This is a genomic window from Nostoc linckia z4 (assembly GCF_002608075.1).
GTDB classification, from domain to species: domain Bacteria; phylum Cyanobacteriota; class Cyanobacteriia; order Cyanobacteriales; family Nostocaceae; genus Nostoc; species Nostoc linckia.
Genome location: NZ_LAHA01000020.1, coordinates 1 through 102,923, shown reverse-complemented (window position 1 = coordinate 102,923; position 102,923 = coordinate 1). Strand labels below are relative to the sequence as shown.

76 protein-coding genes, 1 rRNA gene and 1 other RNA gene are annotated in these 102,923 nt (G+C 40.4%); 31 read left to right on the top strand and 47 right to left on the bottom strand.

Annotated features, from left to right (window positions below; genetic code table 11):
• A 16S ribosomal RNA gene (locus tag VF06_RS17395) occupies window positions 1-146 on the bottom strand; the annotation flags it as partial.
• Between the two features lie 314 nt (window positions 147-460).
• On the opposite strand from VF06_RS17395, the gene glyQ reads away from it, so the two are divergent.
• From glyQ to VF06_RS17370, 5 genes are all read left to right on the top strand, one after another.
• Window positions 461-1,339: a glycine--tRNA ligase subunit alpha gene (gene glyQ / locus VF06_RS17390; RefSeq protein WP_099068490.1), complete on the top strand. Its 879-nt coding sequence runs from the start codon at window positions 461-463 to the stop codon at window positions 1,337-1,339.
• A 739-nt stretch (window positions 1,340-2,078) separates the two neighbouring features.
• Complete coding sequence (locus tag VF06_RS17385) at window positions 2,079-4,436, top strand: ComEC/Rec2 family competence protein (RefSeq protein WP_099068491.1); 2,358 nt, start codon at window positions 2,079-2,081, stop codon at window positions 4,434-4,436.
• Window positions 4,437-4,591: 155 nt separating this feature from the next.
• Entirely contained in the window at window positions 4,592-5,053 is a 462-nt protein-coding gene (gene ybiA / locus VF06_RS17380; protein ID WP_099068492.1) for a riboflavin biosynthesis intermediates N-glycosidase, read from the top strand.
• A 322-nt stretch (window positions 5,054-5,375) separates the two neighbouring features.
• On the top strand, window positions 5,376-5,678 hold the full coding sequence (locus tag VF06_RS17375) for a hypothetical protein (RefSeq protein WP_099068493.1): 303 nt from the start codon (window positions 5,376-5,378) through the stop codon (window positions 5,676-5,678).
• Between the two features lie 260 nt (window positions 5,679-5,938).
• Complete coding sequence (locus VF06_RS17370) at window positions 5,939-7,018, top strand: tetratricopeptide repeat protein (RefSeq protein WP_099068494.1); 1,080 nt, start codon at window positions 5,939-5,941, stop codon at window positions 7,016-7,018.
• 130 nt (window positions 7,019-7,148) lie between these two features.
• Here the strand turns inward: VF06_RS17370 and rlmN are convergent, their stop codons facing one another.
• The 5 genes from rlmN to lgt form a co-directional block, all read right to left on the bottom strand.
• Window positions 7,149-8,216, bottom strand: a complete 1,068-nt coding sequence (gene rlmN, locus VF06_RS17365) for a dual-specificity RNA methyltransferase RlmN (protein ID WP_099068495.1) — start codon at window positions 8,214-8,216, stop codon at window positions 7,149-7,151.
• A 113-nt stretch (window positions 8,217-8,329) separates the two neighbouring features.
• On the bottom strand, window positions 8,330-8,683 hold the full coding sequence (locus tag VF06_RS17360) for a phenylpyruvate tautomerase MIF-related protein (RefSeq protein WP_099068496.1): 354 nt from the start codon (window positions 8,681-8,683) through the stop codon (window positions 8,330-8,332).
• On the bottom strand, window positions 8,670-8,870 hold the full coding sequence (locus tag VF06_RS42095) for a hypothetical protein (protein ID WP_099068497.1): 201 nt from the start codon (window positions 8,868-8,870) through the stop codon (window positions 8,670-8,672). Before VF06_RS42095 ends, VF06_RS17360 begins: the two co-directional genes overlap by 14 nt.
• A 115-nt stretch (window positions 8,871-8,985) precedes the next feature.
• Window positions 8,986-9,795, bottom strand: a complete 810-nt coding sequence (gene cobM / locus VF06_RS17350; RefSeq protein ID WP_099068530.1) for a precorrin-4 C(11)-methyltransferase — start codon at window positions 9,793-9,795, stop codon at window positions 8,986-8,988.
• A 246-nt stretch (window positions 9,796-10,041) separates the two neighbouring features.
• A complete protein-coding gene (lgt, locus tag VF06_RS17345; RefSeq protein ID WP_099068498.1) occupies window positions 10,042-10,917 on the bottom strand; it encodes a prolipoprotein diacylglyceryl transferase in 876 nt (291 codons plus the stop codon).
• Between the two features lie 428 nt (window positions 10,918-11,345).
• On the opposite strand from lgt, the gene coaD reads away from it, so the two are divergent.
• The 3 genes from coaD (at window position 11,346) to VF06_RS17330 (ending at window position 13,015) form a co-directional block, all read left to right on the top strand.
• The gene (coaD, locus tag VF06_RS17340; RefSeq protein ID WP_099068499.1) at window positions 11,346-11,897 is read left to right on the top strand and encodes a pantetheine-phosphate adenylyltransferase; all 552 of its coding nucleotides are present in this window, start codon (window positions 11,346-11,348) and stop codon (window positions 11,895-11,897) included.
• On the top strand, window positions 11,807-12,475 hold the full coding sequence (locus VF06_RS17335) for an ATP synthase subunit B family protein (protein ID WP_099068500.1): 669 nt from the start codon (window positions 11,807-11,809) through the stop codon (window positions 12,473-12,475). The genes coaD and VF06_RS17335 overlap by 91 nt, the downstream gene beginning before the upstream one ends.
• A gap of 219 nt (window positions 12,476-12,694) precedes the next feature.
• Window positions 12,695-13,015: a Ycf66 family protein gene (locus tag VF06_RS17330; RefSeq protein WP_099068501.1), complete on the top strand. Its 321-nt coding sequence runs from the start codon at window positions 12,695-12,697 to the stop codon at window positions 13,013-13,015.
• Window positions 13,016-13,201: 186 nt separating this feature from the next.
• Here the strand turns inward: VF06_RS17330 and VF06_RS17325 are convergent, their stop codons facing one another.
• The 5 genes from VF06_RS17325 to VF06_RS17305 form a co-directional block, all read right to left on the bottom strand.
• A complete protein-coding gene (locus VF06_RS17325; RefSeq protein WP_099068502.1) occupies window positions 13,202-13,804 on the bottom strand; it encodes a hypothetical protein in 603 nt (200 codons plus the stop codon).
• 416 nt (window positions 13,805-14,220) lie between these two features.
• A complete protein-coding gene (locus VF06_RS17320) occupies window positions 14,221-14,976 on the bottom strand; it encodes a lysophospholipid acyltransferase family protein (RefSeq protein WP_099068503.1) in 756 nt (251 codons plus the stop codon).
• A gap of 112 nt (window positions 14,977-15,088) precedes the next feature.
• Window positions 15,089-15,574 (bottom strand): tRNA adenosine(34) deaminase TadA, encoded by a 486-nt coding sequence (gene tadA / locus VF06_RS17315; protein ID WP_099068504.1) that lies wholly within the window; start codon window positions 15,572-15,574, stop codon window positions 15,089-15,091.
• 220 nt (window positions 15,575-15,794) lie between these two features.
• Window positions 15,795-16,100 (bottom strand): glutaredoxin 3, encoded by a 306-nt coding sequence (gene grxC, locus VF06_RS17310; protein WP_099068505.1) that lies wholly within the window; start codon window positions 16,098-16,100, stop codon window positions 15,795-15,797.
• Between the two features lie 148 nt (window positions 16,101-16,248).
• Entirely contained in the window at window positions 16,249-16,821 is a 573-nt protein-coding gene (locus VF06_RS17305) for a DUF981 family protein (protein ID WP_099068506.1), read from the bottom strand.
• A gap of 672 nt (window positions 16,822-17,493) precedes the next feature.
• Here VF06_RS17305 and glpX point away from each other — a divergent pair.
• Window positions 17,494-18,531 carry a class II fructose-bisphosphatase gene (gene glpX, locus VF06_RS17300; RefSeq protein ID WP_099068507.1) on the top strand — a complete coding sequence of 346 codons (1,038 nt, stop codon included), beginning with the start codon at window positions 17,494-17,496 and terminating at the stop codon, window positions 18,529-18,531.
• 197 nt (window positions 18,532-18,728) lie between these two features.
• Window positions 18,729-20,015, top strand: coding sequence for a glutamyl-tRNA reductase (locus VF06_RS17295; protein ID WP_099068508.1), 1,287 nt, complete (start codon window positions 18,729-18,731; stop codon window positions 20,013-20,015).
• A gap of 516 nt (window positions 20,016-20,531) precedes the next feature.
• Here the strand turns inward: VF06_RS17295 and VF06_RS17285 are convergent.
• The 6 genes from VF06_RS17285 to VF06_RS17260 all read right to left on the bottom strand — a co-directional run bounded on the left by VF06_RS17285 (window position 20,532) and on the right by VF06_RS17260 (window position 22,376).
• Complete coding sequence (locus tag VF06_RS17285) at window positions 20,532-20,741, bottom strand: type II toxin-antitoxin system HicA family toxin (protein WP_099068509.1); 210 nt, start codon at window positions 20,739-20,741, stop codon at window positions 20,532-20,534.
• Entirely contained in the window at window positions 20,738-20,941 is a 204-nt protein-coding gene (locus VF06_RS17280) for a type II toxin-antitoxin system HicB family antitoxin (protein WP_099068510.1), read from the bottom strand. The genes VF06_RS17285 and VF06_RS17280 overlap by 4 nt, the downstream gene beginning before the upstream one ends.
• Window positions 20,942-21,275: 334 nt before the next feature.
• Complete coding sequence (locus tag VF06_RS17275; RefSeq protein ID WP_099068511.1) at window positions 21,276-21,548, bottom strand: type II toxin-antitoxin system VapC family toxin; 273 nt, start codon at window positions 21,546-21,548, stop codon at window positions 21,276-21,278.
• Window positions 21,535-21,720: a hypothetical protein gene (locus VF06_RS17270; protein ID WP_099068512.1), complete on the bottom strand. Its 186-nt coding sequence runs from the start codon at window positions 21,718-21,720 to the stop codon at window positions 21,535-21,537. The genes VF06_RS17275 and VF06_RS17270 overlap by 14 nt, the downstream gene beginning before the upstream one ends.
• Window positions 21,721-21,759: 39 nt before the next feature.
• Window positions 21,760-22,029 carry a hypothetical protein gene (locus VF06_RS17265; RefSeq protein WP_099068513.1) on the bottom strand — a complete coding sequence of 90 codons (270 nt, stop codon included), beginning with the start codon at window positions 22,027-22,029 and terminating at the stop codon, window positions 21,760-21,762.
• Window positions 22,030-22,151: 122 nt separating this feature from the next.
• A complete protein-coding gene (locus VF06_RS17260; protein ID WP_099068514.1) occupies window positions 22,152-22,376 on the bottom strand; it encodes a DUF433 domain-containing protein in 225 nt (74 codons plus the stop codon).
• Between the two features lie 116 nt (window positions 22,377-22,492).
• Here VF06_RS17260 and VF06_RS17255 point away from each other — a divergent pair, with 116 nt between their 5' ends.
• On the top strand, window positions 22,493-22,960 hold the full coding sequence (locus tag VF06_RS17255) for a DUF29 domain-containing protein (RefSeq protein ID WP_218963806.1): 468 nt from the start codon (window positions 22,493-22,495) through the stop codon (window positions 22,958-22,960).
• Between the two features lie 28 nt (window positions 22,961-22,988).
• On the opposite strand, the gene mfd is transcribed toward VF06_RS17255, so the two are convergent.
• Complete coding sequence (mfd, locus tag VF06_RS17250; RefSeq protein ID WP_099068516.1) at window positions 22,989-26,519, bottom strand: transcription-repair coupling factor; 3,531 nt, start codon at window positions 26,517-26,519, stop codon at window positions 22,989-22,991.
• A 299-nt stretch (window positions 26,520-26,818) separates the two neighbouring features.
• On the opposite strand from mfd, the gene VF06_RS17245 reads away from it, so the two are divergent.
• Both VF06_RS17245 and VF06_RS17240 read left to right on the top strand, forming a co-directional pair.
• Window positions 26,819-28,147 (top strand): hemolysin family protein, encoded by a 1,329-nt coding sequence (locus VF06_RS17245; RefSeq protein ID WP_099068517.1) that lies wholly within the window; start codon window positions 26,819-26,821, stop codon window positions 28,145-28,147.
• 958 nt (window positions 28,148-29,105) lie between these two features.
• The gene (locus VF06_RS17240; protein WP_099068518.1) at window positions 29,106-32,264 is read left to right on the top strand and encodes a beta strand repeat-containing protein; all 3,159 of its coding nucleotides are present in this window, start codon (window positions 29,106-29,108) and stop codon (window positions 32,262-32,264) included.
• Window positions 32,265-32,368: 104 nt separating this feature from the next.
• On the opposite strand, the gene VF06_RS17235 is transcribed toward VF06_RS17240, so the two are convergent.
• Both VF06_RS17235 and VF06_RS42745 read right to left on the bottom strand, forming a co-directional pair.
• Complete coding sequence (locus tag VF06_RS17235; protein ID WP_099068519.1) at window positions 32,369-33,550, bottom strand: aldo/keto reductase; 1,182 nt, start codon at window positions 33,548-33,550, stop codon at window positions 32,369-32,371.
• Between the two features lie 1,046 nt (window positions 33,551-34,596).
• Window positions 34,597-34,719 (bottom strand): hypothetical protein, encoded by a 123-nt coding sequence (locus tag VF06_RS42745; protein ID WP_257208131.1) that lies wholly within the window; start codon window positions 34,717-34,719, stop codon window positions 34,597-34,599.
• A 196-nt stretch (window positions 34,720-34,915) separates the two neighbouring features.
• On the opposite strand from VF06_RS42745, the gene dxs reads away from it, so the two are divergent.
• The 3 genes from dxs to mtnA all read left to right on the top strand — a co-directional run bounded on the left by dxs (window position 34,916) and on the right by mtnA (window position 41,500).
• Window positions 34,916-36,823, top strand: a complete 1,908-nt coding sequence (gene dxs, locus VF06_RS17230) for a 1-deoxy-D-xylulose-5-phosphate synthase (RefSeq protein ID WP_099068520.1) — start codon at window positions 34,916-34,918, stop codon at window positions 36,821-36,823.
• A 626-nt stretch (window positions 36,824-37,449) separates the two neighbouring features.
• Window positions 37,450-39,933 carry a calcium-binding protein gene (locus tag VF06_RS17225; protein WP_099068521.1) on the top strand — a complete coding sequence of 828 codons (2,484 nt, stop codon included), beginning with the start codon at window positions 37,450-37,452 and terminating at the stop codon, window positions 39,931-39,933.
• A 505-nt stretch (window positions 39,934-40,438) separates the two neighbouring features.
• Window positions 40,439-41,500: an S-methyl-5-thioribose-1-phosphate isomerase gene (mtnA, locus tag VF06_RS17220; RefSeq protein ID WP_099068522.1), complete on the top strand. Its 1,062-nt coding sequence runs from the start codon at window positions 40,439-40,441 to the stop codon at window positions 41,498-41,500.
• 221 nt (window positions 41,501-41,721) lie between these two features.
• Here mtnA and VF06_RS40890 read toward each other — a convergent pair whose 3' ends face one another.
• Window positions 41,722-41,859, bottom strand: a complete 138-nt coding sequence (locus VF06_RS40890; RefSeq protein ID WP_180267477.1) for a hypothetical protein — start codon at window positions 41,857-41,859, stop codon at window positions 41,722-41,724.
• A 166-nt stretch (window positions 41,860-42,025) separates the two neighbouring features.
• Between VF06_RS40890 and VF06_RS17215 the strand changes: the two genes are divergently transcribed.
• Entirely contained in the window at window positions 42,026-44,128 is a 2,103-nt protein-coding gene (locus VF06_RS17215) for a M3 family metallopeptidase (protein ID WP_099073520.1), read from the top strand.
• Between the two features lie 178 nt (window positions 44,129-44,306).
• Here the strand turns inward: VF06_RS17215 and opcA are convergent, their stop codons facing one another.
• The 5 genes from opcA to VF06_RS40885 form a co-directional block, all read right to left on the bottom strand.
• Entirely contained in the window at window positions 44,307-45,671 is a 1,365-nt protein-coding gene (gene opcA / locus VF06_RS17210; protein WP_099068524.1) for a glucose-6-phosphate dehydrogenase assembly protein OpcA, read from the bottom strand.
• A gap of 270 nt (window positions 45,672-45,941) precedes the next feature.
• On the bottom strand, window positions 45,942-47,471 hold the full coding sequence (gene zwf / locus VF06_RS17205) for a glucose-6-phosphate dehydrogenase (protein ID WP_099068525.1): 1,530 nt from the start codon (window positions 47,469-47,471) through the stop codon (window positions 45,942-45,944).
• 125 nt (window positions 47,472-47,596) lie between these two features.
• Window positions 47,597-48,763 (bottom strand): transaldolase, encoded by a 1,167-nt coding sequence (gene tal, locus VF06_RS17200; protein ID WP_099068526.1) that lies wholly within the window; start codon window positions 48,761-48,763, stop codon window positions 47,597-47,599.
• A gap of 289 nt (window positions 48,764-49,052) precedes the next feature.
• Window positions 49,053-50,102, bottom strand: coding sequence for a class 1 fructose-bisphosphatase (gene fbp, locus VF06_RS17195; RefSeq protein ID WP_099068527.1), 1,050 nt, complete (start codon window positions 50,100-50,102; stop codon window positions 49,053-49,055).
• Window positions 50,103-50,168: 66 nt separating this feature from the next.
• The gene (locus VF06_RS40885) at window positions 50,169-50,309 is read right to left on the bottom strand and encodes a hypothetical protein (RefSeq protein WP_180269798.1); all 141 of its coding nucleotides are present in this window, start codon (window positions 50,307-50,309) and stop codon (window positions 50,169-50,171) included.
• Window positions 50,310-50,425: 116 nt separating this feature from the next.
• Here VF06_RS40885 and VF06_RS40880 point away from each other — a divergent pair, with 116 nt between their 5' ends.
• On the top strand, window positions 50,426-50,575 hold the full coding sequence (locus VF06_RS40880) for a hypothetical protein (protein ID WP_180267401.1): 150 nt from the start codon (window positions 50,426-50,428) through the stop codon (window positions 50,573-50,575).
• A gap of 13 nt (window positions 50,576-50,588) precedes the next feature.
• Here the strand turns inward: VF06_RS40880 and VF06_RS17190 are convergent, their stop codons facing one another.
• Window positions 50,589-51,869 carry a M16 family metallopeptidase gene (locus tag VF06_RS17190; protein ID WP_099069909.1) on the bottom strand — a complete coding sequence of 427 codons (1,281 nt, stop codon included), beginning with the start codon at window positions 51,867-51,869 and terminating at the stop codon, window positions 50,589-50,591.
• Between the two features lie 302 nt (window positions 51,870-52,171).
• On the opposite strand from VF06_RS17190, the gene crtD reads away from it, so the two are divergent.
• The 3 genes from crtD to VF06_RS17175 all read left to right on the top strand — a co-directional run bounded on the left by crtD (window position 52,172) and on the right by VF06_RS17175 (window position 55,464).
• A complete protein-coding gene (crtD, locus tag VF06_RS17185) occupies window positions 52,172-53,686 on the top strand; it encodes a C-3',4' desaturase CrtD (protein WP_099069908.1) in 1,515 nt (504 codons plus the stop codon).
• A 147-nt stretch (window positions 53,687-53,833) separates the two neighbouring features.
• Window positions 53,834-54,940, top strand: a complete 1,107-nt coding sequence (locus VF06_RS17180) for a saccharopine dehydrogenase family protein (RefSeq protein ID WP_099069907.1) — start codon at window positions 53,834-53,836, stop codon at window positions 54,938-54,940.
• Between the two features lie 140 nt (window positions 54,941-55,080).
• Window positions 55,081-55,464 (top strand): hypothetical protein, encoded by a 384-nt coding sequence (locus VF06_RS17175; RefSeq protein ID WP_099069906.1) that lies wholly within the window; start codon window positions 55,081-55,083, stop codon window positions 55,462-55,464.
• 58 nt (window positions 55,465-55,522) lie between these two features.
• Here VF06_RS17175 and VF06_RS17170 read toward each other — a convergent pair whose 3' ends face one another.
• Window positions 55,523-56,821 carry a cation:proton antiporter gene (locus VF06_RS17170; protein WP_099069905.1) on the bottom strand — a complete coding sequence of 433 codons (1,299 nt, stop codon included), beginning with the start codon at window positions 56,819-56,821 and terminating at the stop codon, window positions 55,523-55,525.
• Window positions 56,822-57,172: 351 nt separating this feature from the next.
• Here VF06_RS17170 and VF06_RS17165 point away from each other — a divergent pair, with 351 nt between their 5' ends.
• Window positions 57,173-58,441 (top strand): tetratricopeptide repeat protein, encoded by a 1,269-nt coding sequence (locus tag VF06_RS17165; protein WP_099069904.1) that lies wholly within the window; start codon window positions 57,173-57,175, stop codon window positions 58,439-58,441.
• A gap of 126 nt (window positions 58,442-58,567) precedes the next feature.
• Here VF06_RS17165 and VF06_RS17160 read toward each other — a convergent pair whose 3' ends face one another.
• Complete coding sequence (locus tag VF06_RS17160) at window positions 58,568-59,398, bottom strand: DUF4114 domain-containing protein (RefSeq protein ID WP_099069903.1); 831 nt, start codon at window positions 59,396-59,398, stop codon at window positions 58,568-58,570.
• A gap of 891 nt (window positions 59,399-60,289) precedes the next feature.
• Here VF06_RS17160 and argS point away from each other — a divergent pair.
• Entirely contained in the window at window positions 60,290-62,053 is a 1,764-nt protein-coding gene (argS, locus tag VF06_RS17155) for an arginine--tRNA ligase (RefSeq protein ID WP_099069902.1), read from the top strand.
• 206 nt (window positions 62,054-62,259) lie between these two features.
• On the opposite strand, the gene VF06_RS17150 is transcribed toward argS, so the two are convergent.
• On the bottom strand, window positions 62,260-62,898 hold the full coding sequence (locus VF06_RS17150) for a Uma2 family endonuclease (RefSeq protein WP_099069914.1): 639 nt from the start codon (window positions 62,896-62,898) through the stop codon (window positions 62,260-62,262).
• A 102-nt stretch (window positions 62,899-63,000) separates the two neighbouring features.
• On the opposite strand from VF06_RS17150, the gene VF06_RS17145 reads away from it, so the two are divergent.
• Window positions 63,001-63,564, top strand: a complete 564-nt coding sequence (locus tag VF06_RS17145) for a Uma2 family endonuclease (protein WP_099069901.1) — start codon at window positions 63,001-63,003, stop codon at window positions 63,562-63,564.
• A 31-nt stretch (window positions 63,565-63,595) separates the two neighbouring features.
• Window positions 63,596-64,048: a cobalamin biosynthesis protein gene (locus VF06_RS17140; RefSeq protein WP_099069900.1), complete on the top strand. Its 453-nt coding sequence runs from the start codon at window positions 63,596-63,598 to the stop codon at window positions 64,046-64,048.
• An 8-nt stretch (window positions 64,049-64,056) separates the two neighbouring features.
• Here the strand turns inward: VF06_RS17140 and VF06_RS17135 are convergent, their stop codons facing one another.
• The 7 genes from VF06_RS17135 to VF06_RS17100 form a co-directional block, all read right to left on the bottom strand.
• On the bottom strand, window positions 64,057-64,410 hold the full coding sequence (locus tag VF06_RS17135) for a phage holin family protein (RefSeq protein ID WP_099069899.1): 354 nt from the start codon (window positions 64,408-64,410) through the stop codon (window positions 64,057-64,059).
• A gap of 262 nt (window positions 64,411-64,672) precedes the next feature.
• Window positions 64,673-65,761: a peptidoglycan-binding domain-containing protein gene (locus VF06_RS17130; protein WP_143861787.1), complete on the bottom strand. Its 1,089-nt coding sequence runs from the start codon at window positions 65,759-65,761 to the stop codon at window positions 64,673-64,675.
• 162 nt (window positions 65,762-65,923) lie between these two features.
• Complete coding sequence (locus tag VF06_RS17125) at window positions 65,924-67,195, bottom strand: M16 family metallopeptidase (protein WP_099069898.1); 1,272 nt, start codon at window positions 67,193-67,195, stop codon at window positions 65,924-65,926.
• Between the two features lie 111 nt (window positions 67,196-67,306).
• A complete protein-coding gene (locus tag VF06_RS17120; RefSeq protein WP_099069897.1) occupies window positions 67,307-68,572 on the bottom strand; it encodes a M16 family metallopeptidase in 1,266 nt (421 codons plus the stop codon).
• A gap of 503 nt (window positions 68,573-69,075) precedes the next feature.
• A non-coding RNA gene (gene ssrS / locus VF06_RS17110) (6S RNA) lies at window positions 69,076-69,258 on the bottom strand.
• Between the two features lie 60 nt (window positions 69,259-69,318).
• Window positions 69,319-70,473 carry a 5-(carboxyamino)imidazole ribonucleotide synthase gene (locus VF06_RS17105; protein WP_099069912.1) on the bottom strand — a complete coding sequence of 385 codons (1,155 nt, stop codon included), beginning with the start codon at window positions 70,471-70,473 and terminating at the stop codon, window positions 69,319-69,321.
• Window positions 70,473-70,961 carry a pentapeptide repeat-containing protein gene (locus VF06_RS17100; RefSeq protein ID WP_099069895.1) on the bottom strand — a complete coding sequence of 163 codons (489 nt, stop codon included), beginning with the start codon at window positions 70,959-70,961 and terminating at the stop codon, window positions 70,473-70,475. The genes VF06_RS17105 and VF06_RS17100 overlap by 1 nt, the downstream gene beginning before the upstream one ends.
• Window positions 70,962-71,786: 825 nt before the next feature.
• Here VF06_RS17100 and VF06_RS17095 point away from each other — a divergent pair.
• The 4 genes from VF06_RS17095 to VF06_RS17080 all read left to right on the top strand — a co-directional run bounded on the left by VF06_RS17095 (window position 71,787) and on the right by VF06_RS17080 (window position 88,737).
• The gene (locus VF06_RS17095) at window positions 71,787-72,110 is read left to right on the top strand and encodes a slr1957 family protein (RefSeq protein ID WP_180267402.1); all 324 of its coding nucleotides are present in this window, start codon (window positions 71,787-71,789) and stop codon (window positions 72,108-72,110) included.
• A gap of 632 nt (window positions 72,111-72,742) precedes the next feature.
• Complete coding sequence (locus VF06_RS17090; RefSeq protein ID WP_099069894.1) at window positions 72,743-78,211, top strand: ATP-binding sensor histidine kinase; 5,469 nt, start codon at window positions 72,743-72,745, stop codon at window positions 78,209-78,211.
• Between the two features lie 26 nt (window positions 78,212-78,237).
• Window positions 78,238-87,417, top strand: a complete 9,180-nt coding sequence (locus VF06_RS42740) for a non-ribosomal peptide synthetase (RefSeq protein WP_099069893.1) — start codon at window positions 78,238-78,240, stop codon at window positions 87,415-87,417.
• Between the two features lie 453 nt (window positions 87,418-87,870).
• On the top strand, window positions 87,871-88,737 hold the full coding sequence (locus tag VF06_RS17080; RefSeq protein ID WP_099069892.1) for a phytanoyl-CoA dioxygenase family protein: 867 nt from the start codon (window positions 87,871-87,873) through the stop codon (window positions 88,735-88,737).
• Between the two features lie 287 nt (window positions 88,738-89,024).
• Here VF06_RS17080 and VF06_RS17075 read toward each other — a convergent pair whose 3' ends face one another.
• From VF06_RS17075 to VF06_RS17050, 6 genes are all read right to left on the bottom strand, one after another.
• Complete coding sequence (locus VF06_RS17075; RefSeq protein ID WP_099069891.1) at window positions 89,025-91,100, bottom strand: glycoside hydrolase family 10-like protein; 2,076 nt, start codon at window positions 91,098-91,100, stop codon at window positions 89,025-89,027.
• A gap of 319 nt (window positions 91,101-91,419) precedes the next feature.
• On the bottom strand, window positions 91,420-91,971 hold the full coding sequence (locus VF06_RS17070) for an HdeD family acid-resistance protein (RefSeq protein ID WP_099069890.1): 552 nt from the start codon (window positions 91,969-91,971) through the stop codon (window positions 91,420-91,422).
• 117 nt (window positions 91,972-92,088) lie between these two features.
• A complete protein-coding gene (locus VF06_RS17065; protein ID WP_099069889.1) occupies window positions 92,089-92,640 on the bottom strand; it encodes an alpha/beta hydrolase in 552 nt (183 codons plus the stop codon).
• A gap of 146 nt (window positions 92,641-92,786) precedes the next feature.
• Window positions 92,787-93,008 (bottom strand): bromodomain-containing protein, encoded by a 222-nt coding sequence (locus VF06_RS17060; RefSeq protein WP_099069888.1) that lies wholly within the window; start codon window positions 93,006-93,008, stop codon window positions 92,787-92,789.
• Window positions 93,009-93,375: 367 nt separating this feature from the next.
• Window positions 93,376-94,560: a methionine adenosyltransferase gene (gene metK / locus VF06_RS17055; protein WP_099069887.1), complete on the bottom strand. Its 1,185-nt coding sequence runs from the start codon at window positions 94,558-94,560 to the stop codon at window positions 93,376-93,378.
• A gap of 151 nt (window positions 94,561-94,711) precedes the next feature.
• Window positions 94,712-97,723, bottom strand: a complete 3,012-nt coding sequence (locus VF06_RS17050; RefSeq protein WP_099069886.1) for a cation-translocating P-type ATPase — start codon at window positions 97,721-97,723, stop codon at window positions 94,712-94,714.
• 580 nt (window positions 97,724-98,303) lie between these two features.
• On the opposite strand from VF06_RS17050, the gene VF06_RS17045 reads away from it, so the two are divergent.
• Window positions 98,304-98,765, top strand: coding sequence for a pyridoxamine 5'-phosphate oxidase family protein (locus VF06_RS17045; RefSeq protein ID WP_099069885.1), 462 nt, complete (start codon window positions 98,304-98,306; stop codon window positions 98,763-98,765).
• 229 nt (window positions 98,766-98,994) lie between these two features.
• On the top strand, window positions 98,995-99,198 hold the full coding sequence (locus VF06_RS17040; RefSeq protein ID WP_099069884.1) for a ChaB family protein: 204 nt from the start codon (window positions 98,995-98,997) through the stop codon (window positions 99,196-99,198).
• Between the two features lie 16 nt (window positions 99,199-99,214).
• On the opposite strand, the gene VF06_RS17035 is transcribed toward VF06_RS17040, so the two are convergent.
• The 4 genes from VF06_RS17035 to VF06_RS39240 all read right to left on the bottom strand — a co-directional run.
• A complete protein-coding gene (locus VF06_RS17035) occupies window positions 99,215-100,024 on the bottom strand; it encodes a Uma2 family endonuclease (protein WP_099069883.1) in 810 nt (269 codons plus the stop codon).
• 363 nt (window positions 100,025-100,387) lie between these two features.
• A complete protein-coding gene (locus VF06_RS17030; protein WP_099069882.1) occupies window positions 100,388-101,083 on the bottom strand; it encodes a class I SAM-dependent methyltransferase in 696 nt (231 codons plus the stop codon).
• A 357-nt stretch (window positions 101,084-101,440) separates the two neighbouring features.
• Window positions 101,441-102,556: an iron-containing redox enzyme family protein gene (locus tag VF06_RS17025; RefSeq protein WP_099069910.1), complete on the bottom strand. Its 1,116-nt coding sequence runs from the start codon at window positions 102,554-102,556 to the stop codon at window positions 101,441-101,443.
• Between the two features lie 93 nt (window positions 102,557-102,649).
• A partial coding sequence (locus VF06_RS39240) for a hypothetical protein (protein WP_218964538.1) occupies window positions 102,650-102,923 on the bottom strand: 274 nt, incomplete at its 5' end.

The window sequence follows — 102,923 nt, the reverse complement described above, 5'->3', positions numbered from 1 at the left end:
CGTTTCCAGTGGTTGTCCCAGACCTGAAGCTAGATTCTCACGCGTTACTCACCCGTCCGCCACTATGTCCGAAGACACCGTTCGACTTGCATGTGTTAAGCATACCGCCAGCGTTCATCCTGAGCCAGGATCAAACTCTCCGTTTTGATGAATCGTTTGCTTTTAGCTCTTTAGCTGCGCTTTTTTAACCCCAGCTTGGTTCTCTTATTTACTTGACGCTAACCACTTGTTGTATAATGGCTTTCAAACTATAATATTTTCATGGTTCCGTGTCCCAACAGCGTCGCTCTTTCGCTTCGCTCTCTCTGGCACTTATTCAATATAGCTAACCATTCTTAGAGTGTCAACCTCTTTGACCACTTTTTTTTGACCTTTTTTTTGAACCTTCTGAAATTCCCCACAGTGCAGGGTTGTGAGCAACAATGGTTTATGCAATGTGCTGACTAAGGAAGGATAAAGCGTGAATTTTCAGTCGGTAATAGCTTTGTTGCATCAGTTTTGGAGCGATCGCGGTTGTTTGATTGCTCAGCCTTACGATATTGAGAAGGGAGCAGGCACTAAAAATCCCCAAACATTTTTAAGAGCATTGGGCCCGGAACCCTGGGCTGTAGCTTATGTTGAGCCGTGTCGTCGTCCTACAGATGGGCGCTACGGTGAAAACCCGAATCGCTTTCAACACTATTACCAGTACCAAGTCTTAATTAAGCCGTCGCCAGACAATATTCAGGAGATTTATCTTGATTCATTGAGGGCTTTAGGCATTCGTCCTGAAGAACATGATGTACGGTTTGTGGAAGATAACTGGGAAGATGCGACGGTGGGAGCTTGGGGTACTGGTTGGGAAGTTTGGTTGGATGGGATGGAAATCACTCAATTTACCTACTTCCAACAGTGTGGTGGAATTGATTGTCGCCCTGTGTCAATTGAGATTACGTATGGATTAGAGCGTTTGACGATGTATCTCCAGCAGGTGGAAGCAATTACTAAAATTCAGTGGACAGATAGCATTACCTATGGAGACGTTTTTCTCCAAAATGAGATTGAGCAAAGTGCCTATAACTTTGAAGCGTCGAATCCTGAGTTACTGCTGACCCTGTTTAACTTGTATGAGCAAGAAGCTACGCAGCTAACAGAGCGAGGATTGGTTTTGCCAAGTTTGGATTATGTAATGAAGTGTTCGCACACATTCAATTTGCTGGATGCTAGAGGTGTAATTTCAGTGACGGAGAGAACTCGTTACATTGCTAGGATTCGTCACTTAGCACGTAAAGTTGCTCATTTATATGTTGAGCAAAGAGAAAAGTTAGGCTTTCCGTTGTTGAAGAAGACATCAGATTAGTGGTGTCACTAGGAAGGAAAGTGAGAGATAAGGGCTTTTCTTGCTTATCTGCCTGTGTTTATCAGGTTTTTTAACTTGAAGATGATGATGAATTTTGAAGAAGTACAAATCAGCAACTACTTTAAAATTGCTGGTATGAGCGCTGGGTACGTTTATAGCAAGGCTAGCGATATTACTTTCACTATATATTGATGATAGAAATACGAATGTAGGGCGAAGGGCCCTTCGCTCCTACAAGTCCTTGCATGTATATCATGATTTTGGTGAATCAGTGTTACATAATAAAACTTACGCAAAAATCTCCGAAAAGCTAGATTTATGGAACTGCCTTCTCTATGAGAGGCTTTTTTCTGCAAAGGCGCAGCCTCTCGTCAAGAACAATTCGTAGAGTGTGCGTAAGTTCTAATCAAGCCTTAGAGGTACAGAGAAAGAGCTTGCAATTATCAAGCCTGCTGAAGCAGGCTTTGTTTGTAAGTGGGTATGCAAAAATGTTTCAGGACTTACGCGGTGAGATTATTTTTTGAGGTCGCAAATACGGCATTGGGGATTTTTTCCTGCGGTATGCCCAGCCCAAATCCTTAATTTCTCGTTTACCATACGTAAGTCATGTTGTTATTAGTACTAATTCTTCAAAGGAAAGCTACAGGTGATGACGCGGGAAGACAGAAATTGATATATTCGCATATTTTTGATAATTAACTGTAAATTCTGTTTGCTAAGTGCTTTTAGAAAAAATTTTATGATTCAAGCTAGTGGTGTAATTATTTGTCTTGGCTACATTCTGGGTTTATTGTTTACAGCAATTCCTTGGGGTGGTGCATGGATTTTGATTCTGGGGATAGCGGGAGCAATTTTTTTGAGAAGACGCTACATCATCTCACGGAAACTTGCTCAGAAAGCAGAAAATGGTCGAGGCAAAGCCAAGACAATGCTTAACAACTGGCAAACTATTCCCGATCCGAGAATATGGTTAGCTGCTGGGTTAGTGGGATTGTTAGCAACTGTGTATTTTCAATGGCGAGTACCGGAACCAAGTGCAAAAGATATCAGTCAGTTCGTTCCTCCTGGAAATAGCAGTAATCAAGAACAGCTTGTGATTGTTCGCGGGGAAGTGGCGAGTAATCCGCGCTTAACTCGCAGTCAACGGGGACAATTTTGGCTGGAAGCGACTCAGCTAGATGAAGTTAAAAACGCTCAAGGTTCAGCAGGTATCCCAAAAGGAGTTACGGGAAAATTATATGTAACAGTGCCCATTCTTCAGGCCACTGGTTTATACCCTGGTCAACAAATTGCTGTGACTGGGATTTTATACAAACCGAAGGCGGCTTCCAATCCTGGTGGTTTCGATTTTCAAAAGTTTCTCAAACAAGAGGGAACGTTTGCTGGTTTGATTGGGCGACAAATCAATGTTTTAGAACAAGAACGGAAATGGGGTTGGTGGCAAATTCGGCAGCGAATTGTGCGATCGCAAGTTCAGAGTTTGGGTATTCCAAAGGGTTCTCTTGTCAGTGCAATGGTTTTAGGTAGCAAAGCTGTGGATTTACCCTACGATATCCGCGATTTATTCGTAAAAGCAGGGTTAGCTCATGCTTTAGCTGCTTCTGGATTTCAAACTTCGTTGATTTTGGGTGTGATATTACAATTGACGAAGCGTACAAGAAAAGGAATACAATTTACCCTTGGGTTTTTGGGTTTAATTATTTTTCTGAGTTTAACAGGTTTTCAACCTGCGGTTCTGAGAGCTGTAATTATGGGTTTTGCAGCATTAATTGGTTTGTTATTAAAAAGAAAGGTAAAACAACTAGGTTCGCTGTTATTAGCAGCCACACTTTTATTACTATTTAATCCGTTATGGATTTGGGATTTAGGTTTTCAATTAAGCTTTCTAGCGACATTAGGATTAGTTGTAACAGTACCACCAATTATTGAGCGTTTGAATTGGTTACCATCTGCCATCGCTTCTTTAATTGCTGTTCCTTTAGCTGCCACTATTTGGACTTTACCTGTGCAACTTTTTGTCTTTGGAGTTGTGCCAACTTACAGTTTATTGCTGAATGTGCTTAGTACTCCATTAATTTCTATTATTAGTATCGGTGGTATCATCAGTGCTATTGCAGCATTAATCTTGACTGAAGCAGGAAGCTTTGTAGCTGGGTTGTTGCATTACCCTACTGATTGGATGATTCAACTAGTGGAATTTTTTAGCAATTTGCCAGGAAATTCTGTGGCTGTAGGTAGCATATCTAGTTGGCAATTGCTAGCTATTTATGCACTAATTATTTTAGTTTGGCTGGTACGTTGGTGGCAGCAGCGTTGGTGGTTTGCTAGTGTAATTGCAATTGGTTTGGTAATCGTTCCTCTTTGGCATTCTGCGAACACATTATTTAGGATTACGATATTAGAGTCTGGTACAGAACCAATTATAGTTGTTCAAGATAAAGGAACAGTAACTGTAATTAATAGCGGTGATGAAGGTACAGGACGCTTCACAATTTTACCGTTTTTACAACAGCAGGGTATCAATCAAATTAATTGGGCGATCGCTACTGATTTTCAAGGCAATGAAAGTAATGCTTGGTTTGAATTAGCCCAACGTTTACCAATCAAAAATTTTTATGACTATTCTCCGAAACCAGAAAATGCTATTGCTATTCAGGCAATTCAAGAAGAAATACAAAAACATCAAGGATCTTACCAACCTTTAGCAGTTGGTCAAGCTGTACAAGCTGGTTCCCTAGTCGCACAATTAATCAACGATGAATTACCTATTTTACAATTGCAAATTTTAGATTGGAATTGGTTATTAGTAGGCAATATCAAGTCTCAAGAGGTACAAAAATTAGTTAAAAATGGAAGTTTACCTCGTCCACAAGTACTTTGGTGCGCGCCACAATCTTTGAAAAACCTAGTGCTTGTACTGCAACCACAAGTGGCCATTACTGCTGCTGCCAACTTGGATGAAAAAACTTTGTCGGAACTGAATCAAAGTAAAACTAAAGTATTTTTTACGGGACGGGATGGCGCTATTCAATGGTCGCCTAATCGTGACTTTGAGGCATTTATTGAAGCACCAGAAAATCAGTCTTCTGTTTTATAAAAAATGAAAATTAATTAAATTTTCAAAAGCTAAATTGTTGTTAATTAACATTATTAATGGCAAATCATACAATAGTATATTGCTATCAGAGAATTTAGTTAATAGAATAGCGATCGCTATGAGTATTTGTTGACAATCCAGTATTACTAAATTCTATGACAATCTATTTTTATAGCACTCGCGAACAATATGGCTGTTTCTCCAATTTTTCTTTCCACGGCTTCGAGCTTGATGGATTGTATTGGCCGACTAGCGAACATTACTTTCAAGCACAAAAGTTCCTTGGTACACCTCATGTAGAACAAATCCGCTTGGTTAAAATGCCTAAAGATGCTGCAAGAATGGGGCGTGAAAGAACTCGGCCTTTGCGTCAAGACTGGGAACAAGTGAAAGACGACATTATGCGCCAAGCTGTGCTATCCAAATTTACAACTCATAGAGATATCAGAGATATCTTACTTTCCACAGGCGATGAAGAAATTGTTGAAAATTCACCCATCGATTTTTATTGGGGTTGTGGGTCTGACGGTAGTGGGAAAAACATGCTAGGGAAAATTCTTATGGAAGTCCGAGATATTCTCCGCCACACTCAAAGCACAGATGCGGATAATAAATAGCACAGTAAAATAATTTGGTTGTCAGGAATGCTTGCCTAAAGCATAAGCGACTAAAAGCTAAACACTCAAATTTATTAGCTAAAATTTATATAGCAATCCTATTTGATTTGTGAAAAATATCAGTGATGAGTGTTGGCTGTAGTTAAACAATGGTGTGAGGAGTAAGATTTCACAAATGATTTAGGACTGTCATAGGATGTAGATTATCCAGCAAAAAAGTTTGATTTTTGAGTTTGAAAGACATATTTACTGAAAATTGGCAAACACTCTATCTGCCTAAAGTAACTGAAAAGCAGTCATTGTTCTAAGGAATAAACTAATTATGTCTGGATTAGTAAAAACAAAGAAATATTGCAAGTGGTTCTGGGATGAATCTCTTGGAGGTGAGTTTGATACTTGGGGTACTAGCACCTACTTTATGGAAATTGGTGATAATAGCCATGTAGTTAGACAAATCGAAATTTATGAAAATGGCAATGTATTATTTTATGATAGTAGCCACATTGCTGATGATTACGGAATGTTATGCGATCAATTAATACGTGAAGATGATATAGGCGACTTTGAAATTACAAAAGGAGAATTTGAACAAGTTTGGAATACAAAAATACCAATAAATAGATAAAGGTTATTAATTAAAAGTGAGTTAGGAAACTTCAGTCTATTAGTTAGTTGAAGCCTCTGAATTTTGATTGCTTGTTGAGAAATGGAAACTTAAGCAGCGCATCGCTTCACGGATTAACTCTAGCGCTGCCATCATTGATAAAGTTTTTAGATGTCAATACAAGTATTTGCCATCCAAACTCTGGTAATTCAGCTTTATGAAAGATAAATTCTGGTTTTGGGAACACTAGACTTACCACCAGACTACATAGGAAGGGGTTGATGTCTAAAGACGGATGGAACCATACATCAAAAAATACTGTCCCTCTAAAATTATCCATAACACACTTAAAACCAGTGAAGCGCAATACAATTACCCATGAATTTGACTCTGGGTCACAACCACAAATACCACCAGTACAGGATAGTGACGAACATTTATCCGAGGCGTCTCAATTATTACGGCAAGGTATTCAACAGCAGCAAGCTGGTGAATTAATTGCAGCAATGAAATCCTTAAAACAATCCTTAGTACTGTTCCAGGCGGTTAAGGATTTACAAAAACAGGCACAGGTATTTTCTTTTTTAGCATTGGTAAGTTACAGCGCAGGAGATTACAAAAGTGCTATCTCCTACTCTCAACAGTGTATGTCTTTGAGTGAAGAAGTTTCAGATTTACCATTGCAGATGCAAGCACTTTCGCATCTAGGCAATGCCTACCGCCACCTCAACGACCATCACAAAGCAATTGAATTTTTAGAAAAATCTTTGAAAATAACTCAACAGCTACAAGATAAACGCAGTCAAGTAGCAGCACTGAATAATTTGGGATTGGTATATAAAGCTTTAGGTAACTTTACACAAGCCATTGAGTATCAGCAGCAAAGTCTAGCAATTGTGCGCGAACTCAAAGATAATTGGGGAGAGGAACAAGTACTGAAAAATTTGGGTAACGCTTGGTACGCTTTGGACAACTATCCAAAGGCGATCGCTTACTATGAGGAATGTGTAATCTTAGCACGCTCGTTAAAAAATGTTCGTAGTGCTTCTCAGGTACTCAAGAACTTAGGTAATGCTTGCTATGCTTTGGGTGATTATACAAAAGCTATTAAATATTATGAAGAACGCTTACAATTAGCCAAAGAAATCCAAGACAAGCGTAGCGAAGAACAATCTCTAGGTAGTTTAGGAGTTGCTTGTGAAGCCTTGGGGGATCATCACAAAGCAATTACATATTATGAAGAACGTTTACTTTTAGCTAGGGCGCTTAAAGACCGACGCAGTGAAGAACAAGCTCTTGCCAGCCTAAGAGTTGCTTGCTACGCTTTGGGCGATTATGCCAAAGCCATGCAATATCAATAACTAGAATATCGATTCTAGACTCCGCAAAATCTTCAATCCAAAATTGGGCGTGACTTTTCAAGACAAAGACTTTTCAACCACTTACCAGTATGTCATAACTGTTAACCGTTAGCAGTCAACAATCAACCACTTAATTACTTGCTCTGAGTTGTCCGCAAGCAGCATCAGCTTCTAAACCACGGGAGTAACGGACGCTGACAGTAATTTGTTGTTGCTTGAGGACATTGAGAAATGCTTGAATGCGATCGCGGTTGGGGCGCTTATAATCTACCTCTTGGATGGGGTTGTAAGGTATTAAATTTACATGACTTTGAAATCCCCGCAGACGTTTCGATAGTTCTAATGCATGTTCTGGCAAATCATTCACACCAGCCAGAAGAATGTATTCAAAAGTCACACGGCGTCCAGTGATTTCCACATATTCACGGCATTCAGTCAGCAAATCTTCCAGAGGATAAGCGCGGGCGCTGGGGATGAGTTTTTCCCTGAGTGGTTGGTTGGGTGCATGGAGACTAACCGCCAGAGTGATTTGCAAATGGTGTTGCGCGAATTGACGGATGCGATCGCGAATTCCTACTGTAGAAACAGTGAGCGATCGCGCACCGATACCAACATCTTGATTGAGAGATTTTAGGGCAGCTAGTACGTTTTCAGTATTTAACAACGGTTCGCCCATACCCATGAATACCACATTGCTAACTCGTTGTTGAAAATCTTCTTGTACGGTCAATACTTGATCGACAATTTCATGCCGTGCTAAATTCCGCTTGTAGCCTCCTTTTCCAGTAGCGCAGAAATCACACGCCATTGGACAACCCACTTGAGTAGAGACACAAACCGTCAACCGATTGTCTGAAGGAATACCAACTGTTTCAATTATTTGCCCGTCTGCTAATCGCAAAAGATATTTCACCGTGCCATCGGGTGCCACAGAGCGGTAGTGTAAACTTGAGCGTCCGATGGGAATTTCTGCGACTTCGTTGCGCCATTGCTTCGGAAACACAGAAATATCTAAGAGCGATCGCACCCCTTTGTGATATATCCATTCATGCAGTTGCTTTCCTCTGTAAGCAGGTTGTCCCTGTTGTTGCACCCAAGTTGTTAACTCGGCGACACTTGCACCAAGCAGGGGAGGAAGTAATGCTGATTTGGCTGTTTTTTCTGAGTCAACCTGAGATACAAGAGGTGTAGCAGACATAAAAAATTACGAGTTGATGCTGGATCTCTATCCTACACTCATTGACACTCCCCGACCCTTTAGGGTCGGGGATTCTACATTCACCCTAGTTACTTGCTCTACCAGGGTTTCCCCTAACCAAAAGTGCTGCCGTTCCAGCCCCACATTGCGCCTTTGGCATCTGCAAATTCTATATAAATTCGATTTTTAGCCACACCCAAAGTTTGATTAATTTGCTGACAAAAATCTTCACTCATGGCTTTTGTTTGGTCTGGCTTCATCGTGCCAATGCTTTTAATTTCAATGTAACAAACAGGGTCTGTATTACCCGCAAAAGTCATAGGAATTTCTGCTTCAAAAGCCGTCATCACATAGGATTCTGGTTTTCCTAAATGTTTTGCTAACTTGGCTGACAAACTCAAAAGCATTGATTCAATTTCAGCTTTTTGAGGAGCAGATGCAGAAGTTTGGACTTTAATTAATGGCATAGTAAGCAATTGAAATTTTGAATTTTATTACAATGTAAAGTCTATCGAATTGTACAGGAATTGGGCATTGGGCAGAAGAAGCTCTAGGGGCTACAGGGGAAAAACTCATCTCCCCTGCTCCATGCCCCATACCCCAATACGGTTCGGTTAAAGGGGAAAGGGGAAAGGGAAAAGGTTTCAAATACATCTTTTACCCCTTAACCTTTTCCCAGACCACAAGGGAAGTTCATACTGCTTATCCGAACCGTATTGCCCAATGCCCCATGACCCATGCCCAATGCCCAATGCCCCATGCCCAATCTTCAATGAGACGAACGAAACAGATGACTATGTTCGGGATGATATAAACGCGATCGCCCTGTGGTTGGCGAAAGTGCTGGACTGATTATATAAAGTGTGGTGCGAATTAAATTTTCTTGATGGGTACAGTCTGCCATTTGATTGAGGGGGACAACCTTAATTTTTTCATCGGGCCAGCCGACGCGAAAGCAGATTGCCACTGGGGTTTCGGCTGGATAATGTTCTAATAGTTTGGCTTGGGCATTTTCCACATGACGCGCACTCAGATATAGGCAGAGGCTAGCTTGATGTGCTGCTAAAGAAGCTAATTCTTCGGTGGCGGGGACTTCTGTACGTCCACTGATGCGTGTCAAAATGATGGTTTGGACTAAACCAGGTACAGTCAGTTCTGTTTTAAGTTTGGCAGCAGCAGCTTGAAAAGCGCTGATACCAGGTACAACCTCAAAAGGGATATTTGCCTGTGCTAGGAGTTGCATTTGTTCGTGAATGGCGCTGTAGAGACAGGGATCGCCGGAATGAAGACGGACGAGAGATTTGTGTTGCGATCGCACCTTTTCTACCATAATCGCCACAATCTCTTCTAAAGTTTGATTTGCAGTTCTGACAATCTCGGCATCTTGGCGGCAAATTCCTAAAATTTGTTCTGGAACTAAAGAATCAGCAAATAAAATTACATCAGCTACAGCCAATAATTTCTGCGCCTTCACTGTTAATAAATCGGGATCTCCGGGGCCTGCTCCCACAATGTACACAGAAGGTTCCACAGCATATAGTGTTTTTTTATCACTCAAATTTTCTGTATATTTACTCACAGAAGCACACACAGCAAACCCTCAAAAAATTTTTTTGTTATTTTCTCAGTATCTTTCCGGATTTACTCTCTTTCCCCAGTAGAGAGTAATGGTAGATGCACCCTGGTTAAGCCCTAGAGAAAACTCTGGGGCATTTTTTATTTTTGGTTATAAGGCATTGGGAATGGTGACTGGTGACTGGTGACTGGAGAGTTATTATTCTCCCCTGCCCCATCTCCCTTGTCTCCCTCGTCCCCCTCATCCCCATCATCCCCTCATCTCTCCATTACCCTTGGGACTAGGAACTACATCAGGCAAAGGGCGTTTGAGTAAGTAAAGCCAAGCTAACCCCAATAATCCCAATAGAATTCCCAAGGAACTCACCACTTGTGCCATTCGCAAAGGCCCAAGCATCAAGCTATCAGTGCGAAATCCTTCAATCCACAGGCGTCCTAAGCTGTAGGCTGGCCAGTAAACTAGAAATAACGTGCCTACTTTCAAACGTGGTTTGCCAGATAAAGAGCGGAAAAACAACGTTATTAGCAGCCCAAACACCATTAAATCCCACAAAGATTCGTAGAGGAAGGTGGGATGAAAGTAATCAAAATTAACATACTCCAGGGGACGACGTTCTGGTGGAATGTATAGCTTCCAGGGTAAATCAGTAGGATCGCCAAAAGCCTCGGAGTTGAAAAAATTGCCCCAACGTCCAATGGCTTGACCTAAAATCAGCGAAGGCGCTACTAAATCCGCCAATTGCCAGAAAGAAACTTGCTTGAGTTTGGCAAAAATTAAAGCTGCCAAAACCCCACCGAGAATTGCGCCATGAATCGCAATTCCTCCTTCCCAGATAGCAAAGATTTTTTCTGGAGTTGAAGCATATTTTGGCCATTCAAAGAAAACGTAATATAGCCGTGCCCCCGGAATTGCACCAATTAACAGCCAAAAAAACAAATCGCTTAACAACTCCGGATTAACATGACGGCGCTTTGCCAAATATTGCGAAAGCACGACGCCAATTAACACTGCTGTGGCAATTAACAAGCCATACCAGCGGATAGTCAATGGCCCTATTCTCACCAGAATCGGTCCTGGGGAAGTAAATTGAAACGCCAAGGGCAAGGTGGAAAAATCCAGTGCCATGCAAAATTACCTAGAAGAGTTCGTTAACTAACCGCGCACTTTGTTAATAAGTACGGAGTTTTTGAAGTTTGGAATACCAGACTAAACTTTAATCCTCTACAACATTATTGTGAAGACACAGGGAGAAATCGAGCATCCATATTTAGGAGTCTAATTCCTATCGGCTAGTTGAGCATAACTTGTGCCACCATAACAATGGCTTTTGGAACTTCCAAGTAAAAAATATTCCATTGGTATTGTTCTGTTGACCGTTGACAGTTCACGGTTTACAGTTAACACTCAACACTCACCAGTCAATAATTTTAAGTTATTGTTTATTTTTTGGAGTTACCTTAACATTCTTGCGGAGAGTTCAAGATGATACATTTGAGTAAGTTACGCAATACAGTTTCAATATAATCACCTAAATTTAAGATTGATATATCATTGTGATTGCGATTTATCCTGGCAGCTTTGACCCCATTACCTTGGGACACCTTGACCTCATTCAGCGGGGTAGTCGGCTGTTTGAGCGCGTAATTGTCGCTGTACTGCGGAACCCCAATAAAGTGCCACTTTTTAGTGTTCAGCAACGGCTAGATCAGATCCGTCTTTCTTGTCAGCATCTACCGAATGTAGAAGTAGACAGCTTTGACGGTCTGACCGTCAATTATGCCCAAATGCGACACGCACAAGTTTTGCTGCGAGGCTTACGGGCTGTGTCAGATTTTGAAGTGGAACTGCAAATGGCTCACACAAATAAAACTCTTTCTACCCAAATTGAAACAGTTTTTCTGGCAACCTCAAATGAGTATAGTTTTTTAAGTAGTAGTGTGGTAAAAGAGATTGCAAGGTTTGGTGGCTCTATCGATCATCTCGTTCCCCCACACATTGCCCTAGATATATACCAATGCTACAATCACAAGTCTCCAATGTTGAACCCAATCTCAACGGAAGTAACCCCCCCCCTCAAGAGTACGCCGGCACAGAGGGAACCATAGATATTCAGGAGGAACTCAACCGCCTAGAAGAAATGGTTCTCTCTAGTCTCCGGATTCCCCTGACGGGACGCACACTCATCGATGAAGAAAAACTGCTAGATCAGCTTGACTACATTAGGCTTGCTTTGCCAGCGCTTTTTCAAGAAGCAGCAGTAATTCTGGAACAAAAGGAGGAAATTCTCCTGGAAGCAGAAGAATATGGTCAGCAAATAGTTGAAGCCGCCCAAGCAAAAAAAGCCCAAATTTTAGCTGAAAGCGATATTATTCAACAGGCAAAACAAGAAGCTGAACAAATACGGCGGCAAACACAACAAGAGTGTGAGGCAATCATGCAGGAAACTCTGACTGAAATTGAGCGCAAACGGTATGCTTGTCAGCAAGAGTTAGAGCAAATGCGACAAACAGCGATCGCTCACGCTCAAGAAATTGAAGACGGCGCTGATGCGTATGCTGATGGTGTCCTAGAAAACATCGAGCAGGATCTCAAAGAAATGCTGCGAATTATCACCAACGGACGACAACAACTCCAAGTTGATAACCTGACGCAGCGCAATTCACCTCCTGGTAATAAGAGATAGAGGTTCTGAGAAAATGAGCAAGAATTCTCAGTTGGGTTTTGCTAGCGCTTAACCCAACAATTCTTATTAAAACTTAGAGTCAAATATGGGCGAAATAAACTTAATACTTGAAATCAACAAATAGCCTACAAAATAAAATTTATTTTTTCTAATTTTTACCTATTTTAACTGGGAATAATTTTACTATTTTGGCTTGTAATCAAGCAGGATTATGAATCTATGCTCACTTTAGCTCAAGTTAACTTTGGATTAAATTTAGCTGGTTTAATTGGAATTATTTATTTGCTTTTAGCAATTATCTACTTTATTTTAACATTGGCTTGGCTAGTCCAACGCGGAACCAGACTTAGAGGTTGGGCTTTAAGTCTTTACATTATCCAAGTGATATTTACGCCAATTGTTTTGTTATTATGCGGAGGAATATTATTTTTTCAAGGTTGGCGCTTAGATCCAATTCTGCAAATTGAACAATTTTTATTATCGTTATTAATTATTTATTTGACTATCAAAGATATTGTGATTAATGCAGTTTACAGATAATTGACGTTGACTGTTGACGGTTGAGGGTTAAATTGCAAGAGAATATCAGACAAGTCTAATTTGAGACTAGCCGAGTGGGGACATTCTGATGAGGTTTGGGTGGGAGACAAGGTAGAGGGGGGAGACAAGGTAGCAATTTTTCTCCTTTGTCCTCTTGTCCCCTTGTCTTCTTCCTATGCCCCATTTTTATTTTTGAGATGAGGAAGATGAACTGCTTTCTCTGGGGTAGGGAGAATCAACAAAACCCAATTCAAACAATTGCTTATAGGCTTTCTTACCTAAATCCCGTGTCGGGTTTTGACTCTTAATTATTTGAACCAACAATGGCACTGCTAATTCTGGCTGATTTTGTGCCCGATGTACCAATGCTAGTTGAAATGTTGCTTCATCTCGTTTTTGGGCTGTTAATAAAGCTTTTTGACGCTGAGAATCGGAAACTCTGTTGTCAATTCCTGAAAAACTAGAGTTTAAATCTTGATAAAAATTAGATAGTTGATTATAAACCTGACGTGCTTCTTGGAGTTTCTTTGCAGCTAAGGTGTAGTTTTGAGCAGAAACGGCTTGTTCTGCATCTTTCATTAAGCGATCGCCCCCTTCAATGCTCAAAAGGCTGTTATTTTGAGTTACCGGACGAAGGTTATTAGGAGCGTTGGGATCGATGGGTTGTGGTTGGCCAGTAGTGCCTGGTAACTGTGATACCTGAGCATTCACAGGTGATAGCAAACTAAAGACTGCTAAGACTGATAAAAAAGCACGGTGCATCAAGGTAACAGCGGCAGCAGTGTTCATGGGGTCAATTAGTGCAACAACTATATAGAAAAGCTATGGATACTTTCGGTATCTTAACTCTGTTTTGGTCTTAGGCAAACCAAAGCCACATAACTAAGTTTCTCAGATTTAGACTAAAAATTGCTTGAATATAGTTCCCACTACCTTTGTATAATCTTCACCCTCGATCGATTCTGTATTTTGTAGTTAATAATTAGCTATTTGCTCAAAAACTGCCAATTTGGCTGAATCTTCCACCATTAAAGGCTAATCTTATAGATATACGTCCTCAAAAGCTTCCAAAATACTACTAATTTTTTTGTGGTTGATACACGCTAAATCTAGCAGTTAGTCATTTCCATCAAATCTTCAAAGGGTCAACTGCTTCTTTTGTAGGATTTTTTTGGCGATTAACTGTCTGAAAACGCTTTACAGAATCAAGAATTAGTAATTTCTGCAAATGTGTGGTTGGTAATTTCTCTTTCTTGATGACTTAACTGTTGGAGTGCTTTTGCTAAATCGCTTGTGAGATTTTTCGCATCTTGTTTTATCGAGTCACCTATGTAATCCTTGACTTTCATTGGACAGCCAATGTGAATTGTCACATCTGTACCCCAATTAGGGTATGGTTGACTGTAATTAATGCTGACAGGTATAATTTTCACTCCCAGTCCAGAATCACTGGATTCAGCACTCAAAGCCAGACGTGCAATTCCCGGCTTCAAAGGAGCTTGAGCTTGACGGTAAATGTTACCTTCTGGAAAAATCACCACAGCTTTTCGCTGTTTTAGCAGTTCAACTCCATGACGCAGGCTGCGAATTGATGGTTGTCTAGTATTTACTGGAAACCCCCCCAAGCGTCGCACAAACCAGCCTTGTAACCCTTGACATTCATCAATAGTGACCATAAATCGCAGGTCTTTGGCTATCATACAATCAGAAACAGCATAGGGTACTAGCAACGCATCCCAACGTGCTCTATGGGTGGGAGCGAAGATAACTGGCCCAGTTTTAGGGATATTTTTTTGTCCGGTTATCCTAATTCGCCCAAAGAATAATGGTAGTAGGCAGTAACGACCCAATAGATATGCCAGAGGACTTAACCAAGGAGAAACCCTTGAGGTGGTATCATCTGCTTGAGTATTTGCTGGTCTGTGCTGGCAAGTATCGAATAAAGAGTAAAATTCCATCATGATGGAGACAGCTGATTGACGGATAAAATTTAACGAAAAGCCTGATTAGTTACACCGTAGATTCTCTTGCACGACTTGTGTCCTGCTAGATGGACAGTTTTACCTCTGTCTGTTATTTTCTCTTAGGTCGCTTAGTCACAAACCAAGTCTGTAATTGTTGACGACAAGCTGATTCTAGAATGCCTCCGATTACCTGCAAGTGGTGATTAGAAGCACTACTGTCAGGGATGTTAATAACTGTACGAATTGCGCCAGTTTTTGTATCGTCCACTCCATATACAAGTAATCCGATACGTGCTTGAACAATTGCACCTGCACACATTGGGCAAGGTTCCAAAGTTACGTACAGGGTACATTCATTTAGATGCCAATTTTGTAAAGTTGCGGTTGCTCTCTTAAGAGCAATTATTTCCGCATGAGCCGTAGGGTCTTTGTCGCGTTCTTTTCTGTTCTCTCCCTCCGCAAGTAAATTGCCTTTTGAATTGATGATAACAGCACCTACGGGGACTTCACCTGCCTCACCTGCTGCTTGTGCTAATTCTAAGGCACGATGCATCCATTGTTGATGTATAAGATAATCACCATATTTATTTAGCATCCTCTTAAGTAGGATCGAAACTTCATCAAATTTTTACAATTTAAGAAATTAGGGCATGGGGTATTGGGAGTTAGGAGTTAGGAGTTGGGAGTTAGGAGTTAGGAGTTAGGAGTTAGGAGTTAGGAGTTAGGAGTTAGGAGTTATTCTTTCCCTACCTCAAGAGCTTCCCCTGCTCCCTCATCTCCACAATGCCCAATGCCCAATGCCCAATGCCGAATTACTATTGAGCCAACAAACCATCGAGCTGATTTTGTGTATCTAGCTGATAAAGGTCGTCGCAACCACCAATGTGTTGGTTATTAATAAAAATTTGTGGTACTGTCCGGCGTCCGTTAGCGCGTTCTGCCATTTTAGTTCTGGCTGCTTCATCACCGTCGATTTTATATTCGGTAAACTTTACGCCTTTCCACCACAACAGCATTTTGGCACGGATGCAGTAAGGACAAGTTTGCCATGTGTAAATTTCGACGTTGGCTTTAACTCGCTCTGGATGACGATTTAAAAGGGGATTGAGGAATTCCAGCATATTTTTAAAGCAAGTTTTTAACTATATCTCTACCCTAGATCATTGCCGACATTACTTAGGGGCTTGCAAGTAAAAAAATATTTGATGGAAGATTGTTGACTGTGAACAGTCAACTCTTAAACAAGATAATTGATTTTTGGGAATTCCTTTACCGCATTGGTGCTGGAACCCACTTTTGGAAACTTTCTAAATGATTCCAGTAAGCCAAATATCCTGTAAATGCCCAAATTAAAGCGGCTATTATTAGTACAACAACACCAATTAATCGCCAAGTTCGATTAGTTTTCCAATAGAGAGTAGGCGCGGCAAATACACCACCAAATCCTGTTAAGATAAAACCGATTCCTGAGAGTAACGGTTGTTTTGTCATATTCAAGTTGAGAATTCGGATACCAATGACGATCGCCACTAAACCAGCAAAAAAACCGTAAATTGCGATTGTCAATAAGTCCCAACCCACAGACAGGGCAATTGCAGCTGCCACAAACAAAATGCCAAATAAAACACTTGTTTCACCGAAGGCAATGTTAAAGCTACCAGGAACTGGCCAGGTGAAATTCATGTGTAAACCAGTTGTTAAAGCGATGGCACCAACAATACCAAATCCGGGAATCCACTGTTTTTGATGTGAGCTATCTATCCCACGATATACATAGTCAGCTAGTATAAATAAACCAGCTACCATGTTAATTAACATGAGTGTGATGTAGTCGATAAACACGATTCACCTCTAAATGCTTTTTTGGGTTAATACAAACTAGGGAAGTCCAAAAAATAAACAACAGTATATGGTGGTTGACTGTTGAGCGTTGAGTATTGACTGTGAATCGTCAATACTTAACAGCTGCAATGAAATGTTTTTTTCTGAGAAGTCCCCGTTCCCAAATTAAACCGCGATATTTCTAAATTATTTCAAACCAGATATAAACACAGATTAACATTTACCTCACAGTGTTGAAGTATTAATACTCACAAGCACAACGATAAAATAAAGGAAAGGATGTTTAAAATTCTTGACCACTTCTTGGGGTAGGGAGGGAATATATTAGCCCTTTGAGATAGGGAGTAGGGTCACAACTCGCGATTCTCCACCCTTGTATCGCTTTGTGAGCTTGAAACTCCGCTTTGAAAGTGGGTAGCAAAGGTTTCCCCACTCCCGATTCCCTACTCACTTTTATTAACAAGAGGGTGTAGGGTGGTGAAATATGGATTTTCTCCACATCCAACACCCCACACCACACAAAGTTCCTTTTGACACTTTTGTCAATAACTTAGGAGTTGACACATCATTAACATTTGTAATGGAAATTTGGTAACCGCCCTTTGGTAGACTTAAAGACTGAAATAGCCAGATAAAGTAACGCAAATTCAAGCAGTTGAGAGGGCAGACTCTGTGGAAAATACACTTGGGTTAGAGATTATAGAGGTAGTAGAGCAAGCAGCGATCGCATCTGCTAAGTGGATGGGCAAAGGTGAAAAGAACACTGCTGACCAAGTAGCTGTGGAAGCGATGCGGGAACGGATGAATAAAATCTACATGCGCGGTCGCATTGTTATCGGGGAAGGCGAACGCGATGATGCCCCTATGCTCTACATCGGAGAAGAAGTCGGTATCTGTACCCAACCAAATGCCGAAGCTCTCTGTAACCCTGATGAACTAATTGAAATTGATATCGCCGTTGACCCCTGTGAAGGTACGAACTTGGTAGCATACGGACAACCTGGTTCGATGGCTGTGTTGGCAATTTCAGAGAAGGGAGGATTATTTGCTGCTCCTGACTTTTATATGAAGAAATTAGCAGCACCTCCCGCAGCCAAGGGTAAGGTGGACATCAACAAGTCAGCAACGGAAAACCTCAAGATTCTGGCTGAGTGTCTAGACCGAGCAATTGATGAACTTGTGGTAGTTGTAATGAAACGCGATCGCCACAATGATTTAATCAAAGAAATTCGTAGCGCTGGAGCAAGAGTACAACTGATTTCTGATGGTGACGTGGGTGCAGCCTTATCTTGTGGTTTCGCCGGAACTAATATCCACGCCCTCATGGGTATCGGTGCGGCTCCTGAAGGTGTAATCTCAGCAGCTGCTATGCGTGCTTTGGGTGGACATTTCCAAGGGCAACTGATTTACGATCCTGAAGTAGTAAAAACAGGTTTGATTGGAGAAAGCAAAGAAGCCAACCTCGAACGCTTAAAGTCAATGGGTATCAATGACCCCGATAAAGTCTATGATGCTCACGAACTCGCATCTGGTGAAACAGTTTTGTTTGCTGCTTCCGGTATCACCTCTGGTAACCTCATCGAAGGTGTACGCTTTTTCAACGGTGGAGCCAGAACTCAGAGCTTGGTAATTTCTAACCAATCAAAAACAGCTCGGTTTGTTGATACAATCCACATGTTTGGCGAACCGAAGAGCCTCCAACTGTTCTAATTCTTAGGGAATGGGGAATGGTAATACTAGGGGCGAAGCATTTAAATGCTTCACCTGAGAGTAGTTAGTAGTTAGTAGTTAGCGATCGATTTTTGTTTGTTGCTTGGTAATTATTCCAAGCAACAACCTGCAATTCCCCATTCCCTATTCCCAATCAATTTATTACCGACTACAAACTAGTAACTACGATTTAGCAAATGAATATAGCAGTGGTGGGGTTAAGCCATAAAACAGCCCCTGTAGAAGTCCGTGAAAAGTTGAGCATTCCAGAACCACAAATTGAAAGTGCGATCGCTCATCTTACCAGTTACCCCCATATTGACGAAGTTGCAATTCTCAGCACTTGTAACCGCCTGGAAATTTACATTGTTACCAGCGAAACAGACCAAGGTATCCGGGAAGTAACTCAATTTCTTGCAGAACACAGCAAATTACCTGTGACTTCTCTACGACAACATTTGTTTATGTTGTTGCATGATGATGCGGTTATGCATGTCATGAGGGTAGCAGGTGGTTTAGATAGTCTGGTACTCGGAGAAGGTCAAATTCTGGCTCAGGTGAAGACTACTCACAAATTGGGACAGCAATATAACGGTATAAAAACCATTTTGAATCGATTATTTAAACAAGCTCTCACAGCTGGTAAGCGAGTTCGCACTGAAACTAGTATTGGTACTGGCGCTGTTTCCATTAGTTCGGCAGCTGTGGAATTAGCACAAATGAAAGTAGCAAATTTAGCTGCTTGCCGAGTTGCAATTCTGGGTGCAGGGAAAATGTCGCGGTTGCTAGTGCAACACCTGGTTTCTAAAGGTGCTGTGGAAATCAGCATTGTCAATCGCTCTCGCGAACGTGCCCAAGAATTAGCCAAACAGTTCCCCGAACAACCCATAAAAATTCACATCCTATCGGAAATGATGACAGTAATTGCCGATAGTGATTTAGTATTTACAAGCACTTCAGCCACAGAGCCGATACTTGACCGCGCCAAATTAGAAATGGTTTTAGAAGCTCAGCGTTCATTGATGTTATTTGATATCTCTGTGCCACGCAACGTTGATGCTGACGTAAATGAACTAACAAATGTGCAGGCTTATAACGTGGATGATTTGAAGGCTGTAGTGGCACAAAACTACGAAAGCCGTCGGAAGATTGCCCAGGAAGCAGAGCGACTTTTAGAAGAAGAAGTGGAAGCTTTCGATGTTTGGTGGCGTAGTTTAGAAACTGTAACTACTATTAGCTGTCTGCGAAATAAAGTCGAAACAATTCGGGAACAAGAATTAGAAAAAGCTTTGTCAAGATTAGGTTCGGAATTCGCAGAAAAACATCAAGAGGTGATCGAAGCTTTAACAAGAGGAATTGTTAATAAAATTTTACACGATCCGATGGTGCAACTGCGATCGCAGCAAGATGTGGAAGCCAGACGGCGTTGTATGCAAACTCTACAAATGCTGTTTAACTTAGACGCAGGGGAACAGTTTAGTTAAGGGACTTCCAAGAAAAAAATATTCCACAGAAGACTGTTAACTGTTGACCTTTGACGGTTGACAGTTGACAGTCAGCAATCAACGATTAAATTAATGTTGCTACGGTTAAAATGACAGTTGCTTGTGCGATCGCTCACAACAGCAGAAGTGATAGAGTTTGAGTAGAAGTAACTTTTTAGTTGTTGCTACAACTGTTGGGTTTTACCCGCACGCTATTCAGCCATTGCCTCGGCTGCAAGTTTGGCAAGCATGTCTGGAGAACGGGCAAAAGCTTCATCCCAACGGCGTTGATCTTCTAGTTCTGCCAAAATCATTGCTGCGATGCCTGCGGTGGGCTACGCCTACGCATCTTGTTCAGTGGCAGGTAAGGTTTTCAATTGGGATATTGCGAATTACAGTAATTCAGTCATAGCTGTGTATCGTTTGTTAGTCCTACTATCAAATTATCCGCGTTGTGAGGCTGCAAAAGCTAGCAAAAACTGTAGGCATCGCCCATAATACCTAAATTATTCACAATTACAGTAAATCATCTTCAGATAGCTGAGCTATTTTCATTAGGGCTTTCAAGGTTCCAACTTTCAAATCTTGATTGCGGTGAACAGGAATTGACAGGATTTGTTGTTGTTCAGGCTTTTCATAAATATAATGACTGCCAGTAATTCGTCGTAAAACCCAACCTTTTTGCTCTACAATCTTACAAAGTTGCTTGCCAGAAATTGATTTCATACAGCAATTTCGACAACTCTATCTGTTGACTCAATTGCATGACGACTGTTGGCAACATCAAGCCAACCTTCAATAGCATCCTTTAAATTAGCCATCACCTCTTCCATCGTCTCCCCTTCAGTAATACAACCGGGAAGCGCGGGAACTTCTGCCCAATAGCCACCTTCTTCTGCTGGATGAATAATTGCTCTAATTTTCATACACCTGTTGAGCTAGTTTGTGAGAATATGCTAACAACTATAGTTTTGTGCTCCAAACTGTGGCTGATTAAATTAATGTTGCAAAGGTTAAAACGACAGTTGCTTGTGCGATCGCTCAAAGACGCAAACAAGCGATTTAGCATGGTAAAATAGACGAAATATCTTCAGGTGTCATAGGCGTTAAACCTGGAATATTTAAAAAGTGCTTAGTATTATAAGTTGCGAAATAATCTACTGGATAGGTAATCACTAACCCTGCTAGACGAATATCAAAAATTCTTGCTGATACACAGTTATAATTAACGGCTAATTCTAAGGTTTTTTCTGTAGTTAATTAATTAGGATATAATACTTGAAATGTACCGCTTAAATAAATTTCAGTTATAAGTTTGTTAACTTCTTGGGAGGTTAATGGTTTGTTCCGCATCGCAGCAGGATTGGTTAAAATTCTGTATATTTCTATGATATTTTGTTCTGCAATCACTCCTTGAATTTTATTTTCAAATACTAGATTTAATAAATTTGCAGAGTTGTGATGATAAAGTGATGATTCGTCATGAGCATAGATTAAAACGTTCGTATCAAAAAACACTTTAATCTTGTTCATAAATCTTTTCTGGATCTAAATATTCTTGTTTGATATCAAGTTTGAATGTGGGAAAACGATATTTTGGTTTTTTGATAGGAATGATGACAATTTCAACTTCATCACCATTTTTTAAGCTGTTAGGTAAACTGTCTTGTAGAATAATCGTTTGATTTTGGATATATCCTTTCATATTTAAGAGACTGATTAAATCTGACTTGATTATACTATTTCATGAGATAAAAGCTCGATCGCGAGTTTCGGCCTCATGACGCAACTTACGAGCGTAAGCTTGACTATCTGTAATATCAGGTCGTGAGTTGATAATGCCTTCACTGTGCCAATAGGCAACGAGTTCAGCTCCTGTTTTGGGTGGATTTGCTATAACTTGCCTTACAAAGAGAATCCGAAGAATATATTCTGAAAGAGGAAGGTTTAGCTGAGAAGCTTCAGTAGAAAGTTCGTTTTCTAGTTCTGGCGGCAAATCAAGATTAATACTCACTCCGGCTCTCCTGTTGAGTTTCTGGTTTTAGATTGATAGTAACTTGAGAGCAATAAAAATAGGTAAACAAATCTAAATCAAAGTTGCGATCGCAGGTGAAAGATGCGCGTCTACCCAGATTGTTATGCCACTAACACTGGATGATTCAGCTTACGTGAGGCATATAAAAGTGCTGCTTTGAGATCCTCCGCTTCCAGATCGGGCATTTCTTCTAAGATTTGTTCGGCACTGAGTCCAGCTGCAAATAAGTCCAATACATCTGACACACGAATTCTCATACCCCGAATACATGGGCGACCACCACATTGTTTGGGGTTAACTGTAATTCTTCTAAGTAAGTCTGACATAGCGGCTAACTTTATAATTCAAAGTAATAGAGTTTGAGACAGTTCTACAATAAAACCAAAGACGTTGAGTTTTAACTAACCTAATGCCTATACCTGAAACAAACCCAAAGATCCCAATGTCTTCACCAAGCCTCTACGAAACTGATTTTTACGCTTGGACAGAGGAACAAGCAACTTTACTTCGCAATGAGCAGTGGAGTGAGATTGATGTGCAAAATCTGATTGAGGAGATTCAATCTTTGGGTAAACAGCAATGTCAAGAATTGCGAAATCGTCTAAGTATTTTGATTGGACATTTACTAAAATGGGAGTACCAGTCAGGACGCCGTAGCCGTAGCTGGTTAGCAACACTTCGTATTCAACGCTTAGATATTGCTGAACTGCTTGAAGACAATCCTAGCCTAAAGCCCTACCTTGAAGAAGCACTTGGTAAAGCCTACCTTAAAGGTGTCGAATTAGCTGTTGGAGAAACAGATTTACCCAAGCGTACTTTTCCGGTAGAGTGTCCCTACAGTTTGCCAGAGATTGTGGACTATGACTTCTACCCCGGCGAACCAAGCAATTTAGTAGATGAATCAATGTAGAGATGTAGCAATGCTACGTCTCTATTTGTCAAACAACAGCCGCCTCTGGAATTGCACCTTGCATTTTCGCAAAAGCATCAATCAAACTTTGTAATTGTTGGTCGGCTTTGAAAACTCCTAAACCGCGCACTGTGACTTTTCCAGGCGAATAGACAAAGCGGGTTTTAAGATTGTCTGGTAAATTCGCCGCTAACAAATTCCAAGCTGGTTCTTCCATTGGTGTTTCTAAAACAACGTGCTGCTTGTTTTCTGGTTTAATCCTGCTAAATCCAAGTTTTTTCGCTAACTGTTTGAGTTCCATAACTCGCAATAGTTGATTGGCTGGGACTGGCAAAGTACCATAGCGATCGCTCCACTCTGCTGCAATCTGCTTTAACTCTCCTTTGGATTTCGCTGTGGCCACCGCCCGGTAAGCACTCATCTTTTGATCCAAATCGGTAATATAATCAGCTGGAATAAATGCTGTCAAGTTAAGGTCAATCTGCGTATCTTCAACTTGGGGAATTTCTTGACCGCGAATTTCCCGAATTGCTTCTTCCAGCATTTCCATGTATAAATCAAAACCGATGGCATCCATTTGACCGGATTGTTCTGCACCCAGTAAGTTACCTACTCCGCGAATTTCCATATCTCGCATTGCTAATTGATACCCGGAACCCAACTGAGTAAATTCTTGAATTGCTCGTAACCTTTGCCGTGCGGCATCAGATAACGTCCGTTGTTTGGGATAAAATAGCCAAGCATGAGCTTGTATACCTGCACGTCCCACACGACCGCGTAATTGATACAACTGAGCCAAGCCGAAGCGATGAGCGTCTTCAATTAAGATGGTGTTGACTCGCGGAATATCCAAGCCAGATTCGATAATTGTTGTACAAACAAGAATATCTGCATCACCGTTGCTGAAGGTGAGCATGGTTGATTCTAACTCGCTTTCATCCATTTGCCCGTGAGCGATGGCAAATCTCCCCCCCGGTATCATTTCCCGCAAGTTGGCAGTTGTCTCTTCAATGCCTTCAACTCGTGGAACTACATAAAATACCTGCCCGCCTCTGTCTAATTCTTGACGGATTGCACTCCGCACACTTTCCGGATTCAGTGGTGCGAGGTGAGTTTTAATCGGGCGTCTGGTTGGAGGTGGTGTGGTAATTAAACTCATTTCCCGAATTCCTGACAAAGACATATATAAAGTCCGGGGAATGGGAGTAGCTGAGAGAGTCAGCACGTCAACTTGAGTTTTCAAGCTTTTAATTTTCTCTTTTTGGTTGACCCCAAAGCGCTGTTCTTCATCCACCACCAACAGTCCTAAATCTTTGAATGATACGCCTTTGCCTAAAAGTTGGTGTGTGCCAACTACTACATCTAATTCACCCGTTGCCAAACGTTTTTGAATATCGCGGCGTTCTTCGGCGGAACGAAAGCGGTTGAGTAAGCCGACATTCACAGGGTAGGGAGCAAAACGTTCTTTGAGTGTATGGTAGTGCTGCTGAGTTAAAATAGTAGTAGGCGCAAGGAGTGCCACTTGTTTACCGGCGGTGACTGCTTTAAAAACCGCACGAATCGCCACTTCCGTTTTTCCAAAACCGACATCGCCACAAACCAAGCGATCCATTGGTCGATCGCTTTCCATGTCCCGTTTCACATCTTGTACAGCTTTTAGCTGATCTGTTGTGGGTTGGTAAGGGAAAGAATCTTCCATTTCCTCTTGCCAAGGCATATCAATTGGGAAACTAAAACCTTGTTGTTGCGATCGCGCTGCATATAATTTCAGCAAGTCCACCGCCAATTTCTTAATCGCTTTGCGGACTTTGTTCTTGGTATTCTCCCAAGCCTTACCAGTCATCTTGTTGAGTTCTGGTGCCCTATCTCCTGCGGCGCGGAATCGAGATAACGCACCTAATTGATCCGCTGCCACTCTCAGCAAGCCATCGGCATATTGCACTACCAAATAATCGCGAGTTTCGTCATTAATCGTTAAGCTTTCCAGCTTGACAAATTTGCCAACGCCATGATTTCTGTGAACCACATAATCCCCTGGACGCAGCTTATTCGGGTCAACTTGCTTAGAAGTCGCTTTGTGGCGTTTGCGGATAAAACCGGGAGTTGCTAAGGAATGCTGACCGTAAAATTCTCGGTCGGTGACAATTACCAAGCGATATGTAGGCAGAATAAAACCTTCTAATTCCGCCAAGCCAGAATATTTGAGTGCCACTGGTGTGTGGTTGATTTGTAGCTTCTCAATAGCTTGATAGTCGCGGGGATTGGGGATAAATTGCGCCGGACAATCGTGTTCTTGCAACAGCGACACAGAACGCGAAGGTTGAGCCGAAATCAGCCAAATCGAGAAATTGCGATCGCGTTCTTGGCGGATAGTTTCAGCTAATTTAGCAAACTGATGTGGCGTCACCGGAACGCTTCTACTGGCAAGATTAATGCCATCATTTTCCTCTGACAGTTCCGATAAATACAGTGTTTGAAACCGCGCAACATCAGCCAAAGACTCATCAAAAGACCGATGAATTTTTGGTAGTCCACTGATGACTGATGACTGATGAGTGATGAGTGACCATTGTTCTTCGGCATTTTCCACCCAGCGATCGCTATGAGCATGACACTGTTCTGGCTCATCAATGGCAATCAAGGTGTTTTCTGGTAAATAGTCTAACAGCGATGCTGGTTGCTCAAACGCTAAACCTAAAAAACGACGGCTACCTTCAATTAGTCCTGAGTTTCCAGTGCCCAGTCCTGAGTCAGAATTGAACTCAGAACTCATAACTCCTAACTCATCACTATTTTTCAGTGGTGTCATGATGATGGGAGCAAAGCTAGTCGGGGTGAGAATTAACTGCTCAACTTTATCGAGGGCAGAACGTTGAGTTGCTGGGTCAAATTCCCGGATTTGTTCGATTTCGTCGCCAAACCATTCCAACCTCACTGGTAACTCCGATGAAACCGGGAACACATCAACAATATCGCCACGCCTACTCCACTGCCCTTCAGTTTCCACCAGTGGTACTCGCTCATAACCCAAAAGAGTTACTTTTTCACTAAAAGCATTTAAGTCTATCTCCATTCCCCGCTTTAGTGTCAAGCAAAACTCTTGAAAAGCCTCTGGCGGCGGCAAATGCGGCTGCAACGCCCCTTGAGTCGCCACAACCGCCATCTTAGGTAATTGAGAATTGGGATTTTCTTCCCCATGCCCTATACCCAATGCCCCATGCCCCATTACGAAATCCGCCAACACCTGCATTTGCCCCCAACTCATTTCAGTTTCGGGGTCAAAGGGTTCGTAAGGAGAAGCTTCAGAGGTGGGGTAAAAATGTACTGTTTGCCATCCCATTGCCTCTAGTTGTGCGTAAACGCGTCCGGCTTCTTCCAGAGTGGCACATACCACGAACAAATTCCTGCCTTGAGTTTGCGCCAATGCTGAAGCTACCAAACCCTTTGGTAAGCGAGGAATCCCATTTAAGCGCAATTCTTGTTGGCGATTTAACTTAGAAATAAATTCAGTAGTGAGCGGCGATCGCCCTAAGGCACGCACAATAGAAGAAAATGACATAAGTTCTACTAACAATGGAAGTCTTGGCGCTTTTTGAAAATCTTCAGGCAGTTTATGTCACTATTTTAAAACTGATAACTGTTGACTGATGACTGATGACTGATGACGGTTAAGAGTTTACAATGCCCTTTTGCTGGTTCAAAGAGTCGAACAATTGGCTCTCATCAGTCAACCGTCAACCGTCAACCGTCAACCCATAACTATTACTTTGTGTACAGTCAAACCATTTATCGAAGCACCTTTAATACTAGATACTAAGGATTGAGCTACGTTCGCTCTGATAAGCGGCGATTTTAAACATGTCCTCCATCACTTTTGAAATTTTAATCATCTTGGTGCTAATTATTGCCAATGGCGTGTTTTCGATGTCTGAGATGGCAATTGTATCAGCGCGGAAAGTTAGACTACAGCAGCTTGCCAATCAAGGGGATGCTAAGGCAAGGGTAGCACTGAAACTGGCTGAGTCTCCAAATAATTTCTTGTCAACGATTCAAGTAGGTATTTCTCTCATCGGTATTCTGACTGGTGCTTTTGGAGGAGCGACGATTGCTAACCGACTGGCAGTCTATGTCAGGCTTGTTCCTTTATTGGCACCTTATAGCGAACCGCTATCTTTCGGAATTGTGGTATTGATTATTACCTATTTGTCACTGATTATCGGCGAATTGGTACCGAAGCGTTTGGCATTGAATAACCCTGAAGGCATCGCAGCATTTGTAGCTATTCCCATGCGTGCCTTATCGGCCATCGCTTCTCCTATGGTACATCTTTTAAGTGCCTCTACAGATATGGTACTGCGATTGTTAGGAGTTACCCAATCAACTGAACCGCAAGTCACTGAAGAAGAAATTAAAATCTTAATCGAGCAAGGTACTGAGGCGGGAACCTTTGAAGAAGCCGAACAGGATATGGTAGAGCGAGTTTTTCGTTTAGGCGATCGCCCTGTAAGCTATTTAATGACACCGCGTCCTGATATCGTCTGGCTAGATTTAGATGACAGCGCTGAAGAAAATCGCCAAAAAATGGTTGAAAGTGCCTACTCGCGGTATCCAGTTTGCCAAGGGGGACTTGATAATGTCCTGGGTGTGATCCCAGTTACCGATTTATTAGCTAGGAGTTTTCGAGGTGAACAGCTTGACTTAACAGTAGGATTGCGGCAACCTGTGTTTGTACCAGAAAGCACCCGTGGTTTAAAAGTTTTAGAATTATTTAAGCAAACTGTTACTCACATGGCACTGGTGGTTGATGAATACGGTGTAATTCAAGGATTAGTCACTCTCAATGACATTATGAGCGAAATTGTAGGTGATGTTCCTTCAACAGATGGCCAGGATCAACCACAAGCTGTGCAACGGGAAGATGGTTCTTGGCTTTTGGATGGAATGTTACCTGTGGAAGAGTTTTTAGAACTTTTCGCTATGGAAGAGTGGGAATCTGAGGAACGTGGTAGCTATCAAACCTTAGGCGGTTTTGTCATCACTCATTTAGGTCGTATTCCCGCCGCCGCAGATCATTTTGAATGGGAAGGTATGCGAATTGAAGTCATGGATATGGATGGTAACCGTGTTGATAAAGTGCTAGTTGTACCAAAGCCCAATCAAATTAAACATATCACAGAGTCTGATTAAGTCTGCCGAACGTTGACGGTTGATACCTAACTAACGGTCAACAGCCAACAGTGAACAATAGCAAGAGAATATTTTTTTACTTGAAAGTCCCTAAATTTATTTATAGGGATTCTTTTTTGCTATTTTTCAATTTTCATTGCTATAACAGTTCCATTTGATTAATGAACCGATCTGTATAGGCAGGCAAGAGGCAATAAGCAAGAGGGTTATAAAAGAGTAAAGTGTACAGAATTTTGTTCAAAAATCAAATAGGATTCCTATAGTAGGCTTTCAAAATAAAAGTCGGACAAGATACAGCCATTGTCTCACCTGAGCGTATGCTGAGGTTAGTTGCACAAGACTCTAAAAATATTCTTTTTTCTTTGTAAAAATTTTAAAATTTTTTATTTCGATAGAAAAATATGTTAAAAATTACAATGTGTATCACAGGCTTAGTTTATATAAAAATTTTAATTGTTAGTTGCAAAACTTGACAAATTTCATGGTTTATAAGAATATCTAAGTAATTTGACAGTTATCAAAGCATTTTTATGTTTTTAAATATAAAGTAGTGAACTAGCTAGTAGCCAAAGACTACATTTACCTAATTCGTAATTAAACTTTTAATCACGAATTTTTGACAGGCAAAATTCTTGTAACCTACTATTAAAGCTTCTTAACCGCAACTAGCTTCTGAAATGAAGAAAAAAGCTTAAGTTTAGGTTTTAAAAACAGCGATCGCATGATTCATAGCCTTTATTCATAGCTTATTTGATAGATTCTAAATTCTGTTTTTTTAGGATAAAATTTGAGATTTTATTATCAACAACAGTATTTTTCAACTTATCAGAGGCAATTTTATGGTGTCAGATTAGTTGCAGCAAACACAAAACCTCATCAAATATAAAGCCTTATTCAGTTAATTGAATAAATACACCAATTTCTGCTGACTTCATTACAAAAAACACAGGAGAAAATCATGGCTATTCCATCATTAACAGTTTCTTCTTTGAACGGCAAAAATGGCTTTGTTATCAACGGTATCGGTGCCGAAAATGGGTCAGGTTGGTCGGTAAGCAAAGCGGGAGACATCAATAATGATGGCTTTGACGACTTGATTATTGCCGCCCCTTTCACTGACCTTGGAGGCAAGGACTTTGTTGGGCAAACCTATGTGGTATTCGGGGGAACGAATGTGGCCAGCAGTGGCACATTCAATCTCTCTTCTTTAAATGGCACTAATGGCTTTAAAATTAATGGTCTTAGTTCTAATAGTGGCTTAGGCTGGTCAGTTAGTAATGCCGGAGACATCAACAATGATGGCATTGACGACCTAATTATTGGAGTACCTTATGCTTCCCCCAATGGCAAATCTGGTGCTGGACAAAGTTATGTGGTGTTTGGGGGAACAAATATTGGTAGTGGTAGTAGTTTCGATCTCTCGTCGTTAAACGGCACTAACGGTTTCACAATTAGCGGTATTGTTGCGAATGGAAACTTAGGCTATTCAGTTAGTAATGCAGGGGATATCAACAACGATGGCGTTGACGATTTGATTATTGGAGCGCCTTATGCTTCCCCCAATGGCAACTCTGGTGCTGGACAAAGCTATGTGATTTTTGGAGGAACGAATGTCGGTGGTGGCGGCAGCTTCGACCTTTCATCTCTGAATGGCGCTAACGGTTTCAAAATTAATGGTATTGCTGCGGGTGACAACTCAGGTAATTCAGTCAGCAATGTAGGGGATATCAATAACGATGGCGTTGATGACCTAATAATTGGGGCATATCGCGCTGACCCTAACTTCAACGATGTTGCTGGGCAAAGCTACGTAGTATATGGAGGAACGAATGTAGGTAGCGGCGGCACCCTCAATCTCTCTTCTTTAGATGGCATTAATGGTTTTACCATCAACGGGAGCAATTCTGGTGACGCATTAGGCATTTCAGTCAGCAATGCCGGAGACATCAACAATGATGGCATTGACGACCTGATTGTTGGGGCGTGGAGTGCTGATCCCTTGTTCAATGATGAAGGGCAAAGCTATGTGGTGTTTGGGGGGACAAATATAGGAACTAGCGGCGTCTTCGATCCCCTTTCTTTAAATGGCACTAACGGTTTTCGCATTGATGGTATTAATTCTCTTGGTTACTTAGGCTACTCAGTTAGCAGTGCAGGGGATGTTAACGATGATGGTATTGACGACCTGATTGTTGGGGCCTTTCGTGCTTCTCCTAATGGGAATTTTGAAGCTGGACAAAGTTATGTGGTGTTTGGGGGAACAAATGTTGGCAGTGGCGGTAAGGTTGACCTTTTGTCCTTGAATGGTACTAATGGCTACGCTATTGATGGTACGGGTGGTGAATTCGGTAGGTCAGTCAGTGATGCAGGAGATATTAATGGTGATGGTATTGGCGACGTAATTATTGGGGCTTGGACTGCTTCCCCTAATGGCATCCCTCAAGCTGGACAAAGCTATGTTGTTTATGGCAGTGCTACGCCTAGCCTCGACTTGAACGGGACTTTTGAAAGCGACAACTTGATTGGCACTTCTGCCAACGAAGTTATTAACGGACTGGGTGGTGATGATACTTTAACAGGTAACGGTGGAAATGACACTTTTTTTATTGGTGGAAGTTCAATAAATTATATAATCACCGATTTTGGTGGCGTTGGCACTGGATCGAATCCATCAGCAGGGGTAATTACCTCCTTCGACACATTGCAATTTATTGGGGACTTTAATTTAAGTGCCAGAAATCTCGAACTAACTCAAAATGGCAATGACTTGGAAATCACCTTTGAAAACGTAGCTGATACGAAAGTCACTTTGCAAAATTTTCAATTAGAAAATCTAGATAACTTGCCTACATCGGCCGGAAAACCTGTAATCAGCAATATCACATTTTTTAGTGGATTTGAACCCTCAGTTGGTGATAGCTTTGATGTGATTAATGCCAAATCCACCCAAACTACGGTATTCAACAAGAACACTGTTACTTTCCTGAATGATTTGAATAACAACATCAAAGGTTTTGATAACTCTAATGATGTGATTAATGGTCAAGGAGGTAACGATAAAATCGACGGGTTAAGTGGTGATGACCTGCTGCGGGGTGGTGTTGGCAATGATACTCTAGTTGGTGGTGCTGGCAATGATATTGTGAATGGTGGTATCGGTGATGATAGTCTAGTTGCTGGTAGTGGCAACGATCGCTTTACCATCCGACTAGGCGATGGCCATGATACCATAAGTGGCTTTGGCGGTCTGGGCACTGGATCAAAACCATCAGTAGCGACAATTGCCTCTTATGATACGTTGCAATTTTTTGGTGATGGCTTAATTGCGGGGAATCTGCAACTCACTCAAAATGGCAATAACTTAGAACTCACCTTTGACAACGTAACTGATACCAAAGTAACTCTGCAAAACTTTCAGTTACAAAACTTGGAGAATCTGCGTGACTCCCGAATAGAACTAGGCTATCAAAATATTGTATTTAACCAAACTTTTTCTAGTGATAGCTTTGATGTCTTCAATGAAAACTGGAATTTTAACAGCATTTTGCGTCGCAACACCGTTACCTTCCTCAATGACCTGAACAATAACATTGCAGGTTTTGACAACTCCAATGATGTAATTAATGGTCAGGGAGGTAACGACAAAATCGACGGGTTAAGTGGCAATGACTTGTTGCGGGGTGATGGTGGAAATGATACCCTTGTCGGTGGCGCGGGTAATGATACTCTTGTTGGTGGTGCTGGTAACGATGTTCTCACCGGTGGTGCGGGTGCTGACTCTTTTGTTTACAATACCGATGCTGCCTATAACAGTATAGCTATCGGTATAGATGCGATCGCTGACTTTACACATTCCCAAAACGATAAAATTGTTCTGGACAAGACTACCTTTACTGCAATTACTTCTAATGCCGGAACGGGTTTCAGTAATGCCAGCGATTTTGCAGTCACATCTTTAGGGGCACTCAGTAGTGCTGTCATTGTCTACGACTCTGTGACCGGAGAGTTGTTTTACAATGCCAATGGTAGTGCTGTTGGTTTCGGCAATGGCGGTCTATTTGCAACTCTTAAAAATGCCCCGACTCTCACCGCTTCTGATTTTGTGGTACAAGCCTAACAATTAATTAGCTGATAAAGGTTTAGGGAAAGGAGTTACTGTCTAGTGAATCTTCTTCCCTTCCCTCAAACCCTTACAGCCTTACACCCCTTTCTTATTCAGACTTATTGTTGAGATAATCGTTTTACTTGTTCACCCCCCAATAATTGATGTGCTTTTTGCAGAATTCGGGGGATTTTATCTGCGTGGGGACTGCGCGTCAGACATTGGTGCAAGTCTAATTCATTTAAGCGATCGCTTTTATTACCAGGAAACCAATGATCCCCATTCCCAAGCAGGTTATAACGCATTTTGCCATAGTCTACCAAATCGTAGGCCATTGCTAAATTCCACAGCCACAAAATCACCCGAATATTTATCTCTCCAGGGGTTTTGTCAAGGGTGGGTAAATTATGATGCCAGGTTTTTACCCAATCTTCTCCCAAGGTGGCGATCGCTTCTGCTTCCAACCGTGCCAAAATTGGTGGCAGAATTTCTGATGCTCTATCTATTAAGTCTAAAGTCTTGAGATGTTCGTCAAAATCTTCTGGTTTTGCTGCTCCTAAACTCAAGGTATGTACTTGGGGATTACTCAAACAAAACAAATCATTAAACACCATTGGACTCAAAGGAGCGCAAAGATTTACTAATTTTTGCGGTGCTTGATACAACAAACCTCCTTTATTCGATGGGCTAATAATAAATACACCTATATCATGAAGTGTAGCTGCTTCAATTGCCGGCCAATTCCATTGATTAATGTAGTACCAGTGCAGGTTCACATAATCAAATTGATTGGTTTTAATTGTCTTGACAATTACATCTGTGGGGCCATGGGTGGAAAAGCCCACAAATCTCACTTTCCCCTCTGCTTGCAATTGACGTACCACATCCAAACAGCCACCGGGGCGAATGCTGTAGTGCAACAATTCAGGAGTATTAATACCATGCAAACCTAAAAGATCGACATAGTCTAGCTGGAGATATTTTAATGATTTATCAAAGGTCTTACGGAATTCTTTGGCATCTTCTACTGGGCCGACTTTGGTTTGAACTATCAATTTTTCGCGGGAAAATTTGGGTAATATTCTCCCTAATTGCATTTCGGAAGTACCATAACCACGAGCAGTTTCGATGTGATTAATACCAACTTCCACAGCTTTGTTGATGGTTGCTTCCAAGTTTGCTTGGTTCTTAGCAGGAATTTCCGATTCCGGAACATCTTGCCATTTGAATTGATATCTCATGCCGCCGCAGGAAAACACCGGCATCTGTAATTCTGTGCGTCCAAATCTTCTGTATAGCATTAGTGGATTGTGGATTATTTAACAACTTACAGTAGAATTCAAAACTCAGAATTCAAAACTCAGAATCAACTTTTTTTCACTAGCAGATGTAGCTTGCTTCCCTGTAGAAGTATAACTAAGTTTTAGTTTTGCAACAAATTGAAATTTGCTAGTCTTCCATCAGTGGCTAATGTAAATTTTCCACTGATTACATTCTCAATTTTGGATTCTGAATTGTGACTTCTGTTTTCATGTCACGATCGTTACCTCTGTTTAAGCTGTGACATTAGCAAGATTCATCCATGATGAAGTTTGCAAGGTTTTTTGGTTATTAGACTGCGATTTGTTCCAGTTCCACAAACCAATTATGACATTTTATAGCAATGCTATTTCAGTTGTGAGAAATATTGCTGTTGACTGTTAACGGTTAACAGTCAACAAAACTAATATGTAATATAATACTAATATTTGATTTTTGAACAAGATTCAGTACACTCATCCGTTAAATGTCTGATGAACTACTTGCGAATCCACGGTAGCATGAAATGGGAATGAAGTTGCTGCTAAACCCCATCACCCGGCGTCAATAACCCGAACAATATACCTCTTGCAATCAATTGCTTTTTACACTCTTGTGGGAAAAGGGATATATCTTTATTAGGGAAAAGGAAAATACAAACATGCACCTCGTTTTCCCGACTTCTCTTAGAAGTCTAATATTTTCTGAGTTTTTCCTGGGGTGCTTGCTTGACGGTGTAAAGCGCATATTTATTATCAGTAATTCTAATTTATCGGTAATAAAAACCACTTTTAAACTAATAAATCGCGGCTCTATAAGTTTTATTTTTTACATTCTGATTATTCAATATATTATCAGTATATGTAAGCATTATTAACTCCATATTTAAGTATGGATGAATCGAAACTATATTTCACAATTGAATTTAAGATCCTTATATTGTGCTATTTTTCTGTATACTGTTTGCCATTCATCGAAAAAATATGATAAGATTTTTTAAGAAAATGGAATATTAAGTTGCCAAAAATACTAATTTTGGAGGAAATATTCAAGTAATTTTACTGAAGAAGGTATAGTAACCAGATGAGTAGCGATCGCAAAGTAGTACATCTGGTGGTATCAACCTCAACACAACAAAGATATGTGAAGTAGTTTGAAATCGAGAATTCATACCAACAACTAATTGAATTCCGAACTTTTGTCTTGACAAATTGTTAACTATTAATCCATTTTTAGACGTTATCAATTACGAAGTTATACTTTCCGCTACAACTTAGTAACAATCTAACAGTCTAATTATGTAGATAACCCGACCGTGGGAAAATCAATATACCGAAACCAGAAATTAGAGAGGAAAACCCTGTAATATGCATCTGAGCGAAATTACCCATCCCAATCAGTTGCACGGTTTATCCGTTCGACAACTGCAACAAATCGCCCGTCAAATTCGAGATAAGCATCTTCAAACCGTAGCAGTTAACGGTGGACATTTGGGGCCAGGGTTGGGTGTCGTAGAATTAACACTAGGGCTTTATCAAACACTGGACTTAGATCGGGATAAAGTCATTTGGGATGTAGGACATCAAGCCTATCCTCACAAACTACTTACAGGACGTTACGATCGCTTCCATACCCTCAGACAAAAGGATGGAGTAGCAGGTTATCTCAAACGCTGCGAAAACAAATTCGATCACTTTGGCGCGGGACATGCTTCCACCAGCATCTCAGCAGCATTGGGCATGGCTTTAGCACGAGATTTAAAAGGGGAAAAATTTAAAGCCGTGGCTGTCATTGGCGATGGCGCACTCACAGGAGGTATGGCTTTAGAAGCCATTAACCATGCTGGACACTTGCCCAAAACTAATTTGTTAGTTGTTCTCAACGACAACGAAATGTCCATATCTCCTAATGTGGGTGCTATTCCTCGCTATCTCAACAAAATGCGCCTGAGTCCACCGGTGCAATTCATCAAAGATAACTTTGAGGAACAATTTAAACAAATTCCCTTCGTTGGTGAATCTCTGTCTCCCGAACTCGGACGCATCAAAGAAGGTATGAAACGGTTGGCTGTTCCTAAGGTAGGTGCAGTGTTTGAAGAACTGGGTTTTACCTACATCGGCCCAGTTGATGGACATAATATAGAAGAATTAATTGCCACTTTCCAACAAGCGCATCAAATACCAGGCCCAGTTTTAGTACACGTGGCAACAGTCAAGGGCAAAGGCTATGAAATCGCAGAACAAGACCAAGTAGGTTACCACGCCCAAAGTCCCTTCAATATAACAACTGGTAAAGCTATTCCCTCTAGCAAACCCAAACCACCGGCTTATGCTAAAGTTTTTGCTCACACTTTAGTGAAACTTGCCGAACAAAATCCCAAAATCATCGGTATTACTGCGGCGATGGCAACGGGAACAGGTTTGGACAAACTACAAGCAAAACTACCCAATCAATATATAGATGTCGGCATTGCCGAACAACACGCCGTCACCTTAGCAGCCGGTCTAGCCGCAGAAGGAATGCGCCCCATAGCCGCCATTTATTCTACCTTCTTGCAACGTGCCTACGACCAAATTATTCACGATGTCTGCATTCAAAACTTACCAGTGTTCTTCTGCTTAGATAGGGCCGGAATTGTTGGTGCTGACGGCCCCACCCACCAAGGTATGTATGACATTGCTTATCTGCGTTGCATCCCTAACATGGTACTGATGGCACCCAAAGATGAAGCAGAACTGCAACGGATGATGGTAACTGGTGTTAACCATACTAGCGGCCCCATCGCTATGCGTTATCCACGTGGCAATGGCTACGGCGTGCCACTGATGGAAGAAGGCTGGGAACCTTTAGAAATCGGCAAAGGTGAAATTCTGCGTACAGGGGATGACGTGTTAATTGTCAGCTATGGCACAATGGTTAATCCGGGAATGCAAGCTGCGGAAATCTTGAGCGAACATGGCATCGAAGCAACTGTAATTAATGCCCGTTTTGCCAAGCCTTTAGATACCGAGTTGATTTTGCCTTTAGCTAAGAAAATCGGACGAGTTGTCACCTTAGAGGAAGGCTGCGTCATGGGTGGCTTTGGTAGTGCGATCGCCGAAGCTTTATTAGATGCAGATATTCTGGTTCCTGTCAAGCGATTTGGTGTACCAGATATATTAGTAGACCATGCCGAACCCAATGAATCGAAAACAGAATTGGGTTTGACTAGCCATCAAATAGCAGAGAGAGTTTTAGAAGCTTTCTTTAAAAAACAAGTCTCTGCCGTTGTTTAGCTAATTCTTTGTAGAAATAAATCGCCCACGCTTGTGATTCAGGTGTGGGCGATATTTTATCAAACAGAATTCAGGAGTCAGTGGTCAAAATTCAGTTGGGTATTCTGTATGGCTTAGTTTAGAGCGAGTCCGCGTTTGCGTAGCGTCTCATAGAGAGCGTCTTTATTCTGACTCCTGAATTCTGAATTCTTCTTCAACAAAACGTAAAGTTTCATATAAAAAATATGATGTTTTATTAAAGTTTAGTCAATTACCGAAAATCATACGTATTAAATAATTACTTAAATACACTCTTATTGCTTAATTACATGTATACTTAATGTAGTTAATTAGTTTCATTCTTATAGTATCAATTCAGTACCAAGCGATCGCTCTATTTTTTATGGGTTTAACTACCTATAGCAGTAGTCAGTAACGTTAGCACATCAACTGATTGTTAAACATGGGCTTCAAAAAATTTTGATGCCTGTTGCTTGTTGGCTATTTGCTGCTATAAATTAAACCCCGTGTTTTGTCGTGGATTTTTTTCAAAATCAATCTTGATTTTGATATTGAATCTATAAGAATTTTTGTCTAAATTTCAAAATCTCTGCACTATCTTAAAACCAAAAAAGGCTCTTAAAACTATGGCTATTCAAGGAACAAACAACAACGATAATCTAGTCGGCACTTCTGGAAATGATACCATTCAAGGCTTAAACGGTAATGATAGCCTTTCTGGGCTAGGTGGAAACGATCAATTATTAGGTGGTGCTGGAAGTGATACCTTATCTGGCGGTGCAGGAAACGACCAATTTGTATTTGAGTACTTTGAAGGTTCAACTGTAGCCAAAGAACAAGATATCGTCACTGATTTTCAGAAGGGACAAGACAAAATAGATGTTAGAACTCTAAATATCAATGACTTCAATAATCTGTTACTGCTGACAAGTGATGATACCGATGGTAACGCCATCATTAGCGTCAGATATCGAGTATTAAATGGCGATTATTATTATCGGCTGAAACTCAATGGCATTAGCAAAAGCCAATTACAAGCAAGCGATTTTATTTTCAACACTTCAGTTGCCAATGACAACATCACAGGAACTACTTCCAATGATGATTTGTTTGGTGGTTTAGGTAACGATACCCTACAAGGTGGTAACGGTAACGACCGTTTATTTGGCGAACAGGGAGATGACAGATTATTAGGYGGYGCTGGCAATGATACCTTGTATGGTGGTGCAGGAAACGACCAATTTGTATTTGAGTACTTTGAAGGTTCAACTGTAGCCAAAGAACAAGATATCGTCACTGATTTTCAGAAGGGACAAGACAAAATAGATGTTAGAACTCTAAATATCAATGACTTCAATAATCTGTTACTGCTGACAAGTGATGATACCGATGGTAACGCCATCATTAGCGTCAGATATCGAGTATTAAATGGCGATTATTATTACCGGCTGAAAATCAATGGCATTAGCAAAAGCCAATTACAAGCAAGCGATTTTATTTTCAACACTTCAGTTGCCAATGACAACATCACAGGAACTACTTCCAATGATGATTTGTTTGGTGGTTTAGGTAACGATACCCTACAAGGTGGTAACGGTAACGACCGTTTATTTGGCGAACAGGGAGATGACAGATTATTAGGTGGTGCTGGCAATGATACCTTGTATGGTGGTGCAGGRAACGACCAATTTGTATTTGAGTACTTTGAAGGTTCAACTGTAGCCAAAGAACAAGATATCGTCACTGATTTTCAGAAGGGACAAGACAAAATAGATGTTAGAACTCTAAATATCAATGACTTCAATAATCTGTTACTGCTGACAAGTGATGATACCGATGGTAACGCCATCATTAGCGTCAGATATCGAGTATTAAATGGCGATTATTATTATCGGCTGAAAATCAATGGCATTAGCAAAAGCCAATTACAAGCAAGCGATTTTATTTTCAACACTTCAGTTGCCAATGACAACATCACAGGAACTACTTCCAATGATGATTTGTTTGGTGGTTTAGGTAACGATACCCTACAAGGTGGTAACGGTAACGACCGTTTATTTGGCGAACAGGGAGATGACAGATTATTAGGTGATGCTGGAAATGATACCTTGTATGGTGGTGCAGGAAACGATACTTACTCTTTTGTAGCGAATACAGCCTTGGGAACAGACACAATCATAGAAACCACAACAGGGGGTACTGACACTATTAACTTTAGCGGTACTACAGTTGCCGTCAACGTAAATTTAGGTGTTACCACCTCGCAAACAGTCAATAGTAATCTCAACCTGATTCTCTCTGCCAACAACGTTATCGAAAATGTAACGGGTGGTACAGGTAATGACACTCTCACTGGTAATACACTGGATAACACTGTCATTGGTGGTGGCGGAAACGACCGACTCCAAGGTTTAACTGGAAACGATACTTACTCTTTTGTAGCGAATACAGCCTTGGGAACGGACACAATCATAGAAACCACAACAGGCGGTACTGACACTATTAACTTTAGCGGTACTACAGCTGCCGTCAACGTAAATTTAGGTGTTACCACATCGCAAACAGTCAACAGCAATCTCAACCTGATTCTCTCTGCCAATAATGTTATCGAAAACGCAACGGGTGGCGCAGGTAATGATATTCTCATCGGTAATACACTAAATAACACTCTGATTGGTGGTGATGGAAATGACCAACTGCAAGGCTTAGGAGGCAATGACACTTTGTTGGGAGGTAATGGAAATGATACTCTTACTGGTGGAATTGGTAGTGATAAATATCTGTTCCAAAGTAATAGTGTATTTAACACCAGCTTAGGTATTGATACCATCACTGACTTTGAAGTCGGACAAGACCAGATTGTATTGAGTAAAACAACCTTCAATGCTATTACAAATACTGCGGGACAAGCTTTAACTGACTTTGCAGTTGTCGCTAATAATCAATTAGTCAACGCTAGTAATGCGCGTATTGTCTTTAGCCAAGGTAGTGGCAGTTTATTCTATAACCAAGATGGAAATCTTTTAGGCACAGGAACAGTATTTGAATTTGCCCGTTTCAGCAATGCTAATATTACTTTGAGTGGTAGCAATTTCAGCTTGATTGCTTAGTAGTAGTTAGCCTGATTTTCAATTTCCCATCATTAGGGACTTCCCAAGAAAAATATCCAATTATTTATTGCAGGATAATCATCTCGTTCTCCCTGTGAATTTGGGGTTACACAAGTTCATCCTACAAAATTCGATTTCTTGGAAGTCCCTGAAAAAACGATTGATATAGCAATTCTATTTGAGTTGTGAAAAATTTCATTAGTGGTCGTTGACTGTTGACTGTTAACAGTTGACAGTCAACAGTCAACAGCAGCAAGATTTCACAAATGATTTAGGACTGCTATAGAGTTTTTTAGGTAAATGAGGTTAATGGGTAGGGGCGTAGGCTTTGCCTTACCGTAGGGTACAGCCGTTAGCCCTTACAAATGAAATTTTGCTAAAATTTAAAGCAAGTTTATTAATTAAAATAAAGCTGTAATTGTTCAACAGAAAACTGCTTTGATTTCAATCTGTAAAAAGTTATTATTCTCTCAACAAAGTTAAAAGGTATTATAATACTTTTTTTATGACACGTTCTACAAACCAGGTTTATCCAGTCATTTGGCACAACAACTCAGTGTCACTAATTGACCAAACCCGCCTACCCAACGAATATACATTTGTAGAAATTCACCGCAGTGAAGACATGGCGCAGGCGATTAAAACGATGATTGTGCGGGGTGCGCCTGCAATTGGTGTGGCTGCGGCTTATGGAATGTATCTTGGGGCGCGGGAAATTGAGACGAGCGATCGCCAGGAATTTCTGCAACACTTAGATAAAGTAGCCGAGTTGTTGCGTTCTACTCGTCCCACAGCAGTAAATTTATTTTGGGCAATTAGTCGGATGCTCAAAACTGCCTACGAAACCTTGGGAACAGTAGAAGAAATCAAACAAATTCTCCTGCAAACTGCCGAAGCAATCAACACAGAAGATTTGCAAACCTGTCAAGCCATCGGTGACAATGGTTTAGCTGTTTTACCTGCTACCCCAGAAAAGCTGACATTACTTACCCACTGTAACGCCGGTGCATTAGCCACAGCGGGTTATGGTACAGCCTTGGGTGTTGTGCGTTCGGCTTGGAGAAAAGGACGTTTAGGGCGTTTATTTGCCGACGAAACCCGTCCCCGTTTGCAAGGTGCAAAACTCACCACTTGGGAATGCGTCCAAGAAGGAATTCCCGTGACATTAATTACCGATAACATGGCAGCCCATTGCATGAAACAGGGTTTGATTCATGCAGTGGTTGTGGGTGCCGATCGCATTGCTGCTAATGGTGACACTGCGAATAAAATTGGTACATATAGTGTAGCGATCGCGGCTAAAGCACATAATATACCCTTCTTCGTTGCTGCACCCCTTTCCACCGTTGATTTTGCACTAGCCGATGGCAGCAAAATTCCCATTGAAGAACGCGATCCCACAGAAATCTATCAAGTAGGCGACACAATGCTGACACCTCGTGGTGTAGATTTTTACAACCCAGCATTCGATGTCACCCCAGCCGAATTGATTACAGCCATCATTACAGAAAATGGAGCGATCGCACCCAGTGAATTGGCAAAATCACAGGTAAAACAGTTAGTTTAAGGGACTTTCGAGTCAACAAATATTTCAGAGAAGACTGTTGACCCTTCGACTTCGCTCAGGGTCAAGGCTGAGCGGAGTCGAAGCCTTGACGGTTGACGGTTGACGGTTGATGGTTAACAGTCAGGACTTATGCAGTGAAATTATTTTGTTGAGGTCAGGAATAGGGCATAGGGAATTTTTTATTACCCAATGTCGGGTGAACGAAATTTTGTGTGGGATTTCTAGCTAAGTATCCAAAAAATTACCCTCCACACTCCCCACACTTCCCACACCTCCCACACTCCCCACACCTTTTTTCGCTCACCCCCCAATGCCCAGCCTAAACCCTTAATTTCTCGCTCGCCATACAAAAGTCCCATGTACGATAAATTCCTCAGTCAACAGTCAACAGTCAACACTCCCACACCTCCGTGCCAAAATGGCGAGACTAATTAGCACAGCGATCGCTACATTAGAAGATATATAAATAAATATATAAATAGAAATCATTGTTGATTTTTATTCATCCGCAGTTCAAAGAAAAACATGAGTGCAAGTACCATTCTTTTTGATAATCCTTTACTCCAAGGCACTGGCTTACCTCCATTTGCAGAGATTAAACCAGAACGAGTAGTACCAGCCTTTAAGCAATTGCTGGCAGAACTTGATGACCAGCTTGCGGCTTTAGAAGCCAATGTAGAGCCTACTTGGGAAGGTTTAGTAAAACCCCTAGAAAAGCTGACTGAACGCCTTACTTGGAGTTGGGGGATAGTAAATCATTTAATGGGTGTCAAAAACAGCCCTGAACTGCGGGAAGCTCATCAAACCATACAGCCACAGGTAATACAATTTATCAACAAGCTTGGTCAAAGCCAACCCATCTACAATGCATTTAAAGTACTCCGTGCTAGTGAGAGTTGGGAAACTTTAGAACCAGCCCAACAGCGCATTGTAGAAGCCGCCATCCGAGATGCAGAACTTTCTGGTGTTGGCCTAGAAGGAGAAGCCAGAGACCGTTTCAATGTCATTCAGATGGAATTAGCAGAACTTTCAACAAAATTCTCTAACCATGTACTGGATGCTACGAAAAGTTTTAGCTTAACCTTGACAACAAAAGCCGAAATTGACGGTTTACCTCCAAGCTTAGTAAGCTTAACAGCCCAAGCTGCTCGTGAGGCTGGTGAAATTAACGCTACACCAGAAAATGGCCCTTGGCGTATTACTTTGGACTTCCCCAGCTACGGCCCTTTCATGCAGCACAGCACCCGCCGAGATTTACGCGAAAAGCTTTACAAAGCTTATGTCACCCGCGCTTCCAGTGGCGATTTAGATAATAACCCTTTAATAGAGCGGATTTTGGAGTTACGGCAAGAACTCGCAGATTTACTCGGTTTTGGAAGTTATGCCGAATTGAGTCTTGCAAGTAAAATGGCTCCCAATGTTCAAGCAGTGGAAGCATTATTAGAAGAACTACGTCAAGCTAGTTACGATGCTGCTGTCAAAGACTTAGAAGAACTCCAGGCTTTTGCTGCATCACATGGAAAAGAATATCAAGATTTACAGCACTGGGATATTACCTTTTGGGCAGAACGCCAACGAGAGACAAAATTTGCCTTTACAGCTGAAGAATTACGTCCTTACTTTCCCCTTCCCCAAGTGCTGGATGGCTTGTTTGGACTGGTCAAACGTTTGTTTGGCGTCACTGTCACCCCTGCCGACGGTCAAGCCCCAGTATGGCATGAAGATGTTCGTTATTTCCAGATTGCCGATGAAACTGGTTCTCCCATAGCTTACTTTTACTTAGACCCCTATAGCCGTCCCGCAGAAAAACGTGGTGGTGCTTGGATGGATGTGTGCATCAACCGTGCCAAAATCACAGAAAACGATGTAACTAGCATCCGCTTACCTGTAAGTTACTTGATATGTAACCAAACTCCGCCAGTTGATGGTAAACCTAGTTTAATGACCTTCTATGAAGTAGAGACTTTGTTTCATGAATTTGGTCATGGATTACACCACATGCTCACCAAGGTTGATTATGCAGGAGCCGCAGGCATTAACAATGTGGAATGGGATGCAGTGGAACTACCTAGCCAGTTTATGGAAAACTGGTGCTATGAGCGACTGACTTTATTCGGTATGGCGAAGCATTACGAAACAGGAGAAGCTCTACCAGAACATTATTATCAAAAACTGCTGGCGGCGCGTAATTATATGAGTGGTACTGCTATGCTACGGCAGCTTCACTTTAGCAGCGTTGATTTAGAACTACACCACCGCTATCGTTCTAGTGGTGATGAAACACCCGCAGATGTACGCCATCGCATAGCTAAGACTACTACCGTTTTACCACCACTACCAGAGGATTCAATGTTATGTGCTTTTGGGCACATATTTGAGGGTGGTTACGCAGCCGGTTACTACAGTTACAAGTGGGCTGAAGTACTGAGTGCTGATGCCTTTGCCGCTTTTGAAGAAGCAGGGCTAGAAAATGAAGAAGCTATAAAAGCGACAGGACGCCGCTATCGAGATACCGTATTAGCACTTGGTGGTGGAAAACATCCTATGCAAGTGTTTAAAACTTTTCGCGGTCGCGAACCAAGTACCATCGCTCTCTTGAGGCACAATGGTTTAGTTAGCGCTAAGTAAGGCTTGCTGAAAAAGTCTTTTCATAAAGATAGGAAATAGGGAACAGTTTTATCCCTATTTTCTCTACTTTATTGCAAGGTCTTTAAACCCAACAGAAAACTGTTGACCGTTGAAGCTTCACAGTCAACAGTCAACAGTCAACAAACTGAAGCCGAATAATTTATTTTTTCGAGTTCCCTCAATTATTCAGCTTAAAAGTTTTCGCGATCGCTCCTAGACTTTCTTCAAAAAGTGACTCACGACCCCAGCGTTGCACCTGTTGGCTCAGCAATGCTTCGGCCTTTTGTTCTGAAAGGGAACTGACTTGTTGAAACAGACCAGCAGCTTGGGCACCACCGTGTGTTTCCATCCGCATACAACCACCGGTTTCTGAGCAGATTACTGTACCACAATCTGCCTGGGTATTTGTGGAACTCAAGCGGATAGCAGTCAAGTCACCAATAATGTCACCCACATCAGCAACTGGAACTCCGGCTAACTCGGCTTCTACTTGTCGCTGGTCTTTGGCAAGGAAACGAATACGAGTGATGTCGTAATCTCCGCTTTCCTTTTGATAAGAAACAGGCAGCCATTCTAGCCGACTTGCCAGCCAGCCCAAAAATAGTAGTGCTTGTGCGGGGTTGCCTTTTTCGTAATCAATTGTTACTCTATCAATTTCTTTGAGAGCAGCACGACGGTGGGGTGGGTCGTAAGCTTCAGCCGTTAATTCCTGCCATGCTGACAGGCGACGCCAGTTCAAGTCCGCTAAAGGAACGCCAGTTTCCACCAATTCTTGGAGGCGGAGTAAGTCACTTTCTGGCTCATTAAAGCGGCAAGAATCCACAATTACGTTATTGCAAACTGCTGCCAGCCGCTTGAATAAAGTGTTGTTTGGGTCTGGTGTTGCCTTCCACCAAAGGAATTTAGGCAAGCCACCAATCAACAATGCTGGAATCATCCCCCCTACGCGTTCCAAAGCAGCAGCAGTGCCACTCAGAGTGATGTATTCGCAACAAATCAGTGTACTGGAGGATTGCTTTTGGATGGGGCAATAAGCAGAAACTTGAGCCTTGACCCCTTCATCTTCTCCAGTAATGGGGAATAAAGCAATAATCCGGCAGGGATTACGGAGAGCGATTTCATCAGCAATCCTGGGGCTTGGGGCATTTAAGTTATAGGAAGAATTATTATCTCCATTAGCGTCATTTCCCTGACGTTTGGTGAATTCTTCTCGCAATATAGCCAAGGTTTCAGGTGTTGCGGTTCCAGTTTCTGGCAGTGAATATTTTATTTGTACTTGTCGCAGGGCAGCTTCCATCTGAGGCCCTAAAATTCCATCCAGTGGCCCGTTATAAAAACCCAAGGTAGCTAAAAGATACTGAGTTTCTTCTGGTTCGTAAACCACTAAAGTAAATGTTGTAGCACGAGTAGCAGCAGGAAGTCCGCCATCTTCGCCAGTAATGCCGTAACTTTGCCAGATTTGATTTAGTTCCGCTTCTATTTCTGTGAGTGAAATATCCTTCGGAGCTTGGAGTGAAAAAATAGTAGGAGCTTGGGGAGCCATAGTCAATTTTGGATTTTGGATAAGTTAGGGATTAGGGATTAGGGGTTAGGGGTTAGGGGTTATGAGTTAGGAGTTATGAGTTATGAGTTATGAGTTGTTAGCTATGAGTTATGAGTTATGAGTTATCGGTTTTGAGTTAATAATTGTTAGCTTGTAACTTCTAACTTTTGGAAAGACTTGATTAATCGCGTCTCTACTCCAAACTTTAAACTCTAAACTCCAAACTCCAAACTCCTAACTCTAAACTCCAAACTCCAAACTCCAAACTATTTACAGTCTGCGCCAGCGACGGCCATCCTGGTTAATTAGGAATTCGGCTTCGGCTGGTTCCCAAGTACCGGCTTCGTACTGGGGAATGGAGTTTGGGTCTGCGGGTGCATCCCAAACTGAAAGGGCTGGGGTTACTACTTGCCAAGCTGCTTCTACTTCGTCGGCGCGGGTGAATAATGTTTGATCCCCCATCATACAATCGAGGAAAAGGCGATCGTAGGCATCGGAAGTTGCTTGGATACCAAAGGAGCCGTAACTAAAATCCATATCCACAGAACGGGTGCGGAATTCTGCTCCTGGCATTTTCACGTCAAAGCGCAGGGAAATTCCTTCGTTGGGCTGAATCCGCATTGCCAAAATATTGGCGTTTCTTTGTTGCGCGGCGGATTGAAACATCCGAGAAGGAACGTCGCGGAAGTGGATGGAAATCTCACTGACTTTTTTCGGCATCCGCTTGCCAGTCCGCAGATAGAAGGGAACACCTTGCCAGCGCCAGTTATCAACTAAAAACTTCATGGCCACATAGGTGGGTGTTGTGGATTTAGGATCGACACCTGGTTCTTCTCGATACCCCGGTACTGGTTGACCTTTCATCCAGCCAGCACTATATTGACCGCGCACTGCGGAACGCGAGAGATTGTGGACATCAGCTAAACGGGTAGCTTGCAATGCCTTAACTTTTTCAGTACGGATACTGTCGGCATCCATTGAGTTTGGTGCTTCCATTGCTGTCAAGCAGTAAAGTTGCATTAAGTGGTTTTGCAACATATCCCGGAGTGCGCCGGCGCTTTCATAGTAGCCAGCACGGTCTTCCACACCCACGGTTTCTGCCACAGTAATTTGCACGTGGTCAACAAATTGACGATTCCACAAGGGTTCAAAAATCGCATTGGCAAAGCGAAATACCAGCAAGTTTTGGACTGTTTCTTTACCCAAGTAGTGGTCGATGCGATAGACTTGATTTTCTTTACAAAATTTCTGTACCACTTGGTTGAGACTCTGGGCGGAAGCCAAGTCACGACCAAAGGGTTTTTCAATTACCAGACGATGTTTGTAGGCATCTTCTAGCATTCCAGCAGTTCCTAACTGCCTAATTGCTTCGGGAAAGAATGCCGGGGCTACGGAGAGGTAAAACATCCGATTGCCTCGCGTGCCCCGTTTTTCGTCTAATTCAGTTAATAGATTTTTCAGTTTTTGATAGCTTTCGGGCTTGTCGATATCCCCAGGACAGTAGAACAGACCTTGAGAAAAGTCTTGCCAGAGTTCTCCCAAATCCACATCGGGGTGTGCCTCTTCCATGCCCTTTTGCATCTGTTCGCGGAAGTATTCGTGGCTCCACTCTCGACGAGCTACACCAACGATGGTAATTTCAGGTGGAATGCGGCGTTCCCGCCGCAATTTGAAAAGTGCTGGTACTAGTTTGCGCCAGGTAAGGTCACCGGAAGCGCCAAAGATAACTATAATTTGGGGTTCGGGCATCCCTTGTTGTTGCAGACCAACGCGCAAGGGGTTTTCTAGCAGACTAACCATAGAAGTTTTGGATTTTAGATTGGGTACTAGGATTGGGGAAAGGGAAAGGGGGAAAGGGGAAGGGGGAAAGGGGAAGAACTATACCTTTACCCTTTACCCTTTAACCTTTTCCCCTCTTCTGTTCCCTACACTGGTGACAATACCTTGATCTTTTCTTCTAAAGAGTTCATCAAGGACTGGAACGGCTGGATGAACTTGTCAATACCTTCAGTTAAAAGTTCATCCATGACGGTATCGAGATTGATGTTGATGTCGGGATCTTTGAGGTTTTCGATCAGCTTGTATGCTTCATCTACATCTGTTTCTATAGGATGCCTGCCGTCGGCTTCGCCAACGCCTACGTTGCAATGATCGGCACAAGCTTTGATGGTGGTTGGTGGTAGGGTGTTTACGGTATCTTTACCAATCAACTCATCGACATACATCACATCGCTGTAATTGGGGTTTTTAGTGCTGGTGCTAGCCCACAGTAGCCGCTGTACTTTGGCTCCTTTTGCTGCTAAAGCTTGCCAACGCTCGCTTTCGATGATTTTCTTGTATTCTTGGTAGGCAATCTTGGCGTTGGCGATCGCTACTTTTCCTTGAACAGCTCTGAGCTTGGCTTCGAGGTTAATATCATCAACACCTTTTTTCAACTTAGCATCTATTTTGGCGTCGATGTTGTTATCAATCCGGCTGAGGAAGAAACTGGCCACTGAAGCTATTTTGCTGATGTCTTTACCTTCCTGTAGCCGTTTTTCTAAACCCCGAATATATGCCCAAGCTGTGTTGACGTAACTTTCTACAGAAAACAGCAATGTGATATTAACATTGATGCCTTCAGAAATAGCTTGTTCCACTGCTGGCAAACCAGCTTCAGTACCGGGAATTTTAATCATTAAATTTTCCCGCCCAATTTCTTGGAAATAGCGTCTGGCTTCGGCTATTGTTGCTTGGGTATCGTGGGCAATGGTAGGCGGTACTTCAATACTCACATAACCATCTAGGTAATTTGAGCTTTCATAAACTGGGCGTAAAATATCACAGGCACTACGAATATCTGCAAAAATCAGCGATTCGTAAATTTTGTATGTTGGTAGACCAGCTCGAACTCCGGCTTCTATGTCAGCATCATAAATGACGTTGCCTGCGATCGCTTTTTCAAAAATCGCTGGATTGGAAGTTATTCCAGCAATTCCTTGATTTTCAACCAAGTCTCGGAGTTCCCCTGATTGAATAATGTCACGGCTCAAATTATCCATCCAGATACTTTGACCGTATTGTTTAATTTCTAGTAGATGATTGGTTGCCATAACCTAGTTTTTCCCACTCCTGTATGATGTTTCCTAGTGAAGTTGGCATCCATCAATTTCTCAAACAGCTATCATTTCACATCTGTTAATTATTAGGTGTTGAATACTGTTGATTATTAACGGTGACTTCTGAATTGTGCCGTTGCCAATCACTTATCGCATCGACCAGCTGAAATAATCCTTAATTGATTTTTCAGAAGTGCTATTGTGCATCAACAATCCTAAATCACCATGATTAACCTTAAATTAATGAAATCTAAATGCATACTTGACGTTTTTTCATCCTCATTTAATGACCGTTTTGAATAAAAGACTCGACTTTAGCCACATCTTCTTTACTACCAATAATTAAAGGTGTGCGCTGATGCAATTTTTTTGGCACTACGTCTAAGATATCAACTAGTCCTGTAGTGGCACGACCGCCTGCTTGCTCGATCAAAAAGGCTAAAGGTGCGGTTTCATAAAGCAAACGCAATTTCCCTTCTGGTTTTTGAATGGTACCTGGGTAGAGAAATACACCACCTTGAACTAGAATTCTATGGATGTCGCTCACCATTGCTCCGCTATATCGAGCGGTATAGCCTTCTGTGCGGTGAACGTAGCGGATGTATTCCCGAATTGATTCTTCCCATTGCCAGAAGTTACCCTCATTAACGCTGTAAACAGCACCGTGGTTGGGAATGCGGATATTTTCTTCTGTGAGAATAAATTCGCCTAAACTGGGGTCAAGGACAAAGGAATGAACCCCCTTACCTATAGTATAAACTAGCATTGTGCTAGGGCCATAGAGGATGTATCCGGCGGCAATTTGCTTGCGTCCGTTGGCTAACAGGTCACTTGCTTCGCGATCGCTATCAGTTCCTTCTTGTTGGCGAATGGCGAAAATGGAACCTAAGCTGAGATTGATATCAGTGTTTGATGAACCGTCAATGGGGTCGTAAAGCAGAGTATAACGTCCAATGGGGCAATTTTCTGGGATATAGTAAGGTTTTTCCATTTCCTCAGAAGCTAGCCGACAAACTAAGCCGCTTTGCTTAAATACAGAGATAAAAACATCGTTGGCATAGACATCCATTTTTTTAACGGATTCACCTTGCACGTTCACTTCCCCAGTGAATCCCAAGACACCTTCCATTAAACCAGCCCGACTCATGCGCCGCGCAATCAGTTTACCAGCCAGGGCGATACGATTCATCAGCGCACTCAAATCTTGTGCATCTGCCGAAAAACTTTGAAGTTGCTGTAAAACGTGACGTGATAAAGTTGTACAATCACGATCTAAAGCTTTGTCTGTAGCGTCGTTGACAGACTTGTCTAAAGATTCTGGCGCTTGAGTCATTTTTGTGTTCTCCGTAGCCACTCGCTGTGAGTTGGGTTATTTGTCGCAACTTTCTGGTCGCTGTCTCTATCTTAGAAAGGTAATTTGAGAACTTAGATGCGCCTTTAGACAAACTAAAGAAATGCCCAAATTACCATCTTTGATTGCAACGCCAGTATCAGCAGCACCTAAAGTGATAACTGCGATCGCTACTTGTACACTATCCAACAATGCAGCTTTGTAAAGTGGCGAGTGGGGGGATGAGGGAGAGGGGGTAGACAAGGGAGACAAGGAGGTAGGGGAGATGGGGAGATGGGGAGAGGGGGAGAGGGGGAGATGGGGAGATGGGGAGAGGGGGGAGACAAGGGAGACAAGGAGAGAAGTCTGAGCGGAGGTTTCCGACCATCAGAACTTCGGAGAGAAAGATTGCTACCTTGTCTACCTTGTCTCCCTTGTCCTCTTCCCATACCCCATGCCCAATGCCCCATCCCTAAAAAATTCAAATACTTATGGCTTGAGAATAACTACACCATAAGCATCGAAAGAAAGATATTCTTTGGCTGCTTGCATTAACTCAATGGCATCTTGATTCTCAATTTTAGCTGGGTAGTTAAATGCAGGTTCCAAATCTCCCACCAATGATTGATAATAGCCATATAACCCGGCGCGATCGCTTGGTGTTTCGTTACCAAAGATAAATCTGTTGGCTACTCGTCGCCGCACGCGGGCAATTTCTGATTCTTTCACTAACTCTGTATGTAGACTCCGAATGTGTTGGGCGATGGCATTTTCTACTTCCGCTAAATTTTCCACTGCACATTTAGCTGAAATATAAAATGTACCTTGGAACTCATGGCTAATGTTGCTGGCTGAAATTGAAGAAACTAATTTTCGTTCTTCTTTTAAATCTTGCACCAGTCTTGATGTCCGCCCATGTCCCAATATTGCTGCTAAAACATCCAGTCCATAAGTTTGTTCCAGTTCAACCATTCCCGGAACTCGCCACAGCATTACTAATCTCGCTTGTTGCAGAGTTTCATCAATGAATTCGCGACGGACTATTTCTGTAAATGCTGATTCAGTAGGGAGTGGAAAGTAGGGAGTGGGGAGTGGTGAGTGGGGAGTTTTTAGAACTTGTGTAAATGATTCGCTAACAATTGCAATTAATTCTTCCACAGGCAAATTGCCCACAGCTACAGCGGTAATTGATTGGGGTTGATACCAAATAGCATGAAAATCCCGCATTTGCTGGGGTTTTAGTCCAGCAATGACTTCCTCTGGCCCCAAAACCGCACGCCGATAGGGTAACTTATCAAACGCTGTTTCCATTGCGCGTCGATAAGTGCGGCGGCGGGGATTATCTTGTGAACGTCTAATTTCTTCTAAAACTACTAATCGTTCCCGTTCAAAGGCATCATCGGGAATACTGGCATTAGTTACTACATCAATTTGTAATGGCGCAAGCTCAGCAAAATCTTTCGGAGCAGTGGTTATATAGTAATGAGTATAGTCTTGGCTAGTAGCAGCATTGGTGACAGCACCCCGTTCTTCAATTCGACGTTCAAATTCACCGCTAGCCAGTCGTTCTGTTCCTTTAAAAATCATATGCTCTAAAAAGTGAGCCATACCGTTAATGGCGTCAGATTCGGCAGATGAGCCAACTTTTATCCACAAGCTGAGGTTCACGGCTTCAACTGGCATCTGCTCGGCTACAATTGTCAAACCATTCGGTAATTTATGCAGGTTTGGAGCATTTAAACGAGGAAATTTGTCCAGGGTTGAGGTCATTGCTACTTACTTCAGTGGGGAAGCTACGTTACTCTTTTATCTTATCTACTACTAGTCTGTTCCATTGGTTCTGAGAGTGTAAACGTAGACCCCCAGCGGCTTGACGCAGGGTAACGCAAAGTACGCAAACAAAGAGTAAGAAAAACAGAAATTAAAAAGTTAATTCATCTCCTTTGTGCTCTTTGCGTCCTTTGCGGTTCGTTCTCTTAACCTCAAAATTAATGCGATGAACCACTAAGTTTAATCAATCACGCTGTAAAATTATGAGTAAGAATGTTAAGAATTATAAAAATTAAGTATCAATGTCCAAGATTTCTGTAAACAAAACTCAATCTCGTGTCGTCGTCATTGGTGCAGGAATCGGTGGACTGACAGCAGGGGCATTATTAGCCCATAGAGGTTACAGCGTTTTAATCTTAGATCAAGCCATTGTACCGGGAGGGTGTGCATCTACATTTAAACGCCAAGGATTCACCTTTGACGTAGGCGCAACCCAAGTTGCAGGCTTAGAACCAGGGGGAATTCACCATCGAATTTTCTCAGAATTAGAAATAGATTTACCAGCAGCAACGCCATGCGATCCTGCTTGTGCGGTGTATTTACCTGGAGAAAGTACCCCCATTAATGTTTGGCGCGACCCAGAAAAATGGCGAGAGGAACGGCAAAGGCAGTTTCCTGGTAGCGAACCATTCTGGCAATTAATGGCGACTTTATTTAATGCTAGTTGGGAATTTCAAGGGCGCGACCCAGTGCTACCACCCCGCAATTTATGGGATTTGTGGCAGTTAACGCAAGCACTACGTCCCAGTACATTAATTACTGTGCCTTTCACTTTCTTGACGGTGGGAGATGCTTTACGATTATGTGGGTTGGGACATGACCGAAGATTGAGAACATTTTTAGATTTGCAACTGAAGTTGTATTCCCAAGTGAATGCAGAGGAAACAGCATTACTTTACGCCGCCACAGCCTTGAGTGTATCGCAACTGCCCCAGGGATTGTTTCATCTCCAAGGTAGTATGCAAGTATTAAGCGATCGCCTGGTAGAATCCTTAGAACGAGATGGTGGCAAATTGTTGATGCGCCACACAGTAGAACAAATCAAAGTAGAAAACGGCAAAGCCAATGCTGTAGTCATTAGAAATCAGAAAACCGGTCAAGTGTGGACAGAAGCCGCCGACCATGTAGTTAGCAACGTCACCGTACAAAACTTGGTGCAGTTATTAGGAGAAAAAGCCCCATCTGGTTATCAAAACAGAGTGGAAAAACTACCCCAAGCATCCGGCGCGTTTGTGGTTTATTTGGGTGTAGACGCCAGTGCTATCCCCTTGGAATGTCCGCCCCATCTACAATTTATGTATGATGCCAATGGCCCCATTGGCGAAAATAATTCCTTATTCGTTTCCGTCAGTCATCCTGGAGATGGTCGCGCCCCAGAGGGGAAAGCAACGATTATCGCTTCCTCATTCGTCGATCCTGCACCTTGGTGGCAAACTCAAGATTATCCAAAATTAAAACAAAAGTATACCCAACAAGCCATCGCTCGTCTTGCCCAATACTTTTATCTCAAACCAGAAACCATTATCCATCTAGAAGCTGCAACACCGCGCAGCTTTGCACATTACACAGGACGCCATCACGGTATCGTTGGCGGTATCGGTCAAAGAATCCCCACCTTTGGCCCCTTTGGTTTTGCCAATCGTACACCAATCGAACATCTGTGGTTAGTGGGTGACTCCACCCATCCCGGCGAAGGTACTGCTGGGGTAAGTTATTCTGCGCTAACTGTGGTCAGGCAAATTGAAGCGCAAATGTAGAAACCTATAGTAGGGGTGCATAGCGGTGCGCCCCTACAACATATCTGTAGGAAGAATTTCATTAAATAATATAAATCACACTTATAACTGATGACAAAGGAGACAAAAAACTGATGAAATAAAGTTGGCGTTGCTAATACTGGAGTAATGACAGATAAAGTTTTAATCCTTGGCGGACGGGGGCGCATTGGCAGCAGTGTTGCTCAAGATTTAGCTAACTACACACAGGCACAAATTACAATTACTGGACGTTCTGCCCAAACTGGAAAAAGTGTTAGCTCATCTTCAAAAGGGCAAGTAGAGTTTTTAGTATTAGACTTACAAGAAACTGATAAATTAAGAAAAGCGATCGCCAATTCTAATTTAGTCATCCACTGTGCCGGGCCATTTCATTATAGAGATACTAATGTTTTAGAAACTTGTATTGCTCAAGGCGTTAACTATCTAGATGTTAGCGACCATCGTTCTTATACTAGCAAAGCTCTGAATTATCACGAACAAGCTGCGGCTGCTGGAGTTACGGCAATTATTAATACCGGCATTTTTCCCGGTATTTCTAACAGTATGGTACGTCAGGATGTGGAACAATTCGATAAACCAGAAAAGATCCATTTAAGTTATTTAGTTTCTGGTTCTGGCGGTGCTGGTATTACAGTAATGCGAACAACTTTTCTAGGATTGCAACATCCTTTTGCCGCTTGGATAAATGGAAAATGGGAAATAGTCAAGCCTTACAGCGAACGAGAAATAGTTGAATTTCCCTCTCCCTATAAAGACAGTGGAGTTTACTGGTTTGATATGCCAGAAACCTTTACACTACCTCATGCATTTCCCTCAGTGAAAACTGTAATTACTAAATTTGGTTCTGTACCCGATTTTTATAATCATCTAACTTGGATTGCAGCACATATTTTTCCTAAATGGTTAATGCAGCGGCGTTACGCAATTGAATTTCTCTCTTATGTCAGTCATTCAATGACAGATTTCACTGATAATTTTACTGGAATTGGCGTGGCAGTTCGTTCAGAAGTAACAGGGCAAAAAAATGGTAAAACAGCCGTTTATTGCTCAAATCTCGTGCATGAAAATACAGCAATTGCATCTGGTTGTGGCACTGGTAGTATTGCCCAATTGTTACTAGAAGGCAAACTCAAAAAACCAGGTGTTTATCCTGTAGAAGAAGCATTACCAACAGATTTATTTGAATATGCTATGGAAAGCCGAGGAATTAAAATTCATCACAACTGGTTATAACAAAAATTAATATACCTTACGGTAGAAGGAAAACTTAACTTAAACAATTAGGATGCCTTTGAGCCTCAAACAATGAGTCTATTTATACAGAAATAACAAAGGCTCAAAGCAAAAAATCACTAAATTAGGAGAGCTTTTCCGTGTCAAAAATTTTATTAACCTGCAAGAAAGCTCTAGGCAGCTTGTTAATTGTTAGCTTAATAATGTTTATTAGCTTATCTGCTTCGTTCCTTTTTATTCAGCAAGCTAGTTATGCAACTACTCTTGAAGAATTAAAGCTAGTACCTCCAGAGTATAAACCAACTCCAGAAGAAAAAATTAATCGTGCCAACGAATACGATCCAGGTGTAGGCGTTCAAGAAGAAGCACGACAAGAAGCTTACGAACAAGCGGTAAAAGATTCTCAAAATCTGCAAACTTTAGAGAAAGCTTACGAAAGGAATTTGAAGGCTGAAAAAAATTCTGAACCTAATTTACTAGAGAAAGCTGTTGAAAAAGTAACAGGCAATAGCGTTTCATATTAATAATGATGACTGTTGACGGCTAACAGTCATCAGTCAACAGTTAACAAATCATTTATTGTTACTCAAATTCATCAATTGTGTCAGGAGGAGTAGGCTTTGCGTACTTGGCAATTCGTTTTTCATACCACTGCATCAAAGGAGTTGCACTAATGCCATGTACAATTACAGAAATTACAATCGTAGTGTAAGTTATCCAGGAAATTTGTTCTGCCACTTCGCCTTCTAAGCCTTTCCCAAAAGCATAAGCAAGATAATATAAAGAACCAACACCACGAATCCCAAACCAACCGAATAATAAGCGCGTTTCTGGGTTCAAAGTACGGCGGTGAGAATATAGAGGACGTTTTCCGATTGTACTAATCCAGACTCCTAAAGGTCGGATGATGACAAACAACAAAAATATGACTAACAAAGATTGAGCGGCATAATTTAACATGGGCTTGACTAATAAAATCGACCCCAATATTAAAATTGTCCCAACTTCTAAGAGCTTTTCCATGCGCTCGATAAATTCTAATTGGTTTAGTGGTTTATCAGGGTTTAGATAACTGCGTTGAACTACTAATCCAGCAACAAATACAGCTAAAAATCCATACCCATTGACAATTTCTGTTAACGAATAGGTTAACAAAATTATAGCGATCGCCACGAAATCTTCCATCAATTCATCGACTTGACGACGTTTTTGAATTTTTTGATCTAACCAAACTACTGCTTTGGCGACAACAAATCCCATGACAATACCGGCAGCAATAGCCCAAATTACATCAACTAAAATCCACTGTTTAAACCAATTTCCCCAGGCTTCATCTTTGAGAGCATAAATTCCAAAATAAACAAATGGAAAAGCTAAAGCATCATTTAAACCACCTTCAGAAGTTAAACCAAAGCGTAACTCATCTTTATCTTTGACATCAGTCAATTGAACTTCCGAAGCTAACACTGGATCGGTTGGAGCGAGAATTGCTCCTAATAAAATTGCTTCTCCCCAACTCATTCCTAAAAATAATTTACCTACAGCAGCCAAAGTAAAAATTGAAATTGGCATTAACAATCCAATTAATCGAGCTGTAATTCCCCAAATTTCTAGCTTCAGAGGACGAACAATTCTTAAACCGCAGCTAAATACAGAAATAATCACTACGATTTCTGTGATTTTTTTTAGTAATTCAGCATTAAAGACTTCTTCTTGACGTAGTTGAATCAGCCCAAAGCCGTAAGGGCCTAAGAAAATACCAACAAGTAAATAGATAATCGCAAAAGAAAGAGGTAATCGAGAAATCCAACCAGAACCCAATGTAACTATTAATAAAAGTAGACCAATTACAAATAGGTCAATAATATAGATATCTACCATATGGTATAAGCGTATAAATATTCTGCATTACTTTGTCAGCTTAGTGGTAATACCTGCTAATTAAAAATTACCTGGAGGTAGATTTTAGAAAATAAATATATTGGATATAAAGTAGATTACAACTTAATCAATTAGACAAGGATTTGTTAACAACCAAGGTATTAAACGTGTTGGACTTGCCAATTTTGACTGAAGAATACCAAATTGTGATGTAATTCAGCAGATTCAGCTAAAAATACGAAATCAAGCAAAGTTACGCTGAATAATTACAATATCAAGAGTAACTCTATAAGTGAGGCTACTAAGCAACCCTGCTCGAATTTTGCTAACTCAATCAAGTAAATAAATGCCATGAATAAGGAATATTACAATAGAGGATTGTCCAAAGCTAAGCGAAAAGACTACGCTGGAGCAATTGAGGAATTTAACCAGGCTTTACAATTAACACCTTATTTTATTGAAGCTTATTTGCAACGTGGTTTGGCATACTATGACTCAGGAGCATTCCTCAAAGCTGTTTCAGATTATACTGAGGCTCTGAAACTTAATCCTGAGAGTGTAGATGCATATTATTGTCGTGCATTGGCAAGATTAGCCCTCAAAAATTTGCCGGGAGCATTGGAAGACGTTGAACGCGCTATTCGTTTCAATCTCAAATATGCTGCTGCTTATCAACTGCGGGGAATGGTGCGGCGCAAACAGGGTTATATTCAAGATGCCATCGCTAACTTTAAAAAAGCTGCTACGTTATATCTAGAGCAGCAAGACAAAGAAAATTGTCGCCTGTGCTTAGAACAAATTAAACAGCTACAACCCCAAGAATTATCTACTGTACAGCCATCGCATTCTGTAAATGCGCCGATTTTATCGACAAAAGAATATTTCACGCAATTATTAGAAAAGGCTGAAAAAGGAGATACCCAAGAAGCACTAGCAGATTTAAACTGGGTATTGCAAGCCGATCCGCAAGATGCCCAAGCTTACTGTTGTCGTGGTGTTGTACGCTGTAAAATGGGCAATTATCGAGAAGCGATCGCAGATTTTAATCAAGCATTGCGACTAAATTTTCAAGATGCCATTGTCTATCGCAATCGAGGCAAAGCTCGTTCTGTATTAGGAGATCATACCGGAGCGATCGCAGACCTGAATCAAGCACTCCAGCTACAACCAGAAGATGCCTTAGTGTATATTGCCAGAGGTAATGCCTACCGGGCAATGGGCAACTATCTCGGTGCAATTCAAGATTACACCCAAGCACTGCAAATCAATCCTCATGATGGTCAAGCTTATTACAATCGCGGCATTGCCTATTCTTGCATCGAAGAAATGCAAAATGCTGTGGACAATTATCAACACGCCGCGAGTATTTTTTGCGAACAAGAAGACTGGGGAAATTATCAACAAGTCTTAAGCAGCCTAGAAAAAATTCAAAAATTTAGTCCACAGTTTAAAAAACAAAATTATAACCTGCTACGCCAGCGACTTTTGCGAATGGTGGGGGGATATTGGGAAATTGCCGAACGATTAATTGAACAAAAGCAGGATTATTATCCTGGAATGTCAGAGGAATGGTATTTGCAAAAAGTCATTGAAGATTTAGAACGCGATCGTGGTATGTAGAACACAAATACTACCATACACATAAATTCACCCGTATAGTAGATATACGGGTGAAGATGCTAGCGATCGGTCGTTATTGTCCAAGAAAAGTAAAAGCACCTAAAATAAACAACGTTGCAAAATTAGTTAGATTGTACGGGTTTTACGGCGACGACGTAATCCAAACATGCTAACTGCTCCTACGGCAAACATTGACAAAGTAACAGATGGTTCTGGAACGGTAGCACCGATTAAGCCTTTAACATTGGCCTCACCGACATCAAGAACAACGATTACATCATTAAAGTCACGGTCAGAACCTTCGTTCCACTTACCAGTTGCAGAATCTATCCCAGAAGCGTGTAAACCACCGTATAAATCCTCGAATGCCAGAATAATGTAGTTGTTGTATGCATAAGCAACTGCGTGCTGTAGTCCGTCAGCATTAGAAGCAGTGTCTGTACCAAAGATATTAGCAGAACTACCACGATTGAGACCATCAGCTCTTAACCAGAAATCCAGTTGAGTACCTGCGGTAAAAGTACCAAGATTTACCCCATCACCCAGTTTGAGTGCATTACCACCCCAACCACCAACACAACCGTCTCCTTCACAAGAAATATCGTTAAAAACTAGCCCAGATTTATTAGTAGTTCCTGCGGCATCGAAGGCTAACTGGTTTCTATAACCAGCACCTTCATTGATGAAATAAACAGAAACATCATGGTCGTATTTTAGATTTAATTTAGTGGGGTCTAATTTAAACTGACCGCTGTTTGGAATTTCAATGCCTTCTGCTTGAACAAATTGTTGGAAAGGAGCGTCATTAAACCCAGTTTGAGACTTATTAAGTACTGTTGGTTGACTCCAAGAATCATTCCAAGTAAAACCAGAAGCAGATGCCGTTTCTACTTTAGATACTAATCCAGTCAAGGTAGCTGTAGCGGCAACGAAAGCTGTGAATAAAGTACGTTTCATAACAGAGTCATTAAGTAGGGAAAACAATTTAGATAATGCTCTTTAGAGCAGCTATCTCTCTTATGTTGTCTCTTACTTCTAACAGCTATGATTCTTGAAAGTCAATCTTATTTTTGCGCTTTGTTCCTATATTCAAATAGCTCTTCATTTAAAGTATTTTTACTGAAAAAATACTATTTTTTATTTGGTAATACACTGTTATTAGCACTGAGGGTTTAAACTGACAAATGATGAAAATTTGATAATAAGTTTATATGTTTTATGAAAACCAGATGTAGAAATAATAAAGTCAAAGCTTAAAACCTAAATCTCTAGATATTTTCATTGAAACGAAGTACATAGGTAGAGTAGGAGCGTCATACGCATCTAGTTCAGCCTTGGGCGATGGAATTCGCAACTATACAAATACAATTTATCTCCGTACTTACGTTGAGAAACGTAGCAGTCCATCAAATCAAGGAAATCTGAGTAATTTAGAAGTTTAATCTTAGTTTTAAGCACTGAAGTGCCTTATATATTTATATTGAAGGGTTTTTAGGGAAAAAATTTTATAGAAGACTGTTAGGGACTTGCAAAAAAAATATCCCATTGAACTCCTGTGGGGTAGGCATCTTGCCTTGTGGACTGGACGGGCGAGACGCCCACCCTACAAGATTGAATAATTTATTTCTTAGAATTACCTTAACTGTTGACTCTTGAGGGTGATGCACAGTCGCTAACGCCGGTTAATCATGGGGAGAACCCCCTGTTCTGCGCCCTGGCTCATCGTTGACGGTTCACAGTCAACAGTCAACGACCTGTCTTTGCTTTGCCTTGATGAATATATTTTAAGGTTAAAATAATCAAGCTTTTCCAGAGCTACATCACCCCCCTTGCAGATAGAATTCATATATGAACCCTACACAAGAAAAATTAAAAGTTCAGCTTGAGCAGGCTTTAGTCGGAGCTTTTGGCCCTGAGTTTATTGGAATAGATCCAATTTTGGTTCCTGCTAGTAATCCTAAATTTGGTGATTATCAGGCAAATGTAGCTTTATCCCTGAGTAAAAAGCTAGGAAAGCAACCAAGAATAATCGCATCTGCCATAGTTGAGAAATTAGATGTATCGCAAATCTGCGAACCACCAGAAATTGCTGGGCCAGGATTTATCAATCTGAAACTAAAAACAGCATACTTAGAAGCACAACTGGACTCTATTCAAACAGATCCCAGGTTAGGAATTCCAACTGCCAAAACGCCACAACGGGAAATTGTGGATTTTTCTAGTCCGAATATTGCGAAAGATATGCATGTCGGACATTTACGTTCTACAATCATCGGTGATGCGATCGCTCGCGTTCTCGAATTTCAAGGACATGATGTGCTGCGGTTAAATCATATCGGTGATTGGGGTACGCAATTTGGCATGTTAATTGCCTATCTGCGGGAAGTGTACCCCGAAGCCCTAACTACTGCTAATGCTTTAGATATCGGCGATTTAGTCACTTTTTACCGCCAAGCCAAGCAGCGGTTTGATGCTGATGAAGCTTTTCAAGAAACAGCACGCCAAGAAGTTGTCAGATTACAAGCAGGTGCCCAAGATACACTCCATGCTTGGAAATTACTCTGCGAACAATCACGCCAAGAGTTTCAAGTAATTTATGATTTGTTGGATATCAAGTTAATTGAACGCGGCGAATCTTTCTACAATCCCTTGTTACCAGGAATTGTGGAAGATTTAGAAAAATCTGGATTACTAGTAGAAAACCAGGGGGCAAAATGCGTTTTTCTGGAAGGCTTTACAAATAGGGAAGGTGAACCTCTACCTTTAATTGTGCAAAAATCAGATGGCGGTTATAACTACGCCACTACAGATTTAGCATCCCTTCGTTATCGGATTCAGCAGGATGAAGCAAAGCGGATAATTTATGTAACGGATGCTGGACAAGCAAACCATTTTGCTCAGGTTTTCCAGGTAGCCAACAAAGCCGGATGGATTCCCGACGATGTGGAATTAGTGCATGTACCCTTTGGATTGGTACTTGGGGAAGATGGTAAGAAATTCAAAACTCGTTCTGGTGATACCGTGCGGTTGCGGGATTTGTTAGATGAAGCGATCGCTCGTGCCCACACAGACCTAAAAGCTAGGTTACAGGAAGAAGAACGCCAAGAAACTGAAGAATTTATTAATGAAGTTGCCAAGGTCGTTGGAATTAGTGCAGTTAAGTATGCAGATTTAAGCCAAAACCGCACCAGCAACTATGTTTTCAGTTACGACAAAATGCTGGATCTTAAAGGCAATACTGCGCCCTATATGCTATATGCTTATGCCCGGATTCAAGGGATTAGCCGCAAAGGTGAAATTAACTTTCAGGAATTAGGAAATCATGCTGTAGTGTTAGAGCATGAAACCGAATTAGCGCTGGCAAAATATTTACTTCAACTCGATGAAGTTATTAATACTGTAGAGCAAGATTTATTGCCCCATCGCTTATGTGAATATTTGTATGAACTGAGTAAAAAATTCAATCAGTTTTATGACCGCGATCGAGGAGTTCGGGTGCTGGATGCCCAAGAACCACAGAGAACATCCCGCTTAATTTTGTGTGACTTAACCGCTAGAACCCTAAAATTAGGATTATCTTTGTTGGGAATTCAGGTATTAGAAAGGATGTAATATAGCAATCTTATCAAAGAAGGGAATAGGGAATAGGGAACAGGCAACAGTTTTCTGTTCTCTATTCCAACTTTTGGGGAGTAAGAGATAATTTTTCAGCTTAAATAACCATCAAACAAATAAATTATGCCGTAACAATTACCAGCTTTGAAATAGTGACACAAGATGGTTATGTGATTTTTTTTGAAAGGTAGGTCAAAAATACTCTACAAAGCACCATTGAAAATTTGATTAGCAGTCAGGTTTAAATCTGGTAAAGTAGGGGATATAATACGTTCCAAATTTCTAAATTGAGTAACTTGATATTCTTCATCAACTAAATGATAAATAGAAATGGTTGGTTGTTTGGGGTTACCAATAAACTTTCTGGCTCCTAGAGCTGCATAATCAACGATCCAATATTCAGGAATTTTCATGGCTTCTCTTCGAGACGCTACGCGAACATAATTCCCTAATTTTGTGTAATAATCATCTTCCCAGTTTGTACTTACAACTTCAATGACCAAAGGAATCGATTCACTTTGAGTCACGGTAGACTCTTTTTCCCACAATTCCTCATTTTGCAAATTAGCATCGTTGATTAATACGATATCTGGCAAGTAACCGGATGATTTTCTTGGTGGTTTTACTAAAGCTGTTTTGGGAATAAAGTATGGCAGTTTCAAGCGCTTATATTCAACGGTAATTTCTCCTGCTAAAAATCCCGTCACTTTTTCATGCTTTCCGCTTGGTTGAGACATTTCTACAATTATCCCATCGTGTAATTCGTACCGTTTTCCGGAATTTTCCGGCAGCCATGCAATAAATTCTTCAAAAGTCAATAGTTTGGGTAAAGTTTGAGCCATATCAAAACCTCCGCTTGTTTTGACTTTGCCATTGCCAGTGTCGCGACTAATCAGTTTAGAATTGGTAGATTTATCAAAGAGTATTTTGTTGGAGGATCGCAAATGGTACGGACACCATCAAAAGACATAACTTTGGCAGAGTTTTTGATGCTGCCAGAAACCAAGCCTGCTAGTGAATACATCGATGGTCAAATTATTCAAAAACCAATGGCACAGGGGAAGCACAGTATAATTCAAGGTGAAATGGTTAGCATTATCAACTTAAGCGTCAAGCCCAAGCGAATTGCTCGTGCTTTTCCAGAACTGCGGTGTACGTTTGGTGGTAGATCGATTGTCCCAGATGTGGCTGTATTTACTTGGGAAAGAATTCCCCGTGATGAAAATGGCCAAGTTGCCAACGTTTTCCAAGCCGCTCCCGATTGGACTATCGAGATTCTATCACCCGATCAAAGACAAACTAAAGTTACAAAAAATATTCTGCATTGCCTGAATTATGAAACACAAATGGGTTGGCTGATCGATCCAGAAGAACAAACGGTATTCGTCTATATACGCAATCAACAGCCAGTGATGTTGGATGAACTACAAGCTTTACTTCCCGTGCCAGATTTTGCAAGTGAATTGAAGCTGACGGTGGGAGATTTGTTTGGTTGGTTATTGGAGTGAAAAACACAAACTTAATTAGGAAATTTATCAGGTGCAGCAGATTTTATGGGTAGGAATTGGTTGTCAACGGGGAACTTCATGGCAATTAATTGATTTGGCAATTGAGAAAGTATTTGAAGAAAATCGACTTTGCCAAAGTGCGATCGCGGGTATTGCTACCATTGATATTAAAGCCTCAGAAGTCGGCTTAGTGGAATTTTGCAACCGACACAATTTGCCCCTAAAAACTTTTTCTGCTGAAATTCTTCACCGTGTCTTGGTTCCCAACCCTAGTAAAATTACTCACCAAAAAGTAGGTATACCCAGCGTAGCAGAAGCAGCGGCCATTGTTGCAGCCACTAAACTCAACTTTTTATTCACTGATTCTTTCTCTATTGATGCAGAACAATTGCAGGTTAAATTATTAGTTACCAAACGAATTTTCCAATTAAAAGGGCAACTAGGAGCTGTAACGCTAGCTGTTGCCCAAGATGCTTTTTGTTAGTGATTTTTCTATTCAACAACTCTCAAAAAATAGTTAATAATACTAGAAACAATTGCTAGTACAATTGAGCCAAAAAAAGCAGGTAAAAAGCCCTGAATTTCAAATCCAGAACCCGGAGTTAGGGCACTTGCTAACCAGAGGGTTAAGGCATTAATTACTAATGTAAATAAACCAAAAGTGAGCAAGGTAATTGGAAAAGTTAAAATCTGCAAAATCGGTCTGATAAATGCGTTAACTAAACCAATAACAATAGCAGCAACCAAGGCAGCCACAAAATTCTTGATAAAGAATCCCGGAACGATATTAGCAGTAATAAACAGCGCCACCGCCGTACCGAGCCAAGTGAATAAAAAGTGTCGCATAAGTTTTTTTAGAACAATTAACCCTAAGTTAGGAGTCAGAATTCAGAATCCCGCTACACTAACAGGAGTCAGAGTGAGAATAGCCTCCTGCTGGCATCGAGAAATACTTTTAATCCCAGTATCTTTATCGTATTCCAGGATGTACCTAATTGAAGAGGACACTGGGATAAAGGGACGCCAGGCGTAAGTCCTGAAGATAAAAAGGACAAGGAAGAATTTACTCCCTCATCCCCAAAGTTGAATAATTCTGATTTCAAGTTCCCTAACGCCGCAAAAGAATTTCCCAAGTAGCCCCACCAGCTACGCCGTCAGGTTCTAAACCATAGCGCTTTTGTACAGCTTTGACAGCAGCCTCGGTTGTCGCGCCAAAGTCTCCATCGACATCGCCTTTTAAGTAACCAAGCTTTTTCAGTTGTTGTTGTAATTTGACTACTTCCGAACCACGTAAGCCGAGACGCAAAATTGGTAATCCTTCTGAGGTGTATTGAATACCAGGGGTGCGCTTTGTACTTGTAATTGACTGAGTTCGGGTGGTTTGTCCGCTACGTGTAGTTGGCTGGGTTCGAGTAGTTGATGTAGTGCGATTCGGTGTTTTTTGAGCTTGTCTTGGGGTAGCAGGCCTTGGTTCAGGACTAGTAGCACTTTGTGTTGTAGCTTTCTTTGGTGGTTTGGGACTGGTATTGGCTTGTGTTGCAGCTTTCTTTGGTGGTTTGGGGTTGGTATTAGCTTGTGTTGCAGCTTTTTTTGGTGGATTGGGGTTGGTGGGAACTTGGGTTACAGCCCGTCTCGGTGGGTTGGGATTGGGATTTGCAACGTTGGTGAGGCTGGTAGTTTGAGTTGGAACGGGAAAATTTGTCGCTGAGTTAAATCTTTGCCCAGATGTAGGAACTGTCGATGCTGCTATTGGTTCTCTAGGAAAAAGTCTTTGCCATGTGGTGCTATCAACGATGCCATCTGGATTTAAGCCAGCTGCTTGTTTAAATCGAGAAACAGCACTAGCTGTATTTTCACTATATACACCGTCTATTTCCCCGGAGTAAAAACCCAAAAGTCTCAAAGCTGCTTGAAGTTCAGATACCCGTTCGCCTTGGCTACCAACTTTCAGCGTGGGACGGCTGATACTATCTGCGGGGTTTACTTGGGCTATTGTTTGCGGGGCTGCAATTGATACTAAAGCAGAGGCAGCAATGAACAGAGGTGTAGTGGAGAACAGGAGTATTTGAGTTGCTGATAAAGACTTAGATCTCTTTGTCCACAAACCCTTTTGCCGTTTTTCCATATTACAGCAATTTACAGTTGGATCTAGTAATTTTAAGTAACTCAAAATACTTGCTGTCAGGCTGTGTTGCATGGAATTTTCACTCCCAGAATTCTGATGCTAATGGTACAGCGGCTTGGTGTAAAAAACAGCTGTTGCACAAAGCGATGTCTGCCTTGAAAAGTTTGAACCAGAGGGAACTTCCGCTGCAAGTTTTCAAGCTAGACGGCCTACGCTTGATGCACATCATCTACCTTATGCGATCGCTTCATTAATTGCTGCTTCTTGGCCAACTAATGACACATAAGGTTGTTTTAAATATTTGGAAGCAGCAGCAATGGCATCTTGGGCATCCACAGCCGCAATCAGTTGTTGAAACTTGATGTCAAAATCAATTCCTAACCCCAAAATTTCATACCAACCGTATATCTGAGCAATTTGTCCGTTGGTTTGTTTACCCAATGCGTACTGTCCCAAAATCTTGTTTTTAGCAGCTTGCAGGGCACTTGGGCTGATTTCGGTGATAGATAATAAATCTACTTCTGTACGCAGTCCTTCTAAGGCTGTGGTGGTATTCTCCGGTGCTGTGCCCATATAAACTACAAAGGATGCTGGGTATAGCCTAGTAGAGTAAAAAGCAGATACCTCATAAGCTAAACCTCGTTTTTCCCGCAATTCGACAAACAAACGACTAGAAAGTCCATTCCCCAAGTAGGTACACAGCAACTTCAGCGCTGCATAGTCAGGAGAACTCACAGATGTGCCCATATAACCAAGCATCACAATTGATTGTTGCGTTTGTTGTGGCTTTAAGGTTACCTGTGGTTCCACCTTAATTTCAGGTAAATTGAGTGTTGGCAGCGCTACTCCTGGGACTTGCCAATCCCCAAAAATATCTGTTACTAATGCTACTGCCTCTGTGGAGGTGACTCGACCAGCAATACTAATTACCAGATTATCAGGACGGAAATAAGTTTGATGATACTGTACTAAGTCGGCACGAGTTAAGCGGCTCATGGTTGTTTCATCTCCTAACACCGACATGGCGTAGGGATGATTTTGGTACATTGTTTGCCGCAATTGTTCAAAGGCGACAGTAAAAGGTTGCTCTTTTTGCGAACGAATATCTTGTAGTGCTAAACGCCGTTCTAGTTCCACTTGAACTTCAGGAAAAGTAGGCGATCGCAAAAGCTGTCCTGCTAAAGTTAAAATTTCAGGAAAATCCGATGTTACCGTCTTGAAAGATAGCAAAAAATAATCAGAAGTCGCATCTGCACTTAAACTCGCCCCCACAGACTCGACTTTTTCAGCAATTTCCAAGCTAGAAAGTCCATTGCATCCCTTAGTCATCACTGCTGATAGCAAATGTGCCAACCCTGCTTGTTCTTGGTTTTCATTACAACTGCCGGCACGTATAAAAATTCGCGCCGCAATAATGTCCGCAGCCGGGTTTTCTGCTACTAGCACGACAATACCATTGTTTAATACAGTGCGATGGATAGGCGACTTTTGCAGCAAGGTTGTCATTTGTTATTTGTCCTTAGTCATTGGGCATTGGGCATTAAAAAGTCAAAAGGTAAAAGTCAAAAACTAAAAGTTCTTTTATTTTTAATTTTGAATTGATTTGTCTCCTCATACTTAACAAGGCCTAAGTACAGTAACGGCATATTTTTCTGGGGAGAGATATTTTTGGGCTAATTTTTGCAGTTCTGGGGCATCAAAAGATTGAATCTCTTGGGGATATGTCACGGCTAATTCGGCTTGGGCTATTGTATTGTAGTATCCGTAAAGTCCTGTTAGTTGATTTGGTGTTTCCGTGGAAAAGGCATACTCGTTACATAGTACCCTGCGCGATCGCGCTAGTTCTTGTTGATTAATTTCCTGAGTCTGTAATTTATGTAAACGATCCCGAATCAAGGATTCTACTTTTTCCACATTTTCTGGTTCTAACCAAGCGGTAATTGTAAATAAACTTGATTCTCGTTGCAAAGAAAAATTACTACAAATTCCCTGTACTAATTGCAAATCTTCCCGCAACTCCCGTACTAAACGCGAAGTCCGCCCTTCTGCTAATAACACTGATAATAAATCCAAGCCATAGGCAGTGCGGATTTCTTCTACTCCCGGTACCAGCCATGCCATTAACAATCGCGCTTGCTCTATGCGTGGTAAAGCTAGTTCTTGACGACGAATTTCTGTTATTATTGGGTCTGCAACTTTTTCAAACTGCGGACAATCAGAAGGTTCGGCAAAATCAGTAAATGAATGATTTACTAATTTCCAAGCTGCTTCTTGAGCTATGCCCCCTGCAATTACCACTGTCATGTTTTTCGGTTGGTAGTGGGCACGATGAAAACAGCGCATTGCTTCTGGTGAGTGCTGCATGAGTTCTTTCTCAGTTCCCAACACAGACCGTCCGTAAGGGTGACGCCCATAAATACTGCCAATCAAAGCTTGGAATCCTATCCAGTCAGAATCGTCATTGCACGAACGGATTTCCTCTAATACTACGTCCCGTTCGCGGCTAAATTCATCTTCTGGAATTGCAGCATTCAACAGTAATTCTCCCAAGTACGGCAGGGTATCTTGCAAATAAGGCGCAGCTGTGGTAAGTGAATAATGAGCGTAATCATAGCTAGTTGCTGCATTACTGACGCCTCCCCGGTTTTCAACGTTGTGGTCGAACATTCCAGGGGGTAACGTTGGCGTACCTTTAAAAATCATGTGTTCTAAAAAGTGCGCCATACCAAACCACGGTTTTGGCTCTAGGCTTGTTCCAGCACGCACCCAAACATCCGCCACAACTACAGGGGTAGTGGGAATTTCTTGATGAATAAACGTTAAGCCACTGTCCAGTCGGAAGACCGAAGCTGGGAATGCAGTATCAGTTATTTGTTGTGACAATTTTTTGTAGCTTTAACCACAATTTCATTCAATTTTGCGATTTTAACTCTGATTGTCACCTAAATTAGAATCATGTTATACAGATTTTGTTTTTATTAGCAGGTATCTGCAAATTGGAGTAGACTGCATAGCCAATACGGTTCGGGGAAAGGGGAAAGGGGAAAGGGGAAAGGGGAAAGGGAAAAGGGGAAAGGGAAAAGGGGAAAGGGAAAAGGGGAAAGGGGAAAGGGGAAAGGGAAAAGGGGAAAGGGAAAAGGTTTTAAATACATGCTTTACCCTTACCCCTTAACCTTTTCCCAGACTACAAGGGAAGTTCATACTGCTTATCCGAACTGTATTGACTCCACAGCTTTGTTGAGCTAACGCCTGTTGCATCAAAATCAAAATCTACTGTCAACAGTCAACAGTGAACAATAGCAACGGAATATTTTTTTACTTGCAAGTCCTTAATTTAAATAATTAAAGCTCCCAAATCCTAACTGAGTTTGGGAGCTAATAATTTTGAGTTCACCGCGACGCCGTTTTACCTAAGTTTATGACCTGGTTAAACCAGGTGGGAATCTAAGTTTCTCGTTTAAAGTTTCCGGGTACATGCCCGGTCTACTGCCACGAGACTAGTTGACTCCCTTTTCTTTAAAGGCATAGATCAAAAAACTTGATGGCAGTCACCAACGTCGTAGTGCAACTAACTCATTATAGCCTTCAAAAAGATGTTGTGTGTCCAACATCGAAAGTTTCTGCCAAATTCACTGGGGATACCAGATGGATTCTATTGTTTGGGCAAGTGCGATCGCCTGTTCTCGATTTTGATTATCCAGCAAAACGGTGACATGCCCCAACTTTCTCCCAGGACGAGATTGAGTTTTCCCATACCAATGGATGTGGGCTTGGGGAATTTCTGCTATTTGTTGGCGTTGATTTTGGTAATCGCTGTCAGAATTTTCATACCCCAACAAATTCACCATCACAGCGCCAGGAGACTGTAAACTCGGATTCCCCAAGGATAAACCACAAACTGCCCTAAGCTGTTGTTCAAACTGGGAAGTTTCACAGGCATCAAGGGAAAAATGTCCAGAATTATGAGTACGGGGAGCAATTTCATTGACTAACACTTTACCATCAGCACTCAGAAATAACTCAATCCCAAAAACTCCTACTACTTGCAGGCTATTCAATAAAGTATGGGCGATCGCTTGTATTTGTGCTACTCCATCGGGCGAAATTTCAGCTGGCGCAATTACTCGCCGACACACTTGTTGTTCTTGTTGAGTTTCTACCACTGGATAGATGACAATTTCCCCATCTAAGGAACGAGCTGCTATGACTGCTAGTTCTTTGACAAAAGGTACAAATTCCTCTAACAAGAAAAGCGATTGATTTGCGGCTTTTGTTATAGTTTCATGACTTAATTTGTCTTCTAAAGTAGCAGAGTCTTTGATGATGAAAGTACCCTGACCATCATAACCGTGGCGTCGGGATTTGAGAACTACAGGAAAACCTAAATATTCTATTTGAGATTTGAGATTTTCAGTTTCTTCAACGGCGAAAAATTGCGGAACTGCTAAACCTAAATCCCTTAAATAGCAGCGCTGATGATATTTATCTAAAAGAGGAGTTAATGCATTCAATCTTGGACGAAAACAAACTCCTTGCTTTTCTAAAACAGATAAAGCATCTAAGTTGACAAATTCATTTTCAAAGGTGATGACATCGCATTTTTTTGCTAATATTTCTGTAGCATTGGCATCATCTACCGCAGCAAAAACAATTTCCTGGGCGATTGAAACCGCAGGATCGCCTCCACTAGGAGTTTGTACTACTAATTCTATTCCTAGCTTCTGTGCTGCATCTGCCATCATCCAGGCAAGTTGTCCGCCACCAATTACACCTACACGTTTCATTAACATCCCAGAGAATCACGAGTTTGCACGCCTGTTTTGGAATTCACACCACTAGCTTTTGCACATAGTTCTTTGATTTGTGCTTTATCCAAAATTGCATCTGTAAAATCTGCACCGTCTATATTCACATCATTAAATATGGCCCGGAGCAAAAGGGCTTCTTTGAGGACTGCATCGCTCAAATCTGCTTTAGTCAAGTTTACCTGATCCACCATTGCATTCGTTAAATCGGCTGCGTGCAGATTTACCTGTGTCATCACCGAAGCGCTCAATACTGCTCCCCGCAAATCAGCGTTGGTAAAATTAGCGAATTCCATATTGGCGTTGGAAAATTCCGCAGCTTGTAAATTTTGACCAGAAAAATCACGTCTTGACAACTGTGCATTACTAAATGAAAGTGGATGAGTCCAGTCTACTGCCAGTGCAGGATAAGCCACGCACCATATCATAATTCCTACAAGTAACGCTAATCCTTGCCGCCAAAACATATCTAGAGCCAATTTCGTGTACAATCGCTGCATTGTCAGCTTACCCCATTTTGAGTGTTGACTGTTGAGTATTCACAATCCCGGTGTTAAATTTGGGGAATCTACAATTTCCCTGCTTAATATTTTGTAATATAAAAATAGACATCGCTTCTAACTGCCAGCAAAATTATTACCAAAGACTGATACAAATCAGCGACTTGCAACTAAAAATATTCCATTGCAACTGTTAACAGTCAATAACCATCCGCTCTCGTTTATTTTTAGAGTTTCTTAACTTTCAATATAATACCTGCGCGCATTGATTTATTTACAATCGTTGATTTTTAAATGTAGTTTTTCAGATACATATACCAATCCCAAATAATTTGTGAAATATTACGTGTTAGGGTTGTTGACTGTTAACCGTTGACAGTCAACAACCCTAACACGTAATATTGTTCACGACTCAAATAGGATTGGTATAGGAATTTTTTGATTTTTGTAAAGCTAGATAAAACTCCAAAGACTTATTCCCTAATACCTATTCCCTACTGCCTACGACATACTTTTTAAGCACTAAGACTTACGACTTAATTTACAATTCTTAACCTGGAATTTTTCCACGTAAAGTTTATTGTCATTTGAAGTAAACACATTCTATCAACTGCTAGGCTTTTAATTAAGTAAAGCGAGGTTTGAGCGATAGTAATAGATCTCAACTGCTTAACAAAGCTTAAAAATACAAGAGATAGAGTGAATTTTAGACTTAATTAGTTAAATTCTAGGAATCCCTGAAAGATTATCTTCACCAACTACACAAATCCACAAACAGAACTGACAACTGCGATGATTAATCATTATTCACTTCAATGGATTGAAGCATGGTGCCAAGAAAATGGTTGGACAGATTTATTTGTCGAACGGCGTAATAACTACTGGGCTTTTCCTCCGGGTTGTGTAATGCCAGAACCAATTCCTGTTCATGTTCTCAGATTGATTAAAGCTGAAAAGGGATTAACTTTTGAAGAACGATTATGGTCTACCTCAGCGGTAATTGGGACAATCTTCGCTATTCTTGTGACCTTTTGGTTCCAGTCTCCAATGCCCTTAGTTTTAGCTTTTGCTTTTAATGCCGTTACGGTGGCTCAATTGGAACTTGAAGAAGCATAAATTTTTAATTTTGGGCTTTGGTGTTAAAACTGCTTTTGCTTGGTTTGAGCAAGGGCAGTTTTTAATTTAATTCGCACTGAGAGATTCTTGGTTACTTATTAAGACTGGGTGTAATGTCAGTTGCTTAAGTCTTGTTTTTGAAGAATTTGAGTGAGCGATCGCTTTACAAAGCGTAATGTACTCTAGCGTATGTTACACCAACTTCGCAAAAACTAAAACCCTCAGTAAGATTGTGGACTCTTATCTAAAATGGCAGTTTCCTTCAAACAAAATACAGCACTTTGCAAATAAATGAGGTATTAACTGGGGAATTAAATATAAAAATTCTTCTTTTCACTGCTGCAATCTTGTATACCTGATTACTCTTCATTCCCCACTCACTACTCCCCACTCCCAGTCAAAATTACTATCTTTGAGTGAAAATAAGACGGTAATTACATAGAAGCTTGTGCATCGAAAGTTAGTAAACAATAGTATATTAGCCGATTACAATCAAATCTTGAAGAAAGTAAAATCTAGGTAAATGTATATTACTTGCTAAGTATAAGAGATAAAATTATATAATTCAAAATTTACATTGCAAGTAAAAGCCTGAAATTAGCAAATTTATTTGAAAGTAAAGATATAAATTAATGATGACGAATTCCAACTATAAAATTATAGAAAAAATTTCTGAAGGATTAGAAACTATTGTTTATAGAGCGCTGGATATTCCCAATAAAAAAAACATCATTTTAAAAAGTCTTAAAAGCGAATATTTGAATCTTGAAAATGTTACAGAATTTAAACATGAATATGAAATTTCTAGACATATAGATTTACCAGGTATTATTAAAGTATACGCTTTAGAAGATTTTCAAAATTGTATTACTTTAGTTTTAGAAGATATTGAAGGTCAAAATCTCAAACAATATATAGATAATCATATTCAACTGAACATAATAGATAGCTTAAAAATCGCCATTCAAATAGCAGATATTATTGCTAGTTTGCACGAACAGCATATTATTCATAAAGACATTAAGCCACAAAATATAATTATTAATCCGAAATCACTACAAGTTAAAATAACTGATTTTAGCATTGCATCGCGTTTATCAAAAGAAAATGCTATTATTAGTAACCCTAATTTGCTCAAAGGAACACTTGCTTATATGTCTCCAGAGCAAACAGGGCGGATGAATAGGTCAATTGATTACCGCACAGATTTTTACTCTTTAGGCGTAACTTTGTATGAACTTTTAACTTCCAAGTTGCCATTTAATTCCACTGATATCTTAGAAATAATTCACTGTCATATTGCAAAACAACCCATACCTCCTCATCAAGTAAATCCACAAATTCCACAGGGTTTATCTAATATTGTCATGAAATTATTATCTAAAACTGCTGAAGAAAGATATCAAAGTAGCTTAGGACTAAAAGCAGATTTAGAAATTTGTCTCAAAGAATTAACAAGTAATGGCAAGTTTGAAAATTTTATTCCTGGACAATTAGATAAATTTAGCCAATTTACGATTCCTCAAAAACTCTATGGACGCCAACAAGAAGTAGTCAGTCTCATATCAGCTTTTGACCGCATCAGCACTGGAAAATCTGAGATGATGTTAGTCTCTGGTTATGCAGGGATTGGTAAATCTTGTTTAGTTAATGAAATTCATAAACCTATTATCCGGCAACGGGGATATTTTATATCCGGCAAATTCGATCAATTAAAGCGGAATATTCCCTATGCTGCTTTAATTCAAGCATTTCAAGAATTAACCCAACAACTACTAACAGAAAGCCCAGAAAAAATACTTAAATGGAAACAAAAGCTTTTAGAAGCATTTGGCGACATTGGTCAAGTTATTATTGATGTTATACCGGGAATTGAAAAAATTGTTGGTCAACAGCTACCTGTTCGGCAACTAGGAGCAACCGAATCACAGAATCGTTTCAACCGTGTATTCCAAAATTTTATTCAGGTATTTACTCAAAAAGACCACCCGCTAGTTTTATTTTTAGACGATTTACAATGGGCAGATTTAGCCTCTTTAAAATTGATTAAGACACTGATGGTTGAACCTGATAGCCAATATTTATTAATGATTGGAGCTTATCGGGATAACGAAGTTATATCGACTCATTATTTATTTCAAACTATAAATGAAATTCAAAAATCAGGAAAATTTGTCAATAATATTATTCTCCAACCTTTAAAGATTGAAAATGTCTGTGAATTAATCGCTGATAGCTTTCATAGCTCTACAGAAAAAACAAAAGCATTAGCCGATCTCATTTTTAATAAAACCCAAGGAAATCCTTTTTTATTAAATCAGTTACTCCAAACTATGTATCAGGAAAAACTATTAAATTTTGACTTTGACAATGGAGTATGGCAGTGGGAGATAAATCAAATTCAAGCAATTGGTATTACAGATTATGATGCTATAGACTTAATTGCTAGAAATATTAAAAAATTACCTCAACAGACACAACAAATTTTAAAATTAGCTGCTTGTATAGGAAATCGTTTTAGCATAGATATCCTGGCAATTGTCAATGAAAAATCTCAGTCAGAAACTGCATCTGATTTGTGGGAAGCACTGCAAGCAAGTTTAATCTTACCACTAAGTGAAAACTACAGAATTCCATTATTTTGCGCTTCTCAAGAATTCAAAATTACGTATAAGTTTTTACACGATCGCGTCCAGCAAGCAGCTTATTCTCTGATTCCAGAGTCGCAAAAAAAACAAACTCACCTGAAAATTGGTCAATTATTACTAGAATATTATCAAACAGAAGAAATTGAAGAAAATATTTTTGATATTGTCAATCATCTAAATTTTGGTACTGAATTTATTTACGAGCAGCTTCAAAGAGATAGACTAGCTAAATTAAATTTGATAGCTAGTCAAAAAGCAAAAGCAGCATCAGCATACGAAGCCGCTTTGAATTATTCAACAACTGGATTAGAATTGCTGGAATTATCAAGTTGGGAAACTAACTATGATTTAATGCTAGGACTGCATCTAGAAAGTGTAGAAATAGAATACTTAAATACTAACTTTAAACGCGCAGCTATCCTCACTCAAACTATTTTAGAAAGAGCTACCAATGTTCTCGATATAGTAAAGACTTATCAATTACAGATTCAGTTTTATATGGCTGAAAATCAAATGCTTCAAGCCATTGATACTGGATTAGAAGCCATCGCAATGCTAGGGATACCTTTATCAGAGACACCAACTAAGGAAACTACTGTAGCTAATTTACCTCAACTTCAGGATTTAGAAGATTTTCCAGTTGTTAAAGATCCTTACATACTTGCGGCTTTAAAAATCCTTGTGACTATTGCTGGTGCTGCTTTTATTGCTAATCCAACAAAGACAAATTTTCCCCAGCTCATATTGACTGTTGTGAATCTCTGCATCAAGCACGGTCATTCACCTTTAGCTGCCCACGGATATGCTTACTATGGTATGCTTTTGTGTGGCTATCTAGAAAATATTGATGCAGGATACCACTCTGGTCAAATAGCTTGGCAGATATTAGATCAATTCCAAGTTATTGAACTGAAAAGCAAAGTATATGCACCATTTTATGGTTTTACCATTCATTGGAAAGAGCATATTAGAGAAACAATTGCTCCTCTACAAGAAGGTATTCAAAGCGCCTTAGAAATTGGAGATCTAGAATATGTTGGCTATTGCTCTGTTCACTATTGTGGTCATATATTTTTCAGTGGCGAACAACTGGAATTAGTAGCTCAACAACAAGCTTCATATATCGATTTACTAAAAAAATTTAAACTAGATTTTCCAATAAATTATATTAAAGTTTGGCATCAACTATCATTAAATTTACAAGGTTTGTCACCCAATAAATATTTTTTAGTTGGTGATAGCTTTGATGAAACATCAATGGTGGCATATTTACACAATACTAATAATACTACTTCTTTGTTTGTTGTCTATGTTGCCAAAATAATTTTATTCTACTTATTCAAAGATTACACTCAAGCAGTTGATAATGCTAAATTAGCTTCAGAATATTTAAGTGGTGTTATGGGAATGATGTCAGTTGGCATCCATAACTTATATTATTCTTTAGCTTTGATTGGTTTATATCCCAATGTTGAACCGGAAATTCAACAACAATATCTAGCTATTATCAATGCCAATCAAGAAAAAATGGAGTTATGGGCTAGTCATGCTCCGGCTAATTATCAACATAAATACAATTTAATAGAGGCAGAAAAAGCACGAATTTTAGGACATATCTTCGTAGCCATGGAGTATTATGAGCTAGCTATTCAAGGAGCAAAAGAACAAAGATATGTGCAAGAAGAAGCACTAGCCAATGAATTAGCAGCCGAATTTTACTTTTCTCGTGGTAGAGACAAGCAGGCTATTTTTTATCTAAAAGAATCTTATCATGCATATATACGTTGGGGAGCTACTACAAAAGTTAGTGAATTAGAATCAAAATATCCAGACTATTGCCCGTTAAGATTAAATCAAGAATCATCGAGTTTTAAGGCTGGTTTACCTACTACTTCCAGCAAAATAAATAATTTAGCAGCTTTTGATTTAAATACAGTATTTAAAGCTTCTCAAGCGATTTCTAGTGAAATCAAACTAGATAATTTGCTTGCAAAGTTAATGACCATTGTTATGGAAAATGCTGGTGCCCAAAGCAGTTGCTTCCTTTTAGAAAAAAATGGTCAAATGGTAATAGAAGCTGTGGTCAGTGTTAATAACAATAGACTCTTATTAGAAACTTCAATTCCTTTAGATAATACTCAATATTTGCCAGTATCAGTCATTAACTATGTTGCCAGAACTAAGGAAAGTTTAGTTCTTGGTAATGCGAGTAACGAAGGAATATTTGTTAGCGATTCTTATATTATCAACAATCAATGTAAGTCTATTTTATGTATGCCAATAATTTATCAAAGTAAACTTATTGGAATTTTATATTTACAAAATAATTTGACAGCAAATGCATTTACTACTGAACGCTTAGAAGTTTTAAAAATTTTGGCTTCTCAAGCAGCTATTTCTATTCAAAATGCAAAGCTTTATACTAATTTATCTAAAGTTAACGATAATTTACAACAAGCTAACCAAGAGTTAGAAAATTATAGCAAAAATCTGGAGCTAAAAGTCGAAGCCAGAACGCAGGAATTACATGAAAAAAATCTGCGTTTAGAAGAACAAGCACAACAGCTAGAATTTGCACTACAGCAACTACAAGCTACACAATTACAGATGATTCAAAAGGAAAAAATGTCTAGTTTAGGCCAATTAGTTGCTGGTATAGCTCATGAAATTAATAACCCAATTAACTTCATTTATGGCAATATTACTCATGCCAGTGAATACACTCAAGATATATTAAGTTTAATCAAAATTTACGAGCAAGTATCACCTGATTTAACTCCTCAAATGCTAGCAGAACAACAAGATATCGATTTGGAATTTTTGCTCGAAGATTTACCCAAATTATTATCTTCCATGAAAGTCGGGGCCGATCGCATCCGGCAGATAGTTCTCAGCTTACGTAACTTTTCACGTTTAGATGAAGCAGAAATCAAGGCAGTTAATATTCATGACGGTATTGATAATACCTTGCTCATCTTACAGCATCGACTCAAAAATGACTCCGGAAATTCTAAGATTAAGATTATTAAAAATTATGGCTGTTTACCATTAGTAGACTGTTATCCCAGTCAACTCAATCAAGCATTTATGAATTTGCTAGTTAATGCTATTGATGCTTTAGAAGAGTATAACTCTGTCCGTTCATTAGCAGAAACTCAAATAAATCCGGCTTACATCAAAATCACTACTGAATTATTAGAGGAAAACTCGCTATTAATTCGGATTGCTGATAATGGACTTGGGATGACTCCAGAGATTATTTCACAAATTTTTAATCCTTTCTTTACTACTAAACCTATCGGTCAAGGTACTGGGTTAGGACTATCTATTAGTTACAAAATCATTGTAGACAAACATGCAGGTAAATTAACTTGTTCCTCAATCCCAGAACAAGGAACTGAGTTTTTAATTGAACTTCCTGTACATCAGAAGAATTCTAATTTTGTCAAGTAATTTTTTACACGATGGAATCTTGATTTATGATTAACAACACTCACGATACAGATATTTCTACTATTTCCATTTCCGAAGTATTTATGGCTTTGGTAGCAGGAAATATACTAGATGAGACGTTTGAATCATCAAGAATTGGAAAACTTTCCCGGTTAACAACTACACAAAGAGACTTATATCTGGATAATATACTTCATCCGGATAGTACTATTTTTAGTTTAGGGTTATCGATAAAGTTACCTGCAAATTTAGATCGATTTATTTGGGAACAGGCAGTCAAAATTGTCTGTCAAGCAGATGACACAATTAAAACTAAATTTATTTTTTACCGAAATGAGGCTTTTCAATTTGTAGATAAAAATGCTGACATTCATTTTGAATTTATCGATATAGAACATAATAATTATCATAATTTAGAGAAAATTATCCAAGATAAAATTAAAGTCAAGGTAGAATTAAACAAAGATTATTTATTTAAAAATATTTTAGTTAAAGAACAACACGGCAATTACACTGCTATTTTAGGTGCACCTCATATTCTTTTTGATGGATATTCTGGTAAAGTTTTCTTTGAAAGAGTTGGAAAAGTCTATTTAGATTTAAAAGCGGGTAACATACCTGTAAAATTTGAAGTTAGCTCTTTTTATGATGGTGTTGAGGAGCATCTGCTGAGATTTGATACTCAAGAAATTCAGGATTATTGGCAGGAATCTTTAAGTAAAATTACTCCCGTTACGTCTTATATAAAACCGAAAGAAAAAAATAAACCTCAATCTCAAAAAATACAAATCACTGGTAATCAGCTAGCAGAAATTAGAAAATACTGCCAATTAAATAAATGTAGTCTGCCAGCTTTTTTTAAATCTGTGTATGGTATTTATTTGAGTAAGTATTTACAAGCACCAGGAGATTTTGTATTTTACGACATTATCGGTAAAAGAGAGCAGCAAAATCTGGATGTTTTAGGTTGTCTTTATCAAGTAGTTCCTATTATTATACCTGAAAATAAGCTGGATAAAAACTCCAAAATTTTGGATTATGTTGCTTATATCAGTGATTATCGCAAAAATTTGCAACATTATCAAAACATTTCTGTTTTCCTGCAAACCAAAATTATCAAAGACGAACAATTAAAATTTTTCTACAATTTTTATAACTTCAGTATTATTAATCTACCTCTGACTGAAGAACATCTTAGATTAACTATTCATAATTCCTTTGCTGATAATGAAATTCATCTGATAATTAATGATTTTTTAGAAACTTTAGAAATGGAAATATTTTATAATGAAGCTTCTTTTGTTTATATAAAAGTATTAGAGAGATTACTATTTTTAGCAAATCAGATTATTCAAAATTCAGAGTATTTTCATCAACTCAAGCTCTTGTCACCAAGTGAGAAAAAAGAGTTATTAGACAATTGGAATCAGACCAATACTAACTATGCATTAGATAAATGCGTTCATCAACTATTTGAAGCGCAGGTGGAGCGATCGCCACATACCTTAGCTGTCATCCAAGAAGCAGAAAATCACTCGGAACAATCTTCACTCACTTACCAGAACCTCAATCAGCGAGCGAATCAGTTAGCACATTATTTGCATTCCTTGGGTGTGAAACCAGATATGCCTGTGGGAATCTGTGTAGAGAGAACATTGGAAATGGCGATCGCAGTTTTGGCGGTTCTCAAAGCTGGTGCTGCTTATTTACCACTAGATCCGGCATATCCCCAAGAGCGTTTAGCTTTCATGATTGAGGATACGCAGATATCCATATTACTCACACAGCAGCAATTATTATCAGAGCTTCCCAAACATCAAGCACAAGTTATTTGTTTAGATACCGACTGGGACAAGATAAATCAATACAGCCAGGAAAATCCCTCCACAGAAGTCACAGCAGAGAATTTAGCATATATCATCTACACCTCTGGCTCAACAGGCAGACCGAAGGGTATTTGTTTAGCTCATCGTCCTTTAGTGAATTTATTGCAATGGCATTTAAACTCACTATTAACAGGCGTCCGTACCCTACAATTTGCCTCCTTGAGCTTTGATGCTAGCTTTCATGAAATGTTTGCGGCTTGGTGTTCCGGGGGAACTTTGTTTCTGATATCAGAAAACTTGCGCCGGGACACCACAGCTTTAGCTCACTTTATTCACAACCAAGAAATTGAAAAAGCGATTTTGCCTGTGGTCATACTACAGCAAATGGCAGAACTAGCTGCGTCTGGCTGGGAATTATTTACTAGCCTCAAAGAAGTTACCACCACAGGCGAGCAATTGCAAATTACTCCAGCCATTGTCAAATTATTCAAATCCTTGCCACACTGCTCATTTCACAACCACTACGGGCCATCAGAAACCCATGTGGTCACAGCTTTAACATTAGATAAGAATCCTGATTCCTGGCCTACTTATCCCTCCATAGGTCGTCCCATAGCTAACACTCAAATCTACATACTCGATAGTCAATTAAAGCCAGTTCCTATCGGTGTTCCAGGAGAGTTATACATTGGTGGCGATAGTTTAGCTAGGGGTTATCTCCATCGACCAGATTTAACTAACGAACGCTTTATTCCCAATCCTGACGCTACATCCCATCGCTTGTATAAAACAGGCGATTTGGCTTGTTACTTACCAAATGGGAATATAGAATACCTCGGTCGGATAGACCAACAAGTGAAGATTCGCGGCTTCCGTATAGAGTTAGGAGAAATCGAGACAATATTATTGCAACATCCTGATGTGCGCGAAGCCGCAGTCATAGCGCGTGAGGATGTGCCTGGAAACAAACGTTTAGTTGCTTATATTGTTTCCAACTTAATTCCCGAACGAGTACCTTACCAAAGTCTTTGCCGAGTAGAGACTGATGACAATCGGATAGTAGAACTGCAAACAGAAGATATTTCCAATGGTGGCGTGTGCTTAGTAGATGTGCCATTTAGTTGGGCAAGAGGTAAACAAGTCCGTATTTGTCTTAAGTTGCCAATAATATCAGAAGAACTTTGGTTAAATGGCTGCGTTGCTTGGAGTCGGGGTAAGCGGGCTGGTGTTGAGTTGACTCTCACACCCAGTGAAAAAGTCTTCTTTAACCAAAGCATAGACCATATCTTAGAAACCCAACATCTATGGAAAACCTTGCAGCGGACAATTAGTGGTAATCTTCGGAGATTTCTCCAACAGAAGTTACCAGATTATATGCTGCCTTCAAGTTTTGTGATGTTAAATGCATTGCCACTCACACCCAACGGCAAAGTAGATCGTCGCTCCCTACCAGTACCACACAGCAACCGATGGAATTCAGAGCAAGATTTTGTTTTACCTCGTACCGCCGTTGAGGAAGTACTCACAAAAATTTGGCAGGAAGTTTTAAACTTGCAGCACATTAGCGTCCACGATAACTTTTTCGAGATGGGGGGACACTCACTGTTAGCCACACAGGTAACTTCTCGCATTCGAGATACCTATCAATTGGATATACCATTACGGCGTTTATTCGATGCACCTTCCGTTGAGGGCTTGGCTGAAAGTATCGAAGTGCAACTCAAGCAACATCAAGAATGGCGCACTTGGGCACTAGCACCTGTAACCCGCAACCAAAACTTACCTCTTTCCTTTGCCCAGCAGAGATTGTGGTTTCTCGAACAGCTGTTACCTGACAGTCCCCTTTACAATTTTCCCCAAAGTTTTCGCTTGTTTGGTCGGGTAAATGTGAAAGCTTTAGAGCAAAGCATCAACGAAATTGTGCGGCGGCACGAAGTTTTACGCACCACTTTTGCTTCATTAAATGGGCAGTCTGTACAAATTATTGCTCCTGCTGTGAGTGTACCTATACATCTGGTTGATTTGCGTTGTTTATCTGAATTAGAAAAAGATATAGAAATTGGGCGATTGAAGATTGAAGAGTTCCAGCAACCATTTAATATCAACCGGGGGCCGTTATTGCGAGCAACCTTAATCCAGATAGATGCAGAAGAATCTCTACTGCTTTTGAGCATTCACCACATTATTTTTGATGGTTGGTCTGTGGGCGTATTGTTTCGAGAATTGACATTGCTGTATCAAAGTTTTGCCAATGGTTTACCTTCTCCTTTAGGTGAATTAAACATTCAGTATGCCGACTTTGCTGTTTGGCAACAACAATGGTTGCAAGGAAAAGTCATATCAGAGCAACTAAGTTATTGGAAGCAACAATTAGCAGATTTACCCATTTTACAGTTACCCAGTTATCGTCCCCGTCCAGCCATTCAAACTTATCGCGGGGCGCGTCAACCTTTAGCATTCTCTAAATCTCTCAGCGAGGCAGTAATTCGGTTTAGCCAGCAAGAGGGATGTACCTTATTTATGACTCTGTTGGCAGCATTTCAAACATTGTTATACCGCTATACGAGTAGCGAAGACATTCCAGTAGGTTCTTTAATTGCCAACCGTCATCATCAGGAAATTGAAAGTTTAATCGGATTCTTTGTTAACACTTTAATACTACGCAGTGATTTTTCTGGTTCTCCCACCTTCCGCCAGCTGCTCAAACAAGTCCGAGAAGTCACTTTAGAAGCTTACGCTCACCAAGATATACCCTTTGAAAAACTGGTAGAAGAACTAGAACCAGAGCGGGATTTAAGCCGCCATCCTTTATTCCAAATTTGCTTTGCGCTGCAAAATGTACCTATGCAAGCTTTGGAACTTTCTGGTTTAACAATCAATCATCGCTTGGAACACAATGGTACAGCGAAGTTTGATTTATTCCTAGAATTATTTGAAACCCCAGAAGGAATTAGTGGCTGGTTTGAATACAGTACTGACTTATTTGATGTTGCCACTATCTCTCGGTTAGGGGAAAATTTCCAAACTTTAGTTGCGGGAATTGTCGCTAATCCAGACCAGAAGATTGCAGACTTACCGCTTTTAACATCTGCTGAATGCCAACAATTATTGGTGGAATGGAATCAAACTCAAAGTGATTTCCCCCAACAAATTTGCATTCATCAACTATTTGAAGCCCAAGTACAGCGTGTACCGGATTCTGTAGCGGCGACATTTGCAAATCAACAAATAACCTATCGCGAGTTGAATGCTAGAGCCAATCAGTTAGCCCGTCATTTACAAGCTTTAGGTGTAGGGCCGGATGTATTGGTGGGGATTTGTTTAGAACGTTCTTTGGAGAAGATTGTAGCTCTGCTGGGGATTCTCAAAGCTGGTGGGGCTTATATACCTCTAGATCCAGCTTATCCCCAACAGCGTTTATCTTTAATGCTGTCAGACTCCCAGCTATCAGTACTTTTAACCCAGCAACATTTGTTGGCACAACTTCCCGAACATCAAGGGCAGATTGTTTGTTTGGATCGAGACTGGCAGGATATTACAACACAAAGCCAAGATAATCTCGATGGTAATGCTAATTCTGAGAACTTAGCTTATGTAATCTACACCTCCGGTTCCACTGGCAAACCGAAGGGTGTACAAATTATGCACCGTTCTGTGGTTAATTTCCTCCACTTCATGGGTCAGCATTTGGAACTGACAGAGCAAGACATACTGCTTTCGGTTACTACTTTATCCTTTGATATTGCCGTACTCGAAATTTTCCTACCCATGACTCTCGGTGCTTGTGTGATGATGGCCAGTCGGGAAGAGGCTATGGATGGCACAGCGTTAATGGCAAAATTAACCAATGGCGTTACCGTCATGCAAGCAACCCCAGCCACTTGGCAACTGCTTCTAGAAGCAGGTTGGCAAGGCAGAAAAAATTTAAAAATCCTGTGTGGCGGGGAAGCTTTGCCGAAAAAATTAGCTCAACAGTTGCAACAGCGATGTGCTACCTTATGGAACCTTTATGGCCCCACTGAAACTACCATTTGGTCAGCAACATATAAAGTTGTATCTGAAGACGGACAAGTTCTAATTGGTCGCCCCATGGCCAATACTCAGTTTTATATACTTGACTCTCAGTTACAACCCGTGCCTGTAGGTGTACCAGGAGAACTCTACATTGGTGGTGCTGGTTTGGCGCGTGGTTATTTCAATCGTCCTGACCTTACAGATGCTCGATTTATTCCTAATTTATTTCATAAATCACAAGCAAGCGATCGCCTTTACAAAACGGGGGATTTAGTTCGTTATCTCCCCGATGGCAATATCGAGTATCTCAGTCGTATCGACCACCAAGTAAAAATTCGTGGTTTCCGAATTGAATTAGGAGAGATTGAAGGGGTTTTGGCGCAACATCCTTCAGTGAAAACAGCTGTGGTCATAGATCGGGAAGATGTACCTGGACAAAAGCGTTTAGTGGCTTATGTGGTGCAAAATCAACAAGATGAGAATGCTCCATTATTAGCAAATTGGCAAACCGAACACCTTTCCCAGTGGCAAACAATTTACGATCAAACCTACAAACAAACTACTAAGGAAGAAAACCAAGTATTCAATACTATTGGTTGGAACAGTAGTTATACGGGTTTGCCTATTCCCGCCGCACAAATGCGTGAGTGGGTAGATTGTACTGTTGAACGCATTCTTTCTTTACAACCAAGCCAAGTACTAGAAATTGGTTGCGGTACGGGTTTGTTGCTATGCAGAATTATTTCCCATTGCAGTAAATATTGGGGTACTGATTTTGCACCGGAAGCACTGCGACAAATCCAACGGCTGCAAATGTCCCATCCAGATTGGCCGCAACTGACTTTGTTACCCAGACCGGCTGACAATTTTGCAGGTATTGAAGCTAATACCTTCGATACGGTAATTATCAATTCGGTAATTCAGTATTTTCCTAGCATTGACTATTTGCTGCAAGTTTTGACGGGAGCTGTTAATGCTGTGGAGCCTGGTGGTTTGATATTTATTGGAGATGTACGCAGTCTACCTTTACTAGAGGCTTACCACACTTCTGTAGCACTGTATCAAGCATCATCCACACTTTCCACAATCCAATTACAAGAGCAGATTCGCCAACGCCTTAACCAAGAGGAAGAATTGGTAATTCACCCAGACTTTTTTCGGGCATTGCAACAACATTTGCCTAAGATTGGTCGCGTGGAAATTGAACTCAAACGGGGTCAGCATCACAATGAAATGACAAAATTCCGCTACGATGCAATTTTACATATAGGAACTAATAGCGATGACACTGTTGGAATTACTTGGTTGGATTGGCAACAGCAACAGCTAACTTTGTCATCTGTTCGCCATCTGTTATTAGCAACTCAGCCAGAGATTCTAGGAATTAAAAATGTACCCAATGCCAGAGTAATTCAGGAAGTGAAAACTATAGAATTGCTCAATAGCGCAGATATGCCGAAGACTGTAGAAGAATTGCGATCGCATTTAGAACAACTTCCCCAAATTGGTATCGATCCGGAAGAATTGTGGAATTTGAGCGAAGATTTACCTTATTTGCTGCATATTACTTGGTCGGAATCGAGTTTAGTTGATTGTTACGACGTAGTTTTTAGACATCGCCACAGAGAAAAAGTTGAAGGGGTAGCCACTGCTGATGAAGATGCAGTTTCTATTCAACCTTGGAATTACTATGCCAATCAACCTCTACAGAGCAAATTTAGCCGCAAAATAGCAGTGGAACTCCGCCGTTTTCTGGAACAAAAGCTACCGGAATACATGGTGCCTACAGCCTTTGTATGCTTAGAGAAATTGCCACTAACACCTAATGGTAAGTTAGATCGGCGATCGCTACCTGCCCCAGATCGATCCAGAACCACCCTAGAAGCTACATTAATTAAACCTCGTACTCCTACCGAAGAGAAAATGGTTGCTATTTGGACTAAGGTATTGGGTAGCGATGCTGTGGGAATTCAAGATAATTTCTTTGAACTCGGTGGTAATTCCCTATTAGCAACTCAGTTAATCATGTCTGTACGAGAAACTTTTCAAGTAGAACTGCCAGTCAGATGTATTTTTGAGCAGCAAACCATCGAAGGACTCAGCCAAATTCTTGAAAAACTCCATCAACAAGACACTACTGTTCTCAATACTGTTGTTAATCTCCAAGCTGAAGCTGTACTCGATGCAAACATCTATTCTCCGACAGTATTTACTCAGGATATCACTCAGCCAAGCCATATTTTCCTCACAGGAGCAACAGGCTTTTTAGGTGCTTTCTTAGTACATGAATTACTACAGCAAACTCAGGCAAAAATATATTGTCTGGTGCGTGCTAAAAACGAAACTGAAGGTTTTAAAAGACTAAAGGAAACCCTAGAAAAATATTTAATTTGGGATGCAAGGCAAAGCTCTAGAATCATTCCCATACCAGGAGATTTAGCTTTATCTGGTTTTGGTATCTCTCTAGAGCAATTTGAAAAGTTAGCAGCACAAATCGACGTTATTTATCATAGTGGCGCTCAAGTCAACTTTGCTAAACCATATTCTGTAGTTAAGGCAGCAAATGTTCTTGGTACGCAAGAAGTTCTGAGATTAGCGTGTCAACAAAAAATCAAGCCAGTACACTACATCTCAACAATGGCTGTTTTTGGGGCAATGGCTTGTTTAAATGGAATAGATATCGTTTATGAGGATGATGATATTGATAAAAGTGAACCTTATCTTTCTCAAGAAATTGGCTATACACAAAGTAAATGGGTGGCTGAAAAACTTGTTTGGATTGCTAAATCTAGAGGAATCCCTGTAACAGTCATCAGGTCGGGATTTTTAATGGGTCATTCCCAAACTGGTGTAACTAATACAGATGATTTCATATCGAGATTAATTAAAGGTTGTATCCAAGTAGGTAGTTTTCCAGAATTAATTAATCAAAAACAAGATTTAATTACTGTAGATTATGCTAGTAAAGCCATTGTCACAATATCTCAAAAGCCAGAATCTTTAGGAAAGGCTTTTCATATAGTACCTTTACCATCAGAAAACATCGATTTAATTCAATTATTTGAGTTGATATCGGCTTGTGGATACCAGCTTCAGAAAGTACCCTATTCTCAATGGACAGAGAAGTTAATTAATCAAGCTCAGTATTCCCAATCAAATCCTTTATTCCCTCTTTTGCCTATGTTCACCGAAAAAGTGAATCAACAAGTAGCTGCTTGGGAGCTATATCAAAATACTGCTGATTTAGACTGTCGCAATACACTAAATGCAATTGCTGATACGTCTACCAGATGTCCATCAATGAATACAGAATTAATTAGGAAATATTTAAATTATTTCCAAAGTAGTGGATTTTTAAATATGTGAGATATGGCAATCCTATTTTAGTTGTGAACAAAATCGGTGTTGACTGTTCACTGTTGATTGTCAACGGTAGTCAAATAACAGTCTTAACATGTTATTTTTTGCGATTGCTAAACAGGGAATAGGAAATAGTGAAGAAGGAAGAGGAAACCCACCTTTTAAAGCGTGGGTTTGTAATAACTGGGCGTTGCATGTGAAAAAAGATTTTTTTAAGGTGCGGCTTTGAAGTGATAACTACAGTTGCTTATTATTAGTGCCTGTTTCTTAACTAGAGGATTTTTGTAAAAATCAACAGTTAAGTACTACTCATTAATAAATAAATCAATCAGAGGTAATGCAGGTATTTTTGAGTAGTTAAACGCTTCAATTATACATGAATAATTTAAGTATTTTCGACAATTTTACTCAAAATCAAAAGAGTTAAATTTGAGTTGTTAATAGATTTATGGTTTTAATATGTATCTAACAGAAGAGCAATTATCAATATACAAAGCCCAAGGATTTCTTGTATTGCCAGAATATTTCTCTCGTGCTGAAATCGAGGTAATGAAAGCAGAATTATCTGGTTTATCTGTAAAAGATTCACCTAAAAGAATTTTAGAAAAAGATGGTAAAACTGTGCGGTCATTGCACGGTGTCCACACAAGTAATAATGTTTTCAATTGTTTAACACGACATCCATTTATTGTTGAACCTGCGATGCAAATAGTTGGTAGTGAAGTATATATCTATCAATTCAAAATTAATATCAAAGCAGCATTTAGTGGCGATATTTGGAAGTGGCATCAAGACTATATTTATTGGCGTAAAGAAGATGGAATGCCAAGACCACAAGTAGTCAATGCCATGTGTTTATTAGATGATATGAATGAATTTAATGGCCCCCTATTTGTAATTCCTGGCTCTCATCGAGAAGAGATGATTGATGTTACAGTTCATAATTCTAGAGAAACATCTAAAAATGTTCATAATTCTAGTGACAGTCCTGGATGGATGTCGAGTTTTAGTGCTAATTTAAAGTATTCTCTAAACCAAGAATTAATTACCAATTTAGTCTCAAAATACGGAATAGCTTTTATCAAAGCTGCGGCGGGTTCTGTAGTATTTTTTGATAGTAATATTGTCCATGCTTCCACGAACAATATTTCGCCATTTGGGCGTTCCACAGTAATTATTACTTATAATAGTATTGAAAATATTCCTTCTCCAGTAGTTAAACCCCGACCAGATTTTCTTGTTAGTCAAGATTATCGGCCTGTTATTCCTTTAGCATGTGATATATTATCCGAGCATTCTATTACCAAAATCTCTAAACTCCGATAAAGCATAAATTTTTAGTCGAATTTCAGCGCCTATTTATAATCCAATACGGTGCAGATAAGTCAGAATAAACGAACCGCAAAGGTACAAAGAACGCAAAGAAATAAGAGTTTGAGAGGGTTTTTGCGTAAGTTTTGAAAGGTGTTTATTATATCATGTTCGTCTAATTACTTATTCAAAAAATTCTCCTTGTCCCCGCGTCGCCGTGTCTCCGCGTCAGTCTACATGATAAGTATTCAACCGGACATGATATTACTAACTGAACGGTATTGATTTATTGTTATCTGGATTTAACTAACTGTAATCACCGTTCCTAAACTTTCATTCCCCAGCCTATCCACTGCACACACGGCGTAGGTTCCTGCTTGTTGGACGGTGGCAAAGGTTGTACCAGCAGACAAAATTCGTTGAATTGTCCAAGTATCATCGCTGGTTTGCCGATAAAGGGCCCACGAACGAACAGGCTGATTATCTCCAGGCTGCCAACTAAGTTTGCGGTTATTGACTTCTAGTCCAGTAGGTGCAGTGGGTGGTGTTGTATCTAGCCAAGACATACTAGGAGGTAGGGCAGGTTTGTTATAAAGCACACTTTGGAATCGATCGGCTATGCCTTGACTATTTTCTCTCAAAACACTGAGATTAAAGAAAATATTGCCTAATGATAAGTTTGCAGTTTGACTACGACTAATTTTCACTTGCTTTTCAATTTCATCACTTTCTCGACTTTTGTTGCTTGGTTCTGTGAGATTGTTGCCTGCATAAACGTGTCTTTGCTTTGTGTTGATGTCTGTCCACCACTTTAATAATGCAGAATAACTTTGTTGTGGTTGGTCTGTGCGCCAGTAAAGTTGAGGCGCAATATAATCAATCCAGCCTTGTTCTAGCCATTTCTTGGAGTCGGCATACAGCACATTGTAAGCATCTAAGCCAGTAATACCAGAGGGTTGTCCGGGGCGATAAATTCCAAAGGGGCTAATACCAAATTTCACGTGGGGTTTAGTTGCTTTAATTCCTTCGGAGAGGCGTAGTACCATTTTGTTAACATTATCCCGTCGCCAGTCACCAAGGCTGAGTGTACCACCAGCTGCTTTGTAAGCGGCGTAGGTTTTTTCATCGGGGAAAGATTGTCCCTCTACAGGATAGGGGTAGAAATAATCATCTAAGTGAACGCCATCAATATCATAGCGTTTCAATACATCGAGAATTACGTTGTAAGCCCTGTCTTGGACTATTTTCAGTCCTGGATCCATCCAGCGTTGAGTTTTCCACAGATAAACGGTTTCTGGATTGGTGACTGCTATGTGGGGATAGACGGTTTTAGCTGGGTTAGTGGAAGTACTGGCGCGGTAAGGGTTGAACCAAGCATGAAGTTCAATATTGCGCTTGTGACATTCTGCGATCGCAAATGCTAAAGGATCGTAAAATGGTTCGGGTGCTTTCCCCTGAGTTCCTGTAATCCAACCACTCCAAGGTTCTAATTGAGATTCATACAAAGCATCGCCCTCTGGCCTGACTTGGAAAATCAGGGCGTTGAAGTTCAGTGCTTGTAATTTAACGGTAATTTCTGTGAATTCAGCTTTCTGTTGCTCAACAGAAAGTCCTGTTTTGGAAGGCCAATCACCATTCCACACAGATGCCACCCACACTCCCCGAAATTCTCTGGTATGATTTAGCTTCACCTTACCGGGAGGTATCGGTGTTGGTGTTGGCGTCGGTGTTGGTGTGGGTGTTGGTGTTGGCGTCGGTGTGGGTGTGGGTGGCACCACGAGGTAACTAGAGGCAATCTTTTCTGTTACACCTAAATACACCAAAGCTTGATAAACAATCACAGCCACATCTGCACGGGTAGCTGCAACATTGGGACTAAGTAATTTCAGATTTGGGAAATTTACTACTAATCCCGCACTAGTGGCAATAGCTATCTGACTTTTGCCATATTCAGGAATTTGAGCAGCATCTTGATAAATTTGTCCAAGATTAGAAACAAGGTCAGGTTTTATTTTTGTGGCAATTTCTAAGCCTGATACTAAAGAAACTAAAACTTCTGTTTTGGTAATTCGGTTAGCAGAACGAAAGGTTTTATCTGGAAATCCGCTAATAAATGCTTTTTCGTAAGCTGTTTGAATGGCTGCTGCTGCCCAAAAACTACTAGGTACATCAACAAAGGGGACATACTGCCGTTTCTTAACAATTGTTGCAAATGCCTTAGCGATGATGGCGGCGAACTCAGCACGGGTAAGCGAATTATCGGGGCGATAAGTGCCGTTGGGCAATCCACTGACAATATTACGTTGGGCTAAGGCTGTGATAAACAAGCGTGCCCAATGGTTTTGAATATCTGAGAACGGAGTAGAGATAGATACCATTGTTGAGATTGCAGCTAGCTAGCCTGGATTTTGATTACCTTTGTTAATTTAGCAATACCAGAGCGATCGCTGCTGCAATATCATGTAAACTTTTTAGTGCCTTCATTGGGCTTTTGCAGTCTTGGGAAAAGGGAAAAGGTGAGCCAGCGCGGTCTTGGGGGTTTCCCCCATGAGCGACTGGCGAACCCCGAAGGGGTTAAAGGGGAAAGGGAAAATACCAAACCTTTCCCCCTTCCCCTTTTCCAGATTTCTCTTAGAAGTCTAATGTTCTGGGCGTCTCCGTGTCCCCCCGTCCCCGCGTCTTCTTATCTCCCCAGTCCTACAATTCATTCAAGGCAGAACGCAGATTCAATGACAGCATGAGGCGGGAAATGCCGGTGAATAGAACGCTGACACCAACTAGTGTTCCGAGTAACCAAGGCGCATTGAAGGGCCACTGAAACCAAATCATTGCACCTAAGACCAGTGTGATAATGCCGTTCACTAATACCCATGTCCAGTTTTGTTGCCCGCGTAATTGGAAGGCTAGAATTAACTCGAATGTGCCTTCAGTCAACAAAAAGGTACCAAGCAGCAGGGTTAGTGTGAGGATGCCTGTATAAGGATAAGCCAATAGCATGATGCCGGTGGCAATATACAGTCCGCTTAATAAAAGTTTCCAAACAAAACCTCCGCGATCGCGGGTTTGGGAGGCGTAAACTAATTTTGTAAATCCAGCAAAAGTTAAAATCGCTGCAAACCAAGTTTCCGCAAATATGGTGGTGAATGTAGGTACTGCAATCCCAATGATGCCTGCAACAATTAGCAGAATACCAATTATTAGCGAACCATTAAGTTGTTTTTTAATATCTTGAGATACATCGGTTGTCATACAAATTCTTTCCTTATGCTTAGATTAAATTCTGCAATTATGTTAGAGAACTTCTAAGTCATGGGGTAGAATCTTGAGGTAGACTCATGGGTATTAAATTTCAGCACTAACTACCTATCAAAAGTTGTCTGCAAGAGTGCTTAAACGTTCATAAACAACGATGAGACGATCTCCTTCTAGTTCCACAGAGGTACTAGGATAATTTTGAATAGCTCCCAGTAGTGTCACTTCACCATTTTGCTTAATCGATTCACTTAAAGCAGTTCGCAGTGCTTCTTGGTTTAGTTCTCCTGTGGGGGGATGAACTACTTCGCCAATTTGGTTAACTAAAACTGGCCCTGCCCAACTGGAGAGTAAGTTATTTAAAAAAGTGCGATCGGCTTTGATTCCAGCTTTGAGGGCTTTACGAGCTAATGCAGGTTCTTGTTGAGCCGCCTGCAAATAAGCGGTTAAGGTAGGGGTAGTTTTGCCCGTGTCTGCAAATTCATTTAATTCTTGAACAGATATTGGCCCTTGAAAATTGCCATATTTTAAAATAACTTGCTCGGCAGCATCAGCATTATTGCTTGAAAATAAAACAATAGCACCTACACCTAAAGCTAAAGTTTGAGAAATAAACTTAGTGAGTTTTTTTGTGTTCGATTGATTGAAAACTTGAAAAATCTGCATTATTTTATCGAAGTTTTTATTTATATGGACGCTGCATGGGTAAAAAATACCCAAGGTATTATTCTACAAAATTTTTGGTAGGCATAAATGATTAAGGGCGTACAGCTGTACACCCCTACAGCCAACAAAAATTTTCCGAAACGGTATTATTTTTGAATTTTTTGATTAGGCGAACCAGCATGAGGTAATATCGATTTTTCTTCGTCTAAGGTTGGTGCAGGTATACCTAAATGCTTCCTGGTGGCTTCTTCAGCTAGCTGTCGGTCTTGTTCTGTCTCGAATTGACTTTCGTCTAACAAATGAGGGTTTTTTACCGCTTCATCTCGGCTTGGGCGATAGCCGTTTTTCCACTTATACTTCCAATCCATTGTTTAATAAACAGATATACTGCAATTTGATTTCCTTGTTATTCATCCTACGCGGTTGATGTCAGATGACACTCTTGCTTTGGATTGAAGAGGCTCATTCAAAGGGTATAAATTTAATGAAATTTGAGTAAAAATACTTGATGCAACTGAATTTACTAGATTAGAACGCTACAAGCTCTCAATCAGATACGGGATATGATTAAGTCTTGTTAGTATTAGCTATTAGCGATCGCTGCTTTGTTTCATGCAAAATTCCGTCATTACGAGCAATAGGGAAGTAATCCCCCCTGACGCTGGGATTGCTTCCCTACACTCCGTTACGGTCGCAATGACAATATCGGCGTTGCGTAAGTCCTAAATCTTTCTTTTAAAAAACATCAACTTTATCTAATTTTTCCCAAGGTAATTCTAAATCCATCCTTCCTACATGACCATAGGCTGCAAGTTTTCGATAAAAGCAACCTTTATTTAATGAAGGCAAATGTCTTAAATTAAATTGTTTAATAATTCCTGCAAGTCTAAAATCAAAATATTTTTCTAAAAGAATTGTGATTTCTTCATCTCCTATTTTACCTGTACCAAAAGTTTCGACTTGCACGCTTACAGGTCTGGAAAGTCCTATAGAATAACTTAGTTGTACTTCGCATTCATCTGCTAATTTTGCCGCGACGATATTTTTAGCTGCATAACGGGCGATATATGCTCCTATTCTATCGATTCTAATTGGATCTTTACCGCTTAAAGCTGAACCACTATGTTTGGAATATTCGCCGTATGTATCTATGGCATTTTTTCTACCAGTTAACCCAGAATGAAGCCCAGGGCCTCCACGAATAAATGGCCCGTCTGGATTAATAAATATTCTTGTCTGTGCATCTGGTTTAATATCTTCATTTTGAAATACAGGGGAAATTACTGTTTCTCGAATATCATCCTGTAGTTGCTGTAATTCTGGTTTTGATGCTTTATTTTGACTGGCAATAACTGTAATACTATGAATTCTATATGGGCGGCGATTTTTATATTCAACTCCTATCTGAGTTTTGCCATCTGGAGTCAGGTATGGAAGTATTTTTTGGCGTCTGACTTGAGTAATTTGTTTAGCAAGTTTGTGGGCTAGCCATATTGGTAAGGGCATAAAACTCGATGTTTGGTTGCAGGCAAATCCAAAAACTGTTACTTGATTATTAACGGTGATTTTTTCGATTTCTGCATCAGATAAAGTATTTTCATCAAATAAATGGTGTGTATCAAAGGGTAATTCTCTGAGACTAGTTAAAATACTGCACGTTTTACCGTTAAATTCTTTATGCTCATAACCTACTTGTTCGATTACTTGTCTGGCTATATTAGTAAAATCTACGTTGGTGTTGGGTTCAAATCTGGCGGCGAGAAAAACGATGCCTGTAGATACTGCACATTCTGTAATTACTCTGGAATATGGGTCTTGTTGTAAAAAGCGATCGACGATCGCATCGCTAATTTGGTCGCAAAGTTTATCAGGATGTCCTTCGGTTACTGACTCTGATGTAAACATGAAGTCTTTTTTCATAAATATTTACCAATGCAATTTGGGATTGGGATTTTAAAGTATGGAAAAAACGTAGACGCAAAGCAAGGCTACCGCTAAAGACACGTAGACCGGAAATGGTTTCCTGCAAGGTAGGATGCCGAGTAAGAATAGTTTTAGAAAGTTATTGTGTTTAGGTTGACAGAGATGATTGAACGGTGTTTATTTGTGGTTGGATTGCTGGAAGGGCGAGTCGATCTGAGGTAGAATCTTTTGTGAATTCATTGACTAATAATGGCAGTAAAGCACTACATCCGATCGCAGCACTATCTACAATATTAAGTGGGGTAATTTTCAAAATATTCCTCAAGGGAGGAACAGCGATCGCTAAAAATTGGATGGCAAATGAGCCGATAATGCCTGCATTTAAGTAGGAATTATTTGGCAGTTTTTCTTTACTAAATATGCTATGTTTTTCTGAACGACAGCTAATTGTGTGCAGCAATTGTCCGCTAGTTAAACTCATAAAGGCAATGGTGCTTGCTTGGGGACTAATGCCATATTTGAAGATGGCATAACTGTAAGCTGCTAAGGTGCTGAGGGATAGCGTTCCTGATTCAAAGACAATTCTGGCAAAATCGGTGTTTTTAATAATTGGTTCGTCGGGGTTGCGGGGTGACTGACTCAATACTTCTGGTTCTGGTGCTTCTAAAGCTAAGGACAATCCAGGGAAAATGTCTGTGACCAAATTCAACCACAAAAGTTGGATGGCATTTAAGGGTTCGCCTATACCTAATGCCGTGGCGGTGGTCATGACCATGATTTCACTGAGATTTGTGGCTAACAGAAAATGCACTGATTTTCTAATGTTGTTGTAAATCGTGCGTCCTTGACTAACGGCAACAATCATGGTTTCTATTCTGTCGTCTTCCAGGACAATATCTGCAACTTCACGCGCGACATCAGTACCGCCTTTACCCATTGCTACACCAACTTGGGCGGCTTTCAATGCTGGTGCATCGTTAATACCATCGCCGGTCATGGCGACGACTTTTCCGGCTGCTTGCAATGCTTGGACGATTTGCAGTTTGTTACTGGGACTGATACGGGCAAAAACATCTACTTTGTCACTAAGTGCTGTTAATGCCTCCGGTGTCAAATTATTCAGGTTTGTAGAATCGAGAATTTCTAGTTGGGGGTCTCGATTTAATTGTAATTCTTTGGCGATGGCATAAGCTGTTGGGCTTTGATCTCCAGTAATCATCACTGTATCAATACCCGCTTGGTGAAAATCACCAATCAATTCTTTAGCACCTTTTCTAATGGGGTCAGCCATACCCACAAGACCCAACCAAATCAAGTCTGATTCGTAATTTTTTTTATTTTTCCTTTTACTGATATGCTTGTAAGCTAGACCAAGCACCCGCAGGGCTTTTCCTGCCATGCGATCGTTTTCGATTTCCATCGCTTGTTTGTCTTCTTCCCTTAAAGGTACTATTTGCCCATTTTTTACCCACTTTTGGCATATCTGCACAACTTCGCTGGGACTGCCTTTGACGGCAATCAACTTGTGGCGATCGGGAGTTTGATGAATTGTACTCATGATGTTGCGATTTTCTGACCGCAAGTTTGTTTCTAATAAAAGATATTTTTCTCGAAGTTCAATGACATCTACCCCAGCGCTAATTGCCATGTAAATTAAGGCGTTTTCTGTTGCCGAACCTGTAACTATATACTCGCCATCTTTGTCTAAACTGATTTGTGTTTCATTGCACAGAACTGATACATGAATCAGCTTTAATAATTCATCAGAGGTATAGGGATTAATTTTCTCTTCGCCAGTAATAAATTCTCCATCAGACACGGTAATGTGTTTATTGTCTGCATATATCTCCACCACAGACATTTGATTTTCTGTTAATGTCCCGGTTTTATCCATACAAATTGTCTGTACGGAACCCAATGCTTCCACAGCACTTAAAGTGCGAACGAGGACGTTATTTTTCCTCATATCTTGGATGCCTAAGGCTAAAGTTGTAGTGGCGATGGTGGGTAAACCTTCGGGAACCGCAGCCACGGCTAGGGATATGGATGATTTGAGCATTTGTATTAAACCATATCCCCGCAGCACTCCCATACCAAACACTAAACCACAGATTCCCATGCCAATTAATACTAGTTGGCTACCAACTTCATCTAGTTGTTTTGCAAGAGGAGTCTGGATTGCTGTAGCTTCGCCTACCATTTGTTGGATTTTGCCCATTTCGGTAAATTTCCCTGTGGAAACAACAGCAGCCAGTCCTTGACCGCTAATGGCAAAAGTTCCTTTGTAGATCGTATTTTGGCGATCGCCCAAGGGAATATCCTCACCACTCAAACAAGCAGTAATTTTGGTAACGGGAATACTTTCTCCTGTTAAGGCAGATTCATCAATACTCAAATTATCAACTTCTATCAGTCGGGCATCTGCCGCTACATAACTACCAGGTTTGAGAAATAAAATATCTCCTAAAGCAACATCTTCTGTGGGAATTTCTATTTGTTTACCTTCTCTAATTACCAAAGTTGATGTTTGTTCCTGATTTTTCAGGGAATGAATGATTCTTTCTGATTGGCTTTCTGTGATATAACCAATGGCTGCATTTAAACCAACAACACCCATAATTACCACAGCATCTATTACTCCACCTGTAAGAATGGAAACTCCAGCAGCAACACCAAGCAAAACTACAGGTAAAGATTGGAATTGCTCAATTATAATGTCCCAATCAGAACGAATTGCTCCTTGGTCTAGAACATTAGCGCCATATTTCTGAAGATTTTTAGCAGCAGATTCCCTTGATAATCCTGATGTTTTTGAAGTATTTAATAATTCTAGGACATTATTGACCGTCATTAAATGCCAGTTTTCTAACTTTTGTTCCTGAATATTGGCAATTATTTTTTTATTTGTGTTTGATTCTTTAATGGTTTTGGGATAATCTAATAATGTCTTTTTAATTAAAATACTAATTTGATTGTGGCTAATATCTTTGTTAAAATTTACTAAAATATTACTGCTTAATGGGTTGGCATAAACATAATTTATCCCTGGTTCTTGAGAGAGCGATCGCTCTAAATATTCCTTTAATTCTTGTGAACGATAGAGTTCTTTTATTTTGTATCTAGCTCTCCCTTTGATAGTGGTATGTATTGCTTTAATCACAGCAATGGTTACTCCTAATTAATGCCCCTAAAAAATTACCCTACTTTATATCAGTATTTTCATGAAATTTGATTGCTATATATATTCATAGCCCAGACCGACAAGATAAATCTTAAAATCTAAGCTTAGTTAAATTAATCGCTGCATTCATCAGTCTAAAGTTACACCCACAAATTAAATTGATTGTCAAACCGAGCAAATTTATATCTAAAGAAATAAGCTTAATAATTCGATTTATGCTCTACAATTACTCCAGAGGTAGAGCTAGATACTGGGTATATTGTGGTTAAATATCCTTCTAAATTAATATTTCTATAGATATAAACCAAAGATATTTTTAGTAATATAATTCACCCTGTAGACTCACGCGATCGCAATTAAAATTAGTTAATAATAAGAAATAATTTTTACATATCAGGCTGACGCAAAATTATCTTGGTTAGCGTCTTAAAACGATAAGTTTAGGACACCTATGAATAAGAGTTTCTGAGATTTTTTGCATCGGTCATATATATGTGAAGTCAGCCTAACTGTAGTCAAAAGTCACATTCTATAAATTCCCAAGCAAAAAGTAAGGACAATGACAACTTCTATAGACCACGAAAAACAGATTCAAAAATTGGATGAACTAATCAAAAATATTGATTATGGCATGTTTACCACAGTCGATGACGATGGTAGCTTGCATAGTTATCCGATGTCAAAAAGTGGCGGGATTAATTCTGATGCCACAATTTGGTTTTTTACCTACTCCGATTCTCATAAAGTGACCGAGGTTGAACATTATCCGCAAGTCAATGTGAGTTTCGTGTCATCAGAACAACAACGATTCGTTTCTATTTCAGGTAGCTCCCAAGTTGTAAAAGACCGCAACAAAATGCGAGAACTTTGGAAACCAGAGTTGCAAACTTGGTTTCCTAAAGGACTGGATGAACCGAATATTGCTTTGCTCAAGGTGAATATTAACCAAGTCAATTATTGGGATAGTGTTTCTAGTTTTAAACCTCAAAAACTGAACTTTTTGACACCATCAGCTTTTTAAGGGGACTCATTAATTTGTACCTCTACTGAGGAATTATTATTGAGTTATGTCTTATTGGTGTGACAAGGTTAAAATAGGGCATTACAAAATTCACAATAAATTTTTATTGCATTAATTTAGGCTTGTCACACCACTATATTTTCACGTTTATTGTTAACTGTAAACGGTGAGCAAATGTGTAAGTTAAATGCAAAACAGCTTATTAGTTCCGAATTAGGATTATTTGTTTATGCCTTATCAACAAATTCAAGATTTACCAGATTCAGTAAAAAATAATTTACCTCAGCACGCCCAAGAAATTTTTCGGGCTGCTTTTAATAGTGCTTTAGAAGAGTATGGTGAAGAAGAAAGTGCTTTTCGTGTTGCTTGGAGTGCTGTGAAACGCGATTATGAAAAAGGCGATGATGGACATTGGCACAAAAAGCCCGAATAACTCAAGCAGTATAAAGCTAATCTACATCTGGTTCAATGCCAAGCGATCGCAACTGCGCTATCAACCTTTCAGCCCGTTGTTTTTCTTGTTCAGCACGTTGACTTTCTTGTTCAGCACGTTGTTTTTCTTGTTCAGCACGTTGACTTTCTTGTTCAGCACGTTGACTTTCTTGTTCTGTAGCAGTCAATATCCAGCAGCCTGTCCAATCGTACCAGCGTAACCAAGGCTGTTCTACATCTTGATAGCGTCCTTGCCATACACCCAGTCCTAATTGCAATTCTGGTATCCAGAAGCGTGAATCTGAAAGTGCTACTTCAGCATAACGGGCCCCATTTAACTTAAATACTCTGAATTGATATTTATAGCGATCGAACACTACATAATAAGGAATACGAAGAATCTGTTCGTAAACTTCCCATTTTCCTGGTGGTTGCTCAATATCGCGCAACGTTTGTCCCAAGTCTTCTTTTTCAGTGCTTGGAGACAGCAACTCAACGACGATAAAAGGATCGACTCCTTCTTGCCAAACTACATAGCTTAACCGTAAATCTCGCTGTTCGTAGAGACGAGAAACACCCAAAACAGCAAACCAATCTGGTCGCTTATGCCACAGTGGATGGCGTGGGTCATAATAAAGATTCAAATCGCTAGCAACAAATATCTCGTCACTGGAGTAATTTTGCGGACGAAAGGTTTCGTCTAACAAACGAGGTTGCAACAAATGAAACTGATCCGGCAAACCAGGCTCCTGAGGATCTTCACTAGGAAGATCGTACATGGTTGGCAAGACATCTTTTGGCGATCGCGGTGGGTCAGTTTGATACATCCTAAAGCATTCTCGATGGTAAAACTCTCAAACTCGATTACGATCCAATCAAAATTTTATCAAATAAATGGGTCTAAAACCCCATCTTTCCAGGATGACTAAGAAATGGAGTTTCAACCAAGAGTCAAAGGGACTAAGGGAGCGTTCACCCACTTTCTTGTGAGGTTTGTACCTCCAGTCCCCTCTTTTCCCTGTCTTATCCCAATAATAATTATTTACTTAGGAGTCCTAAATGAGAAAGTGAAATCTTGCCGCCCAATCAATCAACAATGAAATATTACGTGTTAGGGTTATTGACTATTAACAGTTAACAATCAACAGTCAACACCTATATTGTTCACAACTCAAATACGATTGCTCTCTTCATAAACTAGTCATTACCTGGGCTAATTCATTAGATAAATCAATTCCACAATCTTGGCACTTTGCAAATAATACACCAGCTAAAAAGTAATAATCACCAGAATAAAAGGCTTTTTTGTGTTTGCGTAATTTTTCTATATGATTTTTCACCTTCGGTTCAGAACTATAATAACCGAATCGCAAAGGTAAAATCATAAAATTTTCCACGCAATAACCATTTTCTTTGGCTACTTGCAGCGTACTTTTGGGATTAGAAAAACTAGAGACTAAAAGCAAGACATTTTCATAACCCAACGTCAAAAGGTCGTTGGTAATTGCAGCGCCATCTATGCCTCCAAATAAAAGTGGCATATATATATCATTGTCTGGGGCTGGTAGATATGGCGGATTAGCTATCAGATAACTGGCATCATGTTGAGAAGATGCAAACAAAGATGAATTATGGATGACATATTTATCATTGAGATTGTATTCATCAATAGTTAAATTTGCTGCTTTCCATGCAGAAGTATTTAATTCAAATCCCTCAATTATGCCATCAAATTTGTTTCTCAACAAAGAATTAATAACAGGACTGCCATCTCCAGAACCAAACTCAACAATGGATTCACAATCTTGACAATTTCTAATGACAAGATTTTCTAAACAGTTAGAGTAGAAATTAGATTCTTCAGGACAAAAAAAGATGTTTTTCATTTGACTTTAACTCAACAATAAGGTATGATTGTTTCAATTCAGACAATTCGTTACTTAGTATAAAAGCAAGAACAAATTGTTCCTTAAGCAAAAAAGTATCTGCTAAGGAAATTAATTAGCAGGCAAATTAGGAATAAAATGGTGGATAATACCAAATTAAAATCCTAAAAAGACTCTGCTATTTTTCCAAAAATAGAATTCACGAACCAATAGCCAGAATTTTGCAAGTAAACTCTGTCTTATCGGCGGATATGGCTTGCTTATCCGTAGAAATATTAATTCGGTTGAAATTGCCCGATAATTAATTCTGAATTCTGTATTTTGTATCCTGCTTTAATTTCTAATTTTTGGGAATTTTTACATAACTAAAGGAGCTTGTTCTGCTTGGCGTATCGATCGCACCACAGCACCGGCGGCGCGATCGCCCATTAATTTTTCTTGGTCGTAGCCAAGTACGAGTTCCCATGCATCATTGGGATATTGTTCTGCTAATGGCAAAGCCACATCATCTAACATCCAACGTCCGTGGCGTTCATCTTCCCTGATGTGCAGTTCCCAATAACCCATCGCTGCTTCTGAAAGTTTTAGTCGTTGCGCTGCTGCAAGATAGTTTTTGTAAACCGCAGGCCCGACCACCTCAAAATATGTCAGCGCCCCACTGTAACGTAGAAAATAGCGTTTGCGTTCAGTCATCAGAAAATTATGATTAGCACAAGCTAAAACTTCCCAAGGTACTAAATCAAAATATCCTTCTGGTTGAGTATTCATTTCAAATTCAGCAAGCATTTGGGCAAAAAATGTGGAATGCTTGCGAGATAAACGACCATTACCGTATTCTTCTAGTAGCACACGCACCAGCGTACATTGCACTTCATTAGCACTACCACCTAAAACGCGGGAAAGACGGCTAGCTTCTACCAAGCCATCAAAAGAAGCGATTGCTAGCAAATGACAATAGCCAGTTTCGCTCATTTCCTCCCGGATATAGCGACTATCAGCCGATAAAGGCGGATTCAAATCTGCTGATGCACGTTCAATTAAAGCTTGTTTGACATCCAACTGTTGTAGTGCAGCTACATCCAATTGTGCAAGTTCCCACTTTTGCCAAGCAGCTTCAATTAAGTCGCGACAAGAGTACAAATAAAGCGATCGCTCATTGATGTAATTATGGAAATCATCGTACCAAAATAGATTTAGCCGATTAATTCGATAAAGTATCCTTTGGAGAAAAAGGTGAGCTTGCTCATCATCGCAATCGGTTTCATAGGCAGCCTTAATTGCCATAGAAAGCGTCTGTTGAAACTCATTTCCCTTTGCAGGTTTAATATCTAATTGAGCATCCAAATTTTCCATTGCCAGCAGTTCTATAAATTGCTGCTCGGCACGGTCGTACTTAGTACCCGTTGTTTCTTCTCTTTGCGTAATATTTTTCCTAACCCCAAACTTAGGGAACACAACTGAATTGCTTTGCATGGAATCTTCTGTAGCTTTATCAAAGTGAGAAATTAATTTCACTTCTAATACCTAAGTTTCCACACTAGTAGCCTTCTGTACCTCTTTCCCTGGTTATAAACAAAGATTAAGTCTAATGGGGCATGGGGCATTGGGCATTGGGCATTGGGCATTGGGCATTGGACATGGGGCATTGGGGATGGGGCATTGGGGATGGGAAGAGGACAAGGTAGACAAGGTAGCAATCTTTCTCCCTTGTCTCCCTTGTCTCCCTTGTCTCCCTTGTCTCCCTTGTCTCCCTTGTCTCCCTTGTCTCCCTTGTCTCCCTTGTCTCCCTTGTCTCCCTTGTCTCCCTTGTCTCCCTTGTCTCCCTTCCCTTGTCTCCCTT

Coding starts and splice junctions, on each gene's coding strand:
- metK (WP_099069887.1), bottom strand. CDS start 94,560: ATGAAAAAAGACTTCATGTTTACATCAGAGTCAGTAACCGAAGGACAT.
- lgt (WP_099068498.1), bottom strand. CDS start 10,917: ATGGCACTGGATTTTTCCACCTTGCCCTTGGCGTTTCAATTTACTTCC.
- VF06_RS17100 (WP_099069895.1), bottom strand. CDS start 70,961: ATGTTTTGGCGGCAAGGATTAGCGTTACTTGTAGGAATTATGATATGG.
- VF06_RS17180 (WP_099069907.1), top strand. CDS start 53,834: ATGACAGATAAAGTTTTAATCCTTGGCGGACGGGGGCGCATTGGCAGC.
- VF06_RS17095 (WP_180267402.1), top strand. CDS start 71,787: ATGATTAATCATTATTCACTTCAATGGATTGAAGCATGGTGCCAAGAA.
- VF06_RS17045 (WP_099069885.1), top strand. CDS start 98,304: ATGACAACTTCTATAGACCACGAAAAACAGATTCAAAAATTGGATGAA.
- VF06_RS17385 (WP_099068491.1), top strand. CDS start 2,079: ATGATTCAAGCTAGTGGTGTAATTATTTGTCTTGGCTACATTCTGGGT.
- VF06_RS17065 (WP_099069889.1), bottom strand. CDS start 92,640: ATGCAGATTTTTCAAGTTTTCAATCAATCGAACACAAAAAAACTCACT.
- VF06_RS17285 (WP_099068509.1), bottom strand. CDS start 20,741: ATGAAATCAATTTCTGGCAAGCAACTTTGTAAGATTGTAGAGCAAAAA.
- mtnA (WP_099068522.1), top strand. CDS start 40,439: ATGACACGTTCTACAAACCAGGTTTATCCAGTCATTTGGCACAACAAC.
- VF06_RS17080 (WP_099069892.1), top strand. CDS start 87,871: ATGTATCTAACAGAAGAGCAATTATCAATATACAAAGCCCAAGGATTT.
- VF06_RS17075 (WP_099069891.1), bottom strand. CDS start 91,100: ATGGTATCTATCTCTACTCCGTTCTCAGATATTCAAAACCATTGGGCA.
- VF06_RS17150 (WP_099069914.1), bottom strand. CDS start 62,898: ATGGCTCAAACTTTACCCAAACTATTGACTTTTGAAGAATTTATTGCA.
- VF06_RS17360 (WP_099068496.1), bottom strand. CDS start 8,683: ATGCCATTAATTAAAGTCCAAACTTCTGCATCTGCTCCTCAAAAAGCT.
- VF06_RS17160 (WP_099069903.1), bottom strand. CDS start 59,398: ATGAAACGTACTTTATTCACAGCTTTCGTTGCCGCTACAGCTACCTTG.
- tadA (WP_099068504.1), bottom strand. CDS start 15,574: ATGCTAAATAAATATGGTGATTATCTTATACATCAACAATGGATGCAT.
- VF06_RS17275 (WP_099068511.1), bottom strand. CDS start 21,548: ATGAACAAGATTAAAGTGTTTTTTGATACGAACGTTTTAATCTATGCT.
- VF06_RS42740 (WP_099069893.1), top strand. CDS start 78,238: ATGATTAACAACACTCACGATACAGATATTTCTACTATTTCCATTTCC.
- VF06_RS17325 (WP_099068502.1), bottom strand. CDS start 13,804: ATGAACACTGCTGCCGCTGTTACCTTGATGCACCGTGCTTTTTTATCA.
- VF06_RS17030 (WP_099069882.1), bottom strand. CDS start 101,083: ATGAAAAACATCTTTTTTTGTCCTGAAGAATCTAATTTCTACTCTAAC.
- VF06_RS17125 (WP_099069898.1), bottom strand. CDS start 67,195: ATGACAACCTTGCTGCAAAAGTCGCCTATCCATCGCACTGTATTAAAC.
- VF06_RS40890 (WP_180267477.1), bottom strand. CDS start 41,859: ATGGGACTTTTGTATGGCGAGCGAGAAATTAAGGGTTTAGGCTGGGCA.
- VF06_RS17165 (WP_099069904.1), top strand. CDS start 57,173: ATGAATAAGGAATATTACAATAGAGGATTGTCCAAAGCTAAGCGAAAA.
- VF06_RS42095 (WP_099068497.1), bottom strand. CDS start 8,870: ATGTATTTGAAACCTTTTCCCTTTCCCCTTTCCCCTTTAACCGAACCG.
- dxs (WP_099068520.1), top strand. CDS start 34,916: ATGCATCTGAGCGAAATTACCCATCCCAATCAGTTGCACGGTTTATCC.
- VF06_RS17035 (WP_099069883.1), bottom strand. CDS start 100,024: ATGTATCAAACTGACCCACCGCGATCGCCAAAAGATGTCTTGCCAACC.
- VF06_RS17270 (WP_099068512.1), bottom strand. CDS start 21,720: ATGAAAGGATATATCCAAAATCAAACGATTATTCTACAAGACAGTTTA.
- opcA (WP_099068524.1), bottom strand. CDS start 45,671: ATGGCTCCCCAAGCTCCTACTATTTTTTCACTCCAAGCTCCGAAGGAT.
- VF06_RS17215 (WP_099073520.1), top strand. CDS start 42,026: ATGAGTGCAAGTACCATTCTTTTTGATAATCCTTTACTCCAAGGCACT.
- rlmN (WP_099068495.1), bottom strand. CDS start 8,216: ATGTCTGCTACACCTCTTGTATCTCAGGTTGACTCAGAAAAAACAGCC.
- VF06_RS17130 (WP_143861787.1), bottom strand. CDS start 65,761: ATGCAACACAGCCTGACAGCAAGTATTTTGAGTTACTTAAAATTACTA.
- VF06_RS17330 (WP_099068501.1), top strand. CDS start 12,695: ATGCTCACTTTAGCTCAAGTTAACTTTGGATTAAATTTAGCTGGTTTA.
- VF06_RS40880 (WP_180267401.1), top strand. CDS start 50,426: ATGGGGAGAGGGGGGAGACAAGGGAGACAAGGAGAGAAGTCTGAGCGG.
- grxC (WP_099068505.1), bottom strand. CDS start 16,100: ATGCTGGAATTCCTCAATCCCCTTTTAAATCGTCATCCAGAGCGAGTT.
- VF06_RS17190 (WP_099069909.1), bottom strand. CDS start 51,869: ATGACCTCAACCCTGGACAAATTTCCTCGTTTAAATGCTCCAAACCTG.
- VF06_RS17370 (WP_099068494.1), top strand. CDS start 5,939: ATGTCTAAAGACGGATGGAACCATACATCAAAAAATACTGTCCCTCTA.
- VF06_RS17060 (WP_099069888.1), bottom strand. CDS start 93,008: ATGGATTGGAAGTATAAGTGGAAAAACGGCTATCGCCCAAGCCGAGAT.
- VF06_RS17170 (WP_099069905.1), bottom strand. CDS start 56,821: ATGGTAGATATCTATATTATTGACCTATTTGTAATTGGTCTACTTTTA.
- VF06_RS17090 (WP_099069894.1), top strand. CDS start 72,743: ATGATGACGAATTCCAACTATAAAATTATAGAAAAAATTTCTGAAGGA.
- zwf (WP_099068525.1), bottom strand. CDS start 47,471: ATGGTTAGTCTGCTAGAAAACCCCTTGCGCGTTGGTCTGCAACAACAA.
- VF06_RS17260 (WP_099068514.1), bottom strand. CDS start 22,376: ATGTCAGACTTACTTAGAAGAATTACAGTTAACCCCAAACAATGTGGT.
- VF06_RS17280 (WP_099068510.1), bottom strand. CDS start 20,941: ATGAAAATTAGAGCAATTATTCATCCAGCAGAAGAAGGTGGCTATTGG.
- VF06_RS17245 (WP_099068517.1), top strand. CDS start 26,819: ATGTCCTCCATCACTTTTGAAATTTTAATCATCTTGGTGCTAATTATT.
- VF06_RS17295 (WP_099068508.1), top strand. CDS start 18,729: ATGAATATAGCAGTGGTGGGGTTAAGCCATAAAACAGCCCCTGTAGAA.
- VF06_RS17320 (WP_099068503.1), bottom strand. CDS start 14,976: ATGATGGAATTTTACTCTTTATTCGATACTTGCCAGCACAGACCAGCA.
- mfd (WP_099068516.1), bottom strand. CDS start 26,519: ATGTCATTTTCTTCTATTGTGCGTGCCTTAGGGCGATCGCCGCTCACT.
- VF06_RS17070 (WP_099069890.1), bottom strand. CDS start 91,971: ATGACAACCGATGTATCTCAAGATATTAAAAAACAACTTAATGGTTCG.
- VF06_RS17235 (WP_099068519.1), bottom strand. CDS start 33,550: ATGCTATACAGAAGATTTGGACGCACAGAATTACAGATGCCGGTGTTT.
- VF06_RS17145 (WP_099069901.1), top strand. CDS start 63,001: ATGGTACGGACACCATCAAAAGACATAACTTTGGCAGAGTTTTTGATG.
- crtD (WP_099069908.1), top strand. CDS start 52,172: ATGTCCAAGATTTCTGTAAACAAAACTCAATCTCGTGTCGTCGTCATT.
- VF06_RS17105 (WP_099069912.1), bottom strand. CDS start 70,473: ATGAAACGTGTAGGTGTAATTGGTGGCGGACAACTTGCCTGGATGATG.
- VF06_RS17335 (WP_099068500.1), top strand. CDS start 11,807: ATGCTACAATCACAAGTCTCCAATGTTGAACCCAATCTCAACGGAAGT.
- tal (WP_099068526.1), bottom strand. CDS start 48,763: ATGGCAACCAATCATCTACTAGAAATTAAACAATACGGTCAAAGTATC.
- VF06_RS17375 (WP_099068493.1), top strand. CDS start 5,376: ATGTCTGGATTAGTAAAAACAAAGAAATATTGCAAGTGGTTCTGGGAT.
- VF06_RS17240 (WP_099068518.1), top strand. CDS start 29,106: ATGGCTATTCCATCATTAACAGTTTCTTCTTTGAACGGCAAAAATGGC.
- fbp (WP_099068527.1), bottom strand. CDS start 50,102: ATGACTCAAGCGCCAGAATCTTTAGACAAGTCTGTCAACGACGCTACA.
- VF06_RS17255 (WP_218963806.1), top strand. CDS start 22,493: ATGTCTTCACCAAGCCTCTACGAAACTGATTTTTACGCTTGGACAGAG.
- VF06_RS17040 (WP_099069884.1), top strand. CDS start 98,995: ATGCCTTATCAACAAATTCAAGATTTACCAGATTCAGTAAAAAATAAT.
- argS (WP_099069902.1), top strand. CDS start 60,290: ATGAACCCTACACAAGAAAAATTAAAAGTTCAGCTTGAGCAGGCTTTA.
- VF06_RS17135 (WP_099069899.1), bottom strand. CDS start 64,410: ATGCGACACTTTTTATTCACTTGGCTCGGTACGGCGGTGGCGCTGTTT.
- ybiA (WP_099068492.1), top strand. CDS start 4,592: ATGACAATCTATTTTTATAGCACTCGCGAACAATATGGCTGTTTCTCC.
- VF06_RS17025 (WP_099069910.1), bottom strand. CDS start 102,556: ATGCAAAGCAATTCAGTTGTGTTCCCTAAGTTTGGGGTTAGGAAAAAT.
- VF06_RS42745 (WP_257208131.1), bottom strand. CDS start 34,719: ATGAATTCTCGATTTCAAACTACTTCACATATCTTTGTTGTGTTGAGG.